The 111,959-nt window shown below is 71.5% G+C and carries 106 protein-coding genes, 2 tRNA genes and 1 pseudogene (1 of these 109 running past the window's edge); 52 read left to right on the plus strand and 57 right to left on the minus strand.

Annotation, left to right across the window (positions count from 1 at the left end; all coding sequences use genetic code 11):
- Positions 1–332: 332 nt before the first annotated feature.
- On the minus strand, positions 333–1,331 hold the full coding sequence (locus tag ACIRVH_RS13725; RefSeq protein ID WP_403952019.1) for a UDP-glucuronic acid decarboxylase family protein: 999 nt from the start codon (positions 1,329–1,331) through the stop codon (positions 333–335).
- 150 nt (positions 1,332–1,481) lie between these two features.
- On the opposite strand from ACIRVH_RS13725, the gene ACIRVH_RS13730 reads away from it, so the two are divergent.
- A complete protein-coding gene (locus ACIRVH_RS13730) occupies positions 1,482–2,072 on the plus strand; it encodes a sugar transferase (RefSeq protein WP_403952022.1) in 591 nt (196 codons plus the stop codon).
- Between the two features lie 167 nt (positions 2,073–2,239).
- Positions 2,240–3,454 carry a lipopolysaccharide biosynthesis protein gene (locus ACIRVH_RS13735; protein WP_403953018.1) on the plus strand — a complete coding sequence of 405 codons (1,215 nt, stop codon included), beginning with the start codon at positions 2,240–2,242 and terminating at the stop codon, positions 3,452–3,454.
- Between the two features lie 36 nt (positions 3,455–3,490).
- On the opposite strand, the gene ACIRVH_RS13740 is transcribed toward ACIRVH_RS13735, so the two are convergent.
- The 4 genes from ACIRVH_RS13740 to ACIRVH_RS13755 all read right to left on the minus strand — a co-directional run bounded on the left by ACIRVH_RS13740 (position 3,491) and on the right by ACIRVH_RS13755 (position 6,630).
- Positions 3,491–4,855, minus strand: a complete 1,365-nt coding sequence (locus ACIRVH_RS13740; RefSeq protein ID WP_403952024.1) for an O-antigen ligase family protein — start codon at positions 4,853–4,855, stop codon at positions 3,491–3,493.
- Positions 4,856–4,994: 139 nt separating this feature from the next.
- Entirely contained in the window at positions 4,995–6,152 is a 1,158-nt protein-coding gene (locus tag ACIRVH_RS13745) for a glycosyltransferase family 4 protein (RefSeq protein ID WP_403952027.1), read from the minus strand.
- Positions 6,149–6,466 (minus strand): WecB/TagA/CpsF family glycosyltransferase, encoded by a 318-nt coding sequence (locus ACIRVH_RS13750; RefSeq protein ID WP_403952030.1) that lies wholly within the window; start codon positions 6,464–6,466, stop codon positions 6,149–6,151. The genes ACIRVH_RS13745 and ACIRVH_RS13750 overlap by 4 nt, the downstream gene beginning before the upstream one ends.
- Complete coding sequence (locus ACIRVH_RS13755; RefSeq protein WP_403952032.1) at positions 6,460–6,630, minus strand: hypothetical protein; 171 nt, start codon at positions 6,628–6,630, stop codon at positions 6,460–6,462. Before ACIRVH_RS13755 ends, ACIRVH_RS13750 begins: the two co-directional genes overlap by 7 nt.
- 86 nt (positions 6,631–6,716) lie before the next feature.
- On the opposite strand from ACIRVH_RS13755, the gene ACIRVH_RS13760 reads away from it, so the two are divergent.
- Complete coding sequence (locus ACIRVH_RS13760; RefSeq protein WP_403952036.1) at positions 6,717–7,043, plus strand: sugar transferase; 327 nt, start codon at positions 6,717–6,719, stop codon at positions 7,041–7,043.
- 50 nt (positions 7,044–7,093) lie between these two features.
- Here ACIRVH_RS13760 and ACIRVH_RS13765 read toward each other — a convergent pair whose 3' ends face one another.
- Complete coding sequence (locus ACIRVH_RS13765; protein ID WP_403952038.1) at positions 7,094–7,993, minus strand: glycosyltransferase family 2 protein; 900 nt, start codon at positions 7,991–7,993, stop codon at positions 7,094–7,096.
- A gap of 646 nt (positions 7,994–8,639) precedes the next feature.
- Between ACIRVH_RS13765 and ACIRVH_RS13770 the strand changes: the two genes are divergently transcribed.
- On the plus strand, positions 8,640–9,377 hold the full coding sequence (locus ACIRVH_RS13770) for an FkbM family methyltransferase (protein WP_403952041.1): 738 nt from the start codon (positions 8,640–8,642) through the stop codon (positions 9,375–9,377).
- 192 nt (positions 9,378–9,569) lie between these two features.
- Here ACIRVH_RS13770 and ACIRVH_RS13775 read toward each other — a convergent pair whose 3' ends face one another.
- From ACIRVH_RS13775 to ACIRVH_RS13800, 6 genes are all read right to left on the minus strand, one after another.
- Positions 9,570–10,760, minus strand: coding sequence for a glycosyltransferase family 4 protein (locus tag ACIRVH_RS13775; protein WP_403952043.1), 1,191 nt, complete (start codon positions 10,758–10,760; stop codon positions 9,570–9,572).
- A complete protein-coding gene (locus ACIRVH_RS13780; protein ID WP_403952047.1) occupies positions 10,757–11,539 on the minus strand; it encodes a WecB/TagA/CpsF family glycosyltransferase in 783 nt (260 codons plus the stop codon). Before ACIRVH_RS13780 ends, ACIRVH_RS13775 begins: the two co-directional genes overlap by 4 nt.
- Complete coding sequence (locus tag ACIRVH_RS13785; RefSeq protein ID WP_403952050.1) at positions 11,533–12,528, minus strand: NAD-dependent epimerase/dehydratase family protein; 996 nt, start codon at positions 12,526–12,528, stop codon at positions 11,533–11,535. Before ACIRVH_RS13785 ends, ACIRVH_RS13780 begins: the two co-directional genes overlap by 7 nt.
- A 249-nt stretch (positions 12,529–12,777) precedes the next feature.
- Positions 12,778–13,344 carry a low molecular weight phosphatase family protein gene (locus tag ACIRVH_RS13790; protein ID WP_403952053.1) on the minus strand — a complete coding sequence of 189 codons (567 nt, stop codon included), beginning with the start codon at positions 13,342–13,344 and terminating at the stop codon, positions 12,778–12,780.
- Between the two features lie 50 nt (positions 13,345–13,394).
- A complete protein-coding gene (locus tag ACIRVH_RS13795; RefSeq protein ID WP_403952055.1) occupies positions 13,395–14,858 on the minus strand; it encodes a polysaccharide biosynthesis tyrosine autokinase in 1,464 nt (487 codons plus the stop codon).
- Between the two features lie 359 nt (positions 14,859–15,217).
- Positions 15,218–15,544 carry an antibiotic biosynthesis monooxygenase family protein gene (locus tag ACIRVH_RS13800; protein WP_403952058.1) on the minus strand — a complete coding sequence of 109 codons (327 nt, stop codon included), beginning with the start codon at positions 15,542–15,544 and terminating at the stop codon, positions 15,218–15,220.
- Positions 15,545–15,807: 263 nt separating this feature from the next.
- Between ACIRVH_RS13800 and ACIRVH_RS13805 the strand changes: the two genes are divergently transcribed.
- From ACIRVH_RS13805 to ACIRVH_RS13825, 5 genes are all read left to right on the plus strand, one after another.
- The gene (locus ACIRVH_RS13805) at positions 15,808–16,107 is read left to right on the plus strand and encodes a hypothetical protein (protein WP_403952061.1); all 300 of its coding nucleotides are present in this window, start codon (positions 15,808–15,810) and stop codon (positions 16,105–16,107) included.
- A gap of 24 nt (positions 16,108–16,131) precedes the next feature.
- Positions 16,132–17,394, plus strand: coding sequence for an FG-GAP repeat domain-containing protein (locus ACIRVH_RS13810; protein ID WP_403952064.1), 1,263 nt, complete (start codon positions 16,132–16,134; stop codon positions 17,392–17,394).
- 193 nt (positions 17,395–17,587) lie between these two features.
- Complete coding sequence (locus ACIRVH_RS13815; protein ID WP_403952066.1) at positions 17,588–19,066, plus strand: VCBS repeat-containing protein; 1,479 nt, start codon at positions 17,588–17,590, stop codon at positions 19,064–19,066.
- Positions 19,067–19,129: 63 nt separating this feature from the next.
- The gene (locus ACIRVH_RS13820; protein WP_403952069.1) at positions 19,130–20,554 is read left to right on the plus strand and encodes an FG-GAP-like repeat-containing protein; all 1,425 of its coding nucleotides are present in this window, start codon (positions 19,130–19,132) and stop codon (positions 20,552–20,554) included.
- Between the two features lie 67 nt (positions 20,555–20,621).
- On the plus strand, positions 20,622–21,650 hold the full coding sequence (locus tag ACIRVH_RS13825; protein ID WP_403952072.1) for a YIP1 family protein: 1,029 nt from the start codon (positions 20,622–20,624) through the stop codon (positions 21,648–21,650).
- A 69-nt stretch (positions 21,651–21,719) separates the two neighbouring features.
- Here ACIRVH_RS13825 and ACIRVH_RS13830 read toward each other — a convergent pair whose 3' ends face one another.
- Both ACIRVH_RS13830 and dcd read right to left on the minus strand, forming a co-directional pair.
- Positions 21,720–22,217: a phosphoribosyltransferase gene (locus ACIRVH_RS13830; RefSeq protein ID WP_403952075.1), complete on the minus strand. Its 498-nt coding sequence runs from the start codon at positions 22,215–22,217 to the stop codon at positions 21,720–21,722.
- A gap of 13 nt (positions 22,218–22,230) precedes the next feature.
- Complete coding sequence (gene dcd / locus ACIRVH_RS13835; RefSeq protein WP_393482989.1) at positions 22,231–22,806, minus strand: dCTP deaminase; 576 nt, start codon at positions 22,804–22,806, stop codon at positions 22,231–22,233.
- Positions 22,807–23,351: 545 nt separating this feature from the next.
- Between dcd and ACIRVH_RS13840 the strand changes: the two genes are divergently transcribed.
- Positions 23,352–23,425, plus strand: a tRNA-Gly gene (locus ACIRVH_RS13840).
- 670 nt (positions 23,426–24,095) lie between these two features.
- Positions 24,096–24,174 (plus strand) — tRNA-Gly (locus ACIRVH_RS13845).
- Between the two features lie 62 nt (positions 24,175–24,236).
- Here ACIRVH_RS13845 and ACIRVH_RS13850 read toward each other — a convergent pair.
- Entirely contained in the window at positions 24,237–24,779 is a 543-nt protein-coding gene (locus ACIRVH_RS13850) for a DUF4232 domain-containing protein (protein ID WP_403952078.1), read from the minus strand.
- Positions 24,780–25,183: 404 nt separating this feature from the next.
- Here ACIRVH_RS13850 and ACIRVH_RS13855 point away from each other — a divergent pair, with 404 nt between their 5' ends.
- Both ACIRVH_RS13855 and ACIRVH_RS13860 read left to right on the plus strand, forming a co-directional pair.
- Entirely contained in the window at positions 25,184–27,331 is a 2,148-nt protein-coding gene (locus ACIRVH_RS13855) for a PQQ-binding-like beta-propeller repeat protein (RefSeq protein WP_403952081.1), read from the plus strand.
- 387 nt (positions 27,332–27,718) lie between these two features.
- Entirely contained in the window at positions 27,719–28,060 is a 342-nt protein-coding gene (locus ACIRVH_RS13860) for a GYD domain-containing protein (protein ID WP_403952084.1), read from the plus strand.
- On the opposite strand, the gene ACIRVH_RS13865 is transcribed toward ACIRVH_RS13860, so the two are convergent.
- The 4 genes from ACIRVH_RS13865 to ACIRVH_RS13880 form a co-directional block, all read right to left on the minus strand.
- Positions 28,023–28,310: a hypothetical protein gene (locus ACIRVH_RS13865; RefSeq protein WP_403952086.1), complete on the minus strand. Its 288-nt coding sequence runs from the start codon at positions 28,308–28,310 to the stop codon at positions 28,023–28,025. The two genes, ACIRVH_RS13860 and ACIRVH_RS13865, sit on opposite strands and share 38 nt — an antisense overlap.
- A gap of 92 nt (positions 28,311–28,402) precedes the next feature.
- Positions 28,403–29,767 carry an NADP-specific glutamate dehydrogenase gene (gene gdhA, locus ACIRVH_RS13870; RefSeq protein ID WP_403952089.1) on the minus strand — a complete coding sequence of 455 codons (1,365 nt, stop codon included), beginning with the start codon at positions 29,765–29,767 and terminating at the stop codon, positions 28,403–28,405.
- Positions 29,768–29,826: 59 nt separating this feature from the next.
- The gene (locus ACIRVH_RS13875) at positions 29,827–29,958 is read right to left on the minus strand and encodes a hypothetical protein (RefSeq protein ID WP_403952091.1); all 132 of its coding nucleotides are present in this window, start codon (positions 29,956–29,958) and stop codon (positions 29,827–29,829) included.
- Between the two features lie 22 nt (positions 29,959–29,980).
- Complete coding sequence (locus ACIRVH_RS13880; protein WP_099895366.1) at positions 29,981–30,055, minus strand: 50S ribosomal protein bL37; 75 nt, start codon at positions 30,053–30,055, stop codon at positions 29,981–29,983.
- Between the two features lie 96 nt (positions 30,056–30,151).
- On the opposite strand from ACIRVH_RS13880, the gene ACIRVH_RS13885 reads away from it, so the two are divergent.
- On the plus strand, positions 30,152–31,333 hold the full coding sequence (locus ACIRVH_RS13885) for a PP2C family protein-serine/threonine phosphatase (RefSeq protein ID WP_403952093.1): 1,182 nt from the start codon (positions 30,152–30,154) through the stop codon (positions 31,331–31,333).
- Between the two features lie 50 nt (positions 31,334–31,383).
- On the opposite strand, the gene ACIRVH_RS13890 is transcribed toward ACIRVH_RS13885, so the two are convergent.
- Positions 31,384–32,802, minus strand: a complete 1,419-nt coding sequence (locus tag ACIRVH_RS13890; RefSeq protein ID WP_403952096.1) for a pyridoxal phosphate-dependent decarboxylase family protein — start codon at positions 32,800–32,802, stop codon at positions 31,384–31,386.
- Positions 32,803–32,930: 128 nt separating this feature from the next.
- On the opposite strand from ACIRVH_RS13890, the gene ACIRVH_RS13895 reads away from it, so the two are divergent.
- The 3 genes from ACIRVH_RS13895 (at position 32,931) to ACIRVH_RS13905 (ending at position 35,333) form a co-directional block, all read left to right on the plus strand.
- Positions 32,931–33,422 (plus strand): MarR family winged helix-turn-helix transcriptional regulator, encoded by a 492-nt coding sequence (locus tag ACIRVH_RS13895; RefSeq protein ID WP_403952099.1) that lies wholly within the window; start codon positions 32,931–32,933, stop codon positions 33,420–33,422.
- 160 nt (positions 33,423–33,582) lie between these two features.
- Positions 33,583–34,239, plus strand: a complete 657-nt coding sequence (locus ACIRVH_RS13900; RefSeq protein ID WP_403952102.1) for an RNA polymerase sigma factor — start codon at positions 33,583–33,585, stop codon at positions 34,237–34,239.
- Positions 34,236–35,333: a CU044_5270 family protein gene (locus ACIRVH_RS13905; protein ID WP_403952105.1), complete on the plus strand. Its 1,098-nt coding sequence runs from the start codon at positions 34,236–34,238 to the stop codon at positions 35,331–35,333. Before ACIRVH_RS13900 ends, ACIRVH_RS13905 begins: the two co-directional genes overlap by 4 nt.
- A gap of 74 nt (positions 35,334–35,407) precedes the next feature.
- Here ACIRVH_RS13905 and ACIRVH_RS13910 read toward each other — a convergent pair whose 3' ends face one another.
- Positions 35,408–36,373 (minus strand): LysR family transcriptional regulator, encoded by a 966-nt coding sequence (locus ACIRVH_RS13910; protein WP_403952108.1) that lies wholly within the window; start codon positions 36,371–36,373, stop codon positions 35,408–35,410.
- Between the two features lie 137 nt (positions 36,374–36,510).
- Between ACIRVH_RS13910 and ACIRVH_RS13915 the strand changes: the two genes are divergently transcribed.
- Positions 36,511–37,431 carry a zinc-binding dehydrogenase gene (locus ACIRVH_RS13915; RefSeq protein ID WP_403952111.1) on the plus strand — a complete coding sequence of 307 codons (921 nt, stop codon included), beginning with the start codon at positions 36,511–36,513 and terminating at the stop codon, positions 37,429–37,431.
- 47 nt (positions 37,432–37,478) lie between these two features.
- A complete protein-coding gene (locus ACIRVH_RS13920) occupies positions 37,479–37,913 on the plus strand; it encodes a nuclear transport factor 2 family protein (protein ID WP_403952113.1) in 435 nt (144 codons plus the stop codon).
- 18 nt (positions 37,914–37,931) lie between these two features.
- Here ACIRVH_RS13920 and ACIRVH_RS13925 read toward each other — a convergent pair whose 3' ends face one another.
- From ACIRVH_RS13925 to ACIRVH_RS13940, 4 genes are all read right to left on the minus strand, one after another.
- Positions 37,932–39,203 (minus strand): M64 family metallopeptidase, encoded by a 1,272-nt coding sequence (locus ACIRVH_RS13925; protein WP_403952116.1) that lies wholly within the window; start codon positions 39,201–39,203, stop codon positions 37,932–37,934.
- 187 nt (positions 39,204–39,390) lie between these two features.
- Complete coding sequence (locus ACIRVH_RS13930; RefSeq protein ID WP_403952119.1) at positions 39,391–41,706, minus strand: transglycosylase domain-containing protein; 2,316 nt, start codon at positions 41,704–41,706, stop codon at positions 39,391–39,393.
- 20 nt (positions 41,707–41,726) lie between these two features.
- Positions 41,727–44,120, minus strand: coding sequence for a glycosyltransferase (locus ACIRVH_RS13935; protein ID WP_403952123.1), 2,394 nt, complete (start codon positions 44,118–44,120; stop codon positions 41,727–41,729).
- Positions 44,121–44,134: 14 nt separating this feature from the next.
- The gene (locus ACIRVH_RS13940; protein WP_403952125.1) at positions 44,135–44,842 is read right to left on the minus strand and encodes a hypothetical protein; all 708 of its coding nucleotides are present in this window, start codon (positions 44,840–44,842) and stop codon (positions 44,135–44,137) included.
- 465 nt (positions 44,843–45,307) lie between these two features.
- On the opposite strand from ACIRVH_RS13940, the gene ACIRVH_RS13945 reads away from it, so the two are divergent.
- Together ACIRVH_RS13945 and ACIRVH_RS13950 are read left to right on the plus strand one after the other, a co-directional pair.
- Positions 45,308–45,931, plus strand: a complete 624-nt coding sequence (locus ACIRVH_RS13945) for an RNA polymerase sigma factor (RefSeq protein ID WP_403952128.1) — start codon at positions 45,308–45,310, stop codon at positions 45,929–45,931.
- Entirely contained in the window at positions 45,924–46,724 is an 801-nt protein-coding gene (locus ACIRVH_RS13950) for a hypothetical protein (RefSeq protein ID WP_403952130.1), read from the plus strand. The genes ACIRVH_RS13945 and ACIRVH_RS13950 overlap by 8 nt, the downstream gene beginning before the upstream one ends.
- Before the next feature lie 61 nt (positions 46,725–46,785).
- On the opposite strand, the pseudogene ACIRVH_RS13955 reads toward ACIRVH_RS13950, so the two are convergent.
- From ACIRVH_RS13955 to ACIRVH_RS13970, 4 genes and pseudogenes are all read right to left on the minus strand, one after another.
- Positions 46,786–46,959 (minus strand): annotated as a pseudogene (locus ACIRVH_RS13955) (FG-GAP repeat domain-containing protein); the annotation flags it as partial.
- A 44-nt stretch (positions 46,960–47,003) separates the two neighbouring features.
- On the minus strand, positions 47,004–47,459 hold the full coding sequence (locus tag ACIRVH_RS13960) for a hypothetical protein (RefSeq protein WP_403953063.1): 456 nt from the start codon (positions 47,457–47,459) through the stop codon (positions 47,004–47,006).
- 93 nt (positions 47,460–47,552) lie between these two features.
- Positions 47,553–48,575, minus strand: a complete 1,023-nt coding sequence (locus ACIRVH_RS13965; RefSeq protein ID WP_403952133.1) for a tyrosinase family protein — start codon at positions 48,573–48,575, stop codon at positions 47,553–47,555.
- Positions 48,576–48,753: 178 nt separating this feature from the next.
- Complete coding sequence (locus tag ACIRVH_RS13970; RefSeq protein ID WP_403952134.1) at positions 48,754–49,404, minus strand: FMN-dependent NADH-azoreductase; 651 nt, start codon at positions 49,402–49,404, stop codon at positions 48,754–48,756.
- Positions 49,405–49,522: 118 nt separating this feature from the next.
- On the opposite strand from ACIRVH_RS13970, the gene ACIRVH_RS13975 reads away from it, so the two are divergent.
- Positions 49,523–49,888 carry a winged helix-turn-helix transcriptional regulator gene (locus ACIRVH_RS13975; RefSeq protein ID WP_403952136.1) on the plus strand — a complete coding sequence of 122 codons (366 nt, stop codon included), beginning with the start codon at positions 49,523–49,525 and terminating at the stop codon, positions 49,886–49,888.
- A 131-nt stretch (positions 49,889–50,019) separates the two neighbouring features.
- Entirely contained in the window at positions 50,020–50,793 is a 774-nt protein-coding gene (locus tag ACIRVH_RS13980) for a VOC family protein (RefSeq protein WP_403952138.1), read from the plus strand.
- Between the two features lie 4 nt (positions 50,794–50,797).
- On the opposite strand, the gene ACIRVH_RS13985 is transcribed toward ACIRVH_RS13980, so the two are convergent.
- Positions 50,798–51,190: a hypothetical protein gene (locus ACIRVH_RS13985; RefSeq protein WP_403952140.1), complete on the minus strand. Its 393-nt coding sequence runs from the start codon at positions 51,188–51,190 to the stop codon at positions 50,798–50,800.
- Positions 51,191–51,373: 183 nt separating this feature from the next.
- On the minus strand, positions 51,374–52,642 hold the full coding sequence (locus tag ACIRVH_RS13990; RefSeq protein ID WP_403952143.1) for a hypothetical protein: 1,269 nt from the start codon (positions 52,640–52,642) through the stop codon (positions 51,374–51,376).
- A gap of 352 nt (positions 52,643–52,994) precedes the next feature.
- On the opposite strand from ACIRVH_RS13990, the gene ACIRVH_RS13995 reads away from it, so the two are divergent.
- Positions 52,995–53,360 carry a hypothetical protein gene (locus ACIRVH_RS13995; RefSeq protein WP_403952145.1) on the plus strand — a complete coding sequence of 122 codons (366 nt, stop codon included), beginning with the start codon at positions 52,995–52,997 and terminating at the stop codon, positions 53,358–53,360.
- Here ACIRVH_RS13995 and ACIRVH_RS14000 read toward each other — a convergent pair.
- Positions 53,329–53,766 carry a MerR family transcriptional regulator gene (locus ACIRVH_RS14000; protein WP_403952148.1) on the minus strand — a complete coding sequence of 146 codons (438 nt, stop codon included), beginning with the start codon at positions 53,764–53,766 and terminating at the stop codon, positions 53,329–53,331. The genes ACIRVH_RS13995 and ACIRVH_RS14000 overlap by 32 nt on opposite strands.
- Before the next feature lie 99 nt (positions 53,767–53,865).
- Between ACIRVH_RS14000 and ACIRVH_RS14005 the strand changes: the two genes are divergently transcribed.
- Both ACIRVH_RS14005 and ACIRVH_RS14010 read left to right on the plus strand, forming a co-directional pair.
- Positions 53,866–54,654, plus strand: coding sequence for an amidohydrolase family protein (locus ACIRVH_RS14005; RefSeq protein WP_403952151.1), 789 nt, complete (start codon positions 53,866–53,868; stop codon positions 54,652–54,654).
- A gap of 294 nt (positions 54,655–54,948) precedes the next feature.
- On the plus strand, positions 54,949–55,482 hold the full coding sequence (locus ACIRVH_RS14010) for a DUF4232 domain-containing protein (RefSeq protein WP_403952153.1): 534 nt from the start codon (positions 54,949–54,951) through the stop codon (positions 55,480–55,482).
- A gap of 118 nt (positions 55,483–55,600) precedes the next feature.
- Here the strand turns inward: ACIRVH_RS14010 and ACIRVH_RS14015 are convergent, their stop codons facing one another.
- Both ACIRVH_RS14015 and ACIRVH_RS14020 read right to left on the minus strand, forming a co-directional pair.
- Positions 55,601–60,628 carry a DNA repair ATPase gene (locus ACIRVH_RS14015; RefSeq protein ID WP_403952155.1) on the minus strand — a complete coding sequence of 1,676 codons (5,028 nt, stop codon included), beginning with the start codon at positions 60,626–60,628 and terminating at the stop codon, positions 55,601–55,603.
- A 114-nt stretch (positions 60,629–60,742) separates the two neighbouring features.
- Positions 60,743–62,863 (minus strand): flotillin family protein, encoded by a 2,121-nt coding sequence (locus ACIRVH_RS14020; protein WP_403952158.1) that lies wholly within the window; start codon positions 62,861–62,863, stop codon positions 60,743–60,745.
- A gap of 236 nt (positions 62,864–63,099) precedes the next feature.
- Here ACIRVH_RS14020 and ACIRVH_RS14025 point away from each other — a divergent pair, with 236 nt between their 5' ends.
- Positions 63,100–64,158, plus strand: coding sequence for a PucR family transcriptional regulator (locus tag ACIRVH_RS14025; RefSeq protein WP_403952159.1), 1,059 nt, complete (start codon positions 63,100–63,102; stop codon positions 64,156–64,158).
- 74 nt (positions 64,159–64,232) lie between these two features.
- Complete coding sequence (locus tag ACIRVH_RS14030; RefSeq protein ID WP_403952162.1) at positions 64,233–65,222, plus strand: NAD-dependent epimerase/dehydratase family protein; 990 nt, start codon at positions 64,233–64,235, stop codon at positions 65,220–65,222.
- Positions 65,223–65,283: 61 nt separating this feature from the next.
- On the opposite strand, the gene ACIRVH_RS14035 is transcribed toward ACIRVH_RS14030, so the two are convergent.
- On the minus strand, positions 65,284–65,859 hold the full coding sequence (locus tag ACIRVH_RS14035; protein ID WP_403952164.1) for a hypothetical protein: 576 nt from the start codon (positions 65,857–65,859) through the stop codon (positions 65,284–65,286).
- 192 nt (positions 65,860–66,051) lie between these two features.
- The gene (locus ACIRVH_RS14040; protein ID WP_403952166.1) at positions 66,052–66,768 is read right to left on the minus strand and encodes a GntR family transcriptional regulator; all 717 of its coding nucleotides are present in this window, start codon (positions 66,766–66,768) and stop codon (positions 66,052–66,054) included.
- Positions 66,769–66,823: 55 nt separating this feature from the next.
- Here ACIRVH_RS14040 and ACIRVH_RS14045 point away from each other — a divergent pair, with 55 nt between their 5' ends.
- The 3 genes from ACIRVH_RS14045 to ACIRVH_RS14055 all read left to right on the plus strand — a co-directional run bounded on the left by ACIRVH_RS14045 (position 66,824) and on the right by ACIRVH_RS14055 (position 70,721).
- A complete protein-coding gene (locus ACIRVH_RS14045; protein WP_403952169.1) occupies positions 66,824–67,639 on the plus strand; it encodes a class I SAM-dependent methyltransferase in 816 nt (271 codons plus the stop codon).
- Between the two features lie 189 nt (positions 67,640–67,828).
- A complete protein-coding gene (locus ACIRVH_RS14050) occupies positions 67,829–69,235 on the plus strand; it encodes an FG-GAP repeat protein (RefSeq protein WP_403952171.1) in 1,407 nt (468 codons plus the stop codon).
- Between the two features lie 25 nt (positions 69,236–69,260).
- Complete coding sequence (locus tag ACIRVH_RS14055; protein ID WP_403952174.1) at positions 69,261–70,721, plus strand: FG-GAP and VCBS repeat-containing protein; 1,461 nt, start codon at positions 69,261–69,263, stop codon at positions 70,719–70,721.
- Positions 70,722–70,744: 23 nt separating this feature from the next.
- Here the strand turns inward: ACIRVH_RS14055 and ACIRVH_RS14060 are convergent, their stop codons facing one another.
- Complete coding sequence (locus ACIRVH_RS14060) at positions 70,745–71,857, minus strand: sensor histidine kinase (RefSeq protein ID WP_403952177.1); 1,113 nt, start codon at positions 71,855–71,857, stop codon at positions 70,745–70,747.
- 1 nt (position 71,858) lies between these two features.
- Positions 71,859–72,602, minus strand: a complete 744-nt coding sequence (locus tag ACIRVH_RS14065) for a response regulator transcription factor (RefSeq protein WP_403952179.1) — start codon at positions 72,600–72,602, stop codon at positions 71,859–71,861.
- Between the two features lie 104 nt (positions 72,603–72,706).
- Here ACIRVH_RS14065 and ACIRVH_RS14070 point away from each other — a divergent pair, with 104 nt between their 5' ends.
- The 3 genes from ACIRVH_RS14070 to ACIRVH_RS14080 all read left to right on the plus strand — a co-directional run bounded on the left by ACIRVH_RS14070 (position 72,707) and on the right by ACIRVH_RS14080 (position 75,087).
- On the plus strand, positions 72,707–73,408 hold the full coding sequence (locus ACIRVH_RS14070) for a glycosyltransferase family 2 protein (protein WP_403952182.1): 702 nt from the start codon (positions 72,707–72,709) through the stop codon (positions 73,406–73,408).
- A 147-nt stretch (positions 73,409–73,555) separates the two neighbouring features.
- Positions 73,556–74,173 carry a DUF2064 domain-containing protein gene (locus ACIRVH_RS14075; protein WP_403952183.1) on the plus strand — a complete coding sequence of 206 codons (618 nt, stop codon included), beginning with the start codon at positions 73,556–73,558 and terminating at the stop codon, positions 74,171–74,173.
- Positions 74,170–75,087 carry a class I SAM-dependent methyltransferase gene (locus ACIRVH_RS14080; protein WP_403952185.1) on the plus strand — a complete coding sequence of 306 codons (918 nt, stop codon included), beginning with the start codon at positions 74,170–74,172 and terminating at the stop codon, positions 75,085–75,087. The genes ACIRVH_RS14075 and ACIRVH_RS14080 overlap by 4 nt, the downstream gene beginning before the upstream one ends.
- A gap of 346 nt (positions 75,088–75,433) precedes the next feature.
- Here the strand turns inward: ACIRVH_RS14080 and ACIRVH_RS14085 are convergent, their stop codons facing one another.
- Positions 75,434–76,699 carry a molybdopterin-dependent oxidoreductase gene (locus tag ACIRVH_RS14085; RefSeq protein ID WP_403952187.1) on the minus strand — a complete coding sequence of 422 codons (1,266 nt, stop codon included), beginning with the start codon at positions 76,697–76,699 and terminating at the stop codon, positions 75,434–75,436.
- A gap of 113 nt (positions 76,700–76,812) precedes the next feature.
- Between ACIRVH_RS14085 and ACIRVH_RS14090 the strand changes: the two genes are divergently transcribed.
- The 3 genes from ACIRVH_RS14090 to ACIRVH_RS14100 all read left to right on the plus strand — a co-directional run bounded on the left by ACIRVH_RS14090 (position 76,813) and on the right by ACIRVH_RS14100 (position 79,079).
- Complete coding sequence (locus ACIRVH_RS14090) at positions 76,813–78,138, plus strand: hypothetical protein (protein ID WP_403952190.1); 1,326 nt, start codon at positions 76,813–76,815, stop codon at positions 78,136–78,138.
- Between the two features lie 126 nt (positions 78,139–78,264).
- Positions 78,265–78,729: a hypothetical protein gene (locus ACIRVH_RS14095; protein WP_403952193.1), complete on the plus strand. Its 465-nt coding sequence runs from the start codon at positions 78,265–78,267 to the stop codon at positions 78,727–78,729.
- Positions 78,726–79,079: a transcriptional regulator gene (locus ACIRVH_RS14100; RefSeq protein WP_403952196.1), complete on the plus strand. Its 354-nt coding sequence runs from the start codon at positions 78,726–78,728 to the stop codon at positions 79,077–79,079. The genes ACIRVH_RS14095 and ACIRVH_RS14100 overlap by 4 nt, the downstream gene beginning before the upstream one ends.
- On the opposite strand, the gene ACIRVH_RS14105 is transcribed toward ACIRVH_RS14100, so the two are convergent.
- The 4 genes from ACIRVH_RS14105 to ACIRVH_RS14120 form a co-directional block, all read right to left on the minus strand.
- Positions 79,080–80,027: an MIP/aquaporin family protein gene (locus ACIRVH_RS14105; protein ID WP_403952197.1), complete on the minus strand. Its 948-nt coding sequence runs from the start codon at positions 80,025–80,027 to the stop codon at positions 79,080–79,082.
- A 95-nt stretch (positions 80,028–80,122) separates the two neighbouring features.
- Positions 80,123–80,788: an SDR family NAD(P)-dependent oxidoreductase gene (locus ACIRVH_RS14110; RefSeq protein WP_403952200.1), complete on the minus strand. Its 666-nt coding sequence runs from the start codon at positions 80,786–80,788 to the stop codon at positions 80,123–80,125.
- 62 nt (positions 80,789–80,850) lie between these two features.
- Positions 80,851–81,579 (minus strand): DUF4328 domain-containing protein, encoded by a 729-nt coding sequence (locus ACIRVH_RS14115; protein WP_403952202.1) that lies wholly within the window; start codon positions 81,577–81,579, stop codon positions 80,851–80,853.
- A 61-nt stretch (positions 81,580–81,640) separates the two neighbouring features.
- Positions 81,641–82,174: an NUDIX hydrolase gene (locus tag ACIRVH_RS14120; protein WP_403952204.1), complete on the minus strand. Its 534-nt coding sequence runs from the start codon at positions 82,172–82,174 to the stop codon at positions 81,641–81,643.
- Between the two features lie 209 nt (positions 82,175–82,383).
- Here ACIRVH_RS14120 and ACIRVH_RS14125 point away from each other — a divergent pair, with 209 nt between their 5' ends.
- Positions 82,384–82,875, plus strand: coding sequence for a hypothetical protein (locus ACIRVH_RS14125; RefSeq protein ID WP_403952207.1), 492 nt, complete (start codon positions 82,384–82,386; stop codon positions 82,873–82,875).
- 72 nt (positions 82,876–82,947) lie between these two features.
- Here the strand turns inward: ACIRVH_RS14125 and ACIRVH_RS14130 are convergent, their stop codons facing one another.
- Positions 82,948–83,874, minus strand: coding sequence for a LysR family transcriptional regulator (locus tag ACIRVH_RS14130; RefSeq protein WP_403952210.1), 927 nt, complete (start codon positions 83,872–83,874; stop codon positions 82,948–82,950).
- 124 nt (positions 83,875–83,998) lie between these two features.
- Between ACIRVH_RS14130 and ACIRVH_RS14135 the strand changes: the two genes are divergently transcribed.
- Positions 83,999–84,487 carry a DUF2871 domain-containing protein gene (locus tag ACIRVH_RS14135; protein ID WP_403952212.1) on the plus strand — a complete coding sequence of 163 codons (489 nt, stop codon included), beginning with the start codon at positions 83,999–84,001 and terminating at the stop codon, positions 84,485–84,487.
- Here ACIRVH_RS14135 and ACIRVH_RS14140 read toward each other — a convergent pair.
- From ACIRVH_RS14140 to ACIRVH_RS14155, 4 genes are all read right to left on the minus strand, one after another.
- Positions 84,423–85,316, minus strand: coding sequence for an RNA polymerase sigma-70 factor (locus ACIRVH_RS14140; RefSeq protein WP_403952214.1), 894 nt, complete (start codon positions 85,314–85,316; stop codon positions 84,423–84,425). The genes ACIRVH_RS14135 and ACIRVH_RS14140 overlap by 65 nt on opposite strands.
- Positions 85,317–85,320: 4 nt before the next feature.
- Positions 85,321–86,580 (minus strand): NAD(P)/FAD-dependent oxidoreductase, encoded by a 1,260-nt coding sequence (locus tag ACIRVH_RS14145; protein ID WP_403952216.1) that lies wholly within the window; start codon positions 86,578–86,580, stop codon positions 85,321–85,323.
- Positions 86,581–86,703: 123 nt separating this feature from the next.
- A complete protein-coding gene (locus ACIRVH_RS14150; RefSeq protein ID WP_403952219.1) occupies positions 86,704–87,120 on the minus strand; it encodes a hypothetical protein in 417 nt (138 codons plus the stop codon).
- Positions 87,121–87,239: 119 nt separating this feature from the next.
- Positions 87,240–87,926, minus strand: coding sequence for a DUF6445 family protein (locus tag ACIRVH_RS14155; protein ID WP_403952221.1), 687 nt, complete (start codon positions 87,924–87,926; stop codon positions 87,240–87,242).
- A 252-nt stretch (positions 87,927–88,178) separates the two neighbouring features.
- Here ACIRVH_RS14155 and ACIRVH_RS14160 point away from each other — a divergent pair, with 252 nt between their 5' ends.
- Positions 88,179–88,931, plus strand: a complete 753-nt coding sequence (locus ACIRVH_RS14160; RefSeq protein ID WP_403953021.1) for a DUF4142 domain-containing protein — start codon at positions 88,179–88,181, stop codon at positions 88,929–88,931.
- Here ACIRVH_RS14160 and ACIRVH_RS14165 read toward each other — a convergent pair.
- The 3 genes from ACIRVH_RS14165 to thrS all read right to left on the minus strand — a co-directional run bounded on the left by ACIRVH_RS14165 (position 88,928) and on the right by thrS (position 92,945).
- Positions 88,928–90,574 (minus strand): glycoside hydrolase family 13 protein, encoded by a 1,647-nt coding sequence (locus ACIRVH_RS14165; protein WP_403952224.1) that lies wholly within the window; start codon positions 90,572–90,574, stop codon positions 88,928–88,930. The genes ACIRVH_RS14160 and ACIRVH_RS14165 overlap by 4 nt on opposite strands.
- Before the next feature lie 126 nt (positions 90,575–90,700).
- Positions 90,701–91,666 carry a nucleoside hydrolase gene (locus ACIRVH_RS14170; RefSeq protein ID WP_403952227.1) on the minus strand — a complete coding sequence of 322 codons (966 nt, stop codon included), beginning with the start codon at positions 91,664–91,666 and terminating at the stop codon, positions 90,701–90,703.
- A gap of 40 nt (positions 91,667–91,706) precedes the next feature.
- Positions 91,707–92,945, minus strand: coding sequence for a threonine--tRNA ligase (gene thrS, locus ACIRVH_RS14175; RefSeq protein ID WP_403952229.1), 1,239 nt, complete (start codon positions 92,943–92,945; stop codon positions 91,707–91,709).
- A 338-nt stretch (positions 92,946–93,283) separates the two neighbouring features.
- Here thrS and ACIRVH_RS14180 point away from each other — a divergent pair, with 338 nt between their 5' ends.
- A complete protein-coding gene (locus ACIRVH_RS14180; RefSeq protein ID WP_403952231.1) occupies positions 93,284–94,066 on the plus strand; it encodes a hypothetical protein in 783 nt (260 codons plus the stop codon).
- An 8-nt stretch (positions 94,067–94,074) separates the two neighbouring features.
- On the opposite strand, the gene ACIRVH_RS14185 is transcribed toward ACIRVH_RS14180, so the two are convergent.
- Together ACIRVH_RS14185 and ACIRVH_RS14190 are read right to left on the minus strand one after the other, a co-directional pair.
- Positions 94,075–94,788: a L,D-transpeptidase gene (locus ACIRVH_RS14185; protein WP_403952233.1), complete on the minus strand. Its 714-nt coding sequence runs from the start codon at positions 94,786–94,788 to the stop codon at positions 94,075–94,077.
- Positions 94,778–95,281, minus strand: coding sequence for a SigE family RNA polymerase sigma factor (locus tag ACIRVH_RS14190; protein WP_403952236.1), 504 nt, complete (start codon positions 95,279–95,281; stop codon positions 94,778–94,780). The genes ACIRVH_RS14185 and ACIRVH_RS14190 overlap by 11 nt, the downstream gene beginning before the upstream one ends.
- Before the next feature lie 115 nt (positions 95,282–95,396).
- Here ACIRVH_RS14190 and ACIRVH_RS14195 point away from each other — a divergent pair, with 115 nt between their 5' ends.
- Genes ACIRVH_RS14195 through ACIRVH_RS14205 form a run of 3 tightly spaced genes read left to right on the plus strand, consistent with a single transcriptional unit; the run spans position 95,397 to position 98,148 of the window.
- Complete coding sequence (locus ACIRVH_RS14195) at positions 95,397–95,900, plus strand: sigma factor-like helix-turn-helix DNA-binding protein (protein ID WP_403952239.1); 504 nt, start codon at positions 95,397–95,399, stop codon at positions 95,898–95,900.
- A complete protein-coding gene (locus ACIRVH_RS14200) occupies positions 95,897–96,568 on the plus strand; it encodes a hypothetical protein (protein ID WP_403952242.1) in 672 nt (223 codons plus the stop codon). Before ACIRVH_RS14195 ends, ACIRVH_RS14200 begins: the two co-directional genes overlap by 4 nt.
- Positions 96,565–98,148: a transglycosylase domain-containing protein gene (locus ACIRVH_RS14205; RefSeq protein WP_403952243.1), complete on the plus strand. Its 1,584-nt coding sequence runs from the start codon at positions 96,565–96,567 to the stop codon at positions 98,146–98,148. Before ACIRVH_RS14200 ends, ACIRVH_RS14205 begins: the two co-directional genes overlap by 4 nt.
- A gap of 10 nt (positions 98,149–98,158) precedes the next feature.
- Here the strand turns inward: ACIRVH_RS14205 and ACIRVH_RS14210 are convergent, their stop codons facing one another.
- A complete protein-coding gene (locus tag ACIRVH_RS14210; RefSeq protein WP_403952246.1) occupies positions 98,159–99,502 on the minus strand; it encodes a tetratricopeptide repeat protein in 1,344 nt (447 codons plus the stop codon).
- A gap of 110 nt (positions 99,503–99,612) precedes the next feature.
- Here ACIRVH_RS14210 and ACIRVH_RS14215 point away from each other — a divergent pair, with 110 nt between their 5' ends.
- The 4 genes from ACIRVH_RS14215 (at position 99,613) to ACIRVH_RS14230 (ending at position 105,075) form a co-directional block, all read left to right on the plus strand.
- Positions 99,613–99,819, plus strand: a complete 207-nt coding sequence (locus ACIRVH_RS14215; RefSeq protein WP_403952249.1) for a hypothetical protein — start codon at positions 99,613–99,615, stop codon at positions 99,817–99,819.
- Positions 99,820–100,104: 285 nt separating this feature from the next.
- Positions 100,105–101,670 carry an LCP family protein gene (locus ACIRVH_RS14220; RefSeq protein WP_403952251.1) on the plus strand — a complete coding sequence of 522 codons (1,566 nt, stop codon included), beginning with the start codon at positions 100,105–100,107 and terminating at the stop codon, positions 101,668–101,670.
- A 46-nt stretch (positions 101,671–101,716) separates the two neighbouring features.
- Positions 101,717–102,958, plus strand: a complete 1,242-nt coding sequence (locus ACIRVH_RS14225; protein WP_403952254.1) for an amidohydrolase — start codon at positions 101,717–101,719, stop codon at positions 102,956–102,958.
- 119 nt (positions 102,959–103,077) lie between these two features.
- Entirely contained in the window at positions 103,078–105,075 is a 1,998-nt protein-coding gene (locus ACIRVH_RS14230) for an Ig-like domain repeat protein (RefSeq protein WP_403952256.1), read from the plus strand.
- A 5-nt stretch (positions 105,076–105,080) separates the two neighbouring features.
- Here ACIRVH_RS14230 and ACIRVH_RS14235 read toward each other — a convergent pair whose 3' ends face one another.
- Both ACIRVH_RS14235 and ACIRVH_RS14240 read right to left on the minus strand, forming a co-directional pair.
- Entirely contained in the window at positions 105,081–106,139 is a 1,059-nt protein-coding gene (locus ACIRVH_RS14235) for a hypothetical protein (protein WP_403952259.1), read from the minus strand.
- A 66-nt stretch (positions 106,140–106,205) separates the two neighbouring features.
- Positions 106,206–107,348 carry a PP2C family protein-serine/threonine phosphatase gene (locus tag ACIRVH_RS14240; RefSeq protein WP_403953024.1) on the minus strand — a complete coding sequence of 381 codons (1,143 nt, stop codon included), beginning with the start codon at positions 107,346–107,348 and terminating at the stop codon, positions 106,206–106,208.
- 164 nt (positions 107,349–107,512) lie between these two features.
- Here ACIRVH_RS14240 and ACIRVH_RS14245 point away from each other — a divergent pair, with 164 nt between their 5' ends.
- Together ACIRVH_RS14245 and ACIRVH_RS14250 are read left to right on the plus strand one after the other, a co-directional pair.
- Positions 107,513–107,959, plus strand: coding sequence for a hypothetical protein (locus ACIRVH_RS14245; protein WP_403952262.1), 447 nt, complete (start codon positions 107,513–107,515; stop codon positions 107,957–107,959).
- A 231-nt stretch (positions 107,960–108,190) separates the two neighbouring features.
- Positions 108,191–109,135 carry a hypothetical protein gene (locus ACIRVH_RS14250; RefSeq protein ID WP_403952265.1) on the plus strand — a complete coding sequence of 315 codons (945 nt, stop codon included), beginning with the start codon at positions 108,191–108,193 and terminating at the stop codon, positions 109,133–109,135.
- Positions 109,136–109,421: 286 nt separating this feature from the next.
- On the opposite strand, the gene ACIRVH_RS14255 is transcribed toward ACIRVH_RS14250, so the two are convergent.
- Positions 109,422–110,747: a PLP-dependent aminotransferase family protein gene (locus tag ACIRVH_RS14255; protein ID WP_403952267.1), complete on the minus strand. Its 1,326-nt coding sequence runs from the start codon at positions 110,745–110,747 to the stop codon at positions 109,422–109,424.
- Positions 110,748–110,854: 107 nt separating this feature from the next.
- Here ACIRVH_RS14255 and ACIRVH_RS14260 point away from each other — a divergent pair, with 107 nt between their 5' ends.
- Together ACIRVH_RS14260 and ACIRVH_RS14265 are read left to right on the plus strand one after the other, a co-directional pair.
- Complete coding sequence (locus ACIRVH_RS14260; RefSeq protein WP_403952269.1) at positions 110,855–111,643, plus strand: alpha/beta fold hydrolase; 789 nt, start codon at positions 110,855–110,857, stop codon at positions 111,641–111,643.
- A 9-nt stretch (positions 111,644–111,652) separates the two neighbouring features.
- Positions 111,653–111,959 carry the start of an endonuclease/exonuclease/phosphatase family protein gene (locus tag ACIRVH_RS14265; RefSeq protein ID WP_403952272.1) on the plus strand. The gene runs 653 nt beyond the window's last position, so 307 of the gene's 960 nt are visible here — the first part of the coding sequence; the start codon lies at positions 111,653–111,655; its stop codon lies beyond the right edge, outside the window.

Here is a 111,959-nt window from a genome sequence, read left to right on the forward strand (position 1 = left end):
CGGCTGACCCCCGTCGAATTCGAGACCGTCATGACCACACCGGCCCTCCAGGCCGCGTGACCGAACCTGTCACCCGAACCTGCAGCAGACCCCTTGGCGTGTGCGGCCTCGGGGTGCCCGGTGTGGGAGGAGGCGGCTGGACGTGGCCGACGGCACGGTCTTCGACATGCCGGACACTGCGGAGGACACCAGGTGCTTGGGGCGGCCTGGCCGTGCCGGACGAGCCGAAGGCACAACGTCGATCCACCGAACGAACAAGGTCCCGCGAAGCCGGGCCAGAGAGCACCCGGTTCGCGGGACCTTCGAGTGCGGCGGCTTCGCCGCGCCGGGAGTTACCGGCGAATGTCGACCGCCAGCCGGGCCTCGGGAGACGCAGGGGTCGGGACCGTGAGCGCCACTTCCCCGCGCGCGGCGAACCACTCGATCGTCCGCAGCAGACCCTCCTCCAACGGGGTCCGCGGCTGCCAGCCCAGCAGGGCGCCGGCCCGGGTGATGTCCGGCCGGCGCCGCTTGGGATCGTCCGCGGGCAACGGCACCTGGACGATCTCTGAGCGCGAACCGGTGAGCGTGCGGATCCATCGGGCCAGTTCCAGCATGGTCACCTCGTGCGGGTTCCCGAGGTTCACCGGTCCCGCTTCGGTGACGTCGAGCATGCGCAGCACGCCGTCCACCAGATCATCCACGTAGCAGAGCGACCGGGTCTGTGAACCGTCCCCTGTGACCGTCATGGGAGTTCCGCCCAGCGCCTGACAGACCAGGGTGGGAACGACTCTGCCGTCACCCGGACGCATACGCGGTCCAAAGGTGTTGAAGATCCGTACGATTCCCGCGTTCGCGCCGCGCGCGCGCCGATACGCCATGGTCAGCGCCTCGGCGTAGCGCTTCGCCTCGTCGTAACAGCTGCGCGGTCCGACGGGGTTGACATTGCCCCAGTACGACTCCGGCTGGGGATGAACCTCCGGGTCGCCGTACGTCTCGGAGGTCGAGGCCAGTACGAAACGCGCGCCATGCTCGACAGCCAGCTCAAGGGCATGGCGGGTCCCCTCGGCGCCGACCCGCAATGTGGCGAGCGGATGCCTCAGATAGTCGGCCGGGGACGCCGGTGAGGCAAAGTGCAGCACCACGTCGACCTGGTCGTCGATGACGATTCCGTGCGTCACGTCACTGGAAATCAGCTGGAATCGTGGGTTCTTCATCAAGCGGGCGACATTGTCCCGGCTTCCGGTGAGGAAGTTATCGACGCACACCACGTGGTCATATCCTGCCTCCAGGAGCCGTTCGCACAGGTGAGAACCGATGAACCCCGCACCGCCGGTAACGAGGGCGCGCATAGCAACCGCCTTTCGACCTCTCAGAGCATCTGTGCCACCGACCGGGCGTGGCGCACCGATCTGACGATAGCCATCGTGAGAGAGTCCTAACCCGAAAACTGATCTTTCTCGTCCTGTGTTGCCGATTTCCCACGAACGGACGCGATTGCAATGCTCATCAAGCGGGTTATCGATTTGGTCGGCAGCCTGATTCTAATGCTGCTGGCAGCCCCTCTGGCGTTGATTGTCTGCCTCGCGGTGGCCACCACTTCACCAGGAGGCGTGTTTTTCCGGCAGGTACGGGCGGGACGCGACGGCCGTCCCTTCGAGATGCTCAAGTTCCGGACCATGCACGCCGGAGCGGACAAGAACAAAGCGGCGCTCTTGGCTCGTAACGAAGCAAACGGTCATCTGTTCAAACTGCGCGATGACCCCAGGATCACTCCGGTTGGGCGTCTGCTCCGCCGTCTGTCGCTCGACGAACTCCCCCAACTGGCCAACGTGATGCGGGGGGAGATGTCCTTGGTGGGCCCACGCCCGCTGCCGCTCGCCGACTCCGACTACTCCGGCCCGGCACGGAATCGGCTCTCGGTACGGCCAGGACTGACCTGCCTGTGGCAGATCTCCGGACGCTCCGAATTGTCCTGGGACGACATGGTCCGGCTGGATCTCCAGTACGTGCAGCACCGTTCGCTGCGCCTCGACCTCGCGATTCTCGCCCGCACAGTACCAGCCGTACTGACCGGCAAAGGTGCGCACTGACCAGGGGAACTGAATTGGTGTCACTGGTTCGGCGATCGGCGCATGTCCGCAACGAAACGGAGCTCAGGTCTTCTCGCTTGCTGCGGGCATGCGCGCCGGCGCTGATCGCCAGGTCCGCCGCATTGCCTGTTTCAGGCTTCTGTGCCCTCTACTCCGCCCATGTCGTCGTGGGTGCGCTCGGTGTTTCCGACTACGCGCTCTTCTCCCTGGTCGTGACGCTGCCTGTGCTCCTTCTCCCCATCGGAGACCTGGGCATCGGAGCCGCACTCATCGACGCAGTCGAGGGAAGCAAAGGCAGTCCCGGAGGCAGAGAGCACATCGAACGCACCATCACCTCCGGGGCCCGGGCATTGACTTGTACGGGCGTGCTGATCATCATCGGTGCGCTGGTCGTCGTCGCCACCGGAGCGCAGTCCTCATTGCTCGGTGCGGCCTCGGCTCCCGGTGCCGGAGCGTCCATCGCCACCGTTGCCGCACTGATGGGCTGCGTGGTGCCCCTGAGCCTCGGCTACTCCGCCCTCGACGCCCTCCGCCGTTCTCATGTCTCCGCGCTTCTGCAGGCGGCCGGTAATGTTCTGGCCCTCTGTCTCGTACTGCTCTTCGCCGCACTCGGTTCTCCGGTCTACTGCTTCGTCTCCGCGGGATTTCTCGGGCACTGCGTGGCGGCCCTGATCGGGTTGCTCATGGCCGGGCGTGCCTTGGAGATGCCGCTGCTGCGCACGGTTGTGACCAGCCTCCACCCTCGGCAGCGCGTCACACGCATCGTTCATCTGGCCGGGCCGAAGACGGTGATCAACGTGGCGACGGCTGTCGCGTACGGCTCCGACCGGCTCGTCCTCAGCCATACGGCCGGTCCGATCGCCGTCGCCGTCTACTCCGCGGGAGCGCAGCTCTACACACCGGCGTGGGCGCTGGTGAACGCCGGGACCGTGCCGCTGTGGAACATGTTTGTGCGGCAGCGACGCGACAGCGACCGGGTACCCAAGGCCGAACTGGGCCGCATCATGCTCTGGTTCGGCACAGGCGCCCTGCTGGTCGGCGTCGGCCTGGTCACCCTGGGTCCCTCCGTGACTCGCTGGATGACCCACGGAGGCGCAGGTGCCGGCAGCGCTCTCATGGCTGCGTTCGCGGCACTGCTCCTGGCACACGCCGTCGTCAGCCCGGTGGCGATGTGGCTGACCCAGCCGGCGGCCCTGCGGCTTCTGGCCGGCCGGTACGTGCGCATGGCTGTCGTCAGCCTCGCCCTCTCGGTACCGCTGGCCTGGCTGATCGGCCCGGCCGGCCCGGTGGTCGCGTCCGTGGCTTCCCACACGGTCTGCGTCAGCATTCCGTGTTTTCGAAGTGTCTTCCGCGGTGTCCGAGCCCGACAGGAGACCCGGTGAGCCGACCGCGCGGATCACCGACGTCCACGAACGTCTTCACACCGAACTGAGCTGCCCGGCGATCTCGGTCTTCGGGAGGGCCGACACGCCCGGACCAGTACCCGTTGGCGTCCGGACCACAGCCGGAGGAGCCTTCCGTTCCGGTTTCTGCCGGAGACGTGCCCGTCGCGACCTGTCGCCCGCGATCAGGATCCCCACCGCCCAGAAGAAGGGGATGGCTCCGAAAGGTGCCTCCAGGACGACACCCAGCAGGGCAGCGGTGCAAAGCGCGATCACCAGGAGCACGCTCACCGACGTCAACTCGTCGGGCGGGCCCCTGCGCACGGTCCGGATCACCACGCTCCCGAGAACAGCAAGCAGAGAGGCAACCACGGTGAGTCCGGCCAGGCCGAGCCGGGCGAACGCCGTCAACAGGTAGTTGTGCGGCGAGCGCAAACCGTCGGCCTTGTCCTCGCCTCTGCCTCGGAGCGGGATGTCCGCATGGGACTGCTCCATGAAGTTCGGCCCGAAACCGACCCCGACGGACGTCCGGACCGAGTCGTCCAGTGTGTAGGTCATGACTCGGTCCCAGGCGGTCATCCGTGCCTGTTTGGTGCCTACGGCGCCGGCCACGACGTCGCTGGAAGCCGTCGCACTGCCGTCGGTCGCCAGAAGGCGTTGACCGCCCGGAGTGAACGGGAGCACCGCCGCCAGGGCAAGAACAGCGGCGGCCGTGGCCAGCACCACGCGAACGTTGATGCGTCCGTGCCGTGCCGACCTGAGCAGGAGAGCCACGAGCACGCACGCGCCGCACGCGAGGATGCCGGCTCTGGAGGGCAGGGCCAGGGCCGGTACCAGCGCGGCAGCCGCCATCGTCGCGTGAAGCCAGGTCCTCCCACCTCTCATACGAAGGATCGACACGCCCGCCAGCACACCGAGCAGGGCCACATCGAAATCGGTCCTGATCTCCATGACCCGTGAACTCGCGTCCACCTGAGGCATCGCTGTGGCGAACCCCGGTGCGAACGTGGCCACCGTCAGCCATCCGAAGTGCAGGAGCAGTCCGCCGTGGAGCAACCGGACCGTCCTAGCTCTGCTGTGATCACCCGCTCTTTGGTAGGCGCTCGCGGACAGATAGGAGATCACGGCGTAGGCGAAGGGTGCCGCGTCCCGAGCGGCCGTCCATACATCGGCCCGCGTGGCAAGCAGGCGGAACGCTGTCATCACGAGCAGCAGCCCGACCAGGATTCCTGGCCCGTAAGTACGCCCCGTCCGCTTCGGGGAAAGCAGACTTGAGCAGGCGACCTGCGCGAAGGCTGCGAACATCAGGACATCGCTGATGTAGAGCGGCCCCACAGGCACATGGGAAATCCATCGGCCCCCCGTGAGGAGAACGGCGACCACCAGCACCCCGGCGATCATGTGCGGGTCCGCGACGGGGTTTTGGACGGACCCGTGAGATCGCGACGGACGGCGCCCCGTGTCCGCACATGCGGCCGCCTCACTTTTCGGGTACAGCATGCGCACTCCCGTTTCCAAGAATCGGTCGCCCCATAGGTCGCTACTTCTGCACGGCAGCCGCGAGGCGGCTGTTGGCACGCACCGCCTCCTCGTACGTCCTGCCGATACGGGCGGTCCAGGCCGATTCCGTGAAGTGTTCGGCGTACACCTGGCGGCAGTGGGCGCGGAGACCGGGGAACGTGTCGGCGGCCCTCGCGAGGAGCGGGGCGAGCGGCTGATCCCACTGTGCGACAAGGCCGGTGCCGCTTTCGCGCACCGCCTCGGTGACCGCGGAGCCCTCGAAGGCGATCACCGGTAGGCCTGCGGCCAAGGCCTCGCTGTACACCAGCGGCATGCCCTCGTACCAGCGACTGGGAAAGACCAGGCCGCACCAGGAAGGCATCCGGCTGAGCAGGTCGTCGCGGTCGAGGTGGCCGAGGAAACGGACCGAGGAGGGTGCCGCGGCCCGACAGGCGGCGAGCAACTCGCCGTCGCCGACGACGTCCAGCGGTTGGTCCCCCGGCCACTGGCGCACAAGTTCCAGCACGCCCTTCTCGGCCGTGAGACGGGCAGCCACCAGCCAGCGTCCGTTGTCGCCGGTCGCCTCGCTGTGCGGTACGCGGACGAAGTTGGGTACGAGATCGAGACGTTCGCTGGGCACACCGGCTCGGGCATAGGTGCGGCGGCTGAGGGCGGACAGCACGACGAGCTGGTCCGCCCGGGCGAGCAACGGGTCGGCGGCCGGGCCGTGTCGCCCCGCCCACGCCAACGGGAACGTCGTCACGCGCGAGCTCCTATAGCAGCCGTACCGCATGCCGGCCCACCGATCGCCGTCGAGGCAGCGAGTGCACTCGGCACCCCCACGGTAGAGCGTTGCCGCGGCGCACAGGGGCCGGAAGTTGTGCAACGTCGCGACGAGGGCTCCCTGCCACTCCCGTACCCAGGAACGCCCGAAGTTGGGAAAGAGGTTGTGGATGTGCACGATGTCCGGGGCGTACGCACGCAACCGGGCCAGCGGGTTGTGCCCTCTGCCTGACGCCACGCGCGCCGCGGCTCGCAGCGCGTAGAAGGGATCCCGGGCCAGCTCGTCGGTGTGGGCTGCGAACAGCTCCACGTCGTGGCCCGCCCCGCGCAACGCGCGCACCTGGTCGCGTACGGTCACGTTCTCACCGCTGGGCTGTGCGGAGGCGTAGAAGCTGTGGACCACCGCGATCTTCATGAAAGGGCGCCTTCGGTCGTCGTCAGCCGGGGTGGACGCAGGGCGATCCGCGCCAGGTAGGAGGGGTTGTTGCGGAGATAGCGGCGACACAGGCGGCGCGGTTCCTTCGCCGGACGGTAGGCCCACTCCAGGCCTCGCTGCTGCACCCGGCCCGGCGCCTGGGACTTGAGGCCGACATGGACCGCGGTGACGCAGACGTACGACCGCTCACCGGTCCTGATCCAGCGGGAGATCTCCTCGACGGCCGAGTGCGGGGCCACCGCGCTGATGCCGACGCCCAGGACATCGACGCGCGGATGCGGCGAGGTCAGCATGTGACCGCTCGACCGTCGAGCTGCGCCTTCATCTGGTCGTACACCCAGCGGTAGGTGGGCTCCAGTCCCTGCACGAGAGACGTCTCCGGAGCCCAGCGGTTGATGGACACCAACCGATCCGAGTCGATGTTGAGCGGGTCGGTGTACTCGCTGAGGGCGCGCATAGCAACCGCCTTTCGACCTCTCAGAGCATCCGTGCCACCGACCGGGCGTGGCGCACCGATCTGACGGTAGACATCGTGAGAGAGCCGTGGCCCGAAAACCGATCTTTCCCGTCCTGTGTTGTCAATTTCCCACGAACGGACGCGGTTGCCATGCTCATCAAGCGGGTTGTCGATGTGGTCGACAGCCTGATCCTCATGCCGCTGTCAGCCCCTCTGGCGTTGGTTGTCTGCAGATTCTCAAGTTCCGCACCATGCACGCCGGAGCGGACAAGAACAAAGCGGCGCTCTTGGCTCGTAACGAAGCAAACGGCCATCTGTTCAAACTGCGCGATGACCCCAGGATCACTCCGGTTGGGCGTCTGCTCCGCCGCCTGTCGCTCGACGAACTCCCCCAACTGGTCAATGTGTTGTGAGGAGAGATGTCCTTGGTGGGCCCACGCCCGCTGCCGCTCACCGACTCCGGCTACGCCGGCCCGGAATGGCAACCCAAAACCGTGACGCACCACCCACTCACGAATGCCAGATCCTCTGCTCCCAGGGCTGCTGTCGTGGGCCTGAACACGGTCACGCCCACGATGATGCGGACGACGCCCCGCGCCATCCTGACCGATCGTCGTACGGCGAGTCGGGGCTCCAGCTTTTGCTGAAGCGCCCGCCGCGCCACAGCACTGACGGCACCACGGCGGTAACCCCGCGCCATCAGTCCCTTGAGCGTCAGCCGGTCCGGGTCCTGCGTCTCCACGACACAGGCCGCACCGATCCACACGACGCGCGCCCCGGCAGCGGCCATCCTGGAGAAGAACACCGTGTCCTCTCCGCCGCAAAGATCGAAGTTCTCCTCGAAGCGCAGCCCTGTCTTCTCCGCCGCGACCATGCGCAGCAGTGTGTTGCCCGCCCCGGCCACGACCCCACGCACCGGGCCGTCGGGCCGGGAGGGCTCGGGACGCAGCGTCCTTCCGTCGGCGAGCCAGCGCGGAGAGCCCGGCGGCACTACAGCGCGGACGGGTCCCCAGACGACGTCCGCACCGTACCTGTCCGCCCCCTGCAGCAGAGCCGACAACCAGCCATGGCAAGGAATCTCGTCGTCGTCGATGAAGATCAGCGCGTCATACCCAGCAGCCATGTCAAGGGCAGCGTTGCGTGCCTGGGAGTACCCGCGTCTGGGTACCCGTCGATAGCGCGCACCGTGGTTCACCGCCGCCCGGCTTTCGGCGACAGAGCCGTCGGCCGAGTTGTCCAGGAGCACGATCTCGACCGCGTATCCCCGAGGACGCATCTCTGCTGCTTGCCTGGACAGTTCGGTCAGCAGCGATGTCAGTGGGCGCAGTCCAAGAGTGGGGACGGCGATCAGGACACTGTGCATACGACGACTCTCTTTATCGAATCTCAGCCCTCAGCGCTCGAACAGTGAGATGGTCCAGTCATTCATCGAGGCAAGGCCATCCGACACACCGCGGTGTCCTTCGCGAAACCGCCCTCACGGCGCCGTTATCGGATACCGGCCCCCTGCTCGGTTACCCTCAGTCCGGGCTCACCGGAGGTCACTCACCGTAGCAACGCCATGGGGTGCGACATGACGAATTCCGTGCGCCGGTGCGAGCGGTGGTCTGATGGCGGCGTTCGCCACACTGCTCCTTGCCGGTCCGGTGATCGCATCCGTGGTGTCCCACACGGTCTGCGTCAGCATTGCCTGTTTCCGAAGGGTCTTCCGCGGTGTCTGAGGATTCGCCCGTCGGTGGACCCGTAGCCCCCGGATGGAATCGCTCCCTGCCGGCTCACATCCCCTTTCCCGGAGACCGCGCGTGATCCCTCCTCTTCCCTCTCAAGGACGCCGCCTTCTGCGCAGGTACGTACGGTACGGACATGGAGCGGTCATCGGAGACCGCACGGCGGCACCATGGCTGAACAAGACGGTGGTGAGGCTGCTCAACAGGGATTTCCGAGAGCGTCCGGTAACCGACACCGCGCAGACCAGATTCGGGGCGGTCTTCTCCGTCGACACGCACGACGTGATTCAGCGGTATCTCTACCTCTTCGGTGTGTGGGAGCCGCACCTGACGCGCTGGATGCAGGGTCGGCTCAGGCCCGGAGACACCTTCGTCGATGTCGGCGCAAACGTCGGCTACTTCAGCGTGCTCGCCTCGTGCCAGGTCGGTTCGACGGGCCGGGTCGTGTCCATCGAGGCCTCTCCCCGGTTCCACGATGTCCTGGCGGCGAACCTGCGGGCCAACGAGTGTGGCAACGTCCGGAGTGTGAACACCGCCGTCTCCGACACCGTGGAGCGCCTCACCTTCTACCTGGAGAACCCCGCCAACCTCGGGGGGACCACGGTAGTCCGCCCCGCCGGGGCCACACAGCCGGCGTTCGAGATGACCGCGCGCACCCTGCCCGAGATCCTCACCGAGGAGGAGCTTCGCTGCGCACGCATCATCAAGATCGACGTGGAGGGGGCCGAGGCCGCGGTCGTGCGGGGACTCGCCCCCGCGCTCGACAGACTGGGTCCCGATGCGGAACTGGTCATCGAGGTGGGTCCGGAACGGCTGGCCAGTCAGGGCCGACGAGTTGAGGAGATCATCGATCCGCTGCTGAAGCACGGCTTCCACCTCTACCGCCTCGCCAACGACTATGAGCCCCACAGCTATCCGCCGGCCATGGGCAACCCCGTGGTGCCCGTACGCTGGCGGCGACCCGTCACGGACGACTGCGACCTCGTCTTCTCCCGTATCGACGCCGAGCAGCTGACCTAGACCTGCGAGAACTTCCTGCCCACCGTTTCACGGGACGGTGGGCAGGAAGCCACGGGAAAGCCGGCTGGCGTCATGGAATCCCCCACGCCCGAACCGGTACCTGAAGTCGGCCGCGCTGCGCCTGGAAAGGCCTTCTGTTCCGGCTGCCTGCGAAGACGGACACCCGCAATCCGGACGGACGATGTCCCATTTTCACGAATCGGTCGCCTCACTGGCCGACATTTCCACGGCGGTTGCGGTACGGCCGTAGGTGACACGGGCTGCGTCCTCATAGGTTCTGTCGATACGAGTGATCCAGGCGCTTTTCGAGAAGTGGTTCGCGTACACCTGACGGCAGTGGGCACGCAACTCCGGGAACGTGGCGCCGGCCTCGTCGAGGAGCCGGTCGAGGGGCCTGTCCCACTGTGTGACGAAGCCGGTGCCGTTGCCCCGCACCGCCTCGGCCACCGCGGATCCCTCGAAGGCGATCACCGGCAGCCCTGCCGCCAGCCCTTCGATGTAGACCAGCGGTACAGCACCCTCGTACCAACGGCTGGGAAACACCAGCCCGCGCCAGGACGGCATCCGGCGGCGCAGGTCGTCACGGTCGAGGTGGCCGAGGAAACGGACCGAAGAGGGTGCCTCGGCCTGACAGGCAGCGAGCAACTCGCCGTCGCCCACGACGTCCAGCGGTTGCTCCCCCGGCCACTGGCGCAGAAGTTCCAGCACGCCCTTCTCGGCCGTGAGACGAGCGGCCACCATCCAGCGCCCGTTGGCAGCGGGAACCTCCTCCCGACGCGGTCCGGGGACGAAGTTGGGTACGAGGGCGAGGCGATCGTGAGGCACACCGGCTCGGGCATAGGTGCGGCGGCTGAGGGCGGACAGCACGACGAGCTGGTCCGCCCGGGCGAGCAGAGGGTCGGCGGCCAGGCCGTGCCGTCCCGCCCACGACAACGGGAACGTCGTCACGCGCGACCCCCGGTAGCAGCCGTACCGCATGCCGGCCCACCGATCGCCGTCCGGGCAGCGAGTGCACACCGCACCCTCGCGGTAGAGCGTCGCCACGGCACACAGGGGCCGGAAGTTGTGCAACGTCGCGACGAGAGGTCCCTGCCACTCCCGGACCCACGAACGCCCGAAGTTGGGAAAGAGGTTGTGGACGTGCACGATGTCGGGGCCGTACGCACGCAACCGGGCCAGCGGGTTGTGCCCTCTGCCTGACGCCACGCGCGCCGCGGCTCGCAGCGCGTAGAAGGGATCCCGGGCCAGCTCGTCGGTGTGGGCGGCGAACAGTTCCACGTCGTGGCCCGCCCCGCGCAACGCGCGCACCTGGTCGCGTACCACCACGTTCTCACCGCTGGGCTGTCCGGAGGCGTAGAAGCTGTGGACCACCGCGATCTTCATGAAAGGGCGCCTTCGGTCGTCGTCAGCCGGGGTGGACGCAGGGCGATCCGCGCCAGGTAGGAGGGGTTGTTGCGGAGATAGCGGCGCCACAGGCGGCGCGGTTCCTTCGCCAGACGGTAGGCCCACTCCAGGCCTCGCTGCTGCAACCAGGCCGGTGCCTGGGGCTGGAGGCCGGCGTGGAAGTCGAAGGCGGCGCCGACGCCGAGCAGGGCCGGAGCATCGAGTCGGTCGCGGTGTGCGGCCATCCACCGTTCCTGCTTCGGCGTGGACAGCCCCACCCAGACCAGGTCGGCACCGGAGGCGTTGATGCCGGCGACGATCGCATCCGATTCCCGCGCGGTCAGCGGCCGGTAGGGCGGCGAGTACGCACCCGCGATCTTCAGCCCGGGGATGCGGCCCACCAGTCGTTCGCCCAGGAGCTCGGGCACGCCCTCGGCTCCGCCGTACAGGAAGGAGGACCAGCCTTCCTCGGCGGCGCGTTCGAGGACGGCGAGCATCAGGTCGGGCCCGTAGACCCGGCGCATCCAGGTCGCCCCGGCGCGGTGGCCGGCCCACACCATCGGCATACCGTCGGGGACGGTCAGGCCGGCGGCGTTGTGGATATCGCGGAGAGCGGGGTCACGCTGGCATTCCATGACGCCGTGGACCCCGGTGACGCAGACGTACGACCGCTCACCGGTCCTGATCCAGCGGGAGATCTCCTCGACGGCCGAGTGCGGGGCCACCGCGCTGATGCCGACGCCCAGGACATCGACGCGCGGATGCGGCGAGGTCAGCATGTGACCGCTCGACCGTCGAGCTGCGCCTTCATCTGGTCGTACACCCAGCGGTAGGTGGGCTCCAGTCCCTGCACGAGAGACGTCTCCGGAGCCCAGCCGAGCTGCTTGCGGATCCGGGCGTTGTCGCTGTTGCGGCCGCGCACCCCGAGCGGGCCCGGGACATGGCGGTGGCGCAGCCTGACACCCGCGATCTGCTCCACGATCGTGTACAGCTGGTTGATGGACACCAACCGATCCGAGCCGATGTTGAGCGGGTCGGTGTACTCGCTGCGGATCAGACGCAACGTGCCCTCGACGCAGTCGTCCACGTAGGTGAAGCTACGGGTCTGCTCGCCGTCGCCCCAGATCTCCACCTCGTCGGCGCCGGTGAGCACGGCGAGGGCGATCTTTCGGCAGGCCGCGGCGGGAGCCTTCTCACGGCCGCCCACCCAGGTGCCGTACGGGCCATAGACGTTGTGGTAGCGGGCAGTGCGCGTGGCCAACCGGTAGTCCTCGCGGAAGTGGCGCGCCATGCGCTCGCTGAACAGCTTCTCCCAGCCGTAGCCGTCCTCGGGCATGGCAGGGTAGGCGTCCTCCTCCCTCAGCGGGAGCACGTCGGCGTCCGTCTGTTTGTCCGCGGCGTACACGCACGCGGACGAGGAGTAGAAGTAGCGTCCGACGGTGGCGTCCCTGGCGGCGAGCAGCATGTGCGTGCTGGAGAGCACGGAGAGCATGCAGGCGGCCTTGTTGTTCTCGATGAAGCCCATCCCGCCCATGTCGGCGGCAAGGTGGTAGACCTCGTCGGCGCCACCCCGCAGGACTTCGGCGCAGGTGTCACGCAGCGAGACATCGCCCACCACGTTCTCCGCGCCGTCGTGGACCTGGTACCACTCCTGGAACGGCTTGCGGTCGACGGCCCGCACGCTCTTCCCCTCGGCGAGCAGGGCACTCGTCAGGTGTCCGCCGATGAACCCTCCGGCTCCCGTCACCACCGCATCGATGTGCGCCACGAACTCATCTCCTCGACACTCACGGCCATTTCGAACAGACGATACATACACGACATTCACGGGCATATCTTTCTGCCGCGGGCATGAGCGAAACACCCACCCGGCTGGCGGAGGAGTGCTGGCAGGGGGATCGTCAGCCCTGGATATCGGGCACCCGCGCCGCAACCGGACACCGCCACCGGCAAGACGGGTCCGGTGCCGAACAGCCATCGAACAGAACATGGTTGGCGCCGAGCGGAGCCCACCGGCTCATACGCCCGAGCCGCCTGCATCCAGCAGCCCGGCGAGCCTGCCGACCGCCCCGTCGATCTCGTGGGCGCACCCGGACAGCATGGCGCGGGGCATGCCCAGGGGGTCCGCGATGTCGTCCTCGGCCGCCGGAACCGGAGTGGCGACACCCCGACGGGCGGCCGCGCCCGCCAGCACGGCATCGAAAGCGCCCTCGGCCCCTGAGCCTTCACCGCCTCGCGCCCCGGCAGCGAGCCGTACGAACTCCTTCAGGGTGAAACAGCGCCGCATCGCCGACGGCGCAAGGCGCACGGCCGCCTCCCGGTGTTCGCGCGCGAGTCCGAGAACCAGCGCCGCTTCCGCGATGAGCCGCTCGGTGAGGGGGCGGGTGGTGAAGCCGGAGCCGTCACCGCCCAGTTCTTCCAGCGCCGCCCGGGTGGAGCTCTCCATGCCGGAGCGGTGCCAGGCCTCCGTACCGGCGCTCTCCGGCCGTACTGCCGAGCCGGGCGGAAGCCTGGCGGCCAGCAGTCGCTCGGCGAGCACCGAACGGTGCACGTTGCCCGTACAGACGAAGAGGACCCGGGTCATGGCCCGTCCGGAGGACGCATCGGCCGCGCCCCGACCGCGCGACGTGTGGTTCATTTCTCGCCCGGCGGACACATCACCGCGGGCGCAGTGGTCTTCTCATCGGACGCTGACGTACGCGGAGTGGGCAGCTCGCCGTACTCCCCGTAGTAGCCGTATTGGCCGTAGCGGCTGCCCTTGGAGATCGGAGCCATGCTGAAGACGGTGCCGAGAACGCGGACGCCCACGCGCTCGAGCGATTCCGCGGCGGTGCGGACCTGCTCCCTGCGGGTCTTGGCCGCGCGGACGACGAGCAGCGCGCCCTGAGCGAGCGAGGCGAGTCCGACGGTGTCGGCGACCGGCAGCAGCGGCGCGGAGTCGACGATCACGACCTCATAGGTGTCCGCCAGCTCGCGCAGCACCTCATACATGCGCGCCGAGCCGAGCAACTCCGTGGGGTTCGGCGGTACGGCACCGCTGGCGAGCACCGAAAGCCCGCCGGCCTGCTGCATCACTTCCGCGATGCGGGCCCTTCCGATGAGCACCGTGGTCAGACCGGCGTCCTGGACGAGACCAAAGGTCGAGGCCACGCACGGACGGCGCAGGTCGGCGTCCACCAGGCAAGTGGAGACACCTGCCTCTGCGAGCGAGAGGGCAAGGTTCACCGCGGTGTTGGTCTTGCCCTCACCCGGAACCGAACTCGTCACCACGATGATCCGGGGCGGGTCGTCGACCTGGGAGAACTGCAGGTTGGTGCGCAGCTTGCGGAAGGCCTCGGCGCGCTTGGAGTGCCCGGCGGCGGTGACGAGCGGCTGCTTGGGGGCGTTCCTGTCGTACGGGATGGTGCCGAGGCCCGGCAGCGCGGTGAACTCACTCAGCGCCTCGCTCATCTTGAACGTGGTGTCGAGCGTCTCGCGCAGGACGACGAGTCCGGCACCCAGCAGCAGGCCGGCGAGCGCGCCCGCGGCCAGGTTCAACAGGGGGCGGGGCGAGACCGGACCGGTGGGGGCCACGGCCTCCTGAGTGACTCCGAGGGAGACGGGGGAGGTGAGGGAGGCATCATCGCCCTTGCGGCTCTTCTGCGAGTCGGGCGCTCGCTTGGGCGTCTCCAGGCGCTCGACGACCGCACTGAATTGCCCCGCCACGGCGTTGGCGATACGCGCAGCCCGCTGGGGTGCGGTGTCCCGGACGGTGATGTCGATGAGCACGGTGTTGAGCGGGGCAACGGCGGTGATTCGGGAGGCCAGTTCCTCCGGTGTGGTGCGCAGCCGTAGCTGCTTCACCACAGGCAGGATCACCTGTCGGGTCGTCACGATGGCGGCGTACGACTGCACGCGCGCCTGCGAGAAGCTCTGCCCCTGGTTCAGCTCGGCGGTGTCCGGACCGGTGCTGGTGGCGACGAAGAGCTGGGTCCTGGCCTCGTAGACCGGGGTGCACAAGCCCGTCACGGCAAGCGCCGCCCCGATCCCGAGCACCAGACAGACCACGACAGTCGGCCAGCGTCTGGCAAGAGCCTTCAGGAATCCGTGGAGATCCAAGCTGCACCCCTCATAGAACCGAGGGAACCATCCAGAATGAGATGTTATGTTCCCGATGCGCAGGCTCGACGATAGGCAGCCATGCACTCCATGCGGGGGAGCCACCCCATGACGGATCGTCAAACGACTCCGGCGGAGCACCGGAAGGCGTCCGAACGGCTCGTCGGCGGGGCATACGGACGCGACGCGACGGCCCGGTCGTGGACAGCCGGAGCGTGCAAGCCGCCGAACGGGGTGGCCTGCACGGCTACGAGGGCGGTGAGAAGGTCAAGGCCACAAAGCGCCGACCACTGGTCGACATCTTCGGCGCTGCCCCGTCTGTCGCAGGGACATGGGGCGTTGTCGAGTGCGGCGGTGACCTAGGCGCTCTTCGGTCCCGCCTGCTGCACCACCTCGAAGGACCAGAGGGTGGAGCCGCTGGCCGCGGGCTTGGGCCGCTCGGCGCCCTCCCCGCCACCCTGGTGCGCCGCCTTCATCGGCCCCTCCATCCACGCCTGGAACGACTCCTCGTCCCGCCAGCGCGTGTACACGAGGTACGTGTCGGTCCCCTCGACGGGCCGCAGCAGCTCGAACCACTCGAACCCGTCGGAGTTCTCCACGGCGTGGGCTCGCGAAGCGAACCGCTTCTCCAGCACCTCCCGCTGCTCGGCGGGGACGGTCAGTACGTTGATCTTCACTACGCTCATGGGTCCATCCTGCCCCGGCCCGTCCTGTCCGGCTCAGGCGGCACGAGCACTTCGTCACCTTGATCGCCTGCTTTCTGCCGCCATACGCGCTGCTGATCGAATTCGCCGAGGCGAGCAGGCGGCCCAGACCGGTCAACGGGTCAGGGCCGGCGGGGTGTTCGGACGAGCTGGACGCGTCGGAGGAGTGGTCGGCCGGGGTGGAGCCCGTGAGGCGCGGGGCCGGAGGGAGATGGAGGCCGCATCGCCCGGGCGGGAGCACCCCGATGGCGGCCTCGTTCACCACACCCGCCTCCGGCCAGGTCCTCGTCACGGTCGGCGGCTATCTGTGGTCGTCGGTGGCCACCTACTCCTCCTTCATGTCGGCCGACATCCGCAACTCCTCCAACACGCTGGTGCTGGCGGCCGAAGACAACCGGGCCGCGCTCATCAACAGCACCTCCAAGGCGTCGGTGTCCGACCAGTTCCTGGTCACCGGCCTGACCCCCGCACCCCCCGCCCCTTACCCCACCCCTCCCGCACATGCATCATTGCGAGGTTGTCGGGCGACGGTGCTGACGAGGTGAACGGTGCGCGTGCGAAAAGGCGGGATGTCCACGGGGGTCCTCTGCGCCACCCTGCTCCTCGCCGCCTGCGGCCCCGCCGCCCCGGGCGCCGGCCACGACACCCCCACCCGCATCGCCGACGCCCCCGCCCGGCTCCCCGTCCCGCACGGCAGGGGCAGCAGGACCCCCGACGACTTCAACGGCGACGGTCACCGCGACCTCGTCCTCGACGACCTGGTCAAGGAGCAGCGTCACGCCGACGACGCCGGCATCGGGATCGTCTACGGCGGCCCGCACGGACTCGCCCCCGGCGCCCGGCAGTTGCTCAGCCCCAAGAAGCAGGCGGCGCCCAGCAAGGGACGACTCCCGGCCGTCTTCGACGCGGAGGAGAGCTGCGACCTGGACGGCGACGGCTTCACCGACCTCGTCGTGTCGACCGACCCGCCGTACGACGGTCAGGGCCGGCCCCCGGTGCCGCTGCAGATCCTCTTCGGCTCCCCCGCCGGCCTGACCGGCCGCGCCGTGCAACTGACCGTGCCGGACGCGGCCCGCTTCGGCAACGACTGGCCGGACCAGCCGGTGTGCGGCGACTTCGACGGGGACGGGAAGCAGGACCTGGTGCTGCACGCATCCGGCGGCCGGCTGTCGTATCTGCGCGGCCCGTTCAGCCGCAAAGGCGCTCCGCGCGCGGCCGGTGCCCCGCTCGCCTCCCCCGGCGAGGTGCCCGCCGGCCCCGCGGCCGACGTCGACGGCGACGGCCACGACGACCTGATCGTCCGTAGGGCGGCAGGCACCGCCGCGTCCGCGCTGGTCCTCGGCGGCCCCGGCGGCCCGACGCGCACCGGAGCCGTCCTACCCTCCGGCGCCGACGTCGCCCTCGGCCGCTTCGGCAGGGGCAGGGCGCTGGACGCGGCGGTCGGCGGCACGGGGGAAACGTCCCTGCGCTACGACCTCCCGGCAGCCACGCGGGCCGCTCTCGCCGCCCCGGGCCCGATGCTCGACGCCGCCGACTTCGACGGCGACGGCCGCGACGAACTCGTCGCCGGCGCCTCCCGGCTGCGCCTCTTCCGCGCCGGAACGGCCGGTCTGTCGACGAAGGACGCGGTCACCGTCGTACCGCCCGCGCCCGGCACGACCCGTCTCCTCGCGGCCGCCGACTTCGACGGGGACGGGCGGGCGGACCTGGTGGTGCGGACGTACCGGGGCGAGACGAAGGACACGGTCGCCGTGTACCGGGGGTCGAAGCGGGGGCTGCTCGAAACGAAGCCGGCGGTGGCCTTCTCCACCTCGGCGTTCCTCGCGCCGTAACCGCTTTCCCTCAGGTCACAACAGTCTCAGGAATTTACCGAACTCCTGTACAACCCTTACGCCCCGACGCCGGTCTCCTGATCGCCGAACGCTCCGTGAACCGCAGGACAACTCACGACGAACACGGACGTCCGCACCCCATCGACTGGGGATGCCCCGCCAGGCATTCCCGCATGCCGCAGGAGAATCACGCATGCACAAGCCTCTGCGACTCGCCCTCGCGACGGCCACCGCCGCCGCGCTGACGGGCGGTCTGCTCACGTTCTCGGCCGTGACCGCCACGGCCGCCGACTCCACCAGCGTCCCGCAGGCCGACTTCAACGGCGACGGGATCGGCGACACGGCCTTCTCCGCCCAGGGCGCCTACGTGGGCGGCAAGAAGGCGGCCGGCCAGGTGGTCGTCCTCTACGGCTCCGCCACCGGCGTCTCGTCCGCCAAGCGCTCCACGATCAGCCAGGACACCGCCGGCAGTCCCGGCACGGCCGAGACCGGCGACAACTTCGGCACGGAGACCGCGTACGCCGACTTCAACAACGACGGCTACGACGACCTCGCGGTCGGCTCCCCCGGCGAGGACGTGGGCAGCGACACCGACGGCGGCACCATCGCCGTCCTGTGGGGCTCGGCCTCCGGCATCACCGGCAAGGGCGTCACGGTCGCCGACCCGGCCCCCACCGCGCACGACTACTGGGGCAAGAACCTCGCCGCCGGTGACTTCGACGGCGACGGCAAGGCCGACCTGGCCGTGGGCAGTTCCGCCGCCACCCTCTACGTCCTCAAGGGCGGCATCAACAGCTCGGGCACCCCCGGCGGCAAGTACACGATCAAGCCCCCGATCATGGGCACCGACGCGAACGGCCCGATGAACCTGACCGCCGGCAACATCAACGGCGGCCAGGAGACGGACCTGGTGGTCGACGGCTTCGAGACCGACACCGCCGAGGGCTGGAACCGCAACTACTACATCCCCGGCGGGGTGAACGGCCTCCACATGTCCGAGGCCATGACCCTCAAGCCCGGCGTGATCACCGCGATCGGCGACATCAACCACGACGGCTACGGCGACATCGTCAGCGGCGCCTACTGGAACCCCACCACCGAGGACGGCACCTCCGTGCCCGACTCCGGCAAGGGCGGCAAGGTCTGGGTGACGTACGGCTCCGACGGCGGCCCCCTCACCCCCAGCGCCACCGGCATCACCCAGGACACGGGCAACGTTCCCGGTACGGCCGAGGGCAACGACTTCTTCGGCTACGAGCTCGACCTGGGCGACGTCAACGGCGACGGCTTCCTCGACCTGGCGATCGGCGTGGCGGGCGAGAACATCGGCAGTGCGGCGAACACCGGCGCGGTCACCGTCCTCTACGGCACCGCGAGCGGCCTGAACACCGACTCCGGCGCCCAGTCCTTCGCCCAGTCCACCGCGGGCGTGCCCGGCAACGACGAGGACGACGACTTCTTCGGCCAGGACGTCAAGCTCGACGACGTCACCGGCGACGGCAAGGCCGACCTGCTCGTCGGCTCCGCGGAGAACGCCGGCAACGGCGCGGTGACCTACCTGCCCTCCGACGGCACGAAGATCATCACCTCCGGCTCCCGCACCGTCTCCCCGAGCACCTCGGGCGTCTCCACGACGGGCACGCCGTACTTCGGCGCCAACTTCGCCGACTGAGCAACCCGTCCGCCGGGCCCGCCCCGCGGGCCCGGCACCCCTCCGTCATCCCGGAGCCCCGCCTTGCGCACCCGCACCCTCCTCGTGGCCGCCACCCTGACCACAGGCCTGCTCACCGCCCTGCCGGTCACGGCGGCCACCGCCGCCCCCGCCCGCTTCTCGGACGACTTCAACGGCGACGGCTACCGCGACCTGGTCACGGCCGCCCCGTCGGCCACGGTCGGCGGAAAGGCCCGGGCGGGTGCGGTGGTCGTGAACTACGGCTCCCCGTCCGGGATCAGCGCCTCCCGGCACACGGTGATCACCCAGAACACCGCCGGCATCCCGGGCACCGCCGAGACGAACGACGAGTTCGGCGCGGCCCTCGCCTCCGGCGACCTCAACCGCGACGGCTACGCCGACCTCGTCGTCGGCACCCCGGACGAGAACGACGGCGCCGGCACCGCGGTCGTCGTCTGGGGCGGGAAGAACGGCCTCTCCGGCGCCTGGACCGTCCCCGGCCCCGGGTCCTCGGCACACGACGAGTACGGCCTCACCCTGGCGGTCGGCGACTTCACCGGCGACGGGCGCGCCGACCTCGCCGTGGGCAGCCTCGGCAAGGACGTGTGGATCCTCGAGGGCGGCTTCACCAAGGCCTCCGGCGCCGCGTCCCGGTTCGTGCTGCGGACCGAGCTGGAGGCCGGTGTCGTCCACGGCGCCCAGGGCCTGGCCGCCGCCGACGTCAACGGGGACCACGTCGACGACCTGGTGATCAGCGGCACCGACGAGCGGACGTACGACGACGGCCAGCTGGTCTACACGGGCTCGGCGGACCCCGCCACGCCACTGTCCCTGCAGACCTTCGTGCACAGCGGCGCCTGGCGCACGGCCGCCGTGGGCGACCTCAACGGCGACGGCTACGGCGACGTGGTCGCGGCCACCGCCCCCGGCTCGGTCTCCGCGAACGACGGCGGCGCGGTCCGCGCCTACCTGGGCAGCGCGAGCGGCCTGCGCACCACGCCCCAGGCGACGATCACCCAGAACAGCCCCGGCGTCCCCGGCACCGACGAGCCCGAGGACTGGTTCGGCCACTCCCTCTCCGTCGGCGACGTCAACGGCGACGGGTACGCGGACGTGGCCGTCGGCGCGATCTACGAGGCCATCGGTCCCGACTGGCAGACCGGCGCCGTCACCGTGCTGCGCGGCTCGGCCGCGGGTCTGACCGGCACCGGAGCCCAGTCCTTCGCCCAGGACACGGCCGGCGTCCCCGGCTCCGCCGAGGACAACGACTTCTTCGGCTCGGCGGTCCGGCTGTCCGACCTGAACGGCGACGGCAAGGCGGACCTGTCCGTCGGCGCCCACGGGGAGAACGACTCCGACGGCGCGGTGTGGAGCCTGCGCGGCTCGGCCTCCGGCATCCGGACCACGGGCGCGCTGTCCTTCGGCCCGGCGGCGACCGGCGTCCCGGCCACGGGCTACCCGCAGCTGGGCCGCCTGATGGGCCAGTGAAGGGCTCGGTCAGGGGCCGGTGAAACCGGGGGAATCCCCGGCGCGTCCCCTGACGGTCCCTTAGGGGATGTCACAGGTCGGCCGCAAAGCCGGGTCCGTACCCCCGGGCCCGGCACGTCACTCTCCGGGACCAGGTACGTTCGATGACGTGGCTGGATTCAGGAACGGACGCGGGGGCCGGGACAACCGCACCCCCCAGGGACAACAGGCTCCGCAGGGACCGTCGTACGGGCACGGACAGGGGCGCGGCCAAGGTGGCCGGGGACAGGGCTACGGGCAGCCCGGAGGCCGGCCCCAGGGCCCGTCGTACGGCTACCCGTCGGCGCCGCAGCCGTCGTACCCGCCGCAGGGGCAGTACGGCTACCCGGGCCCGGCCGACGACGGACCGGAGTACTTCGGCGACGGCGGCTACCCGGGCCAGGCGCACGGCGGCCACGATCCGTACGCCGCGAACAGTCCGGGCCACACCCAGGCCTTCTCGGTCGACGAGGCCGCCGGCTACACGCAGGGCGCGACCTATCACGCCGGCTCGGCCGCCCCGTCCGGACCGACCGGCCCGCCGCTGCACTGGAAGGAACTGCTGAAGGGGATCATCTTCTCCCCCGACCAGACCTTCCTGCGGATGCGGGACTACACGATGTGGGCCCCGGCCCTGATCGTCACGTTCCTCTACGGCCTGCTCGCCGTCTTCGGCTTCGACGGCGCCCGCTCGGACGCGATCAACGCGACGCTGTCCAACGCGGTCCCGATCGTCCTGATCACCGCCGTCGCACTGGTCCTGAGCGCCTTCATCCTGGGCGTGGTCACCCACAGCCTGGCCCGCCAGCTCGGCGGCGACGGCGCCTGGCAGCCCACGGTCGGCCTGTCCATGCTGATCATGTCGCTCACGGACGCGCCCCGCCTGGTCTTCGCCATGTTCTTCGGCGGCGACGCGGGCTTCGTCCAGCTGCTCGGCTGGGCCACCTGGGTCGGCGCGGGCGCGCTGCTGACCCTGATGGTCTCCCGCTCCCACGACCTGCCCTGGCCGAAGGCGCTGGGCGCGTCGGCGATCCAGCTGATCGCCCTGCTGTCGATAGTGAAGCTGGGCACGTTCTAGAAGCACTGAGCGAGAGAAGGGCCCCCGGCACAGCGCCGGGGGCCCTTCTCTCGCTCTTGCTGTCGCCGTCTAGGCGTCGAGGACCTGCCCGGCCCGCTTCACCACGGGCTGCTCGACACTCCACGGGAAGTTGATCCACTCGTCGGTGCGCTTCCAGACGTACTCGCACTGCACGAGGGAGTGGGACTTCTCATAGATCACGGCGGAGCGCACCTCGGCGACGGTGTCGAGGCAGAAGTCGCGCACGAGCTTGAGCGTCTTGCCGGTGTCCGCGACGTCGTCGGTGATGAGCACCTTCTTGTCGGAGAAGTCGATGACGTTGGGGACGGGCGCCAGCATGACGGGCATCTCCAGCGTCGTCCCGACGCCCGTGTAGAACTCGACGTTCACGAGATGGATGTTCTTGCAGTCGAGGGCGTAGGCGAGCCCGCCGGCGACGAAGACACCCCCGCGCGCGATGCTGAGCACGATGTCGGGCTCGTACCCGTCGTCGGCGATGGTCTGCGCCAGCTCACGGATGGCGACACCGAACCGCTCGTAGGTCAGGTTCTCGCGTACGTCACTCATGTCGCCGTCGCCCTCACACCTGGGTCCGATGGAAGTTCTGGAAGGACCGCGAGGCGGTCGGCCCGCGCTGCCCCTGGTACCGGGAGCCGTAGCGCTCACTGCCGTACGGGAACTCGGCGGGCGAGCTGAGCCGGAACATGCACAGCTGGCCGATCTTCATCCCGGGCCAGAGCTTGATCGGCAGGGTGGCGAGGTTGGACAGCTCCAGGGTGACGTGACCGCTGAACCCCGGGTCGATGAACCCGGCGGTGGAGTGCGTGACGAGCCCCAGCCGCCCGAGCGAGCTCTTGCCCTCGAGCCGCGAGGCGAGATCGTCCGGCAGCGTGATGACCTCGTACGTGCTGGCCAGCACGAACTCACCGGGGTGCAGGATGAACGGCTCGTCGCCCTCGGGCTCGACCAGTCGCGTCAGGTCGGCCTGTTCGATGGCCGGGTCGATGTGTGGGTACCGGTGATTCTCGAACACCCGGAAAAAACGGTCGAGACGCACGTCGATGCTCGACGGCTGCACCATGGATTCGTCGTAGGGGTCGATGCGCACCCGCCCGGCGTCGATCTCGGCCCGGATGTCCTTGTCTGAGAGAAGCACGTCCCGAGGATACGCAAGGCGCGCGGAGCCGTGACAATCGTGACGGCTCCGCGCGCCTTTCGATCTTGCAACGCCCAGCCCGTTACCGCTTCTGCAGGGCGACCGGCACCGCGCTGCGGAGCCGGGCACACTGCGGACACCTCACCAACCGGCCGGGGCCGAGCCGCTCGGCCTGCTGCATCGGGAACGAAGTGGTGCTGAACACGTGCCCGTCCGCACAGCGAACGACGGTGCGTTCCATCAAGTCCCTCAAGTCCCTTCCCCAAGAGCCGCGTCCGGCTTACTGCCCTGACGACAAAAGCCACATTACGGGATCAAAGAGACGACTCTCCAGGCGGCACTCCGGCCTCACCCGGACCCTCCCCCACCCCTCCACGGTACGCCCCAACTCGCCTGCCCCGCACCGGGATCCCACCCCTGCGACCCACCTGGAACACACCCCCGACGCACACGGACCCCGCGGTCCGGGCACCGGGGGTCTGCGATGAGGTACAGTGAGCGAGCGTTCGGACATCGACTCCACGGAGCCGAACTGTCCGTATTACGCGGGTGTAGTTTAATGGTAGAACATCAGCTTCCCAAGCTGAGAGCGCGAGTTCGATTCTCGTCACCCGCTCCAGATAGAAACCCCAGGTCAGTGGCCTGGGGTTTGTTTTTTGTCCAGTCCAATTGCGGGGTGCCCTCCGCGTGCCCCAAATCGAGGTCGGGCGCCTCCCTGAGGCTCCTGGGTGCCGCTTCTTGCAGGGCAATAAGCAAGAAGGCGGTTGTTGGGATCAGTATCCCTGGCCGCCGGCAAGGTGAGCGGATGCTTCCTCCACCTGGGGCGAGCGACATCACGATGTCTGCGCCCGACGCTTTCGACGTACCGGTATTCGTCAGACGTAGTTCCCCCTTGAACCCTGTGAAAGGGCCATCACGCGCAGAGGTGGAGACGGCCCAGCAGCCCTGGCCCGCGTCGAGCAGCATCCCTCCAGACGGGGACTACCTCGTCACCACCACGTGGCGTGCTCTGCTCGACGCCACCACCACAGTGAGCCGCGACATCACCCCGTGGCCGGCTTCCGTACCCTGACCGGCCCGTCGCGAGATCATGGCCCGGCGGTATCCGTTGTCGGCCTACCTGGTTCGCGACAGCGTGCAGACGGAGCCAGAGGCACGACCCAGGTGGAAGGTCATCCCCAGGGCCGTGTACTCCCACGGGACAGAACGCTCCACCCGTACGGCGTTCGGATATCACATCGGCATCGGGGAACCCATCCACAGTCCACCGGCGTCTACGTCCCTCCGCCGCAGGTGAGGCCTGGAGCCAGCCCTGGATGCCCTTGGCTTCCCAAGCTGAGAGCGCGAGTTCGATTCTCGTCACCTGCTCTTCTTGAAGCCCCAGGTCGGCGACCTGGGGCTTCAACATCGGCACGGCGCACGTCCGTCGGTTACAGCCCGACCGGGTTGAGGTAGGTACCCGGGTGGGTGGCGCCGTCCTGCTTGAGGATCTGGCCGCCGAACGGCCACTTCAGGGTGAAGTGCTTCGTCTCGTTCGGCGGGGTGACCAGGAACTTCGCCGGAACGAACTTGTCCTTCTGAGGCGTGGACTTGGCCACCGGGAGCAGGGCGATGCTGAAGTCCACCGTTTCCCCCTGCTTCAGGGTCACCTTTTCGGGCTTCTTGGAGGAGCGCGCCAGCGACCAGGTGCCGTCGGTCTTCTGAGCGCCGATCATGTCGACACCGGCGAAGCCGGACAGGGTGCAGGTGCGCTTGCTCTGGTTGGTGAACCAGATGTACGCCTGGGTCTGCTTCTCGGTCTGCCCCATCTCCGGCTTCGCGTCATCCCCCATGGCGAAGCCGGCCTTCAGGTCGGCGGTGTGGCAGCGGGTCGGCGTGGCCTTGACGGGGGCGGCCGAGGCCGGGACGGCGGCAGCGGCAGTGCCGGCGAGGACGATCGTTGCAAAGGCCACGGCGGTCAGCTTGCTCTTCATGAGTTTCGGGTTCCCCTCGAATGCGAAACTGCGCGCGAGGTCAGTGCGCGCCTACACACCTGAAGACGTGCAATGCCCGGGGGCGGTTCGGTGCAAGCCGACGGAACCTCATGAACGATCAAGGTCAATGCCCTTTCCGTCGTCGAAGTTGCCCTAAAGGGCAGACTCGAAAAAATCTGCTGCGGCCATGCAACCTGGTCCACCGCCGGCTCGTATCGACAGTCGGCCGATTCTCTTTTTGCCGGCTTCCGGAATACGGAGAATTTCCATGAATGGAATGGAGGACCGTAGGGGCAGCTGACTTCGACATCGGCCCGGACGGCCAGGAGTTGAGCCCTCGCCAGGGGCGGCAGGCCCTAGTCTGATCTCGTGAGGCAGGCAGGCGTTGGGAAGGACGATCGGCGATGACGCCCCTGAGCACTGGGGACCCCGAGTCCATAGGCGCGTACACCCTTCTCGGTCGGCTCGGGGCGGGCGGCATGGGAGTCGTCTACCTGGGAGTCTCCGCCTCAGGTCGGCAGGTCGCGGTCAAGCTCGTGCACGGGCCGTATGCCCAGGAGGAGGAGTTCCGGACGCGCTTCCGGCAGGAGATCGCGGCAGCGCGCAGGGTGAGCGGCGCCTTCACCGCGCCTGTCGTGGACGCCGATCCGGACGCCGACCGGCCGTGGATGGCAACACTCCACGTGCCGGGGCTCAACCTTGCCGAAGTCGTGGAGAAGGACGGCCCGTTGAGCTGGCGGGACCTGCGCGCGCTGGGGCTGGGGCTCGCCGAGGCGCTGCGCGACATCCACCGGGCGGGCCTGGTGCACCGGGACCTCAAGCCGAGCAACGTCCTGATGACCGAGGACGGGCCGCGCGTCATCGACTTCGGTATATCGCGCGCTTCCGACAACCAGAGCCTCACCGCGACCGGGCGGATGATCGGCACTCCGCCCTTCATGTCGCCGGAACAACTGGCCTCTCCCCGAGAGGTCACCCCGGCGTCGGACGTGTTCTCGCTGGGGTCACTGCTGGTGTTCGCGGCCGTCGGCACGGGGCCGTTCGACGCCGACAGTCCGTACATAACCGGGTATCAGGTGGTCTTCGGGACCCCGGACCTCGGCGGGGTGCCCGAACCGCTCCTGGGCATTGTCGAGCGCTGTCTGGACAAGGACCCAGCCGCACGGCCGGAACTGGCGGACATACACCGCATGCTCCTTGCGATGCCGGAATCCGACGCCACCGCGTCCCCGAAGACCGGGCGATCCGCGAGACCCCGGCGCCGCCCCGCTTCTGGGAGCGCGGCCACCACCTCCGCGGGCGCAGCGACCGGCACCGCCACCGGCGAGCGACGCCGAGTCCGGATGCTGCTCACCGGCCTCGTCGCGGCGCTGGCCGTCGCGGGGCTGTGTGTCGGGGCGGGTGTCCTCGTGTCCGATCCGGACACCAGCACCGAGACCGCCGCCACGGCCACCGGCCGTGCCGCGTCACTGCCCGACGGCTGGCGGCCATGGCGCACGGAGCTGCGCCACGACGTGAAGGGTGTCCCTCTCGACTACGACAGCCCCGGATGCGTGGCGGAGGCAAGCGCCCTGTTCTGTGGCGGTACGGGCTTCACGGTCGCCAGGATCGACGCGGCCTCCGGCCGCACCCTGTGGCGGACCGGCACCCGCCCTCAGGGGGTGCAGCCGATCGGCGTTCGCGACGGGCTGGTCTACGGGTACGAGGATCCGGACGACAGCACCAGGCACGTGGTGGCCCTCGACGCCGCTACCGGGCACCGGCGGTGGCAACGCGACATAAGCAAGTCCGAGGACGCGATCCTGTACGATGGCGGGTTGCTGACCCTGTCTCCCGACCACTCGTCGTTCGTGGCCTACGGGCCTTCCGGCAAGGAACTGTGGCGGGCGCCCTCGCTGGACGAGTACTGCACTCCGTCGGTGCTGGGCGGCGTCCCCTACGCCCTGTGCTCGAAGGGCACCGAGCCCGGCCAGGCCCCGGTCGAGCTGATGAAGCTCAGTCCCGGCAGCCTGACCGAGACCGCCACACTGCCCAGGAAGGCGGTAGCGCTCGGCACCGTCGGCGGGCAGCCCCTGTTCCTCGCCCCCCAGACCGCGAAGGACGTGTACGAAGCCGGGTACGAACGGCCGTACAACGCGCTGCTGCGGGTGGCCTCGGAAACCGGGCAGGTCAGACGGATACCGCTGGTACGTCCGCTGACCGGCGCGGCCACCCTGGTGGACGGCGTCGTCTACTTCGTCCGGTCCGACGGGTCGGTCACCGCGGTGTCGGCGGACAGCGGCAGACAGCTCTGGCAGAAGGTGACGGACGTGGAGAGTCTGTCCGCGCCCGCGGTGTCGGCGGCGTACAAGCGGGTCTATTTCTCCAACCGCTTCGGCCGTCTGCTGGCACTGGACAGCCGCACCGGAGCGGAGGTCTGGCGCACCTCCGCGCTGGACGACCCCGGGGACAAAGCGCAGGACTACCCACCGCGCGTGCTGCTCGTCAGGGACGCGATCGTGGCGACGGCCGGCGACACGGCGTTCTCCCGGAGCCCGGACGGGCCCACCTGACCGGCCGACGGCCGAGGCAGTCGCCGCGCACCGTGCGGGTCAGGCGTGAGCGCTCCTCTCGCCGCTTCTCGGCGTAGACCTCGAAGTCGGGTCAGGTGGTCGCCCGCGTGCGCCGCCGGCTCAGGCGGGGGCGCAGGCTCACCAGGAGGGCGGCGATCGCCGCCCACAGCGCGAGGGTGGCCAGTGGCTGCACCGCCTGCGCGCCCTTCTCCTGGCCCGCGCCACCAAGGACTCCCCGCTGTCCGAGCAGGTCCTCTCCGCCGCCCGCACCGCGCTGTCACCCGCCCCGCAACCAGGTGTGCCTTACGAGTGAATCCAGCCGTGGCCGGCGTGACAGCGGGAAGGCCGTTGTGCGTACCGGACAAGTCACGGGCAGGGAGCGCCCCTATGCCGAAGTTCCTCATCCAGGCCACCTACACGCCCGAGGGCACGAAGGGCTTGCGCAAGGAGGGCGCGAGTGGCCGCCGCGCCGCCGTCGACCACGTCGTGACCGGCCTCGGCGGGACGGTCGAGGCCATGTACTTCGCCTTCGGGGAGGACGACCTCGTGTGCATCGTCGACTTCCCCGACCTGGTCTCCATGGCTGCCGTCAGCCTCAGCGTCAAGGCCGGCGGCGCTCTCCACACCCGGGCCACTCCCCTCCTCACCATTCATGGCAATGGACCGCGGGGCGGCGGACGCCCTCGGACAGCTATGCCTGGGCAGCGAACTGCCTGCGGACGACTATGAGGCCGATCCACCCGGCCAGCATCACGAGGCCGCCGACCGCAGGCCACTGGCCGCCCGCCAGTACCCCGAAAGCCGCCAAGGACGCACCGAGCATGGCTACGGCGGCGACGGCGGACTCGGCCCGAAGCTGTCGGCCTGGACGCCTGCTCACCGAAGGCCGGACAAGCTGACGGCCGAGGAAGGCCTGAACACCGTTGATCACGGCCAGCAGGGCGGCCAGAGCGCCGAGGACGGCGAAAGCGATAGACATGGCGCGAAGTTACACACCCGGGAGCCGGCTCCCATGCCCGGGTGACGATGCGACGCCAAGGCCGGGCCTCCCGCTCCCCGGGGTCCGGCGTCTCACACCACGCCGAGGTCGAGCATCGTGTCCGCCACCTTCACGAAGCCCGCGATGTTCGCGCCGACCACGTAGTTGCCCGGGAACCCGTACTCCTCCGCGGTCGTGCGGCAGGTGGTGTGGATCCCGGCCATGATGGCCGCGAGGCGGCGGTCGGTGTCCTCGAAGGTCCAGGCGTCGCGGGTGGCGTTCTGCCGCATCTCCAGGGCGGAGGTGGCGACGCCGCCGGCGTTGACCGCCTTGCCCGGGCCGAAGGCCACGCCGGACTCCTGCAGAAGTCGTACGGCCCCGGGAGTCGTGGGCATGTTGGCGCCCTCGGCCACCGCCACCACTCCCCCGGCCAGCAGGGTCCGCGCCGCGTTCTCGTCGAGTTCGTTCTGGGTGGCGCAGGGCAGGGCGACCGAGCACGGGACGTCCCAGACCGAACCGCCCTCGACGTAGCGGGCCCGGGTCATGGTCTGGGCGTACTCCTTGATGCGGGCGCGGCGGACTTCCTTGATTTCCTTGAGCAGTTGGAGGTCGATGCCCGTCTCGTCGACCACGTAGCCGCCGGAGTCGGACATGGCGACGACCGTGGCACCCAGTGCGTGGGCCTTCTGGGCGGCGTAGACCGCGACGTTGCCGGAGCCGGACACGACGACCCGCCTGCCGTCGAGGTCCTGGCCTTGTTCGGCGAGCATCTCGGAGACGAAGTAGACGGTGCCGTATCCCGTAGCCTCGGTCCGGACGTGGGAGCCGCCCCAGTTCAGGCCCTTGCCGGTGAGCACACCGGACTCGTAGCGGTTGGTGATGCGCTTGTACTGGCCGAAGAGGTAGCCGATCTCGCGGGTGCCGACGCCGATGTCGCCGGCCGGGACGTCGGTGTGCTCGCCGAGGTGGCGGTGGAGTTCGGTCATGAAGGACTGGCAGAACCGCATGATCTCGGCGTCCGAGCGGCCCTTGGGGTCGAAGTCGGCGCCGCCCTTGCCGCCGCCGATGGGCAGGCCGGTCAGGGCGTTCTTGAAGATCTGCTCGAAGCCGAGGAACTTCACGATGCCGAGGTTCACGGAGGGGTGGAAGCGCAGGCCGCCCTTGTAGGGGCCGAGGGCGCTGTTGAACTCCACTCGGAAGCCTCGGTTGACCTGGACCCGGCCGGCGTCGTCCACCCAGGGGACACGGAAGACCAGCTGCCGTTCCGGCTCGCACATGCGTTCCAGGATCCGGTGGCGGATGTACCGGGGGTGGCGGGCCAGGACCGGCTCCAGGGACTCCAGCACCTCGCGGGCCGCCTGGTGGAACTCGGACTGTGCCGGGTCCCTGGCCTGGACGGCCGCGTAGATCTCGGCGGTCAGGCGCAGGTCCGCGGGCGGCGTGTGCTGGACGGTCATGGACGTACCTCCTCGTACGACGTGGCACGCGGATGTACGGCGGATCGCACGGCAGGTACTCAGCGGACCGTCGGACCGCCCGCGGCGCGCAGGGCGGGGCCGGCTTCGGCGGAGATGCCCGGGGTGCCGAGGACGCTCACGTCGAAGATCCGGCGGTACGTCGTACGTGAAGCCGGACACCCCCGGGTCATGGACCCGGGGGTGTCGTCTGGCTCAGGCGTTGGGACGCTTGCCGTGATTGGCCTTCTTCTTCTTGCGAGCGCGCTTCTTGTTCCCTCGCTTGGCCATGGCTCATATCTCCCTCGTCCGGGACTTTCTACGCCGTCGCCAGTCTAGGTTCGGCCCGGAGTGTCCGCACCAGCTCGATGGTGCACTGTGGAAGATGTGGACGTCCGGCGATACGCGGCCGGTGTGCGGCAGCCATGGCAGTCGAGCCATGCGCTGCTGGTGATTCCGATCGTGCTCATCGTGGTGATCACGGTGGTGGACCAGCTGGTCCCGGCCGACATCCATCTCGGTCCGCTGCTGGTCATCGCTCCCGCGATCACCGCCTCGTTCGCCGACGCCTGGCTGACCGGGTTGGTCGGTTTCCTGGCCGTGGGAGCGCAGGCGTACATCGGCTGGCACTTCGGTGTGCTGTTCAGCCGGAACGTGCTGGTGCAGATCCTCGCCCTGGCCGTGCTGTCGGCCATGACCGTGTTCTTCTGCGTGGTGCGCGACCGCCGCGTCCGTCAGCTGGCCCAGGTGCGCATGGTCGCCGAGGCGGCGCAGCACGTTCTGCTGTGGCCGCTGCCGGAGCAGATCGGCTCGATGAAGATCGCCTGTCTGTACATGGCGGCCGAGGCCGAGGCCCAGATCGGCGGTGACCTGTACGCCGCGACGCCGACCGACAACGGCGTGCGGGTCATGATCGGTGACGTTCGGGGGAAGGGGCTGTCCGCCATCGGCGAGGCCGCGCTCCTCATCGGGGCGTTCCGCGAAGCCGCCCACCACCACACCTCCCTGCCCGATCTGGCCGACTCCCTGGAACGCAGCGTGGCCCGCAACCTGCCCGACCTCGGGCCCGAGGAACACCTGGGCGAGCGGTTCGCCACGGTGATGCTGGTGGAGATCCCCGACGAGGGTCACGTCACCCGGATACTGAGCTGCGGCCACCCTCCGCCCCTGTTGCTCGGCCCCGGCAGTGCCGTCACGGTCCCCGTGCACCCCGCACCCCCACTGGGGATCCACGGGCCGACGGCCAAGGAGTACACCGTCGACGTGTTCGCCTTCGAGCCCGGGGACACCCTCCTGCTCTACACCGACGGGGTCATCGAGGCCCGGGACGCCGGCCGCGCCTTCTACCCGCTGGCGGACCGGGCCGCCCAGTGGGCCGGCAGCAGCCCCGAGGAGCTGCTGCACCACATCCGCCGTGATCTGCTCGACCACGTCGGCGGCTGCCTCGACGACGACGCCGCGCTCATCGCGCTGTGCCACGCATCGAGCACCCACCGGACGCATCGGCACGGGGCAGACCTCCATGTCGGCGGCTTCGGTCAACAGCACGGTGTGCTGCCGCCCGAGTGAGTCCTGTGCGACGGCCGGCGCTCGGTCGCGACGCGGCGGATGTCATCGGGTCAGCCGGCCTGGGCCAGTCGCTCGACGCGGCTGTGCAGGTGCTCCACGTGGTGTTCGGACTCCGGCTTCATGAGGACGCTGCGGAGGATCCGCGCGCCGTCGGCATCTGCGGTGATCTTGGGATGGCGGGCGGCGAACGCCTCGCGGCCGGCCTTGAGGGTGCTCAGGAAGACGGGGTCGGGGCTCTCCATGCCGTCCGCCAGGATGCGGGCGGACGCCGCGTCGATGCCGGCGAGGCTCGCCGGGTCGACGGCGGGGAAGTACGTGACGATGTCCAGCTGGGGTTGCTGATAGAGCTCCAGGAGGTCGGACGCCTCGATCAGGTCCGCCCACTGCAGGGCGGCTCGCCGGCCGGCCGCCAGGACCCGGCCGAGGCCGTCGGGGGTGGGCGGGAGGAGCTGGAAGGTGAGCCACAGGGCGGCCGCGGCGGCGCCGGCGCGGGAGCACTCCAGGCTGATCTCGCCGAGGTGCAGCTCGGTCGACGTGAAGTAGGTGTAGGGCGAGTCGTGCAGGTAGAAGCGGCCCACCTCGGGGTCGCGGAAGAGGACGGCCCCGCAGCCGTAGGGCTGGAGTCCGTGCTTGTGCGGGTCGACGACGATCGAGTCGGCCCGGGCCAGGGCCCGCCAGGGCTCGGGGGGCAGCCCCTCCGGGCCGTCCGCGCCGGCGAGCAGCGTGAAGAAGCCGCCGTACGCGGCGTCGACGTGGACGCGGACGCCGTGGCGCTCGGCGAGCGGCAGGACCTCGTGGACGGGGTCGACGGCGCCCAGTCCCGTGGTGCCGGTGGTGAGGACGACGGTGCCCACGTCCCCGGTGCTCAGTACGTCCTCCAGCGCGTCGAGGTCCATCCGCCCCTGGCCGTCGGTGCGGACGGGGTGGCTCGTCATGTCCAGGACGTGGCACATCCGGCCGTGGGTGTAGTGGGCGTCGGCGCTGTGGGCGACGCCCCGGCCGGGGTGGAGTTCGCGGGCGACGAAGAGGGCTTCGAGGTTGGCGATCGTGCCGCTGGTGGTGAGGTGGCCGAGCGGAGCGTAGTCGGAGCGAATGGGGGCACCGCCCGCGCCCGAAGGGCTGTGGGGGAGGGTGTCGTAGCCGAACATCGCGGCGAGCCGGGCGACGGCCTCGCGTTCCATCGCGGCGGTGGCCGGGCCGCCGTCCAGGGCGTGGTTGTTCGGGTTGATCAGCATGGCGGTGAGGTGGCCGACCACCGCGGCGGGGTGCGGGGGCTTGAGCATCTGGCCCGCGTAGTGCGGGTGGAAGAAGGGGTAGTTGTCCTTCAGCCGGCCCGTGAACTCCTCGAAGACCGTGCCGAAGCGGTCGTCGTCCACCTGGAGGGACGGGTGGGGCCGGTACGGGCCGAAGCCATCGGCCCAGTCCTGTATCGCGTGGGTGGCTCGTCCGAGCCAGTGCTGCAGATCCACTGATCTCCCTCTCGCTCGTGGGTGCGCCCACTCTAGGATTTCATTGACTGATCAGCAATTGACTACTCAGCAATTGAGACAGCAGTGACTGAGGCAGCAGTAGATGAGTCAGCAGTAAACTCGGGGCGATGAACGCCACGCCCCAGCACGACGACGAAGCCGTCGCCCGCGCCGCCAACAGCGGGCTCGTCCGGGACTTCGGCCTGCTGATCAAGTCCGCCACCCGCCTGGAACAGCGCATCGACAGCGCGCTACGGCGGGAGTGCGGGATCAGCCACACCATGCTGGAGGTGCTGATACGGCTCTGCCGCCGGCCCGGCGAGGAGGTCTCCCAGCGGCAGCTGGCCGACGACCTCACCCTCACCAGCAGCGGCACCACCCGCCTGATCGACCGCATGGAGGAGGCGGGCCTGGTCCGCCGCACCCCCTCCCCCGAGGACCGCAGGGTGGCCCTGGTGGAACCGACCACCGAGGGACGCGCGGCGTTCCTGCGCGCCGCGGCCGTGCACGCCCGCGTGGTGGAGGAGTACTTCGTCAGGCCGCTGGCAGCCGACGACTACGCACGGCTGACCAGCGCACTGAGCGACATCGACAAGGCCCTTCGCGACGAGGCCGGGTGAGGGGCCGGTCGTAGGAGGCGGCCGTCGTCAGGCCGGCCAGGGAGCCGAGCACGGCACCCCCGACGTGGCGGCGGGACGCCACCATGACCCCAGCACATGTGACGCAGGTCACGGGAAGTGGGCGCAGGGTGCCGGACAGCTCATTGAGGTGAGCACTGATATGCGAACCCGGGTACGGGCCGGGGAATCGAGCGCGTTCGCGGAGCTCTTCGACAGCTATGCCCGCGCGGTCTACAACCATGCCTTCCGGCTGACCGCCGACTGGGCGGTGGCCGAGGACGTGATGGCCGCGACGTTCCTGGAGGCGTGGCGGCTGCGCGACAGGGTCGATCCCGAAGGCGGCTCCCTGCGGCCCTGGTTGCTGGGCATCGCCACCAACACGGCGCGCAACCAGTACCGGAGCAACCGGAGATACCGGGCCGCCGCGAGCGCCGCCGCGGCGGCCGAGCTGTCGGTGCCCGACCACGCGGACGAGGTGGCCGAGCGGGTCGACGACCGGCGCCGCCTCGCCACGGCCCTCACCGCCCTCGCCAGGCTGCGCCGGCCGGAGCGTGAGGTCGTCACGCTCTGCCTGGGTGAGGGCCTGGACTACGAGGCCGCGGCGGGGGCCCTCGGGATTCCCGTCGGAACCGTCGCCTCCCGGCTCTCCCGGGCCCGCAAGAAGCTGCGCGCCTACGCCCAGGACGAACCGGTCCGCCTCGCGGCCGGGCCGCTGTCCGAGAAAGTCCGCGGAAATCGGGAAGTCGGCCGTCCCGCCCGACAGACAAGAGGTGATCGCACGAACGTGATCCGGCCCGCACAGGAAGGAAACCGATGAACGCGAACACCTCCCGGCAGAACCCGGCCGAGTGGGACGAGAGCGCACAGCTCTTCTCCCGGACGGCGCGTGACCTGCCGACGGGCCGCCACCAGTTCCACAGGGAGCGTCTGATGGCCCAGATCCACGACATGCAGCAGGAAGAGCGCACGGCGACGGTGGTCCCGGTGAAGACGCGGCGTTCGCGGCTCCCGCGTCCGGCGATCGCGCTGCCCGCCCTGGCGGCCGCCGTGGCGGCAGCTGTCGTCGCCGGAGTGTCGATGTCCGGCGGTGGCGGGGTCAAGGACGGAGGCGTCGCCACCGGACCGGCGCTGACCACGCAGATCGGCGCGGCGACCAGCAAGGGCGTGCCCCAGTTGCTCGACCAGCTCTCGCTGGCGGCGGCCGACACGTCCCACCCGGACGTCAAGCCGGGGCAGTACATCTACATCGAGTCCAAGGCGGCCGAAACGTTCGTGAAGACCGTCGGCGACAAGTCCAGCCTCGCCAGCCACGCGCTGCACCGGCGCCAGGTGTGGATGTCCCCGGACGGCACCAAGGGCTGGCTCATCGACCCCGCGGTCGACGACAGTCCCGAGGGCGAAACCCTGAGCCTTCCCGACGAGCAGGGCAACACCCCGAAGGCGGACCTGAACGGTCCGTCGTACGACTACCTGGCCAAGCTCACCACCGACCCCGACGAACTGCTGGCCAAGATCTACAGGGAGACCAAGGGCCACGGCAACTCCCCCGACCAGGAGGCGTTCACCACCATCGGGGACCTGCTCGGCGAGAGCTACCCCCCGGCGGAGCTCTACTCGGCGCTGTTCAAGGCCGCCGCGAAGATCCCCGGTGTCGTCGTGGTCGGGGACGCGGTGGACGCGGCGGGCCGGCACGGGGTGGCGGTGGCCCGGCTCGACAAGCCCAGCGGTGAGCGCGAGGAATGGATCTTCGACAAGAAGACCCATGTCTTCCTCGGCAAGCGCACCGTCCAGGTGTACGGGAACAGCGGAACGGACCACCTGATCACCCCCGGCACGGTGCTCTACACCAGCGCCATCATGAACCGGGCCGTCGTCGACGCCATGAAGCAGCCCCCGTCGCAGGCAGGCTGAGCCGGCCGTTCCACGTACGGACGGTGCGGTCGCTCGACGACTGGGAGGAGACTCGGACGGCACTCGCCGATCCGCTACCCGGTCGGCACGCTGTGACCTGCGAGTTTCGAATGGTCGGTGTCGGGGAGCCAGTCACGCCGCGGTGAGTGCTCCAACCAGCGCCGGGCACGGCCGACTTCGGTGAAGCCGCGCAGCAAGGTGTCGAGCAGGGGGTGAGGGGAGGACTCGCGCCAGGCCAGCGACCACGCGTACAGCGGCGTCGGCTCGACGAGCGGGATGCAGCGCAGGCCCATGTGGTCCGGCAGCGGCGCGTCGGCGGGGAAGAGAGTGAAGCCCTCGGGCTCCGTGCGGATGTGCTGCACGAGGTGGTCCAGGCCCAGGTTGGGACCGTCGTGCCGGCGCGTGATGTGGAACGCGTCGGCGAAGCGGCGCAGGAAGTCCAGACGGCTCAGTTCGGCCGGGGACCACAGGACGCTGTCGCGCAGGTCGGCCGGGCGCAGGGCGGGGGCGTCGGCCAGCGGGTGGGAGGGGCTGACGACCACGTCGACGGGTTCCAGCCGCACCAGCCGCTGGGCGAGTCCCGCGTCCCGGCCGTCGGGCAGCGGGTGCACCCGGCCGAATCCCAGGTCCGTGTCACCGCGCAGCAGCGCCTGCGCGACCGACGGCCAGTCACGTCCCGGACCCGGCTCGCACCGCACCGCACCGAGCGCCTCCACCGCGTCGGCGACCGTGCGCATCGGCGCGTACAGATGACCCCACGTGTCGATCCGTACGACCGGTCCGGCGCCCGTCACCGCAGCGACCGCCCGCTCGCCCGCCACCAGCGCCTCGCGCGCGGCCGGCAGGAACCGCTCCCCCGCCTCGCTCAGCCGGATGCCGCCCTGTCGCTCGAACAGCCGCGCGGCCAGCAGCTCCTCCAGCCGCGCGATGCGCTTGGACAGCGCCTGCTGGCTGGTGTTCAGCTCCTCCGCGGCCCGCCCGAAGTGCAGGGTCCGGGCCGTCACGACGAAAGCGCGGACCAGGGCGAGGTCGAGGTCCATGCCTCTGACCCTATGCGACAACCCCGCGTTGTCGGTCCGGCCGCTTCGTTGTTGGCCGAGCAGCCGCCGCACCCGGTCGGATGGTCCCGGCAGACAGTACCGGGGGACGGCCCCGGGCCACCGAAGGGACGACCACGATGAAAGCCTTCGTACCGACCGGAGACCCCGCCGAGCCGGTCGTGCTCGCCGACGTCGCGGAGCCGGCACCACGCCCCGGCGAGGCATTGGTGAAGGTCGAGGCGTTCTCGGTCAACCGGGGTGAGACCTTCAGGCTGGAGCGGCCCGGCCCGGACGACCGCCCCGGCAAGGACATCGCGGGGCTGGTGGTGCAGCCGGCCGCCGACGGCAGCGGACCGCCCGGGATCACGCGGGTCGTCGGGCACCCCAGGGAGGGCGGCTGGGCGGAGTACGTGGCGGTGCCGACCGACGCGCTCGCCGAGCTGCCGGACGGCGTCTCCGCGCTCCAGGGCGCCGCGCTGCCGCTGGCCGGGCTCACCGCGCTGCGGCTGCTGCGCGCCGCCGGACCGGTGCTGGGACGACGTGTCCTGCTGACCGGTGCCTCCGGAGGCGTGGGCCACTTCGTCACCGAACTCGCGGCCGCCGCCGGGGCCCGGGTCACCGCCGTGACCAGGGACGCCGACCGCGGCGCCCGGCTCGCCGAACTCGGCGCCACCGAGATCGTCCACAACGTCGCCGATGCCCGGGGCCCTTACGACATCGTGCTGGAGTCGACCGGCGGACAGGCCCTCCCCCTCGCGCTCGCGCGACTCGCCAGGCGCGGCACGCTGATCTGGTTCGGGCAGGCAAGCCGTACTCCGGCGACGCTCGACTTCTTCGACTTCTTCGCCGGTCCCGAATCGGCTGTCGTCCGCCACTTCCACTACCTCGACGCGGACACCCGCCTCGCCGACGACCTGGCGACGCTGGTCCGGCTGACCGCCGAAGGCCGCCTGCACCCCGAGATCGGCCGCGTCACGGACTGGGCCGACACCGCGGCCACCCTGACCGACCTGCGCGACCGCCGCATCCGCGGCAAGGCCGTCCTCACCCTGTCCTGACCGGCGCCCGAACGACCGGACGCAGGAACCACCGAAGGAGCACTTCCATGACCACCAACGACCCCAGGGCCGTCGTCATCCGCTATGTCGAGGCCGTCCGCGACGGCGACGCCGATGTCATCCACGACAGCTTCCGCGAGGACGCGACCTGGCACTACCCGGGCGATCTGCCCGTCTCCAAGGTGTGGCGAGGACGCGACGAGATCGTCGAGGAGTTCCTCGGCGCCATGGGAACGGTCTTCGTCCCCGGCACCGTGGAGATCGAACTGGTCAGCACCATCGCCGAGGGCGACCGCGTGGTGGCCGAATGGACCTCCAGGGCCACCACCGTGTACGGCGGCACCTACGACAACCGCTGCATCGGCATCTACACCGTCCGCGACGGCAGGATCGCCTCCGTCGTGGAGTACGCCGACACCCGGCACGTGGCCGCGGCCCTCTTCCCGGACGACGACGCCCGCCGGCCCGCCGGTACCGAGTGAGCCGCCGCGGCTACCGCGTCACCGCACCGTCCATGTCAGCGAGTCGGTCGTCCGTGCCCGGACCGCGGGGTCCCGTACGGCCGTCGTGCGGTCGGTCACGGTCGCCGTGACCTCGTGGCCGCGGCCGTGGACGCCCAGTTCGTGCGGCGTCACCGACAGGTCGCCGGTGGCCGACGGGATCTGTCTGCCGTCGACGGACCAGGTCAGTTCGAGGTCGGCGAGGCCGGTCAGCCGGGCGAGGCGCACGGTGATCCGCCGTCCCTGCCCGAGCGGCCGGGACGTGGGGACGGAGGAGGTCAGCGCGTCCGCGTCGGCGTAGAAGCCGGCGATCATCGCCTCGCGGCCTACGACGTTGAACTCGGTCGAGGCCAGGGAGCGCATGATGGACGTCTCGGTCGGCCGGTAGATGCCCGTCTCGTAGTACCCCCCGCCCTCGTACGTGCCCACGACCGAGCCCGTCGGGTCGTCGGCCCCGAGCCAGCGGTACCACTTCGACCCGTCCGGGTCGCGGTGGAGTGTGAGGTTGGCCTCGGCCGGTTCGTCGGTGTACGGGTAGGCGCCGTAGCCCGCGTACTGGTACTCGTCGGCCAAGTGGCCTATGGAGTGGCCCAGTTCATGGGCGCCGATGAGGTACGACCTGTCGTTCTCGGAGGACATCGTCGCCACGCCGTGGAAGGGCGAGCCGGCCGGCAGGTCACCGGCGGAGTAGCCCGCGCCGCCGTACTTGGCGGAGTTGGCGATGACGAAGACGATGTCGGCGTCCGGGGCCAGAGCGGCGTAGTCCGCGACCTTGTCCGTGTCGACGCACAGCAGGCGTTCGAGGCCGTCGCAGAAGAAGTGGGCGCCCAGCGCGGTGTCCTTGGCGACATCGGCCGTCGGGTCGCCGGAGACGCCGGAGTCGTGGGAGACGGCGCCGACCAACCAGATGTTGAACAGGCCGCGGTAGCTCCGGTACGGCTCGACGTCGAAGATCTCGTCCAGCTTCTCCTCGGCGTCCGAGGCGAACTCGCCCTGTTCGTCCGCGGTGTAGCCGTCGCCCATCACCACCAGATCGAGCCGCCCGGCCACAGGCCCGGTCCGCTGAAGTGCCCTCGCCGTCGCGGTGGCTCCCACCGGGGCCGGCGTGCGGCGGGCCGTCCGGGCGGGGGTGTCCGCCGGGACGGTCACCTGGCGGGGTTCCGCTCCGGGGCCGGGGAAGTACTCGACGCGCTGGGTGGGGACGGGGGCGGCGCCTGCCGCCTCGGCCTGCCCCGGGTTCGCTCCGACGGCCAACGCCACCGCGGCGGCCAAGGCTGCCGCGACAGCAACGGTCCTGCACGTACGTGGTCTTGCGCGGTGCTGCACGGAGACCTCGCTTAAGTACGCAGTTAAGTAGACTTAAGAGCGCGCTTAACCTAGAGGCTTGCACAGCAACCGGCAAGACCCGAGGTGGAATTGACCCTCCATCAGACTTTTGCAAAATCCCGCCGGGCAAGGCTCAACGGCACCTGTGGCCATGGCATTTGGGACGGGGTGCCGGGGCGCTCGGCCCGGGGTCGGCGGTGGGGGACGTCTTCCTGCCGTCCTTGCCACCCCGCTTGTCCGGGTGTGCGGAGGGAGTGGGAGACGGAGCACCCGGCTCGTCGGCGCCGTGCCCCAGGGGCGTGGGCTTGGGGAAGGGGGTGTCGGGGAGGCCGGTGAGGGCGCCGCGCATGTACTGGGTCCAGATCTCGGTGGGGATGTCGCCGCCGAACACCTTCTGGAGGCCGCCGACACCGATCAGGGACTGCAGCTGGGGATGTTTCGGGTCCTCTCGGAAGAGGACCACGGAGGTGGCGAGTTGGGGGGTGTAGCCGACGAACCAGGCCGACCGGTAGTCGTCGGTGGTTCCCGTCTTGCCCGCGGCCGTCCTGCCGAGTGCCTGGGCCTTGGTTCCGGTGCCCCGGGCTATGACGCCGCGGAGCACGTCGGTCACATGGTCGGCGACGGCCGACGGCAGGGCCCGTACCGGGGCGGGGGCGGTGAAGCCGTGCAGCGCCGTGCCGTTGTGGGTCACCTTGGTCACCGAGTACGGGGTGGTCTGCGTACCGGAGGCGGCGAAGGTCGCGTAGGCGCCTGCCATCCGGATGGCGCTCGGTGTCGAGGTGCCGATGTAGAAGCCGGCGCTGGGGGCGGCGAGGCTGCCGGAGCGCATGCCGAGGGCTTGGGCCGTCTTCGCGACGTTGTCGTAGCCGACGTCCTCTCCCAGTTGCACGTACGGCGTGTTGACCGACTGCTCCATGGCCGTGCGCAGCGAGATGTAGCCCCAGCGGTGCGTGGTGTCGTTGTGCTGGTGGAGGAAGCCGGTGGGGTCCTTGTCGTCGGTGACGTAGGTGCCCTGCTGGTCCTTGATCCTGATGCCGTCGTCACCGTTGAACTTGCTGGCCGGGGTGACCGACTGGGCAGGTTTGCCGGGTTGCATGACGGCTCCGTGCTGGAGCGCGGCGGCGAGGACGACCGGTTTGAACGTCGATCCCACCGGGACGCCGGAGGTGTCGGCGTTGTCCGAGTAGTGGGCCCGGTCGTAGCCGGGGCCGCCGTAGACGGCCAGGATCCTGCCGGTCCCGGGGTCCACCGAGGCGGCTCCGACCTGCACGTCCCGGTCGACCGACCGGTGGGCGGGGTCGAGCCGCTCCTTGCGCACGTTCGCGACGGCCTTGGACAGCTCCGCCGTCTTCTTCCGGTCGAAAGTGGTGTGAATCTGGTACCCACCCCGGCTCAGGCTGTTGTCGGTGACGGTCGGGTCGTGCGCCTGGACGTACGAGCGGGCCAGTTGGACCAGGTAGCCGGTCTGGCCGGTGAATCCCGAACCGGGGGCCCACTTCCTGGGCGTCGGGAAGCCCGCGGCGGCGTACCGGGCCCGCTGCTGCGACGTCAGTCTGCCGGTCTGCACCATCCGGTCGAGCACCCAGGACCAGCGGGCCTCGGCCTTCGCCCTGGCCGTGGGGTCGGAGTCCGCGTACTGGAAGAGGCTCGGCTCGTTGACCGCCGCGGCGAGAAAGGCTCCCTGGCTCACGTCGAGCTTCTCCACCGGGAGGTTGTAGTACATGCGGGCGGCGGCCTGGACGCCATTGGCCTGACGGCCGAAGAAGCAGGTGTTCAGGTATCCCTGGAGGATCTGCTGCTTCGACATGCTGGCGCCGATCTTGGACGAGATCAGCAGTTCCTTGAACTTGCGCGAGACCGTCTGCGACTGGTCCAGGTACGTGTTCTTGACGAACTGCTGGGTGATCGTCGATCCGGACTGGACGGAGTCGCCCTCGGCCATGTGGACGACGGCGCGGGCGATGCCCTGCGGGTCGATGCCCGGGTCGGTGTAGAAGGACGAGTTCTCCGCCGCGATGAAGTCCCACTGCACATCGGCGGGCACCTGCGTGAGGGTGACGTTCTGCCGGTTCACGCTGCCGTCGGTCGCCAGGACGGTCCCGTCCGACCAGTAGTAGACGTTGTTCTGCAGCAGTGTCCTGGGATTGGGGTCGGGGATGGTGACCGTGGCGTAGGCGTAGCCGACGACCGCTGCCGTGCCGCCGAGGACGAGCAGGAAGAGCGACAGCACCTGGAGCACCGACGGCAGCCAGCGGCGCGGGCCCGTCCTGCCCCGGCGCGGGTAGTCGATCCAACGTTTCTGCTGCGGCGCCCTTCTCCTGGCGCGGCCCGGCAGTTCCTCTCGTGGGGCCTGGTCACGACGTGCGGCCCGGCGGCCCGTGCCACGGTCACCCCCGCCACGCGTGCCGCTGTTGAAGCGCTGCGGCGGCCGGCGCCGGTGTCCGCTCATGGGCTGTGCTCACTCTTCTCTCAGTACAACTGCTGTGTCTCGTACGGTCCGGGCTGCCGGAAACCCGGGGGCGGCGGGGGCTGGAGAAGTCCGCCGTACGGCGGAGGCTGCTGAACGGGGGCGTACGGCATCGGCTGCTGGAGGGGGGCGTACGGCGGCCGCTGCTGGACAGGGGCATACGGCGCCGGCTGCTGAACGGGGGCGTACGGCGGCCGCTGCGGACTGACGGGGCCCTGAGCAGGGCGCTCATTGCCGGGCGCCTCCGCCCCCACCGGGGCCTGCAGGCTGCCGTAGCGCTCCATGCGCTGCCATCTCAGCCGGGAGCCCGACACGGCGGTGAAGACGGACTGGATCACCACCAGGTACATCAGCTGCCGATACACGAACTGCTGCAACGGCAGGCTCCACAGCGGGCCGGGCCGTTCTCCGTCCAGGCGGAACGCGTACAGGCCCATCATGAGTTGCAACAGGAGGAAGGCGAGCCACAGCCCGACGATCCGGACCGGATCGAGGAAGAGCAGCCCGTACACGGCGAAGATGTCCACGGCGGGTGCGAGCAGCGGCAGCAGCACCTGGAAGAGCAGCAGGTAGCCCAGGCCCCGGCGGCCGAGTTTTCCGGCCGCGCCGCGCTGTACGAGCGCGCCGCGGTGCTTCCACATCGCCTGCAGGGTGCCGTAGCACCAGCGGTACCGCTGACGCCACAGGGCGTTCAGCGACGCGGGGGCCTCGGTCCAGGCCCTCGCGCCCTCCTCGTACACCACACGCCAGCCGGCGCGGCACAGCGCCATGGTGAGGTCGGTGTCCTCGGCGAGGGTGACGTCGCTGACCCCGCCGAGGTCGAGCAGTGCCCGGCGGCGGAACGCGCCGACCGCTCCGGGCACGGTCGGCATGCACTCTGCGAGGTCGAACAGGCGGCGGTCGAGGTTGAAGCCGACCACGTACTCGATGTGCTGCCAGCGGCCCAGCAGACCGCCGCGGTTGACGACCTTGGCGTTGCCCGAGACGGCACCCACCCGGGGGTCGGCGAAGGGCTGCACGATCGTGCGGACGGTGTCGGGTTCGAAGACCGTGTCACCGTCGACCATGACCACCAGGTCGTAGGTGGCAGCGGCGAGTCCGGTGTTGAGGGCTGCGGGCTTGCCCGCGTTCTGCTGGCGGATCACCCGTACCGGCAGGCGGAGCGACTCCACCAGATCGGCAGTGCCGTCGGTCGAGCCGTCGTCCACCACGATGATCTCGACCGGATGGTCCGAGGCGAGCAGTGAGCGTACGGCCGCCTCGATTCCGGCACTCTCGTTGTACGCGGGGACGATGACGCTGACCGGCTCGGTCACCGGCGACCCCCAGGACCGGCCCCGGCCCCGAGAGCGCAGGCGCCGGTGCCGGCGGGCCGCGACCAGCACGACCGCCGCGCGCAGCACGCTGATCGCCCCGGCCGCGTACATCAGCACGCCCAGCAGCCACACGACCAGGTCGCCGCCCTGCAGCACCTTGATGAAGGCCATCCCCTGCAGACGGTCGCCGAGCCCAGCGGGCTGGACGGGTCCGGCCATGCCGACCGCGGCGCCGACCGTGGCGAACCGGAAACCGTGTGCCTTGAGCCGTGGGATCAGGGCGCTCAGCGCGGCGACGGTCTGGGAACGGTCACCGCCGCCGTCGTGCATCAGCAGGATCTGCCCGGCGCGCCCGTGCGGTGTCGCGTTCGCGAGGATGCGGTCCGCACCGGGACGCTGCCAGTCCTCCGCGTCCTGGGTGGAGAGCACCGTGACGTAGCCCGCGGCGTCGGCCTGCTGGAGGACGGACCAGTCGGCGTCGTCCAGCGCGTCGTTCTTCGAGGAGTACGGCGGCCTCAGCAGTGCGGTGGTGACCCCGGCGGCGCCGGCCACCGCCAGCTGCGTCTCCCGCAGTTCCAGGGAACGCTGCCATGGGGCGAGGCGGGCCAGGTCGGGGTGGGTGAAGGTGTGGATGCCGATCTGGTGGCCGTCGGCGACGATCCGGCGGACCAGCTCCGGGTGGGCCACGACCTGGGTTCCGACGACGAAGAACGTCGCGTGCACATGGTTGCGGCGCAGCACGTCCAGGATGCGCGGGGTCCAGACGGGGTCGGGGCCGTCGTCGAAGGTGAGCACGACGGTGCGGGCCTGCGCCTTGGCGGTGTGCGGAGAGGTGGCGGCGTTCGCGATCACGGGGCCGCCGTGGACCACCTGGGTGGGCACCGTGTCGCTGCGGCCCCGGGCGCCGGTCACCGCGTCCGACGTGATGCGGAACATGTGGTGGGTGTAGCCCTGCAGCAGGAGGGCCGTCGACAGGGTCACCGCCAGCACGCTCAGCAGCAGCCAGTGGGTGCGGGGTGTGACCTGGCGGGTACGGGTGTTGCGGCGGGGAGGAGCCTTGCGGCGTCGGCGATCGGTCACGTCGGGGCCTTGGATCACTTCACGGGGTTGTGGGACGAGCCGATGGCACGGCCCTTGGAGGAGGGGGCGGGAGCGGGATCGGAGGTGGTGGTCGAGGTCGGGGACGTGATCGTGCTGGGCCGGGACGTGGCCGCGGGAGCGGTCGACGCTGTCGGCCGGTCGGTGGGGCTGGAGGTCTTCTGCGCTGCGGGGCCGGATTTCTGCCGCGCCGCGGCGGGGCCCCCGCTCCCCGCGGTGCGGCCCGTGCCGGGCGCGGAGTCGGGTGCGGTCGCGCGAGGCACGGCCGAATGCGTGGCGCCCGACTGCGGCACGAACGGGGAGCTGATGCTGGGGCCGCCCAGCATCGTGCTGATCAGCAGGGCGACGTAGCCGCCGGCGGGGATCACCAGCAGCCGGGCGGCGCGGAGCACGCGGCGCTGGCGGCGCCCCGAGGAATCGACGAAGACGGGCCGCGCCGACTCGCTCGTCGGCGTGTCCTGTTCCGGTACGGGATGGCCGGATGTGTCGAACTCCGCGGGCGGCAGCGCATCGGTGCCGTACCCCGGGTGCGTCCACTGCGCGGGTTGCGCCGGGTACCAGGGCATCGGGGCCGTGTCGGCGGTGGCGCTGCCGCCGTACCCGTGGCCATAGGCGCCGTACTCGTGGCCGTAGGCATGCGCGTACCCGACGCCGCCGTACGGATCCTCGCCGTACCCTCCGCCGCTGTCGTTCGTCCACTGCACGAGTCGCGTCCCCTGTCCTGGCCGACCGACACGGTCGTCCACATGGACAGAGCGGACTCGGCCGAAAGTGTTACACCTCGGCCGACGGCCGCCTCACCACCGAGGCATGTGGGGGCGGCCGGAACCCGTGCAGTGGGTGGGTTCCGGCCGCCCCCGTCCCTCTCCGTGCCGCTGCCGGGGGGAGTCAGCAGCGCCACGGAGAGAGGTTCGGGGGACTGGCGGATCGTGGTGCCGACTTCCGGCCGGGCGATCGCCCTGGGCCACTCGCGCGGACCCGGTTCCCACGCCATGCAGCGCAGGGCCGGCGCGAAACGTCACCCGGGCACGGACGGCGACGACGTGAAGACGCATGGTGCGTTGTGACACTTCTGTGAGAACTGACGCTGGTCACTATGGGGGGCCGTCGACGCGACCGGAGCACGGCGGATGACGAACGCCATGAACCCCGTGCGAACGAGGACAGTCTTGGGCCAGGTAGGGCACCCCCGGCGCGTGCAGACGTACGACGCGGAACTGGGAGCGGCAGTCGCGCGGGCCCAGGACGGTGACGAAAACGCTTTCGCGGTCGCCTACCGGATCGTGCAGCCGGGTCTCCTCGGCTATCTGCGCGGGCTCGTCGGCGACGACGCGGAGGACGTGGCCTCCGACGCCTGGCTGGAGATCACCCGTGACCTCGGACGTTTCAAGGGGGACGGGGCCGGGTTCCGCGGCTGGACGGCGACCATCGCCCGGCACCGGGCCCTGGACCATCTGCGCCGCCTGCGCGTACGGCCCCGGGCGGGCGGGACCGAACAGGACGTACTGGACCTGCCGGCCCCGCACAGCACCCCCGACCTGGCCCTGGAGTCCCTCTCCACCGAGCGGGCCCTGGAACTGGTCCGCTCGCTGCCGGGGGACCAGGCCGAGGCCGTGCTCCTGCGGGTCGTGGTCGGCCTGGACGGCCCCGCCGCCGCACGCGTCCTGGGCAAGCGTCCGGGAGCGGTGCGGACCGCGGCCCACCGGGGCCTGAAACGCCTCGCCCGCCAGTTGGGCGTCGGCGGCGAGAACGAATCGAACCCGTCGGACAGGAACGGAAGCGGACATGGGTGAACGGATGAGCGGCGGCGCGGTTCCGGGCCGTCGGCATGTGCACCCTGGCGGCGCCGCGTCGGGTCAGCAGGACGTGCGTGACTCCACCGCGCTGGAGACGATGCTGGCCGCCGCCCTGCGCGCAGGCGATCTCGACCCCGAGGCCGAGCAGCAAGCCGTGGCCGCCTTCCGGGCCGCCCACGGCACGGCCGCGCACCGGGCACGCACCCGGCGCCGGGACGACTGGCGGCCGGCCGCGGAGCGCCGTGCCGGGCGCTCTGTGAAGGTGACGTTCGGCGTGGTGTTCGCCAGCCTGACCCTGGGTGGTGTCGCGGTCGCGGCCATCGGTTCGGCCGGCTCGTCCGCGGACGGAGCCGGTGCCGGCCGAGGGACCGCGCACCCGTCGGCGGTCGCCCCGGACCGGCAGGGCGGGAAGGCGTCGTCGGCGTCCCCCTCCGGCAGGCACCGACCGGCGGACGGTCCCGGCCAGGACACGGAAGCCCACTGCAAGGCCTACGAGCAGGTCAAGGACCGCGGCAAGGCGCTCGACACACGGGCCTGGCAGCGGCTCGTCGCGGCCGCCGGCGGTACGGACAAGGTCACCGCGTACTGCTCCGCGCAGCTGGCGGGGGCGACGGCCACGCCGAGCAAGTCGGCGGGCAGGGGCAACCCCGGCGCGGGTGCCGCGGACACCGGCAACGGCGCGACAGGGAAGACCGACGCTTCCGGCAACGGCACGTCCGGCAACACTCCCGGCGACACGGGCAGCACGGGCGGCACGGGCGGCGACAAGGGCAGCGGGAAGCACAAGTAGCGGCGAACGGGCCCGGACGAACAAGTCGTCCGGGCCCGCCGGGGTTGCGCCGAAGTCCGCGTCAGAACAGGCCCTTGTAGCTCTGCCAGCCGGTCGCGATCTTCGTGCGGCTGCCGAAGGAGCCCTTGCCGTTGCCGTTGCTGCGCCACACGGTGCCGGAGCTGTCGCGGGCCACGAGGTCGGCCTTGCCGTCACCGGTGATGTCGCCCACGCCCACGAGGGCGTTGTACGACGAGGGGCGAGGGTGCCCCGAGGGAGAAGGCGTGCTCCGGGCGAGCTTCAGGTCAGCGTCCTGCGCATCACCTCGATGACCTGGTCCCGCTGCTCGTTGAAGGCGAGACGCGCCCGGTCCACGGCCTCCGTGTCGTCGGCCAGGCCCTGACCGACGACGTGGCGGTATGCGCGCAGGCGGTCCACGAGGGCGTTCGCCTGTGCCATGACGGCCGGTTCCGCGATGAGGGAGAGTTCCAGCCGCCGGGACAGCACCCTGCTGTCCCGCAGGACGGTCCCGGCGCGGGTCGACGCCGACGCGTCGGTGTCGTGACCGCGGGCGATGTTGATGAGGGTCTCGCTCGCTTCCGCGGTGGCGGCGAGAAACGACGTGTACACCGCCCGCCGGTCGTCCCTCCTGCGCTGGTCGCTCTCCCGCCGCCAACGCTCCCGGTCCAGGACGAACGTCGCCGCCAGACCGACCAGCGCACCAAGTGCCGTACTCGCGAGGCTGATCCATTCCATCCCCCTACGTTGCTCCACCGGCACGCCTTCCAACCCCCCGTGTTTCACGGGGGGTTGGAAGGATCTGCGGCGTCGCGAGGGGGGGGTGGGCGGCTACTGGTAGGAGTAACCGAGCACGGTGATGTCCTTGACGGAGTCGGTGGTGAGGCCGCCGGCGGCCGGGGTCCACCAGGGGTCAAGACCCGCGTCCGCGCCGGTCACGTTGGGGCCGCCCGTGTGCGTCAGCTGCCACTGGTCCCAGATGCGGTCCACGTTGGAGTGCAGCAGGAAGAAGATCGGGTCGTTCGACGACTCCATGGGGTGGCTGAGCGTGCCCCCGCACCAGTTGTGCACATTGTTGTGGGCGGCCACTTCCAGGCCGTTGGGCTGGACGCCCGCCATCACCCTGCCGAACGTGAAGGCCGTGAACGTGGGGCGGGTCAGGAGTCCGTCGATGGTCGCCTGGGTCGGCAGACCGCTCGTGGCGGGAGTCGGCCGGGAGACGCCGGTGGGCTTCCACACCCAGTCGGGGCGGGCGTGGTCGTTGGCGTAGTCCCAGTAGGGAATCGTGAGCGCGGGATCGACCGTGCGGAGCAGCTCCTCGAACTTGAGGCAGTACGCGCGGTGCCAGGGCAGGAAGCGCTGGGTGGCCTCCGGCCCCATCCCCGGCATGGTGTGGTGCCGGTGGCTCATGTCCTGGTGGTCGGCGATGAGCTGCTTGTACGCCGGCGTGGTCGCGAGCTGACGCAGCACCTCGTTGTACCGGTCCCGCTCGGCGGTGCTCAGCTGCCGGTGGTCCTTGCGCACCCGCTGCGAGGCCCGTACGAGCCTGGTCACCAGCGAGCGCAGCTGCTCCGTCTCCATCGGCGCGGGCATCGGCGCCGCGGCCGCGGTGGGCGCGTGCCACGCGGCTTCGCCGAGACCGGCCGCGGCGAGGTGCGCGGCGGTGGCGGCCGGTCCGGGCGGCGCCATGCCCGGCCCGGCGTGCCCGTCCGCCATCATCCGGTTCAGCCGCAGGCCGATCTCCTCACTGTCGATGAGCTGGGCGGGCGCCCACTCCGAGGCGATCTCGAGGGCGTCCTCGGCGGTGGGGAACCCCTTCGTCGCCACCTTCGCTGCCGTCTTCCTGGGACTCATACGCTGCTCACTCCTCATTCCTGTCCGCCCACACCCCTTCCGGCCGGGCCACGCCACCCACTCTGGGAGGGGCCGCACCGGGCGGCGACCGCGGCGGTCCGAACGGATGAGCGGGAGATCAGGTCCGAGGAGCCCGCCCCTTCCCCGGCGGGCAGGGGCAGGGAGGCCGGCGCCCCGGCTACGCGGCGAAGCGCTCCGCCAGGGCCTTCGCCTTGACGGCCGCGTCCTGGAGGGCGCGGTCGCGGGAGGCCTCGAAGAGCGGGATCAGCTCGGACATCGCCGGGTTCTGCGGAGCCATGGTCAGCTCCGGGACGATGAAGTCGAGCTCGAGGCCGAGCGCGTCGCCGAGGACCGCCGTCAGGTAGTTCTGGACGTACTCGTACGGCTCGCGCGGGGTGCCCGGCGCGTAGGAGCCGCCGCGGCTGGCCACGACGGTGACGGGCGTGCCCTTGGCGGAGGGGGTCTCGCCCGCGGTGCGGCCGAACAGGATCACGTTGTCCAGCCAGGCCTTGAGGGTCGAGGGGATCGAGAAGTTGTACATCGGCGCGCCGATCAGCACCGCGTCCGCCTGCTCCAGCTCCTCGATCAGCTTCACGCGGTCGGCGAAGGCGGCCGCCTGCTCGGGGGTGTGGGCGGCCGCGTCGACGAATCCGGCGATGTGGGCGTGGGCGTCGATGTGCGGGACGGGGTTCACGGCCAGGTCCCGGTAGACCACCGTGCCGTCCGGGTGCTGCTCCTCCCAGGTCCTGCGGAAGGCGTCGGTCACGGTACGGGAGGCGGATGCCTCGCCCGGGAGGAGGGACGAGTCGATGTGAAGCAGTGTGGCCATGGGGGTCTCCAGAGGAACGGGCCCGCAGCAAGCAGGCCTGAGATTTCGTATGCAGCTATGTCTAACACAGGTACTTACTTTTTTTCATCCCCCAACGGTCGGGTAGTACCCTGGCCCCATGGCGGCGGAGCAGACGCATGACGTGGCACAGTGCGCGCGGGTGGATGACGGCATCACCCGCGTCTTCCAGGTGCTCGGAAAGCGCTGGAACGGCCCGATCCTGTCCGTCCTCCAGGGGCGGCAGACGCACTTCGCCGACCTGCGCCGGGCCATCCCCGGCATCAGCGAGCGCATGCTCTCCGACCGGCTCGCCGAACTCGGCGGGGCGGGACTCGTGGTCCGCGAGGTCGACGAGGGACCCCCGCTGCGGGTCTCCTACCGGCTGACGGAGGCGGGCGCCGCGCTGGAGCCCACGCTCAGGGAACTCGGCGCGTGGGCCATGAAACACCTGCCGGACGCTCCGCCCTGCACGGAGAACCGCTAGCGACCGGGCGGTCCCACCGGGTTCCCCAGCCCGGGTGAAACGGCCGGGAGTTGCGGGCCGCCGGGCTCGATGCCGTCCTCGTGGGCGGCATAGTGACGGCGTCTCAGTTCCCGACCCGCAGGAGGACACCCATGCTCGGCACCGACTTCCGCGCCGGGTCGCCCGTCTGGATCGACCTCGGCAGTCCCGACACGGACGCGGCCGCCGCCTTCTACGGCGCCGTCTTCGGCTGGCAGTACTTGTCGCTGGGGCCCGAGGCGGGCGGGTACGGGTTCTTCCAGCAGGACGGCAGAACGGTCGCCGCGCTCGGGCCGCTGACCGAGGAGGGCGCCGCATCGGCCTGGACGACGTACTTCCGCAGCGACGACATCGAGGCCACCGCCGGTGCCGTGACCGCCGGCGGCGGCGGTGTGCGCGTCGCGCCCCTGAGCGTGGGCGAGGGCCGGCTGGCCCAGTTCACCGACCCGCAGGGCGCGCGGTTCGCCGTCCTGGAGTCAGCGATGGGCCTGGAGCGGACGTCGGGTGACAACACGCTGGTGTGGGTGGAGCTGCACGTCCCCGACCCGGAAGCGGCCGTCCGCTTCTACCAGGGGTTGTTCGGCTGGCGCTCCCAGGAGATGCAGGCGCCCGGCATGACCTACCGGGTCCTGAGCATCGGGGAAGGCGACCAACAGGAGGGATCCTTCGGCGGCGTGGCTCCGCTCCAGGGGGAGCAGGAGACGGCGCGCTGGGTGCCGTACTTCGCCGTGGCCGATGCGGATGCCGTCGTCACGGCCGTACAGGGGAACGGCGGGGCGGTGCTCATGCCGGCCGCGGACGTGCCGGACGTCGGGCGCATCGCCTGGCTCACGGACCCGGGCCGGGCCGTGTTCGCCGTACTGAAGCCGAACCCTCGTCAGAACTGAATTCTCACCAGCCTTTCGACAAGTCGCTGCGCGATGCGGTCCGTTCGTGGGCCGCCCGGTGCCGCGGCTCGGGTGCCGCACCCTCCTCCTCCCTGACTCCCAGCCAGGTGAGGAAGGCGAGGACGAAGACTCCCTCCACGAGCAGCGAGAGCGGGCCGTAGGGCGCCTCCCAACCGTCTTCGTAGTAGCCGTTCGGCAGACCGACGGTGCGCGACAGCAGGAAGCCGGCGATCATGCCGAGGCTGACGAGCGCCCCGGTCACCCAAGCGACCATGGGGCGCCGCACCATGACGAGCGCCACCGCCACGACCAGCATGACGGCGCTGCCCACGGCGAAGAGGACGCCGATGTAGAACATCTCCTCGAGGTGATCCTGAATGAGCAGAGTGTGCAGCACCGTGTTTCCTACGGCACAACACGCTCCCAGCCCCATCAGAGTGACTTCGGTGGCGTTGGAGGTCATCATGACTCCAGCTGTTCATCTAGCAGTGTTTCGTCAGGATTGATCCCTCTGCCGTCTATACGGCTGACACCGCTCGGGAGATTGCGCCCGGCCCGCCGTTCCTCAGCTGTCGGGACGTCAGGAACCGGTGACGGACCTGATCGGGTACGGGAAGCTCTCCTGCTGCCAGACCACCGTGAACCTGGCGCTCGGGGCGGTGCCGACCTGGGGGACGCGGCCGTCCGAGGTGAGCGTCTTCGTCGCACCGAACGTGCCGGAGCGGCTGACCGTGCGGGCGCTGGTCCTGGTGTAGCTGTACGGGGGCGTCGACTTGGGCACGACCGTGTGGAAGACCAGCATGCCGTCGCCGTCGTCGTCGAGGGCCAGGTCGGGCCGGTCGCCGAGACCGAGGGCGGTGACGGCGCCCCGGGTGCCGGTCGCGGACAGCCGGCGGCCGAGCAGCTCCAGCTTGCCGTTGGTGTAGCGGGTCCACACGATCATCGAATCGCCGTCGAGGTCCGTGGCGAGGGCGTGGTGGAAGCCCACGTTGTCCGCGGCGGCCGAGATGCGCAGCGGGGCCGCCAGGGTGCCGGTACGGCTCCAGCGCGAGGCCCAGATCTGCGCGACGGCGCCACCACCGGAGTGGTAGCTGACGACCGCGTCACCGTCCCGGTCCACACCGACCCGCACCATGCCGAAACCGCCGTACGACGCGATCGGTGTCGTGAGCACCTTCGTGGCGGAGACGGAGGTCGAGGTGATCCGCTTGGCCGCGACGTCCGCGCCCCGCGCCCAGGCCACGACGAACCGGCCGCTCCGGTCGACCCCGACGGCCGGCTTCTCGGCCGAGCCCGAGCCGAGGGTGAGGGGCGCGCCGACCGTGCCGTCGAGCTTGAGGCGCCGGGCGACCGTGTACCAGCTGCCGTCGCGGCTCTCCGTCCAGGCGGCCAGGGCGGTGCCGCCCGGTGTCACCGCGACGACCGGAGTGGTCGCGGGGGCCGACGTGGAGAGCTGCTGGAGCGGTCCGACCAGACTGCCGGAGGCGGCGACCCGCCGGCCCACGACCTGACTGTCCTGCTGCCAGACCACCGCCGAGTCCCCGGTGTCGTCGGAGGCGATCTCCGGCCAGGACACCGCGGCACCGTCCGGCGACAGGGTGCGGATCGCCCCCTTGGTGCCGCTCGCGTACTGCACCCGGGTCTGGACCCGCTGGTAGGAGTACGTCGTCGACATGTCGCCGGCCGTCCAGGCCAGCAGGGCGTCGCCCTGGCGGTCGACCGACACCTGGGGCGAGTCGGCGGCGGACCAGCCGGACGCCGAGACGCTCCACGACGACGTCCAGGCGGCCTCGGCGTTCATGCCCACCGTCGCGGTGACCGCGAGCCCGGCCGCCGCGGCGACGGACATCCCTGCGAGTACGCGACGCTGCACTGAACGCCGATGACGTGCGATACGCGGAGCCACGCTCATCCCCTTGTCCTGGCTTCCATGACAGGGGTCACAGCCGTCACACAGGTACCCCGGTACAGCAAGCGCACATACAGGCCCAAACATCACAGCGGCCCCCGCCCGCCTGCCGGGCGACGGGCTCACCCCGGGGGCCGTACCAGCCCCGTCTGGTAGGCGATGACGACCAGTTGGGCGCGGTCTCGGGCGGCGAGCTCCGGAGACGACGCCCTCGGTGCCGGCGATGTCACCGGGTGGCGCCTGAGTACGAGAACGGATGCGGCGCACGCCCCCGGGCGCCCACGATCACCTCATGACGCTTCCCTCCCCGCCAGGGCCGGACCGGAGCCCCGCCACGGCCCTGCTGATCCTGGCCGCGATCCTGCTGGCGCCCCTGGTGTACGGGCTGTACTGGCTGGGCCACGACGTCATGGAGTGCACGAGCCCGACCGGCTGCCGCGGGAACCACGACGAGAAGGTGACACTCGTGAACGCGGCCCTGGTCCTCTTCGGCGCCCCCTTGGGCGGCGCCGCCCTCACCGGCTTCGCGGGTGCCCTCCTGGGCCGCCGGTCCGGCGTCTGGGCAGCCGGCGGCGTCCTCCTCGGCACCCTGGCGACGTGGGCCGCCACCGTCGTCTGGCTGTACATCAGCTTGCAGAAGACGAGCTTCGACTTCTGAGCCGGGTTTCCCCACCCGAGTACGGGACTTCGGCGCCCGACACCAGGTCGCGGCCTGCTGCGTCCTCGGTGGCGGCGATCGTCCGGCGCAGAAGGCGTCGCGCGGTGTCCAGATCGGCGGCACGCTCGTCGAGGACGTCCAACTGGGTGCGGAGGGTGGTGAGCACGCCGGGACAGGGGCGCAGCGACGCGTCGTCGAAGGTGCAGGGCAGGACCTGGCGGATGATGCGGGTGGGCAAGCCGACCGCCAGCAGGGCGCGAATGCGCCGCACTGTCTCCACCGTCCGGTCGTCGTACTCGCGATAGCCGTTGGCGCGGCGCTCCGAGCTGATCAGCTCCATCCGCTCGTAGTAACGCAGCCGGCGCTCACTGACTCCGGCACGACGCGACAGCTCCCCGATCAGCACCGGCCGGCTCCCTCCGACTTGACCTTCCCACAGTGTCAGGGAGCAACAGTGCGCTGGTCGGCCCCATTCCGGGCCGATCGCCAAGGAAGGAGCGAGTCATTGATCATCGATGCGCACAGCCACGTCCACGACCCCGTCGAGGAACACGTCGGGCTGCTGGACGAGGCCGGGGTGGACCGCGCCGTGCTGTTCGCCACCCGCCCACACCCGGAACGGGCCGGTGACCTCACCTCGCTGCGCCGGGAGATGGCGATCCTGGACGAGGCCATCGGGGGTCGCGCCGGCACCGTCGAGGGGTACCGCGGAGCGTGGGGGGAGCTGGACGCCGCGCTCGCCGCGCAGCCGCAGCGGTTCATCGGCTTCCTGTCCGTGCCGCTGGACCTGGAGCCGGAGCAGACTGCCGCGATCGTGGAACGCGAGGTCGTCGGGCGTGGGCTGTGTGGAATCGGCGAGCTGACACCGCCGCCGGGACGGGCAGAGGTGATCGAACCAGTGCTCCGGGCGGCAGCAGATCACGGTGGGCTGCCCGTGGTCGTGCACGGATTCGCTCCGACCACGGCGGACGATCTGAAGAAGATGTCGGCGCTCGCCGGCCGGTATCCGACGGTTCCGTTGGTGGTCAGCCAGCTCGGAGGGCTGAACTGGATGCAGGCCGTCGAGCTGGTGAGGGACACCCCGAGCATGTACCTGGAGCTGTCCACGGCCAACATCGTCTTCGCGGTCCGGCTGGCCATCAAAGAGATTCCGGACCGGACCCTGTTCGGATCGGACGCGCCGTACGGCGACCCGGTCCTCACTCGGGCGCTGGTGGAGCGGGTCACCAGCCCGGGAGAGGTACGCGACCGGGTGCTCGGCGGGACGATCGCCGAATTGGTCGGGCTCGCCTGATGCAGGCCCGACGCCCCCGGTGCCCGACGAGTTCCTCGGAACGGCCCACCTCGGACGTACACGGGACCAAGGGGGGAACACCAAAGCGCTGACGAGCCCGACGCGCTGAATCATGGATATTTCAAAGGCCGTTGGCACTCTGGACTGAAGAGGCTGCACGAGATCGCGCAAGGGAGTTGATCATCTCGCCGGCCGGTGAGGAACCTCGGCGCGCCGGCCCGCATCTAGTTGTCCGGTGAGGCAGGAGCGGCGGCATCCGGCCCCGCGGAGTGATGTCGCCCAGGGGGAGATCTCATGTCACGGCGGACAGCGGCGGCCTGCACGGTCGGCCTGGTGATGCTGCTGGGTACCGCCGCCTGCGGCCAGAGCGACAGCGTCTCGGGAACCCGGATCGCCGCATGCGGAACGCCCCAGCTGAGCTGGAAGATGACCCTTCTCCCGGGCAAGCCGCACAACACGCCGACGGCGACGCTCAGCGCCGCGCACAAGGGATCGAAGCCCTGCGCCTTCGACGGCTACCCGGAGCTCAGTGTGTACGTCGGCAAGGGGCCGTCGGCCGACTCCAAGCCGAAGGAGTCCACGCCGGTCCATCTGGTGCTGAAGCCGGGCCACAGCATCGCGATCCCGGTCTTCTACGACGCGATCGGCTCGCCGTCCGGGTCCTGTGAGGTCATGGCCGAATACAACCCCCGCGTCGAGGTACGGCCCCCGCACCCCACGGCGCACGACTACGGCTCTCGCGTGCAACTGACCGACGCGAAGGGGCACCACCGGCGGGCACAGGTGTGTGACCTCGACATGCTGCTGGGAGCACCCCAACTGCACTGACACAAATCCGGATAAACAGTGTGTATTCGCGCGTCCACCATGCGATCATGACGGCTGCGACCGCTGACCACGGTCGATCGAATGCCGCCGTACGAGACCGGGGCCAGGGATTACAGCATCAGGAGCCGTCCCGGGGGCCGGTCGCCCGGGTGATGGCGGACTCGACCGCCGCGACCCGGTCGGCCAGCAGGCCGAGGGCGGCCACCGCGCGGGTCAGGGGGTCGTCGCCGGGGCCGCCGAGGGTGCGGGCGCGGACGTCGGCGGTCTTCACCTCGGCCCAGCGGGCGGCCTGTTCGGGGCCGAGAGTGCCGCGCAGTTCGGCGAGTTTCAGCAGGTTGGCCTCGGCGCCGGTGGTGAGGGTCTGGGCCTCGGCGGTGTAGTGGTCGGTGATCACGGCGCCGAGTTCGCCGTCGTTCATGGCCGGGCTCAGGCGCTGGGCGATGCGGTTCAGGTCACGGTAGGAGCCCTGGAGGCGGAACGGCGGCTCGGTGCGGGCCGCCTCGGACTGGGCGGCGGAGGCGATGTAGGCCGCGTTGACCGTGAGGACCGTGTCGCGGGCGGTGAGCAGGTGGCGCAGAACGGCGAGGACGCGGTCGAGTTCGGCGGGCGGGACGGGGTGGGTCAGGCGGTCCGCGCGGGCCGTGGGGTCGGCCGAGGCCAGGCGGACCAGCAGGTCCAGGTCCGCGCGGTCGCGGCCGGCCAGCGGGGCGAGGAGCGGGTGGGCGGTGAGGGCGTTCTCGACGAAGCTGAGCGCGAAGACGTCCTCCTTGCCGGTGAGGACGTCGCCGAGGTTCCAGACGTCCGCCCGGTTGGCGAGCATGTCGGGCACGCGGAAGCGGTCCCCTGACTCGGTGTAGGGGTTGCCGGCCATGCAGACCGCGAAGCGCTTGCCGCGCAGGTCGTAGCTGCGCGACTCGCCCTCCCCCACCCCGTCGACCCGCCGGGTCGCGTCGCACAGCGGGATGAACTGCTGCAGCAGCTCGGGGGAGGTGTGCTGGATGTCGTCCAGGTACAGGAGCGTGTTGTTGCCGGCCGCCAGAGCGAAGTTGATCTTCTCGATCTCGCGGCGGGCGGTGGCGTTCGGAGCGTCGTCCGGGTCGAGCGAGGTGACGCCGTGGCCGAGCGCCGGGCCGCTGACCTTGACCAGCATCAGGCCGAGGCGGTCGGCGACGTACTCCATGAGCGTCGTCTTGCCGTAGCCGGGCGGGGAGATCAGCAGGAGCAGCCCGCCGGTGTCGGTGCGCTTCGATTCGCCGGTGGTGCCGAGCTGCCGGGCCAGGCTGTCGCCGACCAGCGGGAGGTACACCTCGTCGACGAGGCGGTTGCGGACGAAGGCGGTCATCACCCGGGGGCGGTGGTCGGCCAGGCGCAGGCGCTCGCGTTCGGCGTCCACCAGGGTCGTACGACGGCGCTGGTAGGCGCGGAAGGCGGGGACCTCCAGCTCGGCGAACCGCGCCGTCCGGGCCAGGAACTCGTCCAGGCGCAGCGGCAGCCGGCCGCCCGTCACCCGCGGGTGGGTGCCCAGCAGGCCCTCAGCGGTCGCGGTCAGCGGGGCATCGCCGTCGTAGCGGGGCAGGCCCGGGCACAGCTCGGCGGCGACCGCCTCGGCCAGCTCACCGGGGCCCGCCTCGGCGCCGGTGGCGGCCGCGTACGACGTCAGCCACGCCTCGGCCACCTGTCGGCGGGCGCCGAGGTCGGTCAGGGCCTCCAGGTCCCTCGCGTAGTCCGAACCGCCCACCGTGTGCCGGAACTTCTCCAGCAGGGTGCGCGCGACCGCGCCCAGGACGAAGCCGCCGGAGCCGGAGGTCAGCTCGTCGAAGAGGTACGCGGCGGCGGCACCGGCGAGCGGCTCGGCGACGGCACGCCGTCCCAGCGGCCCGTCGGCCACCGGCGCGGGCGGCTCGGCGGCCGGTCGAGCCGACGCCCCGTCGCCCGGTCGCGCGGACGTTCCCTCGATCGGTCGCGCGGGCGCCCCCGCACCCGGCTCCCACGCCTCCCACGCCTCCCTCGACGCGCCCGCCCGGCCCCCGCTCCACCGCCCGATCGCCTCCGCCAGCTCCCCCACCAGCTCGGTGAGGGCGCCCGACGGGCCGAACGCGTCCCGGGCCCGGGCCAGTGACACCGCCCGTCGGGACCAGGCCTCTCGCGCGCCGGGCGTCGTGCCGTGCGCCCAGAACAGCTGGGCCGCGGCCCGGGCGGAGGGCTCGTGGCGCAGGGTGCCCGCGGCGTCGTACAGGGGCAGCAGGGCGGTGAGGACCGTGGTGGTGTCGTGGTCGTGGACGCCGCGTTCGTAGCCCTCGTCGTACGACGCCTGCGCCGCCTCCCGCACCAGCGCGGGCAGGTCGGCCGCGGCGAGGGCGGCCGGGCCGTGCTCGGCCAGCAGCCGCGCGGCGAGGTGTTCGACGCGGTAGACCTCGGGCGACTCGGACGGCAGGTGACGGCCCCAGAACGGGCGGGTGTCCGCGAAGCCGGGGTCGGTCACCGGGCGGCGGTAGTCGGTGCCGGTGACCGCGAAGGCGAGGCCGTCGCCGTGCGGGACCAGGGTGAGGTCGAGGGGCTGGGTGTTGACGGCGAAGCGGTGGCCGCCGAGGAGCAGGGTGCGGCCGCCGTCGGCGTACAGGTCGGTGCGGTCGCGCAGGGCGCGGGCGGCCTCCTGGCGGGCGGCCTTGAGCCGGCCGTCCAGTTCCTCGGCGCGCACGCCGTCGCCGAGGGCCCGCAGTTCGTCGGCGGTCCGGCGGACCTTGGTGACCATCGGGTCGGAGGCGAAGTAGGTGGTGACCGCGTCGGTGTCGGGGAGCGTGGCCGCACGGCGGTCGACGGTCTCCAGCACCCGGGCGGCGGAGGCGGCCAGTTGCTCGGCACGGTGGGCGCGGGCGTCGGCGAGGGACTGCTTGCGGGCGGCGAAGGCCTCGTAGATCTCGGTGCGCCTGTCGGCCAGTTCGCCGAGGAAGTCGTCGAACTCGGCGAACCGGGCGTCCAGGTCCTCCAACCGGCCCAGCAGGAGTGCGAGTTGGTCGTCGCATGCCTGGGGACTGCCGGCGGCGGCCAGCGCCGCGGTGACCGCCTGCGCCAGCAGGGCCGTCTCGGCGGCGAACTCGGCGCGGCCCTCGTGGTCGAGAAGACTGCGGCGGCGGGCGTCGAGCGTGGCGCGGGCGCGGTTGACGCCGCCCAGCACCTCGGCGATCCGCTCCAGGACGCCGGTGCGGACGGTGGCGTCGGCGATGTCCAGACCGGTGACGACCTCGGTGACCGTGCGCAGCCCGTCGGCCAGCTCGTCCAGCCGGGCGGCGACGGGAGCGGCCGCGGCGACGGTCGGCACCGCGGCCGCCTCCGCCACGAGCTGCTCCACCTCCGCCTGCTGCGGCTCGAAGGCGTCCTCGCGGGCCAGGAAGGACACCGCGCGCCGCCCGAAGGCCGCGAGATCGGCCGCCGCCTCGGCGGCCAGCTCGTCGACCCGGGCGGTGTCGACGTACCGCAGCTCCTTCAGCGTCAGCAGATGGCCGTGGGCGTGCCGGAGTTCGGTGAGCCCCCGCACCCAGGAGGCGGCGTCCCGCGGGGCCTCCCCGCGCAGCCGGCGCACCACGGCGGCGATACGGGCCGCGGCCTCCTCCAACGCCTCATCGGCTTGCCGGGACAGGGCCCGTACGGTCTCGAACTCGGTCAGCACCTGCTCGGCGGTCTCCCGCACCGCCGCCAACGGCGTGTGCAGGTCGCCGAGTTGGGGCTCGCCCAGCCAGTGGTGGGTGTCGGCGGCGCGCACGCAGGCGGCGGCCAGTGCCCGGTAGCCCTCCCCCGTCCCGATGCCCTCGGCGACGAGCCGGGCGACGGACAGGCAGTCGGCGAGCCCGCGCACGAGGTCCGCGTTGCCGACCCGGGCCAGGGCGCCCGTACCGGTGCGCAGGGCGGCCGCGTGGGTGTCGGAGACGTACGGCGAGGTCCACCACTGCACGGGGTGCGTGTGCGCGGGCTCGTCGCCGTCGGCGCGCAGCACGGCCAGGGTGCCGTCCTCGAACAGGGCCCAGCCTCGGCAGGGCAGCGGGGTGGCGACCTCCTTGCGCAGGGTGTTGTACGACAGCAGGAGCGTGCGGCCCTCGGCCCGGGAGCGGAACGCGTACAGCACGTCCTCGCCGTTCGGCGAGCGCACCTCGCGCTCGAACTCCAGCCCCGTCGTGTCGAGTTCGTACGTCTTGTGCGCGCCCGAGGCCAGGCAGTAACCGCCCGGGAAGACGATGCCCCGGTCCTCGGGCAGCCGGCGGCACGCCTGTCCGACGCCGTCCAGCCGGACCACCGACCGGCTCAGCGTGTCGAACACCAGGTACCGGTCGGCGTCCTCCTTGTACGGCCGCACCCGCAGCAGGACCAGGGCGCCCACCCGCGCGTGCGCGACCCCGGCGTCGGCGAGGGCCTGCAGCGGCTCCTCCACCGGCTCGGCGTACAGCTCCTCGCCCTCCGGGCCGCGCACGGTGAGCCGGCCGCCGACGGTCGCCACGCCCACCCCGCCCGGGACCGCCACATACGGGTCCCGGCCGCCGGCCCCGAGAACATGGTCCTCTCGGGTGGTCTCGGTCCAGGCGAAGTCGTGGGCGGGCGGGACCACGTCGTCGCGGTCGCCGCGCGCGTCCAGGAACCGGGCCCCGCCGTCGGCGGTCAGGCTCCAGCGCAGGGCACGGACGTCCTCGGCCTTGTCGCCGGTGCGGAACACGGCCAGCAGCCGGTCGTCCAGGCGGCGCAGCCGCAGCAGCCGGGCCTGCCGGTAGTACCGGTGCAGGGCCGTGAACTCCCGCACGAACGCGGGGTCGTCGAGCAGTCCTGGTACGGCGTCGTCGGGCAGCCGGTTCAGGTCCCGGTCGTACAGGGCGAGGACGTCCGAGGCCGCCGTCCCGTCGGCCGTCCGGCCGGTGCTGCCGAACAGCAGCACGTCCCCGACGGCGACGACGTCGCAGGGCACGCACGCGTGCCCGGTGCGCAGCCGCCCGGTGGCCGTGAGGCCGAGGCCGGCGGAGCCGAACTCCTCGGCGCGGCGCGCGTTGAGGGCCTCGGCCCGCCGGGCGAGGTCGGCGGCCCGGGCGGTGAGGCGGTCGCGCAGCACCTCGTAGGTGCCGGCGTCGACGGTGTCGTACGAGCCCGTCTCCGGGGCGGTTGCCATGGACGGCGCTTCCCTTCAAGGGCTTCGGGTCAAAGGCTGCGGGTCAAAGGCTGCGAGTGGGTGAGCAGGGCTGCCGGGCCGCCGACCCCCGTACGGCGGCCCGGCATCGGGCCGTCAGTTCCTCGCGGCACCGTTCAGCGCGGTCAGCGGGGTGTCCGCGAGGCCCAGCTCACCGGCCCGGTCGAGCAGTTGGCGGAACTGTCCCGCCTCCGGGCCGCCGGACTTCATCAGCTTCATCAGCAGCGCCGACACCGTCAGGTTCTGCACGTCCGCCGTACCGAAGGAGCCGAGGATCCGGCCCAGGTCGTCGGTGAAGCTGCCCGAGCCGTCCAGCCAGGGCTTCGCCAGCGCCTGCGCCGTACGGGAGTTGTCGACGAAGCCGTCGACGCCCTTGCCGAGCGAGACCGCCGACACCAGCCGGTCGAAGAAGACGGACTCCCCGCCGACGATGTCGATGTCGGCGTTCTCCAGACCGGTCGCGAGGACCGTGGCCTGGGCCTCGGCGACCTGCCGCTGGGTCTCCAGGCCGGCCAGCCGGATCTCCTTCTCCGCCTGCAGCCGCAGCCGGTACTCCTCGTGCCCGCGCGACGCCTCGTCCAGGGCGGCCATCGCGGCGGCCTTCTCGGTGAGGCCCGCCGCCTCGGCCTTCAGCTTCTCCCCGATGCCGGTGGCCTCTGCGAGGGCCTTCGCCCGGGCGCCCTCCGCCTCTGCCTTCAGCCGCGCCCCGGTGGCCTCCGCCGCGGCCCGCGCACCCTCGGCCTCGGCGAGCGCCTTGGCCTGCGTACCTTCGGCCTCCGCGCGCAGCCGCGCCTCGGTGGCCTGCGCCTCGGCCCGGCCGGACTTCTCGATGACCTCGGCCTCCTTGTCGCGGACCTGCACGGCGGCGAGCCCCTCGGCGGCGGCCTCGGCCTGGACGCCCTCGGCGAGCCGCAGCTTGGCCCGGGCGTCGAGATCGGCGGTCTTCAACCGGGCCTCGGCAAGGGTGAGTTCCTCGGCGGCGCGGTGGGTCGCGGCCTGTTCGGCGGCCTCGGCGGCCTTGATGTCCTTGACCAGCTTCTCCTGCGCCTCGGCCTCGGCGCCGATGACGAGGGCCTGCCGTTCGCGCTCGGCCTCCTCGACCATGCGCAGCTTCTTGATGGACTCCTCCTGCTCGGCGACCGTACGGTCCACCGCGACCCGCTCCCGGATGACCTCGGCGATCTCCCGCTTCTCCGCCTCGACCTCCTTCTCGGCGGAGATCCGGGTCAGCTGCGTCTCCCGTTCCCGGGCGATGACCTCCAGCATCCGGTCCTTCTCGATGCGCTCGTTCTCGACGGCGATGACCCGCTCGCGGTTCTTCGCGGCGACCGCGACCTCGCGGGCCTGGTTCTCCCGCTGCACGCCCAGCTGTTCCTCGGTGCGCAGGAAGGCGCCCTGCGCGCGCAGCCTCTCCTCCTCCACGACCCGCGCGGTCTCGGCCTCCTCGCGGGCCCGGGACGTCTCGATCTCCCGCTTCTGCTTGATCTCCGCGTCCGTCTGCCGCCGCTCCAGCTCCAGGATGGCCTCGCGGGCGTCGACGTTCTGCCGGGTGATCTCCTTCTGCTCGTTGCGCTGCGCCTCGTTGGTGCGCACGTGCTCGACCGCCGTCAGCTCGGTGATCTTGCGGATGCCCTGGGCGTCGAGGACGTTGGCCGGGTCGAGCTGGGTGAGCGGCGTCTGCTCCAGATAGTCGATCGCCGCGTCCTCCAGGTGGTAGCCGTTGAGGTCGACGCCGATCAACTCGATGATGTGGTACCGCAGTTCCTCGCGCTTGGTGTAGAGGTCGGTGAAGTCCATCTGCTTGCCGACGGTCTTCAGCGCCTCGGAGAACTTCGCGTGGAACAGCTCCTGCAGCGTGTCCTGGTGGCTGGCGCGCTCGGTGCCGACGTTCTGGGCGACCTTGATGACGTCCGCCTCGGTCTTGTTGACCTTGACGAAGAACGAGATGCGGATGTCGGCGCGGATGTTGTCCCGGCAGATCAGCCCGTCCCGGCCGGAGCGGCTGATCTCGATCGTCTTCACCGAGATGTCCATCGTCTCGGCCTTGTGCAGCACCGGCAGCACGACCTGCCCGGTGAACGTCACGTCCACCCTGCGCGTCTTGGACACGATCAGCGCCCGGCCCTGGTCCACCTTGCGGTACAGCCGGGAGAAGGAGAACAGCGCGAGCAGTACGACGACGAGACAGACGGCGACCAGCACGCCGAGCGCTTCCATGGCATACGTCCTTGTGCGTCAGACGATGAAGACGGAAGAGCCCGGCTCCGGTGCCGGACACCCGTTCGATGTCCGGCACCTGAACCATCCGTAGTGCTCCCCCGTGGGGTGATGGTGCACGAGGGGAGCGCGCCCGCGCATTGCCGGTTTCCGGCAGCGTTCCATAATGTCTAGATGCCGGAGAGGCGCTAAGAAACCGTCACCGGCGCATCAAGATCACGGGGGACGGGGACGGCGTGACCGAAGAGGCGATACCCGAGCACTATCTGGACGGCTACGCCGGCACGCTGGCCGAGGTCGCGGCCACCGGCCGCCGGCTGACCCGGGAGGAACTGGCCGTGCGCCGCGCCCTGGGCGAGCAGGCCGCCGAGTCCGGCCACGGACTGCGCGCCCTGGTCGTCGCCCACCTGGCCGCCGCCCGCGCCGCCTGGCCCGGCACGCCCCGCTCGGCCGACAGCACGCTGGCCGCCGTGCAGCAGGCGGTCGACGCCTTCGCCGAGGGTTACGAACACGCCCAGCAGCTCGCCGTGCGCCGCGAGGAGGCCGCGCGCCGGGAGTTCATCGACGACCTGCTCTACGGCCGCAGCGACCTGGGCCGCCTCGCCGAGCGCGCCGAGCGGTTCGGCCTGCGGATGTCCCGGGCGCACGCGGTCGCCGTCGCCGAGGGTCCGGTGCCGTACATCGAGGGCGATCCGGTGACCCGGCAGGTGGAACGGGCCGTCCTGGCCCGCTTCGACGCCCGCAGCATCCTGCTCACCACCAAGAACGGCCGGCTGCTGTGCGTCGCACCCGGCGACGAGGACGACGTCCTCACCCACTTCGCCAAGCAGGTGTACGCGGCGGCCGAGGGCTGCCGGGTCGCGATCGGCCGCGCTCAGCACGGTCCCGGCGGGGTCGTGCAGTCGTACGAAGAGGCCCTCGCCACCCTGGAGATGGCCGGACGACTCGACCTGAACGAGCCACTGCTGCGCGCCGCCGACCTGCTCGTGTACCCGGTGCTCGCCCGCGACCGGCAGGCGATGGCCGACCTGGTCTCGCACACCCTCGGTCCGCTCACCGCGGCCCGCGGCGGGCCGCAGCCGCTGCTGGACACCCTCACCGCGTACTTCGACTCCGGCTGCGTGGCCGCCGAGGCCGCCCGCCGGCTCTCGCTCAGCGTGCGCGCCCTGACCTACCGCCTGGAGCGCATCCACAAGCTGACCGGCGCCGACCCGGCCGACCCGGCCCACCGCTACCCGCTGCAGACGGCGGTGATCGGCGCCCGCCTGCTGGACTGGCCCGCGAAGCCGCTCTGAGCAGTCCTTACGGAGGGGTGACGTACCGCCCGTCGCACCCGGTCGCGGGCGGGTCGCGGACCTAGCGTGGCCGTATGCGTGTACTGGTCACCGGCGGTGCCGGGTTCATCGGGTCCCATGTCGTCGACGCGCTGCGGGCGCGCGGCCACGAGCCGGTCGGGTACGACGTCCGGGACGATCCCGGCGCCGACGTGCGCAACCCGTCCGCCGTCGCCGCGGCCCTGTCCGGCGTGGACGCGGTCTGCCACCAGGCGGCCATGGTGGGCCTCGGCAACGGCGTCGCGGACGCGGCCGAGTACGTCTCCCGCAACGACCTCGGCACCGCCGTGCTGCTCGCCGCGATGGCCGAGGCGGGCGTACGGCGACTGGTCCTGGCCGGGTCGATGGTGGTCTACGGGGAGGGCCGCTACGACTGCCCCGTGCACGGTGTCGTACGCCCCGGCCCCCGTGCCGCCGCCGACCTGGCCGCGGGCCGCTTCGACCCGCGCTGCCCCCGCTGCGGCACCGAACTGTCCCCCGGCCTGGTCACCGAGGACGCCCCGACCGACCCGCGCAACGTGTACGCGGCCACCAAGCTCGCCCAGGAACACCTGTCCGCCGCCTGGGCCCGCTGCACGGACGGCACGGCGGTCTCCCTCCGCTACCACAACGTCTACGGCCCCCGCATGCCCCGGAACACCCCGTACGCCGGGGTCGCCTCCTTCTTCCGCTCGGCCCTGGAACGCGGCGAGCCCCCGCGCGTGTTCGAGGACGGCCGCCAGCGCCGGGACTTCGTGCACGTCCGGGACGTGGCCACCGCCAACGTCACCACGCTGGAGGCCGACCCGCGCCCCGGAACACTCACGGCGTACAACACCGGCAGCGGCGACCCCCACACGGTCGGCGACCTCGCCCACGCCCTGTCCACCGCCTGCGGCGGCCCCGAACCAGTGATCACCGGCGAGTACCGGCTGGGCGACGTACGGCACATCACGGCGGACTCGTCCCGCCTGCGCGCGGAACTGGGCTGGAAGCCCGAGGTGACCTTCGAGGAGGGGATGCGGGAGTTCGCCGGGGGCCGGTGAGCCGTCACGGCACGGCCATCGCCCTTGAGCAGAACAAGGAGCCGGCACCAGCCAAGGCCGCCTACTGTCCTTCTGCCATCACGTGCTGTCCAGCCGTGATCAGCCGGGCCACCCTGAGGGGCGTGCAGAGGGCGGCGGACATCGGTACGGACCAGTACGAGACGCAAGCCCACGGATCGAAGTCCACCTCGGTCACGCGCGGCACTCCTAAGTAGGTGCCGCAGCCGAGGAGTTCCACGGTGGCTGACGCCCGCCACTCCTCTGCCGCTTGGCTCCAGGTGAGCGGCATACTCACCGGCACCAGCGCGTAGTACCGCAGGCCGCGAGGGTCACAGATGACCGGGCCACCGTCGAGAGCTTCGTCCAGGAACGCGTCTACTCCACCGAACTCGGCCGTCCCGGCGGCGGCGAAGACCAGATGGCCCGGGATCCGTACGGCGGAGAACTGGGATCCCATGGGCATCAGCGCCACTTTCTGCTCCTGCCACTCCAGACGGGCCTGCTCGGGGGCGGGGTGGGCTGACAGCAGCCAGTGTTCGACGGCCAGTCTCCGGTCGGCGCCGGAGTGCACGAGCATGCCGGCCTCGCGTTCCACCGGGTGCAGTGCCGCGGCTCCCGGTTCAACGGTGGGTTTCACGGTGTCGACGCTCCTTCACAGCGTTGGCCACGCCCCAGGGCTGCTCATTCAGTCGCCGGGGTTGCTCATGCCGACCGGCCGGGCATGCCGCGTGGGAACCACTTGGCACGACCGAGCAGTACCACCCAGAGACTGGACCGGTGGACCGGTCCAGTCAAGCTGCTCACAAAAGTTGGAGTGTCAGTTCGCTTACTACATCGGGTAATTGTCGATCTGTTCGAAGACGTGCGACGCTGTCACACCCTCTTCGCACACCAGTCGCCTGCGATCCTGGTCGAAGGCCGTGTGCAGCACGACCGCCACAGCCGTCGGCTGTTCCACTTGCAGAAGCTGCGCCTCCTCGTCCGTGGCCAGGCGAACCGTGGTGATGTCGACTCCCTCTGCCGGCGTTCGGCCGGTCTGGCGGCGCACATAATGCGTGGTGCCCTCGGGGATGGGCCCCTTCATCGCGAGCCGTGGTGCGGCGTCGGCGATCGGCAGCGGGAACCAGGCCGTCACGAGGCTGTGCGGTGCTCCGTCTTCGAGCAGCACCAGCCGTACGCGACGCAGCACCTCCTCGTCGGCTTCCAGTCCCAGGGCATCCGCCACGTGCCCAGGCGGCACGGTGCGGTCCGGGGTGCCGAGGCGCCGGTACGGGGCACCGCCCGACACGCGTGTGGAGCCCGCGCGGCGCCTGCCTGCCGGTCGGGCGATCGGGGTTTCCGAGACCGTGAAGCCGGAACCCTGGCGGGCCACCACCAGGCCGCCGTTGCGCAACACGTCATACGCCTTGACGACCGTGGCTCGCGAGACATCCCACTGCTCGGCGAGGTCGCGGCCCGAAGGCAGCAGGTCTCCCGGGCCGAACTCGCCGTTCGCGATCCGGGTGCGCAGATCTTCGGCGATCTGCTCGTACTTCAGCAACGGCATGGTGCGCACTTCCGATCACTGGACTGGTCCACCGGTGAGCCTCCACAATGCCCGCATGACGAGCCCTGAGGTAGCGCCGGAGATCGTGAGGTTCTACAGCGAGACCATCGACGAGGCGGACCGGTTGGCCGGCACGGCCGATGGGCGTCTGGAGATGGTACGCACGCAGGAGTTGCTGCGCCGATTCCTCCCGGAGCCACCTGCCAGGATCCTCGACGTGGGCGGCGGGCCCGGCGCCCACGCACGGTGGCTCGTCGCAGACGGTTACACCGTGCACCTCGTCGACCCGATCCCCCGCCACATCGAGCAGGCCGCGCGGACCGGGGCATCCGTGGAACTCGGCGAAGCCCGGCAGTTGAGTGCCGGGGACGCCTCCTACGACGTGGTCCTGGTGCTGGGCCCGCTGTACCACCTGCTCGACCGTGCGGACCGGGAACGGGCCCTTGCCGAGGCCTACCGCGTGCTCAAGCCGGGAGGGCTCTTGGCCGCAGCCGGAATCAACCGGTACGCCTCCCTGTTCGAACACACCGCCTTCGCGCACCTCCACAAGGGGCCGATGGAGAAGAGCATCAGCGGCATTCTGACCACGCAGACCCACGACGGGAAGAAGGCGTTCACCTCGGCGTACTTCCACAGCGGTGAGCAACTGCGGCATGAAGTGGCAGCAGCTGGATTCGCCGACGCCGAGGTGTATGGCGTCGAGGGCCCGGCCTGGTCGCTCCTGGCCGCGACCGAACGGCACACCGGCGAGTCACTCATCGGCTCACCCATGTTCGAGTCGGCGCTGACCGCGGCACGCATGGCCGAGCCCTACCCCGACCTGCTCGCGGCGAGTTCCCATCTGCTGGCGATCGGCCACCGACCCGGGTGACTCCCGTCGGCATCCACAACCTGTGGACGGGCGGTCCGGGTCACCACCCGGTCGACAGCAAGTGCATCAACTGCCCCGAAGACCCCAAGAATTAACCGAACTCACGTACAACCCTTGCCTGTTGCCGAGAGTCTCCTGATCGCGCGCCACCCTGGCGCCCGGGATCCACCCCGATCCGTGGGAGACACCTTGCGCAAGCGCACCTTCCTGCTGACCGCCGCGCTGCTCGCCTCCGGCCTGGCCCCGCTGGCGCTGGCCGCACCCGCGACCGCGGCCACGGCGAAGTACGCGGACGACTTCAACGGCGACGGCTACCGCGACCTCGCCCTCGGCGACCGCACCGCCACCGTGGCCGGCAAGAAGGACGCGGGGGCGGTCGTGGTCGTCTGGGGCACCGCCCACGGCCCCGACGCCGCCAAGCGCTCGGTGATCACGCAGAACACCCCCTACATCGCGGGCACCGCGGAGACGAACGACTTCTTCGGTGCGAAGGTCACCCCGGCGGACATGAACAAGGACGGCTACGGCGACCTCGTCGTCACCGCCCCCGGCGAGGACGACGGCGCCTATCACGGCACCTTCACCATCCTGTGGGGCTCCAAGTCCGGACTGACCGAAGGGACTTCGTTCAAGAGCCCTGGCTGCAAGGACTGCGGCTTCGCCAAGGACGTCGCGGCCGGCGACTTCACCGCCGACGGCAAGCAGGACGTCGTCGCGATCACCGACAACTACATCTATGTCCTGCGCGGCCCGTTCACGAGATCCGGCTCGCGCGGCACGGCCACCAACCTAGACCCGATCGACGGCGAGGACATCAGCCCGGACCTCGTAGTCTCCGGCAAGGTCACCAAGGACGGCACCGCCGACTTCGCCGTCCTCGGCTACGACGCGGACACCTGGACCAACCGGGCCTGGTTCTACCGCGGCCGGTCGGGCGGCCCCACGGTGCCCCCGCGGAAGATCGGCCTGATCGGCACCGGCGGCCTGACGTACACGAGCGCCGCGATCGCGGACTTCGACAAGGACGGGTACGGCGACCTCGCCGTGGGGCTCCCCAACGCGGGCAAGGGCGGCACCGTCCGGGTGTACAAGGGCACCTCCCAGGGCCCGAGCACCAGCGGCACCTCCTTCACGCAGAACACGGCCGGCGTCCCGGGCACGTCCGAGTCCGGCGACTCCTTCGGCTTCGACGTGTCGGCCGCCGACACCAACGGCGACGGCTACGCCGACCTCGCGGTGGGCGCGCCCGACGAGGTCATCGGCGACCGCCTCTTCAGAGCAGGCGCGGTCACCGTCCTGCGCGGCGGCAGGCACGGCCTCAGCGGCACGAACGCCCATCAGTACGACACCGGCACGCCCGGCGTCGAGGGCGACCCCGCCGACGAGAACGATGCCTGGCTCGGCGCCTCGGTCCTGCTGCGCGACTTCAACCGCGACGGCCGGGCCGAACTGGTCGCCTCCGCCTGGGAGATCGGCCGCCTCCACCTCTTGCCGGGCACGGCTTCCGGCCCCACCGGAACCGGCTCGATCCTGTTCACACCTCAGTCGCTGGGCCTGGGCAGCCGCCACTCGTTCGGCGCGGTCCTGCCCGACTGACCCCCTCTTCCTCGGAGACACAGACGTGAAGCACCCCCTGCGCGGCAACACCGCGTTCGCCGCCCTGCTCGTCGCGGGGCTGACCCCGGTGACCCTGGCCGCCCCCGCCTCGGCCGCCCCTTCCGGGCTCCAGGGCGACTTCAACGGGGACGGCTACCGGGACGTGGCCGTCGCCGCCTCGTCCGCCGCGGTCGGCGGCAAGGCCGACGCCGGCCAGGTCGCCGTCGTCTACGGCACAGCGAATGGACTGAACCCGGCCAAGCGCCAGCTGATCAGCCAGAACACCGCCGGCATTCCCGGCGACGCGGAGAAGGGCGACCAGTTCGGCGACCGGATCGCCACCGCCGACCTCAACCGCGACGGCTACAGCGACCTCGTCGTCGGAGCACAGCACGAGAATGCCGGCAGCGCCCAGGAAGCGGGCACGGTCGTCATCGTCTGGGGCTCCAGGAGCGGCCTGTCCGGCGGTACGACGGTGAAGAACCCGCAGACCCTGTACGGCAGTTACTTCGGTACGAGCATCGCAGCGGCCGACTTCACCGGCGACGGCAAGCCCGACCTGGCGATCTCCGCGCAGAGCGACACGGAGAACCCCGGCAGCTGGCGGGTCCGGCTGATCCGGGGCCCGTTCACCAAGTCCGGCTCGACGGGCCGGGTCTCCTCCTACTCCCCCGGCATCGACAGGCCGGCCCTCACCGCCGGCCGGGTGAGCGGCGACACCAAGGCCGACCTGGTGATCACCGGGCAGAAGCCGGGCGGCGACCATCTCGCCACGGCGGTCTACTACAAGGGCACCACCGACGGCATCAGCAAGGCGGCGAGCCTGCGCACCGCCGAGACGGCCGCGATCGGCGACCTGAACAAGGACGGCTTCGGCGACATCGTCCTCGGCAACCCCGAGGACCCGGCCGACGAGCCCTCGGCCTCCACCGGCGGCAAGATCCACGTCATCTACGGCACCTCGTCCGGCCCGAGCGCCACCCGCCGGGTCTCGATCACCCAGAACACCTCGGGCGTCCCGGACTCCTCCGAGGAGATCGACCGCTTCGGCCAGGCGCTGGCGATCGGCGACTTCGACAAGGACGGCTACGGGGACCTGGCGGTCGGCGCGCCGGGCGAGACCTTCGGGGACGACTCCGACTACCGCTCCTCCGCCGGAGCGATCACCCTGCTCCGCGGCTCGGCCTCCGGCCTCAGCACGTCCCGCCCGGTGTTCCTCACGCAGGACAGCCCCGGCGTGCCGGGCACCCTGGAGGCGGGCGACAACTTCGGCGACACCCTCCTCGCCTCCGACGTGAACCACGACGGCCACGCCGACCTCACGGCCGTCGCCGCTCAGGAGAACGACCCCGAGGGCGCAGTCTGGTTCCTGCCGGGTGCCTCGCCCACGCTCTACTCGACGACGGCGACGACGACCTTCGGCCCGACGAAGGTGGGCCTCCCGGCCGGCAAGTACACCGGCTTCGGGGCCGACCTGGCGGGCTAGCCGGTTCCTTGAGGTGACCCTGCCTACGCCTTCGCCGCCGGCAGGGTCACCTCGAAGCGGCAGCCGCCCGGGATGTTGCGGACGGTCGTGCTGCCCTGGTGCGCCTCGACGATGCCCCGGACGATCGCCAGGCCGAGCCCCGCTCCCGCCGGCGGCGTGCGCGCGTCCGTGCCGCGCCAGCCGGTGTCGAAGACGCGGGGCAGATCGTCCTCGGGGATGCCGCCGCAGCCGTCCGTCACCGACAGCACCACGCCGTCGGGGGCGCGCTCGGCGGCGACGGCGACCGTGCCGTCGGCGGGGGTGCGGCGGATGGCGTTCACCAGCAGGTTGGCGAGGACCCGGCTCATCTCCTTGCCGTCGACCTCCACCGGCAGCGGCTCCACCCGGTCGCCCACGAGCCGTACGCCGTGCTCGCGGGCGAGCGGTCCGACCCCCGCGAGGGCGTCGCCGACCAGGTCGTACAGCGAGATCCGGGCCGGGCTCAGGGGCAGCGTGCCGGCGTGGATGCGGGAAAGTTCGAAGAGGTCGCCGACCATGTCGTTGAGGCGTTCCACCTCGGTGCGGATCTGCTTGAGGTAGCGGTCGGGGTCGGCGGCCACCCCGTCCTCCAGGGCCTCCGACATGGCACGCAGCCCGGCGAGCGGGGTGCGCAGATCGTGCGAGATCCACGCGACGAGCTCGCGCCGGGAGGTCTCCAGGGCCCGCTCGCGCTCCCGGGACGCGGCGAGCCGGGCACTGGTGGCGGCCAACTCGCGGCTGAGCGCGTCCAGTTCGGCGGTGGCGGGGACCTCGGGCGCGGCGAAGGCACCGCCGTCCCCGAAGTGCCGTGCGGCGTCGGCGAGTTCACGGCTGCGGGCGACGACCCAGCGGCCCAGCAGCAGCGCGGTGACCAGGGAGACCACGGCCGCCATGGCCACGACCGTGGTGACGACCCGCAGGTCGTGCGAGGACAGGAACATCGCCTGGGCCACGGCCATCGTCCCGGCGAGCATGGCGACCACGCCGACGGCCGCCACCACGGCGAGCGAGGCGGTGAGGGAACGCCGGCGGATCAGCCGCAGCACGGCCGCTCCGACGAGGCCGGTGGCGGCGGCGCCGAGGAAGGCGTAGAGGGCGATGAGCAGGGTGTCGCGCATGTCAGTCCCCCTCCGGTCCGGTTCCGGCGGGGTCGAAGCGGTACCCCACGCCCCACACCGTCTGGATGAGGCGAGGCCGGGCGGGGTCGTCCTCGACCTTGCCGCGCAGGCGGCGGACATGGACCGTGACGGTCGACAGGTCGCCGAAGTCCCAGCCCCACACCTCCCGCATCAGCTCCTCCCGGCCGAACGCCCGCCCCGGATGCCGCAGGAGGAAGGCGAGCAGGTCGAACTCCCGGAGGGTGAGGGCCAGATCGGTGCCGTTCTTGGTGGCGCGGCGGGCGGCCGGGTCCACGGTGAGACCGGCGGCGCCCAGCGGGCCGCGCGGCACGGCGGGCCGGGCGCGGCGCAGCACCGACTCCACCCGCAGCACCAGCTCGCGCGGGCTGAACGGCTTGGTCACGTAGTCGTCGGCGCCGACCTCCAGGCCGAGGATGCGGTCGTCCTCGTCGCCGCGCGCGGTGAGCATCACGACCGGCACCGGACCGTGCTCGCGCAGCCGCCGGCACACCTCCAGGCCGTCCATCCCGGGCAGCATCAGATCCAGCACCACCAGGTCCGGCCGCTGCGCCGCGGCCCGGGCGAGGGCGGCCGGGCCGTCGGCGGCACGGTCCACGGCATATCCGGCCCGGTCCAGGTATCCCGCGACGACCTCGGCGACGGTCGGATCGTCGTCCACGACGAGGATCCGGCCCAGGGGACCGGGTCGTGGCCCGGCGTCCGGTGATGCGTACGGCTGCTGCATGTCTCCACCCTGGCACCGAGCCGCCCGGGAAGCTCGGCCGCGGCTCCGACGTCCGCGTTTCGTAAGGAGGCGATGCCCCCTTTGCCCCGGTTCGGCTTCGTAGGGTGAACGCCGTGACGAGCACCTCCCCTCCCCCTTGCGACGTGGACGTCGTGCTGCCCTGCCTGAACGAGGCCGAGGCGCTGCCCTGGGTCCTCGCGCGCATCCCGGCCGGCTGGCGCGCCCTCGTCGTCGACAACGGCTCCACCGACGGCTCCGCCGACCTGGCCCGTGGCCTCGGCGCGACCGTCGTGCGCGAGGAGCGGCGCGGCTTCGGCGCCGCCTGCCACGCCGGGCTGCTGGCCGCCACCGCCGACGTGGTGTGCTTCTGCGACTGCGACGCCTCCCTCGACCCCGCGCAACTGGTCCCGTTCGTGCGCGAGGTCCGGGCCGGCGAGGCCGACCTGGTGCTCGGCCGGCGCCGCCCGCAGTCCCGGGGCGCCTGGCCGCCCCATGCCCGCGCGGGCAACCTCGCGGTGGCTCACCTCCTGCGCCGCCGCACGGGACTGCGTCTGCACGACCTCGGGCCCCTGCGCGCGGCCCGCCGCGAGCGGCTGCTCGCCCTGGCCCTGACCGACCGCCGCAGCGGCTATCCCCTGCAGATGGTGGTCCGCGCGGCCGACGCGGGCTGGCACATCACCGAGCACGACGTCCCGTACCTCCCGCGCACCGGTGCCTCGAAGGTCACGGGGACCTGGCGGGGGACATGGCAGGCGGTACGGGACATGAGCAAGGTCCTGAACGAGCCACCCGTTGTCCGTGCCTAGCCGCTGCCGCTCGTTGTCCGTGCCTGGCTGCGGGCCGGTGGGGGCTGGTCGCGCAGTTCCCCGCGCCCCTTTGGGGCGCTCGTAGCTGCGGGCAAGCGAAGCCCCCCGCCCAGCCCCCACTCCGGTCACCAGTCAAGGAAGGCCCACATGACCACCCTCCTCGTCATCGCCAAGGAGCCACTGCCCGGGCGGGTCAAGACGCGGCTCACGCCGCCCTTCTCCCCCGAGCAGGCCGCCGCCCTCGCCGAAGCCTCGCTCTCCGACACCCTGCGGGCCGTGGCCGAAACCCCGGCCACCCGCAGAGTCCTCGTGCTCGACGGCCGACCAGGCCCCTGGCTGCCCCCCGGCTTCGACGTCGTCCCCCAGTGCACCGGCGGACTCGACGCCCGCCTCGCCGACGCCTTCGCCCGCTGCGCCGGCCCCGCCCTGCTGATCGGCATGGACACCCCGCAGGTCACCCCGGAGCTGCTCACCGTGGACTTCGCGGGCTGCGACGCGTACTTCGGCCCGGCCGAGGACGGCGGGTTCTGGGCGCTGGGCCTGGCCCGCCCGGAGCCCGCGCTGCTGCGGGGCGTCCCCATGTCCACGCCGGAGACCGGGGCCGTGCAGCGGGAGCGGCTGGTCGCCACCGGACTGCGGGTACGGGACCTGCCCCGGCTGCGGGACGTCGACACCGCCGCCGACGCCCGCGCGGTCGCCGCCCTCGCCCCGCACGGAGCCTTCGCCGCCCGGCTGGCGGACTGCACGGCGGCCGGTGCCCGATGACCCCCGCATCCGGCCCGACGACAGCTCCACGCAGCCGAGCAGCCACAGCCACAGCCACAGCCGCCGACGGTGAATACGCCCCACCGGGGCCACCCGCACCCGGCGACGAAAGCGTCACGGGTGGTGCGGGTGGGAACACGATCGCCGACGGCGCAGCCGAGGCGGTTTCGGCCGACGCCCCGCAGGGCCCCGCCTGGGCCGTCTCCGACCCGTACGCCACAGCCCTGCGCACCGGCCGAGGCCCGCTGTACCTGCGCCGCACCGACGGCTGGCTCCTGCCGCTGGAGGTGGAGCGCTGGTGCGCCGGCGCGGACCCGGTGGACGCGGCGGTGCTGGACCGCTGCGAGGGCGCCGTCCTGGACGTCGGCTGCGGCCCGGGCCGGCTGGTGGCGGAGTTGGCCGCCCGGGGCCGTACCGTCCTCGGCGTCGACGTCAGCGAGGCGGCCGTCACCCGCACCATCACGGTCGGCGGCCAGGCCCTGCGCCGCTCGGTGTTCGACCCGCTGCCCGGTGAGGGCCGCTGGGGCACGGTCCTGCTCATGGACGGCAACATCGGCATCGGCGGCGACCCGCGCGCCCTGCTGCACCGGATGGGTCAACTCCTGGCCCCCGGCGGCCTGTTGATCGCCGAGACGGCCCGGCTGGACCTGGACGAGCGCACCCGGGTGCAGGTGGTCGACGTCGCCCACGGGCGGGCCCTCATGGGCGACCCGTTCCCGTGGGCGCGGATCGGCACCCCGGCGCTGCTCCGACTCGCTGACCGGGCCGTCGAGTGGCGCGCGGAGGCTCAGTGGACGGCCGGCGACCGCCGCTTCGTCGCCCTGCGCACCCGCACCGCGAGCAGCAGCGCCGAGCCGCCGAAGAGCAGGGCGGTGATCAGCAGCCAGCGGCCGAGGAAGACGTCCGCGGACTGACCGGTGGCCAGGCGGTAACGCCGGTCCACCAGGTTGAAGATCAGCGGGAACCACACGAGCACCAGCAGCCCCGACAACGCGGCCGGTACCCGCACGTACATCACCCACGCGCGCCGTCCGACCGCGTCGAGCCCGTGCACGACCGCCCGGTCCGCCATCGAGTACAGCGGCAGCAGAACGAGGTCGTGGAGCAGGGCCGCCCCCACGACCCACAGCGCCACTCCGAACCAGTCACCGGCGAGCAGCCGTACCCCGGCGTACGCGGCGAGCGCGAACGAACAGCAGAGCAGCAGGATCTGCAGCGGACTGCCCACAGGCAGGCGGTGCAGCACGGACAGGCGGCGCATCACAGGTCTCCGAACGTCAGCCGGGCCACCCACTTGGTGTTGAGCACCCCTGGTGCGGCGGGCACGATGACGCGCGCCGGGTGGCCGTGGTCGGGGGACAGTTCCTCGCCGTTGACGTACAGGGCGAGCAGGGAACGCGGGTCGGCCACCTGGTTGGCGCGCAGGGCCGCGCGGCGGAAGGCGCCGTGCCGCTGCAGGGACTCCACGAACACGTCCGGCGGGTCGCCCTCGTACCCGACGAGCGCCGCGAGGTCCCGCAGCCGCACCCCGCGCCACCACTGGTCGGCGGTGGACCAGCCCTCCACACAGGCGATCGGCAACGACGAGCTGTGCAGGGGCAGTTGGAGCAGCTGGGTGCGGCTGAGGCGCACGGTCCCGGTGCGGCCGGTGACGACGAGCCGCCACGCCTCCTCGCTGGTCTCCGCCGCGTCGATGCCTGCGTACGCGGCCGTCTTGTTGATCTGGAAGCCGTTCGGGCCGCCGGCCGGGTCGGCCCCGCCGTGCGGCGCGAGCAGGGCCGTACGCCGGAAGGGGCCGCCGAGGCTCTGCCCGACCGTGGTCAGGAACAGCAGCAGCGAGCCGCCGCCGACCAGCCACAGCGCCCCGCGCCGGGACACGGTGGGCGGGTCGGGGTCCGGCGCGGCCAGGTCGTCCGCGTCCCTCTGGTCCCTCTCGTCCCTCTCGTCCTCCTCGCGCAGCCGCCGCCGCACGGTCCGCACCGCGGTCGGCGTCTTCAGCACCGCGTGCGCCACGAACGCGGCGAAGAACACCCACGCCCCGTAGAAGTGCAGCGGATAGAAGGAGCCGGGGAAGACGTAGTTCAGCTGGACGTTGAACACGCCGGTCGTGAACTCGAACAGCCCGCCGCCGACCAGCAGCAGCAGCGAGATCCGCTCCAGCGCGTGCGCCACGGAGCGGGCCGGCGGCAGCGTGAACAGCTTCGGCACCACCGACCACAGCTTGGCCAGCAGGACCGGGATCAGGGTGATGCCGAGGGTGACATGGAGGCCCTGGGTGAACCGGTACAGCCACACCGGGCCGGTAGGCCACGCGAAGAGGTAGAAGCCGAGGATCCCCTTGTCCGGGGTCGTGTCGTTCACCGGGTGCAGGTCCGGGTTGTAGGCCGCGTAGGACAGCAGGCCGGTCACGAACAGCACGGTGATGCCGACGAGCAGCACGAGACCGAGAACCGAGGTGAACCAGCGGCCGCGCAGGGGGCTGCGCCAGAAACCGGGGGAGGTGGGAAGCCTGGGAAGGTCGCGCATGCCCCGACCGTAAGCCGCGAAAAGCCCGGGAAAGGGTGCGCGACCCATGACGAAACGCTGACGTCCGGCCTGTACGACGACTCGTGCAGGGCCGTGCGGCCTAACGTGCCGACGTGACCCGCTCCCTCCGCCGTGATCTGTACGCCGCCGGGGCCGCCGCCCTGCTCGTGACGGTGGCCGTCCTGGTCGGCCGCCACCTCCAGGACACCTACCGCGTTCTGTTCGTGCACTGGCCGCCCGTACTGGCCGAATGGGACCCGCACGTGGGTCCCGGCACCCCGGCCGCCGTCCTCCTCGCGGCGGCCGGCGTGGCGTACGGCCCGTCCCTGGCCGCCCGTCTGCCGTGGCGTGCCCTGCTGGTGACGGCCTGGGGGTCGGCCCTGGCCTGGATCCTCTCCCTCGCCCTCGTCGACGGCTGGCACCGCGGCATCACGGTCCGCCTCACCACCCGCGAGGAGTACCTCCGGGTCATCGGCCGCTTCCACGACATCCCGGCCACCCTGCGGGACTTCACCCACCACATCGTCAGCGGCACCCCCGCCCCCTGGCCGGCCCATGTCGCCGGTCACCCGCCGGGTGCGACGCTCACCTTCGTCCTGCTCGACCGGATAGGGCTGCGGGGCGGCGGCTGGGCCGGGATGTGGTGCGTGACCCTCGGCTCGACGGCCTGTGTGGCGGTCCTGGTCGCCGTCCGCGCCCTGGCGGACGAGACCCTGGCCCGGCGGGCGGCCCCCTTCCTGGTGCTGGCCCCGGCGGCGGTCTGGCTGGGCACCTCCGCCGACGCGTACTTCGCTGCCGTCGCCGCCTGGTCCGTGGCCCTGCTCGCCCTCGCGGTCACGCGCCGCTCCCTGCCCTGGGCGGCGGCCTCCGGCCTGCTGCTCGGCCTGACCTGCTACCTGTCGTACGGCCTCACGCTCTTCGCCCTCGTCGCAGCGGCGGTCCTGCTGCTGGGCCGGGAGGGGGTGCGCGAGCGACCGGCGCTCCTCCTGGCCCTCCTCGCCGGACTCGTCGTCGTACCACTGGCGTTCACGCTCGTGGGCTTCAACTGGTGGACGGCGTACCACCTGTTGGTGACCCGCTACTACCAGGGCGTCGGCGGCAAGCGCCCCTTCGGCTACTGGGTGTGGGCCAACCTGGCCTGCACGGTCCTGATCACGGGCCTGGCGACGGCGGCGGGCCTGCGCCGCACGGCCGCGGCCCTCACCCACCGCACCGACCCCGCCGCCGTCCGCCTGGCGGTCCTCGTCTCCACCGCCTTCCTCGCGCTCCTCGTCGCCGACCTGTCCGGGATGAGCAAGGCCGAGACCGAGCGCATCTGGCTGCCGTTCGCGATGTGGCTGCTGCCGGCGTGCGCCTACCTGCCCCGCCCCCGGGTCTGGCTCACCGCACAGACGGTGCTCGCGCTGCTCCTCAACCACCTGCTGCTGACCGGCTGGTGAGGCTGCCCGCGGGACAGCCGATGACCCAGCTGGAAAGTACTTGCATTTATGGAAAGTACTGTCCATCCTGAAGGTGATCAGTGGGCGGGTCCGACCAGCCGCCCCACCAGCACCGGAGGTACACACATGGCCAGCACGGGGGACCCCATCGACGCACGGCAGGCGCAGGACGCGCTGACCGCCGCACGAGCCGCCCAGGCCGCCGCACGCACGGCCAGTGACCGGCGGACCAGGCCCCGGGGTTACGCCGTCGGCCAGGCCCTGACGTTCGCGGCCGGGTTCACCGCGCTGGGCCTCGCCGACGGCCGGCCGGGGTGGGCGGCATGGCTGCTGACCGGCGGGCTGCTGAGCCTGGCCGCCTTCTTCGTCCTGGTCTGGCTCGGCGCGCACCACGGCGGAGTCGCACCCTGGTTCGACCGGCGCCGCGAGCCCGGACGGTACGCCTGGCGGACCTGGCTGCTCCCCCTCGCCCCGATCGCCGTGAGCCTGCTGGCCGCGATCCCGTACGGCACGACGGGCTGGCTGGTGGCCTTCGGTCTCGCGGGCGGCCTGGAGCACCTGCTGCGGACCACGGGGGTGGGCGCGGCATGACCGAGGCGCCTCAGCCCCCCGCCCTGGACCGGGAGCTCCACCACCCCACCCGGCTGGCCCTCGCCGCCTACCTCTCCGCGTGCGGGGAGGCGGAGTTCGCCGTCCTGCGGGACTACTGCCAGGTGTCCGACTCGACGCTGAGCAAGACGCTCTCCGCCCTGGAGAAGACGGGCTACGTCAGCATCCGCAAGGGCTACCTGGGCAAGCGCCCGCGCACCTGGGCCGCCCTCACGCTCACCGGCCGGCGCGCGCTGACGGGCCACCTGACGGCGCTGGAGGAGATCGCGTCGGCGGCCCGCAGGGCGGCAGCGGGGTCCGAGGGGGACCGGTCCGAGCCCGGAGAGGACTAACTACTCCTCGTCGACCTCCTCCGTCCCCCGGGTCCGGCCCGGCTCGGGCAGCTCGCCCAGTTCGGAGCGCACGAGCAGGACGTCGCCGATGAACAGGTCGTAGATCAGGATCCCGATGATCCCGCCGACGAACGGCCCGACGATCGGGATCCACCAGTAGCCGCTGTACACGCCGGACACGCTGCCCGGGAAGGCATAACTCTGCCACCCTGCCGCATAGGTGAGCAGCCGCGGCCCGAAGTCACGGGCCGGGTTGATGGCGTACCCCGCGTTGGCGCCGTAGGACATGCCGATCGCGGCGACCACGAAGCCCACCAGCAGCGGGCCGAGGTTGGCCTTCACGGCCTGGTTGCGCAGGTCGATGAGGGCGGCGATCAGCATGAGCAGGAAGGCGGTACCGACGATCTGGTCGATCAACGGCCCCCAGATGCCGCCATGGAAGTACGCGGCCGGGAAGGTCGCGAAGATGGAGAACGTGGCATTGGTACGCCCGTTCACCTTCGGCCCCGTCGCGGCGTGGTCATAGGCGCTGATCGCGTCGTGGTAAACGAGATAGACCAGCGCCGCGCCCGCGAACGCGCCGACCACCTGCGACAACATGAACGGCAGGACCTTGGTCCAGGCGAACCCGCGGCGGATGGCCATCGCCAGCGTCACCGCCGGATTCAGGTGGGCACCGCTGACACCACCGGCGACGTAGACACCGAAGCAGACGGCGAACGCCCAGCCGAACGCGATCAGCAGCCAGTCACCGGCCGCGAGGAAGATCGTCGTGGGCGTCGCCGCACGGCCCGAACCGGGCAGTCCGGCCACCGCCATCGCGACCACGCCGCAGCCGAAGGAGATGAGGACGAAGGTCCCGAGGAACTCCGCCATGCACTCGCCCAGCAGGCCACCCCGGCGCCTGAACTTGGAGGGCTTGATGAGCGGGGGGATTTCGACAGCCATTGAGGCCCCCTCGAAGAGAGCGATACGGCCCGATACGACCATCTTGGCCCACAAATGCTCTTCACGCAGGGCGACGCGATCTCCGGGCCGCGGGGTCAGCTGTCCAGGTCGTCGGCGTAGTGCCGGAAGCCGTGCCGCTCCCGATGCATGCCCCACAGGGTCTCCGCGAGCACGGCCGGATCCTTGCGCACATGCCCGGGCGTGATGGCCCCGGGGATCACCAGCTGGGCGACATGGATCCCCTCGGGGGCGAGCCGGTCGTGCAGCAGATGCCCGTAGGCGCTCTCCGCGGCGAACGCGATCGACGTGCCCGCCCGCTCGGGATGCGGCACGGCGGCCGTCCCCCCGTTCACGAACAGGATGGTCCCCCGCCCGAGCGCCCGCATACCGGGCAGCACCTGCTGCACCGCCGCGACCGGCCCGTACACCGAGAACTCGATCGGCCCGAGCAGATCCCGGTGCCGGGTCTCCAGCACGGGCCGCATGAAGTCCCGGTGCGGGACGGGGCTGTACTGCAACACCTCGACGGTCCCGAGCACGGCGGCGGCGTCCTTCAGGGCCGCCACCAACTGCTCCGGCCGGCGCACGTCGGCAGGGAACCCCCGCGCGGCGACCCCCTCGTCGGCAAGCTCGCCCACCAGGACCTGCAGCCGCTCCCGGTCCCGCGCAAGGAGGGCGACCTCGTACCCCTCCCGCCCGAACCGACGCGCGACGGCGGCGCCCAGCCCGGGCCCGGCGCCGACGATGGCCATGGTGCTCATGAGCAAATCCTTGCCCCTGCGACGGCACACCACCACCCAGCCCGAGCGGGACGTGACGGGTCTCAGCCCTCGGCGCCCTCGGCGCCGCCGACGGCGGACTCCACCACCACGCCAGGCTGCCTCTGGCGAATCCGCTCCACCTGTACGGCGGTGACGGCCCGCACGGCGAACGCACCGGCCACGGCGGCCCCGATGACGGCGGCGTCGGACACGAGCAGCGGCCACACCTCGCTGTACGCCCGGGCGATGAGCTCGTCGGTGGAGTCGCGGTACATGATGCCCACCCCGCCGAGCATCCCGACCACCCAGAGCCCCCACCACACGTTCACGGAGACGGGCAGCTTCCGCCCCGGAGCGGTGGTCCGGAACGCGTCGGCGACGATCCCACGCGGGAACCACAGATTGGCAATGGGCATGAGCCACCCGAGGTAGACCCAGATCCCGGCGTACTTCGGCGTCTGCCCCGTGAGCGCACGCGCGTTGTCCCGTACCCGCCACATCCACGAGAGAAAGAGGAGCGCGCAGAGGAGGGCGGCGCCGCCCCCGAGGCTGGTGACGAGGTGGTACGAGTCCTCCAGCCCGTTGAGCGCCCGGTGCACCCCGTTCCCCTGGTCCGGCGGCCCCGAGGCAGGCTCCCCGGCCATGGCCAGCCGCACTTCCCACACGGCCCGCACGACCCATGCGAGCCCCGCGAGCAGCAGGGCCCCGGCAGTCAGGTGCCCGGACACCTTGATGGGCCTCAGGCCGAGGGTGCGGGAGCGCGCGGCCGGCTCCACTATCTCTTCGTTCACCGCATCATCCTGACGCACGCCGAAGCAGACTTGCCAGGGACACGCCAGCTGGTGAGGGGGATCAGCGAATGCCCTCGTCCATGAGCACGTACAGCAGCCCGACGAGCGACCCGCTGCTCACGATCTCCCGCCGGTCGATCATCCCCCGCACCTCACCGAGCGGAACCCACTCGATCCGGTCCGACTCGTTCTGCTCGGTGGGCGGCCCGACATACGCAGCCCCGTCCGCACGGAACACATGATGCTGCGAGTCGGTGATCCCGTTGGCCGGCTCGGCGTAGATGAGGGGCTTCAGCGGCCCGGGACGCCAGCCGGTCTCCTCCAGCACCTCACGCGCCGCCGCCTCTTCCGGCGTCTCCCCCTCCTCGACCAGCCCCATGGGGAGTTCCCAGGCCCACGAGTCCGTGATGAACCGGTGCCGCCACATCATGAGGATCTCGCGCCGCTCATTGACGAGGGCCCCCACCGCCAGGTGCCGCAGCCGCACCACGTGGTACTCCCACCGCAGCCCATCAGGCTGCTGCACGTCCACCAGGCACAGATTCACCCACGGGTTCGAGTAGATCCGCCGCTCCCCATAGGTCTTCCACTCCATCAACGCACCCTTTCCGCCGGCTGCCTGCAGCCTCGCAGAGCGGGTCACGACGACACGCCCCTCCACATCCCGTGCGGATGAAACCACGCAGATCGGCAGTACCCGGACGGGCCCGATGGGTACGGTGTCCGCCTCTCCCGGAGCAGCTCCCCGAGCTGACGTGGAACAGCGCGATGGCATCCCGCATGCCCATTCCCTGGAGATCCAGCGTGGACGTGTTCGCGCGAGCCTTGAGACAGCGTGGGGTCGAGCCCGATGCCGTACGCGACGTCGACGCCACCCGGAATGCCTTCGGCGCTTTTCTCCAGATCGAGGTCGCGGGGATCGAGCGGCCCGAGAACGACGGCGACGGCTTCATCGTCGAATGGGGCAGGTGGGACGGGAACGACGACCAGCCTTCGCCGTCCTTCGGGCGACTGCTCGCGGTCAACGATGCCGGTGACCGTGACGCCCCCGACTGGCAGCCGGAGTACTGGAAAGCAGAGCTGCAACTCGTCTTCGCCGAGGATCCGGCATGGGCGGATCTCGACAGCCTCGGGCATCAGGACACCGGATTCGACCACGCCGAGATCGGCGCGCCCAGGATCACCGCGCTGGAAGAAACACGCCGGTTCATCGAGTCCTACCCCCAGCTGGCGGCAATGTGGCGAGCCGAACCCACTCGCAGCGGCTTGACCCTTGAGCGAGCGGCGACGCCGTGAAGCCGTATCCGGAGGGGTGCCTTCCCGTCATGGCCCGGCACATGGCCGTCGGACTTCCCCGGCAGAGAGCCCTCAGGCCTCCGGGCTCTGCGCCGGCAGAGCGCACCAGCAGTCCTCGCCGACCGTCGGCGGCGCGTCGGACAGCGCCTGGGTGAAGGAGCGGATGAGCGGGCTCTCCGCGGCCGTGCGCCAGACCGGGGCCCATCGGGACGGCGGGGCGTCGAGGATCGGGATGAAGGCCAGGTTGGGCCACGGGTAGAAGTCCGCGATGTCGCCCGACACCGAGGCGACGGCCTGACCGGTGGCCACGGCGGTGAGGGCCTCCTGCCACGTCGAAACCTGCGGGCCACGGGGGATCGGGCGACCGGAGGGGGTGTGGAAGGGGTTGAGGGCCTCTTCCATGTAGGCCGGCAGGGCGCGGCTGGCCACGAACGCGCAGTCGGCGAGGTCCTCCAGGCGGATGGCGTCGCGCCGGGCGTACGGGTGGGAGGCTCCGGTCATGAGCAGGGTCCGCGAGGCGTGGATGACCGGGCCCACGGTGAGGTCCGGTTCCTCGACCGGCAGCCAGAGCACGGCGATGTCGACGTCCCCGGAGCGGAGCAGATCCAGGGGGGCGGGGGGCTGGATCTCGCGGAACCGCACCTGGATCTCCGGGGAACGGGCCCGCAGGAGGGCCACGGCGTCGGACAGCATCCAGGAGTGGGGGCCGACGGTGCCGACCGTCAGGGTGTCCGTCCCGCGGGCGGCGGCCCTGGCCGCGGCGACACCGTCCATGATCTGCCGGTAACCGGCGCCGAGTTCGCGTTGCAGCTGCTCGCCGAGCGGAGTGAGCCGTACCGCGCGGCTGGTGCGTTCGAACAGGAGGCCGCCGATCTGCCGCTCCTGCTTCTTGATCGACTGGCTGACCCGGGCCTGGGTGACGTGCAGACGATGTGCCGTACGGCTGAAGTGCAGTTCCTCGGCGAGGGTCAGGAAGATCTCGATGTCGCGGAGCTCCACTCGCCCCCCTTCGGACTCATTAGCCGACGGTTATGACTCGTTATCAGGTTCATCGTTGATGCCCGGACGGGCCGGGCGCAAGGTGGGGGCCGACACCGACGCGGATTCACGGGGGAAGACGCAGATGAGGAAGATCCTCAACACCGCTCACATCTACATGATCATCGGGCTGGTCAGCGGCCTGTACTACCGCGAGCTGACCAAGGCCAAGGACTTCGAGGGAGACACCCAGCTCGCCGTCGTACACACCCATGTCCTGGCGCTCGGCATGCTGTTCTTCCTCGTCGTCCTGGCGCTGGAGAAGCAGTTCGCGCTGACCTCCCAGCGGCTGTTCAACTGGTTCTTCTGGACCTACAACGCCGGCCTGGCGGTGACCGTCGGCATGATGACCCTGCACGGAACGCTGACGGTCCTCGGCCACTCCGGCTCGGACGCCATCGCCGGGATCGCCGGCCTCGGCCATGTCCTGCTGACGGTGGGCCTGGTGCTCTTCTTCATCACGGTGGGCAAGTGCCTGCCCGGCGCCTCCCGAGCGGAGGACGCCGGCGTCACTCGCCCGAAGGACGCAGCCCCGTCAGCTTCTCCGGGTTCACCTGCAGGCGCAGATTCCTGATGCCGTCCTCGGACAGGTCGTAGGTGAGGGCCGCCACCGGCATCTCGCCCACGGTGAACAGGATGCCCAACTCACCGTTGACGAGGGCCTGTCGGAAGGTGACGCCGGCCGACTGCGGCTTCGCCAGGACGCCGAGGATCCAGCGCGCCACATGGTCGGGGCCGTGCAGCGGGCGGCGGGCCGCGGTGACCTTGCCGCCGCCGTCCGACCAGCAGGTCACATCCGGCGCCAGAAGTTCCATCACCGCGTTCAGGTCGCCGCCCGCGCACGCCTCGATGAACTGGGTGGTGATCCGGGCCCGCCGGTCCGGGTCCGTGTCGTAGCGCGGGCGGCGGGACTGGACGTGGTTGCGGGCGCGGTGGGCGATCTGACGGACGGTGGGTTCCGGGCGGTCCAGGATGTCGGCGATCTCCGCGTGGGAGTAGCCGAAGACCTCGCGCAGGACGAACACCGCCCGCTCCACCGGGGTCAGCGTCTCCAGGATCACCAGCATGGCCGTCGACACACTGTCCGCCAGCTCCGTTTCCTCGGCGGCGTCGGGAGAGGTGAGCAGGGGCTCGGGGAGCCACGGGCCCACGTACTGCTCGCGGATCGCGCGGGCCGAGGTCAGGCGGGTCAGGGAGAGGTTCGTGACCGTGCGGACCAGGTAGGCGCGCGGGTTGCGGACCGCCGAGCGGTCCGCCGCGTTCCAGTTGAGCCAGGCGTCCTGCAGGACGTCCTCGGCGTCCGCCACACTGCCCAGCATCCGGTACGCCGTCGCGAACAGCAGCCGCCTGTGTTCGAGGTACGGGTCCGGGCTCCCACCGGGCTGCGCCTGCGTGATCTTCATGGGATCAACCTGCCAGAACAACACCGCTCCTGTCGTCGGCGGCGACCTGCTTCCCCGCCCGGCCCGCCTTCGACAGCGCCACCGTCACGCTCATGCGCCTGCTCAGCCGGTAGAACGGCAGCGGGCTCCCGCTCACCAGCTCCTTGTACCGGACCGCCGCCCGGCCCTTCAGGTACGCCCGCCGCGGGGTGTCGTCCGGGTGCGTGAACTGGATGACCGCGTCCCTGCGGCCGAGGCTCACCGGCTGGTGGACGTAGCCGAAGCGGAAGGGGCGGACCGGGCGGCGGCGCAGCAGGCGGGCGATCGCGTCCGCGGTGTACGCCGCCGTCGGCATCCCGCTCTGGCAGGTGCCGTGCAGCCTGCCCCAGGGCATCCGGATCGCCGCCGCGTCCCCGATCGCGTGGATCCCGGGGTGGGAGACCGAGCGCAGGGTCTCGTCCACGAGCAGCAGGCCCCGCTCGTCCACCGCCACGCCCGCCCGCGCCGCCAGCGGCGAGACCCGTACGCCCGCCGTCCACACGCACACCGCCGACTCGAGCACCTCGCCCGACGCCAGCTCCACCGCGTCCGGCAGCACCTTGGTCACCTGTGCGCCGGTGCGGACCGTGACGCCCAGGCGCGTCAGGGCGGCGCGCAGGTACGACCGCGCCCTCTCACCCATCATCGCGCCCGGCTCCTGTGTGCAGAGCAGGGTCACCGACAGGTCCGGGTGCGACTCCGCGATCTCCGTCGCGGCCTCCACACCGGTCAGCCCGCCGCCGCACACCGTCACCGTGCCCGCCGTCCGCGCCGTCTCGGCCAGCCGCGCCGCCAGCCGGCCCGCCGGACCGTGCCCGTCCAGGGTGTACGCGTGCTCCTCGGCCCCGGGCACCGCGCCGGTGTCGGCCCGGCTTCCGAGGGCGTAGACCAAGGTGTCGTACGGCAGTACGGCCGCGTCCGCGTCACCCTCGTCGCCCGCGCCCACCGTCACGGTGCGTGCCCCCGGGTCCAGGGCCGTCGCGTACCCCTGGACGAAGGTGATGCCCGTGCCCGCCAGCAGGTCGGGGATGCCGTGCTCGGTGAGTTCCTGGCCCGTCGCCGCCTGGTGCATGCGCAGCCGTTCGGTGAAGCGGGCGGAGGGGTTGACCAGGGTCACCTGGACGCCGGTGCGGCGCGTGCGGTGGGCCAGCCGGATCGCGGCCAGCATGCCGGTGTAGCCGGCGCCCAGCACCACGACCCGGTGGCCGTCCTGCGCCCGTCGTCCGGTCTTCGGCTGCTTCGGCATGTCCACTCCCGGGGTCGGGTCACCGGGCACGTCGTCTTCGTCCGGTGCCGGTGACGACCATGGGACTGGCGAGCCCCGCCGTGCGTGACAGCCCACCCATGTGACCTGCATCACATGGGAACGTCAGTCGGCCGGGTACTCCGGCTGATAGACGGCGAGCGACCAGATCACGAAGAAGTCGATGGCGATCATGACGAGAGCCCAGACCGGCGAGTACGGCAGGAACAGGAACTGGGCGATCACACTCAGGGAGGCGAGGCCGATACCGACCGCCCGGGCCCACTCGGCGCGCCTGAGGACACCCGCGCCGGTGACGACGGCCACGACACCCAGGACGAGGAGGATCCAGCCCCAGCCGGTGAGGTTGATCTTGTACACATACGTGCCGATGCGGCTGTACACGTCGTCGGCCGCGAGCGCGGAGATGCCCTGGAGGACGGCGAGGACGCCCTCCACCAGGAGCATCACTCCCGCGAAGACGAGCCCTCCCTCGGCCCAGTCGGTCTTCCCCGCCCGTGCCGGTCGGGTGTGCTGCGTCATGGCCGTACCTCCGCCGTCGTCGCCCCGAGCCGGTCGTACGTACGACGATCCGGCCCACCCGGCCCGGAGACCACGGGGGCTGCTCCGTTCGGGTGAGCCGGCGGCCGGGGCGGAACGGCTCAGGCCATCCAGAAGAAGACGGCCGTCATCCGCTTCTCCGCCAGCTCCTTGCCGAAGTAACCGGTCGCGCTGTGCACCAGGTTGGCGTTGTAGAGGAGGAGGCGGTTGTACCGGTGCGGGACACGGACGTCCTCCTCGAAGGCGTCCGGGGTGACGAAGCGGGTACCGAGGGCCTCGACGAGGTTGTTGTGCGGGGCCTGCACGACATTGCCGCCGAGCCGGCCGCCGGGCAGGGACTGGCGGAAGAAACTGGTGCCGCAGTCCTTGGGCACGTGCGGGTTGAGGTACAGCACGGCCGCGTACCGGCACAGCGCGCGCGAGTCGGTGTGCGGGCGCGGTTCGCTCTCGCCCTCGCCGACCACCTGCACGCAGTTGTGGTTGAGGGTGCCGCCGCCGGGCGCCTGCTGCACCCACAGCTCCTTCGCCCCGGTCGACCGCTTCACCAGCCGCTCGATGCGGTCGAGTTCACCGGGTTCCAGGCCGGGCATCGCCCGCAGTCCGGGCCAGGTCTCCGAGGTGTAGGGGTAGCCCTCGACCCAGTCGTCCTTGGCCAGACACCGCTCGCGTACCGCGTCGACATCCGGCAGGACGTCGTCCAGGACCCAGTAGTCACGGCCCTTGGTGGGCTTGCGGTAGGGCAGGACGGGCAGCGCGGCACGCATGCGCGGGGGTGGCTGTGGGGGCATGCGGCGAATCTAGGACTGCGTTTCCCCTCGGTTCTCCCGAGGAAGAGTCAACTCTCCTGCGGGAAGGTCAACCTTTAACCAACTGCGGTCATCTGGCCCTCGCGCACGACCGGGACGAATCTTTACCCGAAACCACCGACACAAATGACCTCCGCATCCGTACTGCTGTGCGTCCGAACCGCCTGCAGGCGGATCCACGGCCAGGCAGGAGGCACGGTGCGCATCTCGCGGAACGCGACGGGAACTCTCTTCGTGGGCGGAGCGATGGCCCTGACCCTCGGCGCGCTCGCCTACCCGAGCATGCTCGGTGTGAGCACCGTCTCGAGCTCCCCGGACCGTGTCATCGCCAACACCCAGTGGGGTCCGCTCACCGAGTCCGACCGGGACTTCGTGGTGAAGGTGCGCGCGGCCGGCCTGTGGGAGTACCCGGTGGGGCAGATCGGGCTGCAGAAGGGCACCAGCAAGGGGGTGATCGAGGCCAGCAAGCACCTGGTCGACGGGCACTCCGCGCTGGACACGACCTGCCGCAAGATCGCGCCGATGCTGAACATCACGCTGCCCAACGTGGCGAGCCCCCAGCAGGAGGGCTTCGTCGCCACGCTGAAGTCGGACAGCGGCAAGAAGTTCGACACCGACTTCGCCAACATCCTGCGGATGACGCACGGTTCGATCTTCAACACGGTGGCGAAGATCCGCTCCACGACCAAGAACTCGCTCGTGCGGGCCCTGGCCGACCAGGCCAACGACACCGTGCTCGACCACATCACGGTGATGGAGAGGACCGGTCTGGTCGACTTCGACCAGACCCTCTTCCAGCAGACCACCCCGCCGAAGCTGCCCAGCTCGGACCTGACCCCGCCGCCCCCGCCGGCGGGCCAGCCGCAGGTCGTGCTCACGCCGCCGCCGAACGCCACCTCCACACCGGTGGACATCAACGGCCTCACCGGCGGCAACGGCGGCGGCACCGGCGGCGCCTCACCCGCCCCCAGCCCGACCGTGGGCTAGGTCAGCCACACCGTGGTGTCCGGCGGGAGGGCGTCCGGTTCCGGGAGCGGGGTGCTGGCGAGCACTACCTCGCCCGGGGGCAGTCGTACCGGCTCCGCGGTGAGGTTGGTGACACAGCGCCAGGTCTCGGTGCGGGCGAAGTCCAGCACCCCGGCCGGGGCGTCGGGCGTCCACGTCAGCGTCTCGCCCTCCAGCAGCTTGCGGCGCAGCCTGAGCGCGGTGCGGTACAGCTCCAGGGTGGAGCCCTCGGCACCGGCCTGGGCCTCGACGGCGTACGACGCGAAGGACGCCGGCTGCGGCAGCCAGGCGGCCCCGGACCCGAAGCCGTACGAGGGCCCGGTCGTCGTCCACGGCAGCGGCACCCGGCAGCCGTCGCGGCCCTTGCGGGCATGGCCCGTCTGCCCCCAGATCGGGTCCTGCAGCGCCTCGGCGGGCAGGTCGGCGACCTCGGGCAGGCCGAGTTCCTCGCCCTGGTAGACGTACGACGATCCGGGCAGCGCCAGCATCAGCAGCGTCGCGGCCCGGGCCCGGCGCAGGCCCGCCTCCCGGTCGGTCGCCGGGGCCGTGCCGCCGGACAGCAGCCAGGCGTTCTCGTCGGTGCCGGGCGGGAGCACGAGGCGCGAGGCGTGGCGGACGACGTCGTGGTTGGAGAGCACCCAGGTGGCGGAGGCACCGGCGGCGCGGGCCGCCGCCAGGGAGCCCGTGATGACCTGACGGAGTTCGTCCGCACCCCAACCAGCCTGCAGATACTCGAAGTTGAAGGCCTGGCCGAGTTCGTCCGGGCGGGCGTACAGCGCGCGGCGGGCGTCCGGGACCCAGGCCTCGGCGACCGCGGTGCGGGGTGGGCTGTAGGCGTCGAAGATCTTGCGCCAGTCACGGTAGATCTCGTGGACCTCGTCGCGGTCCCAGTAGGGGTGGGTACCGGGCTCCACCCGCTGCAGGGACTCCTCGCCCGTGACGCCCGGAGCGCCGACGTCCCGCAGCGGTTCGGCCAGGTCCTTGGCCAGGCCGTGGGCGACGTCGATACGGAAGCCGTCGACGCCCCGGTCGGACCAGAAGCGCAGGGTGGTGCGGAGGTCGGCGCGGACCTCCTCGTTCTCCCAGTTCAGGTCGGGCTGTTCGGGCGCGAACAGATGCAGGTACCAGTCGCCGTCGGGGAGCCGCCGCCAGGCGCTGCCGCCGAAGACCGACTGCCAGTCGGTCGGCGGGAGTTCGCCGGCGGCGCCGCGGCCGGGGCGGAAGACGTAGCGCTCACGGGCCGCGGATCCGGGTCCGGCCCGCAGGGCCTCCTGGAACCAGGGGTGCAGGTGCGAGGTGTGGTTCGGGACGATGTCCACGACGACCTTCAGACCGAGCCGATGGGCCTCGGCGGCCAGCGCGTCGAAGTCGTCGAGGCTGCCGAGGCGCGGGTCGACGTCCCGGTGATCGGCGACGTCGTAGCCGCCGTCGGCGAGTTCGGAGGGGTAGAAGGGGCTGAGCCACAGGGCGTCCACGCCGAGCGTGGCGAGGTGGTTCAGGCGCTCGGTGACACCCCTGAGGTCACCGAGGCCGTCACCGTCGGCGTCGGCGAAACTGCGCGGATAGACCTGGTAGATGACGGCCTGGCGCCACCAGTCGGGATTCCTGGAGGAGAGGTCTGGCATACCCGAACTCTGTCCACCTTGCCCGGAAACGGAACCTTGGGCACTACAAGGCCGGCCGGACGAGCCCGGGCCGGTTCCGCGCAGAACCTAGGCGGCCGGGCCGACGTCCGATCCGCCGGACCTGCCCTAGCGGCGCTCCACCGTCTCCAGGTACAGCTTCACGTACCGCTCCACGTTCACCGCCAACGCCACGTCCACCAGGGCCTGTTCGCGAACGCCGCCGTGGATCTCGGACTCGCCGGGGCGGTGGCGGCGGTCGACGACCGTCTGGCCACGGGTCGGGCCGGGGGCCAGGGCGACCTCGACGGGCAGCAGGCGGGTGGTGATGCCGGCCGGGTCCGCGACCGCGCACACCGCGCCCGCGTCACCGAGGCCCCCTGCCGGATCGTCGCCGTCGGGGTCGGGTGCGGACGGGCGGTGGGCCAGCAGCTCGCCGGCCAGCCGGGTGCCCCGTTCCGTGCTCTCCCGCAGCCGCCGTACGTCCGGGCCCGGTACGACGACCTGGGTGAACACGTCGAGCCCGTACATGGTGATCGGCACCCCTGCGGTGAGCAGGACCGCCGCCGCCTCCGGGTCGTGCCAGACGTTGAACTCGGCGACCGGCGTGGCGTTCCCGGTGGCGACCGCGCCCCCCATGAACACGATCCGCTCGATGTTCCGGGTCACCTCCGGGTGGGTGCGCAGCAGGAGCGCGATGTTGGTGAGCGGCGCCGTCGGGATCAGGGTGACCGGGGTCGGGGAGCCCAGGATCTCGCGGTACAGGAGGGTCACGGCGTCCACCGCGGCGCGGCCGCGCCTGGGCGCGGGCAGGCCGAGGTCGCCCATGCCGTCCACGCCGTGCACGTGCCGGGCCGAGCGGGCCGGCTCGATCAGCGGGCGCTCGGCGCCGCGCGCCACCGGGACGTCCGGGGCGCCCGCCTCCTCCAGCACGGTCAGGGTGTTGCGGACCACCCCGTCGACGTCGGTGTTCCCGGCCACGCAGGTCACCGCCCTGAGGTCCAGGTGCGGGTGGCGTACGGCGAACAGCAGGGCCAGGGCGTCGTCGACGCCGGTGTCGCAGTCGATGATCACGGGGATGGGCAGACCGGTCACGTCGGACTCCTTCCGTCGTACCGACACTAGTTCAGGACCCTCAGGACCACAGTGCGGTGCCCTTCGCCGCCACTCGGTCGGCGACGCGTCGCAGCAACTCGGGTACCAGGAGCGCGCCGGGGCGACGGCCGTCCCGCAGGCGCAGGGCCGCGAGGCCCGCGTCGGCCTCCCGGTCGCCGATCACCGCCTGGTACGGGACCAGGCGGGCCGCGCGGACGCGGGCGCCGAGGGTGCCCTGTTCGGGGGCGGCGAGTTCGGCGCGCAGGCCGAGCGCGGCCGCCTCCCGGACCACCGCGGCCGCCCGCTCCACCTGTTCCTCCGCGACCGGCAGCACGGCCAGCTGCACCGGGGCCAGCCAGGCCGGGAAGGCCCCGCCGTGCGCCTCGATGAGGTGGGCCACGGCCCGCTCCACGCTGCCGATGATGCTGCGGTGCACCATCACCGGCCGGTGCTTCGCACCGTCGGCTCCGATGTAGTGCAGGTCGAAGCGGGCCGGCTGGTGGAAGTCGATCTGCACGGTGGACAGGGTGGACTCGCGGCCGGCCGGGTCCGCGATCTGTACGTCGATCTTGGGGCCGTAGAAGGCGGCCTCGCCCTCCGCCTCCTCGTACGCCACTCCGGACTCGGCCAGCACCTCCTTCAGCAGCGCGGTGGCCCGCTGCCACAGCTCCGGGTCGGCGACGTACTTGCCGCCCTCGCCGGGCAGTGAGAGACGGTGGCGCACGGCCTCGATGCCGAGGTCGGCGTAGGCGCGGGCGATCAGCTCCAGCGCGGCGCGGGCCTCGTCGACGGCCTGCTCCAGGGTGCAGAAGATGTGGGCGTCGTTGAGCTGGATGGCGCGCACCCGGGTCAGGCCGCCGAGGACGCCGGACAGTTCGGCGCGGTACATGGTGCCCAGCTCGGCGATGCGCAGGGGCAGTTCGCGGTAGCTGTGGGAGCGGGAGCGGTAGATCAGGGCGTGGTGGGGGCAGAGGCTGGGGCGCAGGACGACCTCCTCCGCGCCCAGGTTCATCGGCGGGTACATGTCGTCGCTGTAGTGGTCCCAGTGCCCGGAGGTCTCGTAGAGCTCGCGTTTGCCGAGCGCGGGCGAGTACACGTGCCGGTAGCCGGCGGCGCGTTCCGCCTCCCGGATGTACTCCTCCAGGGTGTGCCGTACGACGGCCCCGTCCGGGAGCCAGTAGGGCAGCCCCGCGCCCATCAGCGGGTCGGTGTCGAACAGGCCGAGTTCACGGCCGAGGCGGCGGTGGTCGGGGACGCGGTCGCCGATCGGGTCGGTCATGGGGGTCTCCTCGGTGCGGGAGGCGAACACCACCGGCATGCCGAAGCCCCGGGGCGTTCGCCCCGGGGCTTCGGACTGAGTCAGGTGTCAGCGCGCCGGGACGGTCTCCGGCGTCGTCGTGCTCTGCGGACACGGCTGGGCGCGCTTCATGGGGCGACCGTAGCGCCGGCCCCTGCCGCAGCGCCATCGGTTTTCCCCGGGTCTTCCCCGCCGCTCACCCGGACGGGGTTTCCCGCCCTCACCCGGACGGCCCGGAGCGCTGGTGAGCGGGTCGCGGCGATGGTGCCGTGAGAGGAGGCACCTCCACCCCCACCTGCCCCGCCAGGGAGGCACCCCAGATGACCGCCGCCATACGCCCCCGCGCCCTCCCTCTCGCCGCCCTCGCCACCGGCCTCCTCGCCCTCACCGGGTGCGCGGCCCTCGGCCTGGAACGCCCGCCGTCCGCGCAGCAGCCCCTGCCCACCGTCGACAAGCCCTCCCCCTCGGCGAAGCCGTCGGCCCGGGCCGACGGATCCACGCTCACCGACGACCAGGCCCGGGCCGCGCTCATCACGGAGACCGACCTCGGCGCCCCCTGGTCCGCGACGCGCGGGGCGGCCACCTGGCGGGACGGCCTGCTGAAGGCGACCACGACGGCCGGTGAGTGCCAGCGCCTGCTGGACGCGCTCTACTCCGACGAACTCCTCGGCGCCCCCGCCCGGGTCGCCGTGGGCCTCGACGACGACGACACCGAGGCCCAGATCCGCTACCAGATCGGCGCCCGCCGCCCGTCGGACGTCGACGCCGTGCTGAAGTGGCTGCAGACGATGCCGGTGCAGTGCGCCCGGTTCACGGCCACCTCGGAGAACGGCCTGGTCGAGGACGTCCAGGTCCAGGACGCCCTCCTGCCGGAGGTCGGGGACGTGCGCCAGGGTCTGCACGTCACCGTCGCCACCACGACCTCCGACGAGCAGGATGTCTTCCTGACGATGGACCTGGCCGCCGTCCGGGTCGGCGAGGACGCCTTCGCCCTCACCAACGCCGGCCTGGGCGACGTGCCGAACGACGCGACACAGCTGGCCGTCCAGATCGGCGCACTCCGCCTGGCGGACGTACGCAAGCAGGGCCGGGCCCAGGTCTGAACCAGGCCCTAGGACGGCGTCGTCACGGAGGCCCGCACCGACGGTGTCCGCCCCGTCACCAGCACCACCGCGCCCTTGTCCAGCCGTGTGTACACCCACTTCGCGTCGTCTTCTGGCAGGCCGATCCAGCCGCCGGTGGAGGCATAGGTGCCGGGGGCCTTCAGGTCGTAGGTGAGGGCGATGGCGGTGGTCCTCGTCCGGTCCGCGGAGCGCAGCTCGATCACCCACGGCACGCTCGGCATCGACGTGCCGCTGCCACCGCCGCTCCCGGTCTCCATCTCCCGTTTCAGGGACTTGGCGACGACGGTGAACCTGCCGGTGGGCGTGGGCAGTTGGGGAACTCCTGAGGAGATGGGCATGATCCGCCCGTCGAGGGTCATCGTCATCCCGGTGAGGTCGACGACGGCGTCGGCGGCGGCCGGAGTCGGGGTGGGTGCCGGACTGGTCCGCAGCCGGGGACTGGCGGCCGGGGTGGTGCGGCGGCCGGAGTCGGAGTCGTGGCGGAGGCCGAGGCCGACGGTCACCGTGACGGCGAGGGCCGCCGCGGCGGCCACCCCGCCGACCACGACGGTCGTACGCCGGCGACGGCCACGCCGTACGGCCAGACGGCGGACCTCGGCACCGGCGACGGGCGGCGGGGACTGGTTCCCCTCGGCCAACGTCCGCAGCGCGCCGGAGAGTTCGGGACGGGGGTCGACATCGCGGTCGCGGTCATCGGACACGGTCGCCCTCCCTCTCCCCCTCGCCCGGGGCCAGCACCCGGGCCAGTGCCGCGCGGCCACGGGACAGACGGGCCTTGACCGTCCCCACCGGGGCGCCGGTTTCCGAGGCTACTTGCTCCACGCTCAGGTCGCACAGATGGTGCAGGACGACGGCCATCCGCTGGGCCTCGGGCAGGGTGCGCAGCGCCATGACGAGCGCGGTGTGCTCGGGGTCGGGCCCGGGCACGGACTCCGGTGGCGGGGTGCGCCGCACCAGTTCCAGCCAGCGCCGGGCGCGCCGCCACCGGCTGACGGCGAGCCGCATCGCGACGGTCCTGACCCATGCCTCGGGCGCCCCGTCCGCGAGGAAGTCGCGCCGCCGGTCCCAGGCCCGTACGAACGCCTCCTGCACGACGTCCTGCGCCTCGACGTGGTCCCCGGTGAACGCGTAGAGCTGGCCGGTCAGCCGGGGGAACGCGGCGGCGTAGAACGCGTCGAACTCGTCCTCGGTCATGCCTCCCCTGCCACTCGTGCCCCAACTTCCCCGTACCGCCGTGCAACCCGGACCGCTTCGCGGTGCGTACAGGTCCCGTACGTCGCACATCGAAACACATCGCAGGGGGAACCCGATGACGACCAGAGCCGACCGCCGAACCCGTCATCGCGCCGGTCGTTCCGGCCGCCGGAGCGAGTTCGGCGGCTACGCCGCCGTGGCCTGGCCGCGTCTGCTGCGCACGGCCCATCTGCTGACCGGCGACCCGGCCGAGGCCGACGCCCTGACGCGCACCACCCTGTCCGACGCGTACGCCCACTGGCGGCGCATCCCGGGCAACGACACCGACTTCTACGTACGACGGCTGCTCGTGCGCCACCATCTCGGCCGCCATGTCGGCCGCACTCTCGGCCGCACTCTCGGCCGTCGTGTCGGCCGTCGGCCGCACCGCACGGGACCCGCGCCGCAGGCCCCGCTCGCCCGGGCCCTCGCCGCCCTGCCCGCGCGCCAGCGGGTGGTGCTGGTCCTGCGGCTGGGCGAGGACCTGGGCCGGCTGGAGATCGCCGAGATGCTCGGCTGGTCGGTCGGCGCGGTGAAGTCGTACGAACGACGGGGGCTGAAGGCCTTGGGGGCAGCATGAGGCACAGGCAACCGGAGTACTTGGACGGCGAGTTGGGCGAGGCGTTCACCGCCGCCCGCGACGAGGCGCCCCGCACGCCCGTCCCGCTCGCCGCCATCGAGCGGGAGGGCCGGGCGCGGCGCCGACGGCGCCGGATCACCGTGCTGCTGATCTGCTGTCTGCTGGTGCTGGGCCCGCTCGGCTACGTCGGCCGGCGGCTGACGGGCGGGTCCGGGGGCGGGCCCGTGACTCCCGCACGGTCGGTGGCCGCCGGGACCGTGCGGGTGGTGGCCGCCGGTGAGCACGTACGGCCGCTGTCCGGCGAGGAATTGTGGCTGACGAAGGACGGCGCGCACTGGTCGTCGCCGCGGGGCGGGGGCGAGTCCCTGCCGGTCTCGGGGCTCTCCGCGGAGCCCCCGACCGTCACCCTCCGGCTGGAGGTGACCGGCCGGAGCGGGCTGCTGCTGTCCGGCGTGCACCGCGGCGGCGGACCGGCCGCCCGCGTCGAGGTGCAGCAGCCCTCGGGCAGGACCACCGCAACCGTGCTCACCCTCGCCGGGAACCCTGGCTGGGACGTCTGGTACGCGACCCCCCGACTCCCGGCCGACAAGCAGGAGTTGCTGCGCACCCGGGTCACGGTCTACGACGCCGGCGGCAAGGTCCTGGCGCGGGGCGGGGTGGGCTGGTGAAACGTCTCCTCAAGCATCTGCGCCGCCGCCGGGGCCGCTGGGTCCGGCGCATCCTCGTGGCGCTGCTCGCGCTGTGCCTCGTGCTGGTCGGCACGGTGTGGGTGGCGTACCTGCTCACGGCCGTCCCGGACCCGCACCCGGAGACGGTCAGCCAGAGCACGGTCTTCCTGGACGCGGAGGGGGAGTACCTGGGCCGACGCGGGCCGGTGGACCGGCAGGACGTGTCCCTGGCGCAGGTGCCGCGGCACGTCCAGGACGCGGTGATCGCCGCCGAGAACCGTTCCTTCCGCACGGACTCGGGTGTCTCGCCGAGCGCGATCGTGCGCGCGGCCGTGGCCACGCTGTCCGGCGGGGAGCGCCAGGGCGGTTCGACGATCACCCAGCAGTACGTGAAGAACGCCCTGCTGAGCCCCGAACAGTCCCTGACCCGCAAGGCCCGTGAGGCGCTGATCGCCGTCAAGCTGGACCGCACCCGCTCCAAGGACTCGATCCTGGAGGGCTACCTCAACACCGTGTACTTCGGCCGGGGCGCGGCGGGCATCGAGTCGGCGGCGCGGAACTACTTCGGCGTGGACGCGAAGGACCTCACGGTGTCGCAGGGCGCGGCGCTCGCGGCCATCATCAACCGGCCGACGTTCTACGAACGGGCCGGCTCGGACGCGAAGGTCACCACGACGCTGCAGAAGCGCTGGCGCTGGGTGCTGGACGCGATGCGCTCCTCGGGCAGCATCACGGCCGCGCAGCGCTCCTCGGCCGCCTTCCCGGCCTTCCGCTTCTATCCGCCCGGCGACACGGACGGCCAGCGCCAGTACCTGATCGACGCGGCCGCCACCGAGGCCGCCCGCCGTCTCGGCATCACGCAGGACCAGCTGGCGCGCGGCGGCTACACGGTCCGTACGACCTTCGACCTGAGCACGCAGTACGCGGTGTCGGAGCGCGTGCGCCAGCGGTCCGCGGGCCTGCCCGAGGGTACGAAGCTGCACGCGGCGGTGATCGCCATGGTCCCCGGCGACGGCGCGGTCCGTGTGCTGTACGGCGGTACGGACTACGCCCACCAGCCCTTCAACGACGCCCTGTCGGGCGCGGTGGAGGCCGGTACGGCACTGCGGCCCTTCAGCGGCCTGCCGCTCGGCGCGCCGCTGTCGAAGCTCGCGAAGACCGCGGCACCGACACCGCTGACCGTGGCCTCGGCGTACGCGACCGCGGCGGCGGACGGCACCTACGCGACGCCGTACATGGTGCAGCGGATCACCCGGGGCGGCGACACCGTGTACACGGCCCGCCCGGACCGGCACCGGGTCATGGGCTCCGTCATGGCCGCGGCGGCGGCGAAGTACGCGGTCACGGGCGAGCCGGTGACGTACACCGGCGGTGCGGGCACGGGCCCCGGCACCCGGACGCTGTGGCAGTCGGCGTACACCGGCCGGCTCGCCCTCACGACCGCCCTGTTCGCCGAGCACCCGGCCACGAAGGGGCACCCGGCGCGACCGGGGCACCTCCCGGCCTCGGCCCGGGACCTGGCCACCGGGGTCCGGTCGGACGTGTTCGCGCCCAAGGCGGTGACGCCGGTGCGCAGGTGAGGGCGGAGGGTCACAGGGGCGGCTGCGCGGGCGCCGGGCCGAGGGTCGTGGTGCCCGGCGCCGTGCGGTGGCCGAGGCCCGTGCGGTAGGCGTCCAGGGCCGCCTCGACGCGGCCGGTACGGCGCAGCAGGTCGCCGAGGAGCCGGCACAGGTCGGCCAGGTCGCCGGCCGCGCCGGCCCGTTCCAGGAGGCTGAGGGCGCGGACGTAGTGCTCCTCGGCCGCCTCGGTGTCGCGGGAGTCCTCGGCGATGATGCCGAGGAGGCGGTGCGCGGCGGCGGCGTGCACGGCGCCGCGTTCGGACGAGAGGTCGCCGAGGACGCCGTTGAGCAGGTCGGCGGCCTCGGCCGACTTGCCGCGCCGGTGCAGGACGTCGGCGAGTTCCACGGCGGCCTGGCTGCGGTAGAGGGCGGCCCGGGTCTGGGCGAGCATGGTGAGGGCCTGGCGCAGCTCGGCCTCGGCCCGGTCCAGGTCGCCGTTCTGGGCGCAGACGTAGCCGCGCATCCAGTGGCAGTTGGCGAGTTCGGTGCGCAGCTGGAGCTGGCGGTACAGCTCGGCCGCCTTGGCGAGGGAGGCGTCGGCCTCGGCGACCCGGCCCTCGGCGAGCAGGGTGCGGGCGACCGAGCGGTGCATCCGGGCGATGAGCGCCGGGTCGGCGGCCTGCGGGGCCAGGGCCAGGGCGAACTCGGCGGCCTGGGCGGCACGGGCGTGGGCGCCCATGTCCATGTAGGGGCCGATGGCGCTGGCGTAGAGGAGCAGCAGGGCGTCGGGGTCGTGCAGGCCGCCGCGGTTGAGTTCGTCGAGGGTGGATTCCAGCAGGTAGACGGCGTAGCGGAGTTCGCCGGCGAGGTAGTGGGCGATCGCACGGCCGCGGACGGCCGGGACGCGGCTGGGGAGGGACTCCTGCGCGAGGCGGTGCTCGGCTCGCTCGAAGTGGTCGCGGGCCCGGGACAGTTCGCCCGTCTGCAGGGCGCACTCGCCGAGTCCCAGTAGTGCGGTGGCCTGCTCGGGGACCAGGCCGTGCGTGTCCGCTTCGGCGAGCAGCGCGGTGTACTGGCCGGCCGCCTCCTCCGCCTTGCCGTCGGCGAGGGCGCGCTGGGCCTCGGTGAGCCGCAGCCGGAGGGCGGTGGCGAGGCGGGCGGGCCGGCCGACGGCCAGCTCCTCGAAGGCGACGCCGAGGCGGTCCGCGATGTGCCTGAGCGCCTCGTCGGAGGCGCGGACCCGGCCCGCCTCCAGGGTGGAGATGTAGGCGGGGGTGTACGCCGGTTCCGCCAACTGGCGCTGGGTCAGGCCCTGCTCGGTGCGCAGTTGTTGTACGCGCCGGCCCACGACCTCCGGATCGTCCCGCTCCCGCATTTCCTGCTCCCCCCAACTCTCCTGGCACCTCTTGCCGTTCGGGTTCCGCACCCCTAGGTTAAACGGCGAATTAAGCATGTTTAACAGGCTGCTGTTGTTGCGAGGTCGCCGTGCACGGACGTACATCCGCACCCTACGGACGCTCCACCGCACTGCCCCTCTCCCGGCCCCGCCCGAGCGGGGGAACCCCGGCCGCCCGGGGCGTGGCCGCGGCCGTACTCGCGATCGCGGCACTGATCACGGCGGCGAACGCGGGCCCGGCCCGGGCGGCGGACGCCCCGCCGAGTCCGCCGGCCGTGCAGCAGTCCCAGCCCTGACCGATCTCGCCCGCCTCGCGCTCACCTGCTGTGGATGTCCTGCGGGCTTTGAGCGGAAACAACGTGACGTCCGGACAAATCACCCGGCGGCGCCTTCCCGGAAGCGAAGACCGACGAGAACTGCCCAAGAAACAAAGGCAGTTCGTCAACCCCGGAGAAGGTTGTACGCGAGTGGCATATCTCACCACCCATCCCTGCATGGATGACCACGCCGTTAGTGTGTGCGATCCGGTGCAGCCGCGACGAGGTCGACGTGCGCTTCGTCAGGGCGGGAAGGGCAGGGCAATGACGCTGGACGCGCAGGCGCGGCCGAAGAACCGGGGACGGCACGGCGGTGGCGGCGGCCACGGAGGCGGCGGCACCGAACCCGACGCCCCGCGCCCCAAACGCCGGATACTGCGCTGGTCGGCGGCCACCCTGGCCGTCGTCATACTCGGGACCGCTGGCGCGGGTTACCTCTACTACGAGCACCTCAACGCCAACATCAAGAAGGCAGAGCGGAACCTGGGCGACTCCGACGTGCCCGAGGCGACCCCGAACGCCGCCGGACAGACGCCGCTGAACATCCTGATGATCGGCTCGGACAGCCGGAACACCGCCAAGGACCTGAAGCTCGGCGGGTCCAAGGCCGACGTGGGCCGCCCGCCGCTCGCCGACGTGCAGATGCTGCTGCACGTCTCGGCCGACCGCAGCAACATGTCCGTGGTCAGCCTCCCGCGCGACACGATGATCCCGATCCCCAGGTGCACCACCGACGCCAAGGTGTACGACGCGCTCTCGCTGGCCATGGCGAACGAGTCGCTGGGCCGCGGCGGTCCGGGCTGCACCGTCGCCACCTGGCAGAAGCTCACCGGCATCCACGTCGACCACTTCATGATGGTCGACTTCTCCGGCGTGGTCGACATGGCGGACGCCATCGGCGGCGTCCCCGTGTGCGTCAAGCAGAACGTCTACTCGCACACCTCCGACGGCCACGGCTCGGGCCTGAAACTGGCGGCGGGCACCCACCCGGTCAAGGGCGAACAGGCCCTGCAGTGGCTGCGTACCCGCTACGGCTTCGAGGACGGCACCGACATCGGCCGCACCCACGCCCAGCACATGTACATGAACTCGATGGTCCGCCAGTTGCGCGCGAACGCGACGCTGGGCAACCCCACCGAGATGCGCAGGCTCGCGGAGGCCGCGACGAAGGCGCTCACGGTCGACGAGGGCCTCGGCACGGTCAAGAAGCTGTACGACCTGGCAGGGGAACTGCAGAAGGTCCCGACCAAGCGGATCACGATGACGACGCTGCCCACCGTGCAGTGGTCGCAGGACCACAACCGGCTGGTGCCCGACCCCGAGGACGCCGACCAGCTCCTCTCCATGGTCCGCGACGACACCCCGCTGGACGGCCGCGGCGCCAAGCACAAGGCGGAGCAGAAGGCGAAGGCCCCCTCGGCCCCGGCCGGCACCCTCGCGGTCCAGGTCCGCAACGGCACCGGGACGACCACCGAGGCCCCGACGCCCCAACGGGCGAGCGCGGTCACCCAGGTCCTGCAGGGCAAGGGGTTCACCCGGGCCAGGGCGGACGTCACCGCGGCCACCGAGTCCAAGACCCTTCTCCTGTACCCCAGTGCCGACCTGGAGGGCGACGCCCAGGCCGTGGCCGAGGCACTCGGCGTCCCGCTGGGCCAGGTGCACCGGTCGACCGACGTCTCGGGCGTCACCCTGACCGTCGGCGCGGACTGGCGCACCGGCGACACCTACCCGAAGAGCAAGAGCCCGGACAAGGCGCCCTCGACGGCGGCCGTGCTGCCCGGCGACAAGGAGGACGCGTGCATGGAGGTGCAGAAGGGGTTCACCTGGTGAGCACGGCTCTCCCCCCGTGTCCCGCCGGGGGCCTACCCTTCTCCCCGTGACCTCTCCCGCAGCGCGCACCGCTCTGGATCTCACCGCCGGACTCCCGGTCCCGGACCTGGAGGACTTCTACCGCGACCTGCACCGTCACCCCGAGCTGTCGTTGAGCGAGCACCGCACCGCCGGGAAGCTCGCCGGGCGGCTCAAGGAGGCCGGGTTCGAGACGGCCGAGGGGATCGGTGGCACCGGGGTCGTGGGGGTGCTGCGCAACGGGGACGGGCCGACGGTGTTGCTGCGCGCCGACATGGACGCGCTGCCGGTGCAGGAGGAGACCGGACTGCCCTACGCCTCGCGGACGGACGGGGTGATGCACGCCTGCGGGCACGATCTGCACGTCACCTGGCTGGCGGGCGCGGCCGAGGCGTTGGCGGCCGGGCGGGAGACCTGGAACGGCACCCTGCTGGTCGTGGGGCAGCCCGCCGAGGAGACCGGGCAGGGCGCCGCCCGGATGGTCACGGACGGGCTGTACGAGCGCTTCGGGCGCCCGGACGTGCTGCTCGGGCAGCACGCGGCCCCGGGCCCGACGGGTCTGTACCCGCACGTGCCGGGCCTGATCATGTCGGCGTCGACGGACGTGGACATCGTGGTGCACGGCCGGGGCGGCCACGGTTCGCGGCCCGAGTCGACCGTGGACCCGGTGGTGACCGCCGCCTACCTGGTCACCCGGCTGCAGACGGTCGTCTCCCGGGAACTGGCCGCCCGCGAGGCCGCGGTGCTCACCGTGGGCCGGATCGAGGCGGGCACCCGGCACAACATCATCCCGTCCGAGGCACGCATCGAGCTGAACCTGCGCACCCAGTCGGAGGAGGTGCGGGAGCGGATGCTGGCCGCGATCCGCCGGATCGCGCAGGGCGAGTGCCTGGCCGCCGGCTGCCCGCGCGAGCCCGGGATCACCCTCGGCAACAGCTTCCCGGAGACGGTCAACGACGTCGGCACGGACACCGCGGTGGCCGCCGTGCACCGCGAGGTCTTCGGCGCGGCCACGGTGTTCGACCCGGGCCCGGCGATGGGCAGCGAGGACTTCCCCGAGCTGGCGCTGGGCTCGATCCCGTACTCCTACTGGTTCGTGACGACCACTCCGGCCGAGGTGTGGGAGAAGGCCCCGGGCACGACGTTCCCGGAGAAGTTCTCGGCCGTACCGAGCAACCACAGCCCCCACTTCGCGCCCGACCTGTCCACGATCGCCCCGGGTGTCCGGACCCTGGTCTCGGGGGCGCTCGCCTTTTTGTCAGTGGCATGACCTAGTCTTCGCGGCCTAGTCTTCACTCATCCGCCACGCACGGCACACAGGGGGCTTACACATCAGCCGTGCCGCGTGGCGCTCACCTCACTCATTCGTTCCGGGGGGTTCGAATCAGCGTGCGTATGCGCACCCTCACGACTGCCACCACCCTGGCCGTCCTCTTCAGCTCGGCGGCCCTCGCCGCCACTCCGGCAGCCGCCGACTCCACCAAGATCCTGCCGATCAAGTCGGCGGGTGACATCGTGGTGGACGGCGTCCACCAGCGGATCTTCGTCAGTGACCCGTACCAGGGCAAGGTCGTCGCCACGGACTACAGCGGCTCCGTCGTCGGCTCGGTGACCTCCCTGCCGGGCGTCACCGGCCTGCAGCTGTCCGCCGACTCGGGCACGGTGTACGCGGCCTCGCCGGGCGCGGACGCGATCGTGGCCATCGACACGACGACGGTGGCGGAGTCCACCCGGTACGCGACCGGCGACGGCACGGACCCGGCCCACCTCGCCCTGGCCGGCGGCAAGCTGTGGTTCGGCTACGGCACCGCCGAGCACGGCCACATCGGTTCGCTGGACCTGTCGGGCACCGATCCGGTGGTGACCCTGGACCAGGACCCCGACACCGACTACCCCGGCGCCCCGCTGCTCGCCGCCACGCCCGGCGCCCCGAACACCCTGGCCGCCGCGGCTCCGGAGTATTACAACTCCTGGCTCGGCGTGTACGACGTCGCCACGGGTACCGCCACCCGCACCGCCCGCTACGGCGGCTCCACCGGCGGCCTCGGCTCCACGTCCGACCTCGCCCTCACGCCCGACGGAAGCCGTCTGATCACGGCCAACCCCGGCAACCAGCACCACGTGTGGAAGACCTCGGACCTCACTCCACTGAGCGGCTACACCACCGAGTACCACCCGAGCTCCGTCGCGATCGCCGACGACGGCACGGTCGCCGCAGGCACCGACGCCCCGTACGACCCGTCGCTGTACATGTTCAACCCGGGCACCACGACCCCGGTCCGCGAGTACACCTGGCCCGACACCGACAACATCAGCGGATACGACGAGCTGGGGAACGCCAACCTGGCCTGGGAGCCCGGCACGGGCGCGGGCCGGCTTTTCGCGCTGACCCACAACTACAACAGCGTGTACACGCTCCGCGTCCTGACGGACTCCACCAAGTCCAAGCCCGTCCTGACGGTCGACGCCCCCGCCACCGCAACCCGCGCCAAGTCGCTCACCGTCAAGGGCACGCTCACCGCGACGCTGCCGCTGCCTGCCGGCACCCCCCTGCAGGTCACCCGCACCGATCTGGAGTCGCCGAACAGCAAGTCGCTCGGCACCAAGTCCCTCGGCACCGGCGGCAAGTTCTCCTTCACCGACACCCCGCCGGCCGGTGGCAAGGTCACGTACACGGTGACGTACGCGGGCGACGCCCAGCACACCTCCGCGAAGGCCTCCGACACCGTGGACGTCTCCCGCGCCAAGCCCACGCTGACGATCAACAACAACGGCAAGGTGTACTCCTACGGCAAGGACGTGAAGTTCACGGCCCACCTGGGGACCACCTACAAGAACCGCACGGTGGAGATCTGGGCCGACCCGTTCGGCTCCGACAAGCCGAAGAAGCTGGTGAAGTCCGGGAAGGTCAACTCCGACGGCAACCTGTCGGTCACCCTGGACCTGAAGCGCGACACCAAGGTCACCGCGAAGTTCGCCGGTGACTCCCGCTACCAGCCCCGGTCGGCCTCCAGCACGGTCGGCGCCCGGGTGAGCGTGTCGACGTCGCTCAGCAACAACTACAAGTCGGTGTACACGTGGGGCCACACGTACGCCTTCTTCCACAAGTCCAAGGACCCGCTGACCACGACGAAGATGACGTACTACCCGGGCCGCCAGCAGCGCCTGGAGTTCCAGGTGTACTACCAGGGCAAGTGGTACGACGGCGACCCGATGTACTTCCCGCTGGGCTCCGACGGCGTGTCCAAGGTGCGGATGACCGGTGACCACAGCCAGGACGTCGGCTGGCGCTTCCGGGTGCGCTCCTCGTACTACAACGCCACCTCCGGTGACAGCGTGAACTCCACGACGCACGGCGCCTGGAAGTACCTCACCTTCACCAACTGAGGCCGCTACCCGGCCGCCTGGAGCTGCCGCAGGTGCCGCTGGACGTTCTCCAGCGCGCCCTGCCGGCGGCCGGGCACCCGGAGCCTCAACTCCGCGAGCGCGGGTCCGAGTTCACGGGCCCGCGCCGCGTCCTTGATGCACCCCCACTGATGGTGGGCGCGGTCCACGGCCGCCTCCACCGCGGGCGCGTCCACCGCCTGCCCGGCAGCGAGCCGCACCCCGGCCACACTCAGCCAGGCCCGGCAACTGCGCACGGAGTCCCCCGCGAACATCGCCAGATCGGCCCGGACTTCGGCCCAGTGCAGCGCCTCGTCGGAGGCGGGCCCACAGGCACGCACGGCCCCCTGCTCGTGCTGCGCGGCGAGCGCGTCGGCGTCGGCGTGCCGCCCGGCCTGGACGGCGGCGCTGATGGCGGCGTGGGGATCGCCGGTCGGCCGAGGCCGAGCGGTGAGCAGGATGTTCGTCGGTGCTTCGTCGGCGATCCGCGCCAGGGCCTGGTGGTGCAACTGGTCCAAGGGCGGCCGGTGTCCACTGCGCAACAGCGTCGCCACCGCCTTCATGTACGACGGCTCGGCCAGACCCCGCCGCCCGGAGGGGGGTGCGATGCGGCCGTAGACCGCGCTGGTGCGGCCCGAGTCGAGCGGCCGCTGGGCGAGGTGCTGCCAGGTCTCGGCGTCCGCGTGCAGGTCCACGAAGAGTGCCGTGGACCCCGCGGAGCGCAGCCGCAGTTCCTCCCTGATCCAGTGCCACGGCAGTGCCGTGTAGCGGACGGTGGCCGGGGTGGTGCGGGCCAGGGCCAGGTGGGGCTGGTGCTGGCGGCGGTCCAGGTGGAGTTGCCCGGTGATGTACACGGTGAGCGGTCCGGGTGCGGCCGCGGCGGCGCGCAGCCGGGTGAGGACGGCCTGCGGCTCCAGCGGGTCGGCGAGTTCGACCACGTTCGCGGTGTCGGTGCCGGACAGCACCGCAGGGGCGACCGCGGCCAGCACGGGCAGCACCCCGGCCGCGTCCACCAGGCGCCCCCGGCCCAGCGGCGAGGCCGCGAGCAGCAGCACGGTTCCGGGCATCGTCCCTCCCCCTTGTCGATCGCCCTACTGCCAGCACCGTAACCGCTGCTGCTGCAAAGGCGCGTCTCAGGACTGCAAACGTCCCCGTACGGGGTCTTCGCCCGCCCGTCGGACGGCGAAGACCGTGGTGTCGTCCTCCAGGCGGCCGCCGCAGTGCAGCAGCACGCCGTCACGGACCATGCGGACCAGGCGCCGCGGCTCGGCCCGCCCCGGGTCGGCCTCGACCGCCCGGGCCACTTCCCGGGTCAGCGGGTAGAACTCCCCGGCGGCGTCCCGCGCCTCGGTGACCCCGTCGGTCACCATGAGCAGGGTCTCCTCGCGCCCGAACGGCACCCGGTGCAGCGGTGGGCATCCGGGCACGAGGTCGCCGAACCCGAGCGGCAGGCCGTCGCCGGCGGGCAGGGCGCGCACCCCGTGCGGTCCGACGGCGAGCGGGGGCTCGTGCCCGAAGTTGATCAGCTCGATCGTGTCCGGGGTGCCTGCGGGGAAGCCCAGCAGGACGGCGGTGGCGAAGCGGTCGCCGTCGTCCCGGCCGAGGGCGGTGGTGTGCCCGCGGTGCCGGACCATGCGCACCTCGAGCCGCCGGGCGACGGTCGCCAGGTCCGCCTCGTGGTAGCCGGCCTCCCGGAAGGTGCCGAGCAGCGCGGCCGCCGTCTCCACCGCGCCCAGGCCCTTGCCCTGCACGTCCCCGAGGAGGACGCGGGTGCCGTGCGGGCCGGGCTGGATGTCGTAGAAGTCCCCGCCGACCTGGGCCTCGACGTCGGCGGCCAGGTACACGCCCGCCTGCTCCAGGCCCGCCCAGACCGGCGGCAGCGGGCGCAGCACGGTACGCCGGGTGGTCTCGGCGATGTCCCGGATGTGCAGCATCTGCTGTTCCCGGCGCACCCGCACGGCGGAGGCCAGCACCCCGAGGGCACCGCCGAGGGCGACCAGGACGAAGTCGCCGAGTCCGGCCGGGTACTCGCCCGGCCAGGCGTTGTCCACGACGAAGTACGTCGCCAGCGACAGCACGGCGAAGGCGGCCGTCCCCCACGCGCCGCAGATCGCGGCGGCGATGCCGGGCACCAGAACGATCCAGGAAACGATCCGGAACGCCTCGGTGGTGTTGATGTCCACCAGCACGATGCCGACGAGCAGCAGCAGGGGCGGCACCCAGGCGATGCTCCGGCCACGGACCCGCAGCAACTGCCGCCGGAGCCGGTACTCCATGTCCGTCACGGCCGGGCAGCCCTCCACGTCCTCGGAGAAATTCAGCGAAACACGGGAACATGGGCGCCGCATCCGGGCACTCGTCACTCTGTCGGCCGACTTGCCAGGGCGTCCCCCCAGGTGTGCTCTGGTAGGCGGGGGCGAGGAGAGAGAGGAGTGCTCTCATGGCTCAAGCGGCACCCGCACCCGGCGGCATGGTCCGGGGCGGTCGTACTCCCGACGTCTTCAGCGAGCGCACGCACGCGGTGGCGAAGGTCGCCGTACCCGTCGTGCTCGGGCTCATCTACGGGTACTGGGCCGCGGCCAACACCCGCTACGGCGGGCCCATCACCGGTTGGAACCTGCTGTTCGGCTTCGTGACGGCGATCGTGTTCGCGGCCGTCTGGATGGGTCTGGCGGCCCTCACCCCGCGGCTGCCGCGCGAGCTGCACGCGGCGCTGTGGGCCGCCTTCACCGGCATCGCGGTCGGCTTCCTGTACAGCCTGAGCGGCCGCGGCCACTCCGTCCTGGCGTCGACGGGCCTGGGCGTGGCGTTCGCCGTGGTCGTGGGCGGCGTGCTGTTCTACCGCTACTACACGCACGAGGACGGGCTGGGAAACCGCATCCGCTGAGCAGCCGAGTACACGGGACGCGCGTGGACCCCGGCCGGAGACCGGCCGGGGCCCACGCACTCCCCTGTAACTCCCTCCTCACCAGCACCAGAAAACACCCGTTCGGAGGAACCCTCCACCGGAGAGCGGAATGCCCGGCTCCGCCAGGTGGCGCGGCCGTTCGGCTTGACATTTCCCCCGAATGCAGTCGTACCACTCGCCCACCGGGCCCCGCGGGCCTTGCCTGGAAGCGTGCCCCCACGCCTCAGGAGCTCCCTGTCGGCCGTACTGATCGCCCTGTCCTGCCTGCTCGTGCCGTTCGGCGCGCTGGCGGCCTGGGCGTCGTACGGGCTCGCCGACACGGGCCGGTACGTCACCACGATGGCCCCGCTCGCCGCCGACCCGGATGTGCGGGAAGCCGTGGCCAAGACGGTCGGGGACGGCATCCTGCGCGAGGTGGACCAGCGGATGGACGTCCGCGGGGTACACGGCTCGGTCGCCCCGTTCGTGCACGACGCGGTGCGCTCCTTCACCCAGACCCGCGCCTTCCGGCTGGCCTGGGACACCGGCAACCGGGTCACGCACGACGCGATCCTGCGCGCCCTGCGCGCGGAGGACCCGGCCGAGGACGCGGGCGAGCGCCCGGTCACCGTGGACCTCGCCCCCGTCACCGCCCAGGTCAAGCAGCAGCTCACCGACGACCACATTCCGCTCGCCGCCCGCATCCCGGTGGAGCACACCGCGGTCCCCGTGCTCCAGGCGGGCGAGGTGGGCCGGCTCAGGAAGGGATTCCACGTGCTCGAAGTCGCCGGCTTCTGGCTCCCGGTCGCGGCCGTCGTCTTCGCCGTCGCCGGAATCGCCCTGGCCGTCCACCGCCGCCGCGCCGTCGCTGCGACCGCGCTGGGCACGGCCCTGGGCGGCGCCCTCCTGATCCTCGCCCTCACCATCGGCCGCAGCCTCACCCTCGCCGGCCTCCCCGCCGACGTCCCCCACCCCGCGGCGGCCGCGATCTACGACGCCCTGACCGCCACCCTGCGCACCACGTCCTGGCTCCTCCTGGCCCTGGGCCTCACCGTGGCCCTGACCACCTGGCTGACCCGCCGCCTGCACCTCCCCCGCCCCTCCCACCGCCCCCACGAGGACCCCGCAGCCCCCACCCCGACCCAGCCTCCGGCCACGACCCGAGCCAGAGCCTGAGCCCGTCATCGAGCAGGAGCCGAAGGCGAAGCCGAGGCGCACGACGCCCCGCAGGCCGCCGACGGCGACAACACCCCGCAGGGGCCACCCGCACCCGACGACGAAAGCAACACGGGCAGTGCGGGCGGGAATCCAATCCCGCCGAAGGCGAAGCCGAGGCGCACGACGCCCCGCAGGCCGCCGACGGCGACAACACCCCACAGGGGCCACCCGCACCCGACGACGAAAGCAACACGGGCAGTGCGGGCGGGAATCCAATCCCGCCGAAGGCGAAGCCGAGGCGGCCCTACCCCCGCGCAACCCCCGCAAGCACCCGCAACGCCCGCGCCAGCTCCCCCTCCGGCACCGACGCAAGCCCGACCCGCACGGCATCCGGCGTACGACTCGGGTCCACGGAGAACGCCGTACCCGGGGTCACCGCGATGCCACGCGCCCGCGCCGCCGCGGTGAACGTGTCCGCCCGCCACCCCCCGGGCAGCTCCCACCACGCGAAGTACCCCGCCGGATCAGCCCGCACGGCAAACCCCTCCAACTCCGCCGCAACCACCCGCTGCCGCCGCCCCGCATCCTCCCGCTTCGCCTCGACCAACCGCGCCACACTCCCGTCCCCGATCCACCGCACAGCCGCCTCCAGCGCGAAGCACCCCGCACTCCACCCCCCGGACCGGACGGCCCGCGCCACCGCCTCCACCCGCCCGCCGGGTACGACGACGAACCCGACCGTGAGCCCCGGCGCAACCCGCTTGGACAGCCCGTCGACGACGTGCACGAGCCCCGGCGCGAGATCGGCGAGCGCGGGTTCGCCGCCAGGGTGCAGGAAGGACCAGATCCGGTCCTCCACGACCGGTATCCCCAGGCTGTGGACGACCTCGGCCAGCCGCACCCGCCGCTCCGCGCTCAGGGTCAGCGAGGTCGGATTGTGCAGCGTCGGCTGAAGGTAGAGCGCGGACAGGGGAGCGGCACGATGAACCGCCGCCACGGACTCCGCCAGCAGCCCCTCCGCATCCGCCGCAAGCGGGACCAGGGTGACACCGAGCCGCCCCGCGATCTCCTTGACCAGCGGATACGTCAACGGCTCCACACCGACCCGCCCACCCGGCCGCACCAGGGAGGCGAGCGTCGCGGCGATGGCCTGCCGGGCGTTGCCGGTGAAGAGGATCCCGTCGGGGTCGGGCCGCGGACCACCGCCGGCCAGCAGCCCCGCGACCGCCTCCCGCGCCGCCGCACTGCCGGCGGCCGGGGCGGGCCGCATCGCCTCGGCCAGCGCGTCCGGCCGCACCAGGGACGCGAGCGCGGGAGCCAGCAGCTCCGCCTGGCCGGGCGCGGAGGGGTAGTTGAGCTCCAGGTTCACGGGCGCGCCGCCCGCCGCCTCGGTCAGCGCGTGCCCCGGCTGCACGTCCGGCGGGGTGGCCCGGACGAACGTACCGCGCCCGACCTCGCCCACCACCAGCCCGCGGCGGACGAGCTCCGCGTACACCCGCCCGGCCGTCGACGCGGCGATCCCGTGCCGTCGGGCGAACGCCCGCTGCGGCGGCAGCCGCTGCCCCGGCCGGAGCCGGCCGCCGCTGATGTCGCCCGCGATCCGGTCGGCGATACGCCGGTAGTCGTCCACGACTCCCCCTGCCGTCACAAGTCCCCCAGCCGTACCGGCACATCGGATTGCACCGAGGGCAAAGATTTTATTGCACCGAGAAGTTGGGGGGACCTAGGGTCGGTCACATGCCCCCCTTCCTCTCGTACGAGGACAAAAACCCCGGAATCTCCTCCCGGGTCCCCCTCGTCCTCGTCCACGGCCACCCCTTCGACCGCACCATGTGGACCCCGCAGCTGGCCGCGTTCTCCGCCGGCCGCCGGGTGATCGCCCCCGACCTGCGCGGCTACGGCTCCTCCCCGCTGACCCCCGGCACCGTCCCGCTCGCCCGCCACGCCCAGGACATCGAGGAACTGCTGGACTTCCTGGGAGTGGACTCCTTCGTGCTGGCAGGACTGTCCATGGGCGGCCAGATCGCCATGGAGTGCTACCACCGCTTCGGCGACCGCGTCCGGGGCCTGGTCCTCGCCGACACCTTCCCCGACCCCGAGACGCCCGAGGGCAGGCGGGGCCGGAACGCCATGGCCGACCGGCTGCTCGCCGAGGGCATGCGCGGCTACGCCGACGAGGTCCTGGAGAAGATGGTCGCCCCGTACGCCGCCCCCGAGGTCAAGGCCCACGTCCACCGCATGATGACGGCCACCGCCCCCGAGGGCGCCGCGGCCTCCCTGCGCGGCCGCGCCGAACGCCCCGACTACCGCCCCCTGTTGACCAGGGTGACCGTGCCCGCGCTGGTCGTCGTGGGCGCCGACGACACGTACACCCCGGTGGCGGACGCGGAGGCGATGCACACGGCGCTGCCCGACTCCGTCCTGCACGTCGTCGCGGGCGCGGCCCATATGCCGAACCTGGAACGGGCGGCGGAGTTCAACGAGGTGTTGGAGAAATTCCTGACCGGGGTCGACCCACGCTCGTAGGCTCGAGGAGTGACACGAAGCCCTGGGCGCGGACTCGGTTCCTGGTCGGCCGGACTGCTGCTCGCCGGGGTCAGCGTGGTCGTCGGCTGTCGCGTGGCCGGCACCGACGGCATCACGCCCGTGCCGCAGCTGCTCGCCTTCCTGCCCTGGCTGCTCGTGCCGACCGGCGTCGCCCTGCTGTGCGCGCTGCTCGCCCGCTGGTGGCCGGGGCTGGTGTGGGGAGTCGTCGTACTGGGGCTGCTGGCCTGGTACCTGGAGCCGTACGGGAAGACCACGGAACCGGTCGGCCCGCCCCTCGCCGCCCTGCGCGTACTGA

It is taken from the genome of Streptomyces sp. NPDC101165 (assembly GCF_044768135.1).
In the GTDB taxonomy this organism is placed as follows: domain Bacteria; phylum Actinomycetota; class Actinomycetes; order Streptomycetales; family Streptomycetaceae; genus Streptomyces.

Excerpts from the sequence above, each read along its gene's own strand:
- ACIRVH_RS13915 (WP_403952111.1), top strand. The coding sequence starts at position 36,511 with ATGAAAGCCTTCGTACCGACCGGAGACCCCGCCGAGCCGGTCGTGCTC.
- ACIRVH_RS14085 (WP_403952187.1), bottom strand. The coding sequence starts at position 76,699 with ATGCGCGACCTTCCCAGGCTTCCCACCTCCCCCGGTTTCTGGCGCAGC.
- ACIRVH_RS14105 (WP_403952197.1), bottom strand. The coding sequence starts at position 80,027 with ATGGCTGTCGAAATCCCCCCGCTCATCAAGCCCTCCAAGTTCAGGCGC.
- ACIRVH_RS14145 (WP_403952216.1), bottom strand. The coding sequence starts at position 86,580 with ATGCCGAAGCAGCCGAAGACCGGACGACGGGCGCAGGACGGCCACCGG.
- ACIRVH_RS13850 (WP_403952078.1), bottom strand. The coding sequence starts at position 24,779 with ATGAAGAGCAAGCTGACCGCCGTGGCCTTTGCAACGATCGTCCTCGCC.
- ACIRVH_RS14190 (WP_403952236.1), bottom strand. The coding sequence starts at position 95,281 with ATGACCGAGGACGAGTTCGACGCGTTCTACGCCGCCGCGTTCCCCCGG.
- ACIRVH_RS13740 (WP_403952024.1), bottom strand. The coding sequence starts at position 4,855 with ATGATCGCCGGGGTGCTGGTGGTCGCCGTTCTCCTCACGGGGGGCCGA.
- ACIRVH_RS13805 (WP_403952061.1), top strand. The coding sequence starts at position 15,808 with ATGGCGGCCTCGTTCACCACACCCGCCTCCGGCCAGGTCCTCGTCACG.
- ACIRVH_RS14135 (WP_403952212.1), top strand. The coding sequence starts at position 83,999 with ATGAGGAAGATCCTCAACACCGCTCACATCTACATGATCATCGGGCTG.
- ACIRVH_RS14065 (WP_403952179.1), bottom strand. The coding sequence starts at position 72,602 with ATGCAGCAGCCGTACGCATCACCGGACGCCGGGCCACGACCCGGTCCC.
- ACIRVH_RS13930 (WP_403952119.1), bottom strand. The coding sequence starts at position 41,706 with ATGAGCGGACACCGGCGCCGGCCGCCGCAGCGCTTCAACAGCGGCACG.
- ACIRVH_RS14010 (WP_403952153.1), top strand. The coding sequence starts at position 54,949 with ATGTCACGGCGGACAGCGGCGGCCTGCACGGTCGGCCTGGTGATGCTG.
- ACIRVH_RS14060 (WP_403952177.1), bottom strand. The coding sequence starts at position 71,857 with ATGCGCGACACCCTGCTCATCGCCCTCTACGCCTTCCTCGGCGCCGCC.
- ACIRVH_RS13730 (WP_403952022.1), top strand. The coding sequence starts at position 1,482 with ATGCTCATCAAGCGGGTTATCGATTTGGTCGGCAGCCTGATTCTAATG.
- ACIRVH_RS14015 (WP_403952155.1), bottom strand. The coding sequence starts at position 60,628 with ATGGCAACCGCCCCGGAGACGGGCTCGTACGACACCGTCGACGCCGGC.
- ACIRVH_RS14150 (WP_403952219.1), bottom strand. The coding sequence starts at position 87,120 with ATGACGCAGCACACCCGACCGGCACGGGCGGGGAAGACCGACTGGGCC.
- ACIRVH_RS14260 (WP_403952269.1), top strand. The coding sequence starts at position 110,855 with ATGCCCCCCTTCCTCTCGTACGAGGACAAAAACCCCGGAATCTCCTCC.
- ACIRVH_RS13780 (WP_403952047.1), bottom strand. The coding sequence starts at position 11,539 with ATGCTGACCTCGCCGCATCCGCGCGTCGATGTCCTGGGCGTCGGCATC.
- ACIRVH_RS14210 (WP_403952246.1), bottom strand. The coding sequence starts at position 99,502 with ATGCGGGAGCGGGACGATCCGGAGGTCGTGGGCCGGCGCGTACAACAA.
- ACIRVH_RS13815 (WP_403952066.1), top strand. The coding sequence starts at position 17,588 with ATGCACAAGCCTCTGCGACTCGCCCTCGCGACGGCCACCGCCGCCGCG.
- ACIRVH_RS14140 (WP_403952214.1), bottom strand. The coding sequence starts at position 85,316 with ATGAAGATCACGCAGGCGCAGCCCGGTGGGAGCCCGGACCCGTACCTC.
- ACIRVH_RS14040 (WP_403952166.1), bottom strand. The coding sequence starts at position 66,768 with ATGCCGTTGCTGAAGTACGAGCAGATCGCCGAAGATCTGCGCACCCGG.
- ACIRVH_RS14235 (WP_403952259.1), bottom strand. The coding sequence starts at position 106,139 with ATGCCCGGAACCGTGCTGCTGCTCGCGGCCTCGCCGCTGGGCCGGGGG.
- ACIRVH_RS13910 (WP_403952108.1), bottom strand. The coding sequence starts at position 36,373 with ATGGACCTCGACCTCGCCCTGGTCCGCGCTTTCGTCGTGACGGCCCGG.
- ACIRVH_RS14020 (WP_403952158.1), bottom strand. The coding sequence starts at position 62,863 with ATGGAAGCGCTCGGCGTGCTGGTCGCCGTCTGTCTCGTCGTCGTACTG.
- ACIRVH_RS14165 (WP_403952224.1), bottom strand. The coding sequence starts at position 90,574 with ATGCCAGACCTCTCCTCCAGGAATCCCGACTGGTGGCGCCAGGCCGTC.
- ACIRVH_RS14075 (WP_403952183.1), top strand. The coding sequence starts at position 73,556 with ATGACCACCCTCCTCGTCATCGCCAAGGAGCCACTGCCCGGGCGGGTC.
- ACIRVH_RS14180 (WP_403952231.1), top strand. The coding sequence starts at position 93,284 with ATGACCGCCGCCATACGCCCCCGCGCCCTCCCTCTCGCCGCCCTCGCC.
- ACIRVH_RS14110 (WP_403952200.1), bottom strand. The coding sequence starts at position 80,788 with ATGAGCACCATGGCCATCGTCGGCGCCGGGCCCGGGCTGGGCGCCGCC.
- ACIRVH_RS14030 (WP_403952162.1), top strand. The coding sequence starts at position 64,233 with ATGCGTGTACTGGTCACCGGCGGTGCCGGGTTCATCGGGTCCCATGTC.
- ACIRVH_RS14080 (WP_403952185.1), top strand. The coding sequence starts at position 74,170 with ATGACCCCCGCATCCGGCCCGACGACAGCTCCACGCAGCCGAGCAGCC.
- ACIRVH_RS13810 (WP_403952064.1), top strand. The coding sequence starts at position 16,132 with ATGTCCACGGGGGTCCTCTGCGCCACCCTGCTCCTCGCCGCCTGCGGC.
- ACIRVH_RS13905 (WP_403952105.1), top strand. The coding sequence starts at position 34,236 with ATGAACGCGAACACCTCCCGGCAGAACCCGGCCGAGTGGGACGAGAGC.
- ACIRVH_RS13895 (WP_403952099.1), top strand. The coding sequence starts at position 32,931 with ATGAACGCCACGCCCCAGCACGACGACGAAGCCGTCGCCCGCGCCGCC.
- ACIRVH_RS14045 (WP_403952169.1), top strand. The coding sequence starts at position 66,824 with ATGACGAGCCCTGAGGTAGCGCCGGAGATCGTGAGGTTCTACAGCGAG.
- ACIRVH_RS13920 (WP_403952113.1), top strand. The coding sequence starts at position 37,479 with ATGACCACCAACGACCCCAGGGCCGTCGTCATCCGCTATGTCGAGGCC.
- ACIRVH_RS13975 (WP_403952136.1), top strand. The coding sequence starts at position 49,523 with ATGGCGGCGGAGCAGACGCATGACGTGGCACAGTGCGCGCGGGTGGAT.
- ACIRVH_RS14240 (WP_403953024.1), bottom strand. The coding sequence starts at position 107,348 with ATGGAGTACCGGCTCCGGCGGCAGTTGCTGCGGGTCCGTGGCCGGAGC.
- ACIRVH_RS13995 (WP_403952145.1), top strand. The coding sequence starts at position 52,995 with ATGACGCTTCCCTCCCCGCCAGGGCCGGACCGGAGCCCCGCCACGGCC.
- ACIRVH_RS14095 (WP_403952193.1), top strand. The coding sequence starts at position 78,265 with ATGGCCAGCACGGGGGACCCCATCGACGCACGGCAGGCGCAGGACGCG.
- ACIRVH_RS14195 (WP_403952239.1), top strand. The coding sequence starts at position 95,397 with ATGACGACCAGAGCCGACCGCCGAACCCGTCATCGCGCCGGTCGTTCC.
- ACIRVH_RS13825 (WP_403952072.1), top strand. The coding sequence starts at position 20,622 with ATGTCACAGGTCGGCCGCAAAGCCGGGTCCGTACCCCCGGGCCCGGCA.
- ACIRVH_RS13855 (WP_403952081.1), top strand. The coding sequence starts at position 25,184 with ATGACGCCCCTGAGCACTGGGGACCCCGAGTCCATAGGCGCGTACACC.
- ACIRVH_RS14200 (WP_403952242.1), top strand. The coding sequence starts at position 95,897 with ATGAGGCACAGGCAACCGGAGTACTTGGACGGCGAGTTGGGCGAGGCG.
- ACIRVH_RS13790 (WP_403952053.1), bottom strand. The coding sequence starts at position 13,344 with ATGACCCGGGTCCTCTTCGTCTGTACGGGCAACGTGCACCGTTCGGTG.
- ACIRVH_RS13750 (WP_403952030.1), bottom strand. The coding sequence starts at position 6,466 with ATGCTGACCTCGCCGCATCCGCGCGTCGATGTCCTGGGCGTCGGCATC.
- ACIRVH_RS13960 (WP_403953063.1), bottom strand. The coding sequence starts at position 47,459 with ATGGAATGGATCAGCCTCGCGAGTACGGCACTTGGTGCGCTGGTCGGT.
- ACIRVH_RS13800 (WP_403952058.1), bottom strand. The coding sequence starts at position 15,544 with ATGAGCGTAGTGAAGATCAACGTACTGACCGTCCCCGCCGAGCAGCGG.
- ACIRVH_RS13875 (WP_403952091.1), bottom strand. The coding sequence starts at position 29,958 with ATGACCCGGGGGTGTCCGGCTTCACGTACGACGTACCGCCGGATCTTC.
- ACIRVH_RS13990 (WP_403952143.1), bottom strand. The coding sequence starts at position 52,642 with ATGTCCGTCGCCGCGGCGGCCGGGCTCGCGGTCACCGCGACGGTGGGC.
- ACIRVH_RS13950 (WP_403952130.1), top strand. The coding sequence starts at position 45,924 with ATGGGTGAACGGATGAGCGGCGGCGCGGTTCCGGGCCGTCGGCATGTG.
- ACIRVH_RS14155 (WP_403952221.1), bottom strand. The coding sequence starts at position 87,926 with ATGCCCCCACAGCCACCCCCGCGCATGCGTGCCGCGCTGCCCGTCCTG.
- ACIRVH_RS14120 (WP_403952204.1), bottom strand. The coding sequence starts at position 82,174 with ATGGAGTGGAAGACCTATGGGGAGCGGCGGATCTACTCGAACCCGTGG.
- ACIRVH_RS13725 (WP_403952019.1), bottom strand. The coding sequence starts at position 1,331 with ATGCGCGCCCTCGTTACCGGCGGTGCGGGGTTCATCGGTTCTCACCTG.
- ACIRVH_RS13830 (WP_403952075.1), bottom strand. The coding sequence starts at position 22,217 with ATGAGTGACGTACGCGAGAACCTGACCTACGAGCGGTTCGGTGTCGCC.
- ACIRVH_RS13865 (WP_403952086.1), bottom strand. The coding sequence starts at position 28,310 with ATGTCTATCGCTTTCGCCGTCCTCGGCGCTCTGGCCGCCCTGCTGGCC.
- thrS (WP_403952229.1), bottom strand. The coding sequence starts at position 92,945 with ATGACCGACCCGATCGGCGACCGCGTCCCCGACCACCGCCGCCTCGGC.
- ACIRVH_RS14220 (WP_403952251.1), top strand. The coding sequence starts at position 100,105 with ATGACGCTGGACGCGCAGGCGCGGCCGAAGAACCGGGGACGGCACGGC.
- ACIRVH_RS13900 (WP_403952102.1), top strand. The coding sequence starts at position 33,583 with ATGCGAACCCGGGTACGGGCCGGGGAATCGAGCGCGTTCGCGGAGCTC.
- ACIRVH_RS14245 (WP_403952262.1), top strand. The coding sequence starts at position 107,513 with ATGGCTCAAGCGGCACCCGCACCCGGCGGCATGGTCCGGGGCGGTCGT.
- ACIRVH_RS13775 (WP_403952043.1), bottom strand. The coding sequence starts at position 10,760 with ATGAAGATCGCGGTGGTCCACAGCTTCTACGCCTCCGGACAGCCCAGC.
- ACIRVH_RS13860 (WP_403952084.1), top strand. The coding sequence starts at position 27,719 with ATGCCGAAGTTCCTCATCCAGGCCACCTACACGCCCGAGGGCACGAAG.
- ACIRVH_RS13965 (WP_403952133.1), bottom strand. The coding sequence starts at position 48,575 with ATGAGTCCCAGGAAGACGGCAGCGAAGGTGGCGACGAAGGGGTTCCCC.
- ACIRVH_RS13745 (WP_403952027.1), bottom strand. The coding sequence starts at position 6,152 with ATGAAGATCGCGGTGGTCCACAGCTTCTACGCCTCCGCACAGCCCAGC.
- ACIRVH_RS13755 (WP_403952032.1), bottom strand. The coding sequence starts at position 6,630 with ATGCGCGCCCTCAGCGAGTACACCGACCCGCTCAACATCGACTCGGAT.
- ACIRVH_RS13980 (WP_403952138.1), top strand. The coding sequence starts at position 50,020 with ATGCTCGGCACCGACTTCCGCGCCGGGTCGCCCGTCTGGATCGACCTC.
- gdhA (WP_403952089.1), bottom strand. The coding sequence starts at position 29,767 with ATGACCGTCCAGCACACGCCGCCCGCGGACCTGCGCCTGACCGCCGAG.
- ACIRVH_RS14100 (WP_403952196.1), top strand. The coding sequence starts at position 78,726 with ATGACCGAGGCGCCTCAGCCCCCCGCCCTGGACCGGGAGCTCCACCAC.
- ACIRVH_RS13970 (WP_403952134.1), bottom strand. The coding sequence starts at position 49,404 with ATGGCCACACTGCTTCACATCGACTCGTCCCTCCTCCCGGGCGAGGCA.
- ACIRVH_RS13765 (WP_403952038.1), bottom strand. The coding sequence starts at position 7,993 with ATGCACAGTGTCCTGATCGCCGTCCCCACTCTTGGACTGCGCCCACTG.